Annotated in this window: 98 protein-coding genes (1 of these 98 cut by a window edge); 42 read left to right on the top strand and 56 right to left on the bottom strand. The window is 57.3% G+C overall.

Annotated features, from left to right (window positions below; translation table 11 throughout):
* Window positions 1-127 precede the first annotated feature (127 nt).
* Window positions 128-1,423 (top strand): rod shape-determining protein RodA, encoded by a 1,296-nt coding sequence (gene rodA, locus WX88_RS10270; protein WP_046244248.1) that lies wholly within the window; start codon window positions 128-130, stop codon window positions 1,421-1,423.
* 74 nt (window positions 1,424-1,497) lie between these two features.
* Window positions 1,498-2,769, top strand: a complete 1,272-nt coding sequence (locus WX88_RS10265; protein ID WP_156176053.1) for a hypothetical protein — start codon at window positions 1,498-1,500, stop codon at window positions 2,767-2,769.
* Here the strand turns inward: WX88_RS10265 and WX88_RS29970 are convergent.
* Both WX88_RS29970 and WX88_RS10255 read right to left on the bottom strand, forming a co-directional pair.
* Window positions 2,738-3,388 (bottom strand): hypothetical protein, encoded by a 651-nt coding sequence (locus tag WX88_RS29970; RefSeq protein WP_156176052.1) that lies wholly within the window; start codon window positions 3,386-3,388, stop codon window positions 2,738-2,740. The genes WX88_RS10265 and WX88_RS29970 overlap by 32 nt on opposite strands.
* Window positions 3,389-3,797: 409 nt before the next feature.
* Entirely contained in the window at window positions 3,798-4,991 is a 1,194-nt protein-coding gene (locus WX88_RS10255; RefSeq protein ID WP_046244245.1) for a hypothetical protein, read from the bottom strand.
* 37 nt (window positions 4,992-5,028) lie between these two features.
* Here WX88_RS10255 and WX88_RS10250 point away from each other — a divergent pair, with 37 nt between their 5' ends.
* From WX88_RS10250 to recO, 4 genes are all read left to right on the top strand, one after another.
* Entirely contained in the window at window positions 5,029-5,349 is a 321-nt protein-coding gene (locus WX88_RS10250) for a 2Fe-2S iron-sulfur cluster-binding protein (protein WP_046244244.1), read from the top strand.
* Between the two features lie 168 nt (window positions 5,350-5,517).
* Complete coding sequence (locus WX88_RS10245) at window positions 5,518-6,144, top strand: thymidine kinase (protein WP_046244243.1); 627 nt, start codon at window positions 5,518-5,520, stop codon at window positions 6,142-6,144.
* A 71-nt stretch (window positions 6,145-6,215) separates the two neighbouring features.
* Window positions 6,216-8,591, top strand: a complete 2,376-nt coding sequence (gene porZ / locus WX88_RS10240; protein WP_046244242.1) for a type IX secretion system anionic LPS delivery protein PorZ — start codon at window positions 6,216-6,218, stop codon at window positions 8,589-8,591.
* A 76-nt stretch (window positions 8,592-8,667) separates the two neighbouring features.
* Window positions 8,668-9,390, top strand: a complete 723-nt coding sequence (gene recO, locus WX88_RS10235; protein ID WP_046244241.1) for a DNA repair protein RecO — start codon at window positions 8,668-8,670, stop codon at window positions 9,388-9,390.
* Window positions 9,391-9,450: 60 nt separating this feature from the next.
* Here the strand turns inward: recO and WX88_RS10230 are convergent, their stop codons facing one another.
* The 5 genes from WX88_RS10230 to WX88_RS10210 all read right to left on the bottom strand — a co-directional run bounded on the left by WX88_RS10230 (window position 9,451) and on the right by WX88_RS10210 (window position 13,818).
* Entirely contained in the window at window positions 9,451-10,404 is a 954-nt protein-coding gene (locus tag WX88_RS10230; protein ID WP_082115961.1) for an FKBP-type peptidyl-prolyl cis-trans isomerase, read from the bottom strand.
* A gap of 75 nt (window positions 10,405-10,479) precedes the next feature.
* Window positions 10,480-10,935 (bottom strand): FKBP-type peptidyl-prolyl cis-trans isomerase, encoded by a 456-nt coding sequence (locus WX88_RS10225; protein WP_197076737.1) that lies wholly within the window; start codon window positions 10,933-10,935, stop codon window positions 10,480-10,482.
* 45 nt (window positions 10,936-10,980) lie between these two features.
* A complete protein-coding gene (locus WX88_RS10220) occupies window positions 10,981-11,601 on the bottom strand; it encodes an FKBP-type peptidyl-prolyl cis-trans isomerase (RefSeq protein ID WP_156176051.1) in 621 nt (206 codons plus the stop codon).
* 88 nt (window positions 11,602-11,689) lie between these two features.
* Entirely contained in the window at window positions 11,690-12,733 is a 1,044-nt protein-coding gene (locus WX88_RS27455) for an FKBP-type peptidyl-prolyl cis-trans isomerase (protein WP_052732555.1), read from the bottom strand.
* Window positions 12,734-12,771: 38 nt separating this feature from the next.
* Window positions 12,772-13,818: a DHH family phosphoesterase gene (locus WX88_RS10210; protein WP_046244239.1), complete on the bottom strand. Its 1,047-nt coding sequence runs from the start codon at window positions 13,816-13,818 to the stop codon at window positions 12,772-12,774.
* A gap of 220 nt (window positions 13,819-14,038) precedes the next feature.
* On the opposite strand from WX88_RS10210, the gene WX88_RS10205 reads away from it, so the two are divergent.
* The gene (locus WX88_RS10205) at window positions 14,039-14,446 is read left to right on the top strand and encodes a nucleoside-diphosphate kinase (protein ID WP_046244238.1); all 408 of its coding nucleotides are present in this window, start codon (window positions 14,039-14,041) and stop codon (window positions 14,444-14,446) included.
* A 284-nt stretch (window positions 14,447-14,730) separates the two neighbouring features.
* On the opposite strand, the gene WX88_RS27445 is transcribed toward WX88_RS10205, so the two are convergent.
* From WX88_RS27445 to WX88_RS10185, 4 genes are all read right to left on the bottom strand, one after another.
* Window positions 14,731-15,657: an AAA family ATPase gene (locus WX88_RS27445; protein ID WP_052732553.1), complete on the bottom strand. Its 927-nt coding sequence runs from the start codon at window positions 15,655-15,657 to the stop codon at window positions 14,731-14,733.
* Between the two features lie 355 nt (window positions 15,658-16,012).
* Window positions 16,013-17,296, bottom strand: a complete 1,284-nt coding sequence (locus WX88_RS10195; protein WP_046244237.1) for a nucleoside permease — start codon at window positions 17,294-17,296, stop codon at window positions 16,013-16,015.
* A gap of 236 nt (window positions 17,297-17,532) precedes the next feature.
* Window positions 17,533-18,666 (bottom strand): alkene reductase, encoded by a 1,134-nt coding sequence (locus WX88_RS10190; protein ID WP_046244236.1) that lies wholly within the window; start codon window positions 18,664-18,666, stop codon window positions 17,533-17,535.
* A gap of 208 nt (window positions 18,667-18,874) precedes the next feature.
* Window positions 18,875-19,489: a superoxide dismutase gene (locus tag WX88_RS10185; protein ID WP_046244235.1), complete on the bottom strand. Its 615-nt coding sequence runs from the start codon at window positions 19,487-19,489 to the stop codon at window positions 18,875-18,877.
* A gap of 369 nt (window positions 19,490-19,858) precedes the next feature.
* On the opposite strand from WX88_RS10185, the gene WX88_RS10180 reads away from it, so the two are divergent.
* Window positions 19,859-20,443 carry an HPP family protein gene (locus tag WX88_RS10180; protein ID WP_046244234.1) on the top strand — a complete coding sequence of 195 codons (585 nt, stop codon included), beginning with the start codon at window positions 19,859-19,861 and terminating at the stop codon, window positions 20,441-20,443.
* Window positions 20,444-20,518: 75 nt separating this feature from the next.
* Here the strand turns inward: WX88_RS10180 and WX88_RS10175 are convergent, their stop codons facing one another.
* The 3 genes from WX88_RS10175 to WX88_RS10165 form a co-directional block, all read right to left on the bottom strand.
* Window positions 20,519-20,965 carry a nucleoside deaminase gene (locus WX88_RS10175; protein ID WP_046244233.1) on the bottom strand — a complete coding sequence of 149 codons (447 nt, stop codon included), beginning with the start codon at window positions 20,963-20,965 and terminating at the stop codon, window positions 20,519-20,521.
* Between the two features lie 39 nt (window positions 20,966-21,004).
* A complete protein-coding gene (locus tag WX88_RS10170; protein WP_046244232.1) occupies window positions 21,005-21,553 on the bottom strand; it encodes a hypothetical protein in 549 nt (182 codons plus the stop codon).
* Window positions 21,554-21,625: 72 nt separating this feature from the next.
* Complete coding sequence (locus tag WX88_RS10165; protein WP_046244231.1) at window positions 21,626-22,066, bottom strand: hypothetical protein; 441 nt, start codon at window positions 22,064-22,066, stop codon at window positions 21,626-21,628.
* 538 nt (window positions 22,067-22,604) lie between these two features.
* Here WX88_RS10165 and aspS point away from each other — a divergent pair.
* Window positions 22,605-24,368 carry an aspartate--tRNA ligase gene (gene aspS / locus WX88_RS10160; protein WP_046244230.1) on the top strand — a complete coding sequence of 588 codons (1,764 nt, stop codon included), beginning with the start codon at window positions 22,605-22,607 and terminating at the stop codon, window positions 24,366-24,368.
* A gap of 659 nt (window positions 24,369-25,027) precedes the next feature.
* Here aspS and WX88_RS10150 read toward each other — a convergent pair.
* The 11 genes from WX88_RS10150 to WX88_RS10100 form a co-directional block, all read right to left on the bottom strand.
* Complete coding sequence (locus WX88_RS10150) at window positions 25,028-25,537, bottom strand: NADH-quinone oxidoreductase subunit J family protein (protein WP_046244228.1); 510 nt, start codon at window positions 25,535-25,537, stop codon at window positions 25,028-25,030.
* A 128-nt stretch (window positions 25,538-25,665) separates the two neighbouring features.
* A complete protein-coding gene (locus WX88_RS10145; protein ID WP_046244227.1) occupies window positions 25,666-26,250 on the bottom strand; it encodes a NuoI/complex I 23 kDa subunit family protein in 585 nt (194 codons plus the stop codon).
* A gap of 5 nt (window positions 26,251-26,255) precedes the next feature.
* Window positions 26,256-27,335 (bottom strand): NADH-quinone oxidoreductase subunit NuoH, encoded by a 1,080-nt coding sequence (nuoH, locus tag WX88_RS10140; RefSeq protein ID WP_046244226.1) that lies wholly within the window; start codon window positions 27,333-27,335, stop codon window positions 26,256-26,258.
* Between the two features lie 48 nt (window positions 27,336-27,383).
* A complete protein-coding gene (locus WX88_RS10135) occupies window positions 27,384-28,400 on the bottom strand; it encodes a 2Fe-2S iron-sulfur cluster-binding protein (protein ID WP_046244225.1) in 1,017 nt (338 codons plus the stop codon).
* A gap of 27 nt (window positions 28,401-28,427) precedes the next feature.
* Entirely contained in the window at window positions 28,428-29,768 is a 1,341-nt protein-coding gene (gene nuoF / locus WX88_RS10130) for an NADH-quinone oxidoreductase subunit NuoF (RefSeq protein ID WP_046244224.1), read from the bottom strand.
* On the bottom strand, window positions 29,769-30,029 hold the full coding sequence (locus tag WX88_RS10125; RefSeq protein WP_046244223.1) for a hypothetical protein: 261 nt from the start codon (window positions 30,027-30,029) through the stop codon (window positions 29,769-29,771).
* A gap of 4 nt (window positions 30,030-30,033) precedes the next feature.
* Entirely contained in the window at window positions 30,034-30,606 is a 573-nt protein-coding gene (locus tag WX88_RS10120) for an NADH-quinone oxidoreductase subunit NuoE family protein (RefSeq protein ID WP_046244222.1), read from the bottom strand.
* A 21-nt stretch (window positions 30,607-30,627) separates the two neighbouring features.
* Window positions 30,628-31,815 carry an NADH dehydrogenase (quinone) subunit D gene (locus WX88_RS10115; RefSeq protein ID WP_046244293.1) on the bottom strand — a complete coding sequence of 396 codons (1,188 nt, stop codon included), beginning with the start codon at window positions 31,813-31,815 and terminating at the stop codon, window positions 30,628-30,630.
* Window positions 31,816-32,012: 197 nt separating this feature from the next.
* Window positions 32,013-32,573, bottom strand: a complete 561-nt coding sequence (locus tag WX88_RS10110) for an NADH-quinone oxidoreductase subunit C (RefSeq protein ID WP_082115957.1) — start codon at window positions 32,571-32,573, stop codon at window positions 32,013-32,015.
* A gap of 71 nt (window positions 32,574-32,644) precedes the next feature.
* On the bottom strand, window positions 32,645-33,199 hold the full coding sequence (locus WX88_RS10105; protein WP_046244221.1) for an NADH-quinone oxidoreductase subunit B: 555 nt from the start codon (window positions 33,197-33,199) through the stop codon (window positions 32,645-32,647).
* Window positions 33,200-33,274: 75 nt separating this feature from the next.
* Window positions 33,275-33,667 carry an NADH-quinone oxidoreductase subunit A gene (locus tag WX88_RS10100; RefSeq protein WP_046244291.1) on the bottom strand — a complete coding sequence of 131 codons (393 nt, stop codon included), beginning with the start codon at window positions 33,665-33,667 and terminating at the stop codon, window positions 33,275-33,277.
* A 129-nt stretch (window positions 33,668-33,796) separates the two neighbouring features.
* Between WX88_RS10100 and WX88_RS10095 the strand changes: the two genes are divergently transcribed.
* Window positions 33,797-34,423 carry a Uma2 family endonuclease gene (locus WX88_RS10095; protein WP_046244220.1) on the top strand — a complete coding sequence of 209 codons (627 nt, stop codon included), beginning with the start codon at window positions 33,797-33,799 and terminating at the stop codon, window positions 34,421-34,423.
* Between the two features lie 63 nt (window positions 34,424-34,486).
* Here WX88_RS10095 and pruA read toward each other — a convergent pair whose 3' ends face one another.
* From pruA to WX88_RS10055, 8 genes are all read right to left on the bottom strand, one after another.
* Window positions 34,487-36,151 (bottom strand): L-glutamate gamma-semialdehyde dehydrogenase, encoded by a 1,665-nt coding sequence (gene pruA, locus WX88_RS10090; RefSeq protein WP_046244219.1) that lies wholly within the window; start codon window positions 36,149-36,151, stop codon window positions 34,487-34,489.
* Window positions 36,152-36,481: 330 nt separating this feature from the next.
* Window positions 36,482-37,030, bottom strand: coding sequence for a nucleoside/nucleotide kinase family protein (locus tag WX88_RS27440; RefSeq protein ID WP_052732552.1), 549 nt, complete (start codon window positions 37,028-37,030; stop codon window positions 36,482-36,484).
* 85 nt (window positions 37,031-37,115) lie between these two features.
* Complete coding sequence (locus WX88_RS10080) at window positions 37,116-37,811, bottom strand: YjjG family noncanonical pyrimidine nucleotidase (RefSeq protein ID WP_046244218.1); 696 nt, start codon at window positions 37,809-37,811, stop codon at window positions 37,116-37,118.
* Between the two features lie 247 nt (window positions 37,812-38,058).
* The gene (locus WX88_RS10075) at window positions 38,059-39,060 is read right to left on the bottom strand and encodes a geranylgeranylglycerol-phosphate geranylgeranyltransferase (RefSeq protein ID WP_156176049.1); all 1,002 of its coding nucleotides are present in this window, start codon (window positions 39,058-39,060) and stop codon (window positions 38,059-38,061) included.
* Window positions 39,061-39,130: 70 nt separating this feature from the next.
* Window positions 39,131-39,325: a cold-shock protein gene (locus tag WX88_RS10070; RefSeq protein ID WP_046244217.1), complete on the bottom strand. Its 195-nt coding sequence runs from the start codon at window positions 39,323-39,325 to the stop codon at window positions 39,131-39,133.
* Between the two features lie 142 nt (window positions 39,326-39,467).
* Entirely contained in the window at window positions 39,468-39,704 is a 237-nt protein-coding gene (iscX, locus tag WX88_RS10065; RefSeq protein WP_046244216.1) for a Fe-S cluster assembly protein IscX, read from the bottom strand.
* Window positions 39,705-39,822: 118 nt separating this feature from the next.
* A complete protein-coding gene (locus tag WX88_RS10060) occupies window positions 39,823-40,158 on the bottom strand; it encodes a 2Fe-2S iron-sulfur cluster-binding protein (protein WP_231590669.1) in 336 nt (111 codons plus the stop codon).
* A gap of 70 nt (window positions 40,159-40,228) precedes the next feature.
* Window positions 40,229-41,023, bottom strand: coding sequence for a Rossmann-like and DUF2520 domain-containing protein (locus WX88_RS10055; protein WP_046244215.1), 795 nt, complete (start codon window positions 41,021-41,023; stop codon window positions 40,229-40,231).
* Between the two features lie 242 nt (window positions 41,024-41,265).
* Between WX88_RS10055 and WX88_RS10050 the strand changes: the two genes are divergently transcribed.
* Entirely contained in the window at window positions 41,266-44,934 is a 3,669-nt protein-coding gene (locus tag WX88_RS10050; protein ID WP_046244214.1) for a T9SS-dependent choice-of-anchor J family protein, read from the top strand.
* On the opposite strand, the gene WX88_RS28710 is transcribed toward WX88_RS10050, so the two are convergent.
* From WX88_RS28710 to WX88_RS10005, 10 genes are all read right to left on the bottom strand, one after another.
* Window positions 44,871-45,203, bottom strand: a complete 333-nt coding sequence (locus tag WX88_RS28710; RefSeq protein WP_197076736.1) for a hypothetical protein — start codon at window positions 45,201-45,203, stop codon at window positions 44,871-44,873. The two genes, WX88_RS10050 and WX88_RS28710, sit on opposite strands and share 64 nt — an antisense overlap.
* Window positions 45,204-45,333: 130 nt before the next feature.
* Window positions 45,334-47,937 (bottom strand): cytochrome c biogenesis protein CcsA, encoded by a 2,604-nt coding sequence (gene ccsA, locus WX88_RS10045; protein WP_082115954.1) that lies wholly within the window; start codon window positions 47,935-47,937, stop codon window positions 45,334-45,336.
* Between the two features lie 22 nt (window positions 47,938-47,959).
* Window positions 47,960-49,039 (bottom strand): hypothetical protein, encoded by a 1,080-nt coding sequence (locus tag WX88_RS10040; RefSeq protein WP_046244213.1) that lies wholly within the window; start codon window positions 49,037-49,039, stop codon window positions 47,960-47,962.
* An 85-nt stretch (window positions 49,040-49,124) separates the two neighbouring features.
* On the bottom strand, window positions 49,125-49,550 hold the full coding sequence (locus tag WX88_RS10035; protein WP_046244212.1) for a cytochrome c maturation protein CcmE domain-containing protein: 426 nt from the start codon (window positions 49,548-49,550) through the stop codon (window positions 49,125-49,127).
* A 103-nt stretch (window positions 49,551-49,653) separates the two neighbouring features.
* A complete protein-coding gene (locus WX88_RS10030; protein ID WP_046244211.1) occupies window positions 49,654-49,896 on the bottom strand; it encodes a CcmD family protein in 243 nt (80 codons plus the stop codon).
* A complete protein-coding gene (ccsA, locus tag WX88_RS10025) occupies window positions 49,886-50,641 on the bottom strand; it encodes a cytochrome c biogenesis protein CcsA (RefSeq protein WP_082115953.1) in 756 nt (251 codons plus the stop codon). Before ccsA (WX88_RS10025) ends, WX88_RS10030 begins: the two co-directional genes overlap by 11 nt.
* A gap of 35 nt (window positions 50,642-50,676) precedes the next feature.
* On the bottom strand, window positions 50,677-51,345 hold the full coding sequence (locus tag WX88_RS10020; RefSeq protein ID WP_046244210.1) for a heme exporter protein CcmB: 669 nt from the start codon (window positions 51,343-51,345) through the stop codon (window positions 50,677-50,679).
* 57 nt (window positions 51,346-51,402) lie between these two features.
* Window positions 51,403-52,929, bottom strand: a complete 1,527-nt coding sequence (locus tag WX88_RS10015) for a right-handed parallel beta-helix repeat-containing protein (protein ID WP_046244209.1) — start codon at window positions 52,927-52,929, stop codon at window positions 51,403-51,405.
* Between the two features lie 182 nt (window positions 52,930-53,111).
* On the bottom strand, window positions 53,112-56,402 hold the full coding sequence (locus WX88_RS10010) for a PD40 domain-containing protein (RefSeq protein WP_052732550.1): 3,291 nt from the start codon (window positions 56,400-56,402) through the stop codon (window positions 53,112-53,114).
* A 197-nt stretch (window positions 56,403-56,599) separates the two neighbouring features.
* On the bottom strand, window positions 56,600-57,676 hold the full coding sequence (locus WX88_RS10005) for an NAD(P)/FAD-dependent oxidoreductase (protein ID WP_052732549.1): 1,077 nt from the start codon (window positions 57,674-57,676) through the stop codon (window positions 56,600-56,602).
* A 227-nt stretch (window positions 57,677-57,903) separates the two neighbouring features.
* Here WX88_RS10005 and WX88_RS10000 point away from each other — a divergent pair, with 227 nt between their 5' ends.
* The 5 genes from WX88_RS10000 to WX88_RS09980 all read left to right on the top strand — a co-directional run bounded on the left by WX88_RS10000 (window position 57,904) and on the right by WX88_RS09980 (window position 66,113).
* Window positions 57,904-58,545: an MBL fold metallo-hydrolase gene (locus WX88_RS10000; RefSeq protein WP_046244208.1), complete on the top strand. Its 642-nt coding sequence runs from the start codon at window positions 57,904-57,906 to the stop codon at window positions 58,543-58,545.
* 75 nt (window positions 58,546-58,620) lie between these two features.
* On the top strand, window positions 58,621-59,316 hold the full coding sequence (locus WX88_RS09995) for a CDP-alcohol phosphatidyltransferase family protein (RefSeq protein WP_046244283.1): 696 nt from the start codon (window positions 58,621-58,623) through the stop codon (window positions 59,314-59,316).
* Window positions 59,317-59,462: 146 nt separating this feature from the next.
* On the top strand, window positions 59,463-63,449 hold the full coding sequence (porU, locus tag WX88_RS09990; protein WP_046244207.1) for a type IX secretion system sortase PorU: 3,987 nt from the start codon (window positions 59,463-59,465) through the stop codon (window positions 63,447-63,449).
* 47 nt (window positions 63,450-63,496) lie between these two features.
* Window positions 63,497-64,720 carry a type IX secretion system outer membrane channel protein PorV gene (gene porV / locus WX88_RS09985; protein WP_046244206.1) on the top strand — a complete coding sequence of 408 codons (1,224 nt, stop codon included), beginning with the start codon at window positions 63,497-63,499 and terminating at the stop codon, window positions 64,718-64,720.
* A gap of 103 nt (window positions 64,721-64,823) precedes the next feature.
* Window positions 64,824-66,113: a M16 family metallopeptidase gene (locus tag WX88_RS09980; RefSeq protein ID WP_046244205.1), complete on the top strand. Its 1,290-nt coding sequence runs from the start codon at window positions 64,824-64,826 to the stop codon at window positions 66,111-66,113.
* 176 nt (window positions 66,114-66,289) lie between these two features.
* On the opposite strand, the gene WX88_RS09975 is transcribed toward WX88_RS09980, so the two are convergent.
* Window positions 66,290-67,663 carry an NAD(P)/FAD-dependent oxidoreductase gene (locus WX88_RS09975; RefSeq protein WP_046244204.1) on the bottom strand — a complete coding sequence of 458 codons (1,374 nt, stop codon included), beginning with the start codon at window positions 67,661-67,663 and terminating at the stop codon, window positions 66,290-66,292.
* Between the two features lie 228 nt (window positions 67,664-67,891).
* Window positions 67,892-68,578 carry a carboxypeptidase-like regulatory domain-containing protein gene (locus WX88_RS09970; protein ID WP_046244203.1) on the bottom strand — a complete coding sequence of 229 codons (687 nt, stop codon included), beginning with the start codon at window positions 68,576-68,578 and terminating at the stop codon, window positions 67,892-67,894.
* Between the two features lie 101 nt (window positions 68,579-68,679).
* On the opposite strand from WX88_RS09970, the gene WX88_RS09965 reads away from it, so the two are divergent.
* From WX88_RS09965 to WX88_RS09950, 4 genes are all read left to right on the top strand, one after another.
* On the top strand, window positions 68,680-69,069 hold the full coding sequence (locus WX88_RS09965; RefSeq protein WP_046244202.1) for an ArsR/SmtB family transcription factor: 390 nt from the start codon (window positions 68,680-68,682) through the stop codon (window positions 69,067-69,069).
* Window positions 69,070-69,132: 63 nt separating this feature from the next.
* Window positions 69,133-69,453 (top strand): (2Fe-2S) ferredoxin domain-containing protein, encoded by a 321-nt coding sequence (locus WX88_RS09960; protein WP_052732547.1) that lies wholly within the window; start codon window positions 69,133-69,135, stop codon window positions 69,451-69,453.
* A 116-nt stretch (window positions 69,454-69,569) separates the two neighbouring features.
* Window positions 69,570-70,799, top strand: coding sequence for a BamA/TamA family outer membrane protein (locus WX88_RS27435; RefSeq protein WP_052732546.1), 1,230 nt, complete (start codon window positions 69,570-69,572; stop codon window positions 70,797-70,799).
* A gap of 262 nt (window positions 70,800-71,061) precedes the next feature.
* Window positions 71,062-72,039, top strand: a complete 978-nt coding sequence (locus WX88_RS09950; protein WP_156176046.1) for a glycosyltransferase — start codon at window positions 71,062-71,064, stop codon at window positions 72,037-72,039.
* Here the strand turns inward: WX88_RS09950 and WX88_RS09945 are convergent.
* A complete protein-coding gene (locus tag WX88_RS09945; RefSeq protein WP_052732544.1) occupies window positions 72,007-72,498 on the bottom strand; it encodes an SAM-dependent methyltransferase in 492 nt (163 codons plus the stop codon). The genes WX88_RS09950 and WX88_RS09945 overlap by 33 nt on opposite strands.
* Complete coding sequence (locus WX88_RS09940; RefSeq protein ID WP_082115952.1) at window positions 72,495-73,466, bottom strand: PIG-L deacetylase family protein; 972 nt, start codon at window positions 73,464-73,466, stop codon at window positions 72,495-72,497. Before WX88_RS09940 ends, WX88_RS09945 begins: the two co-directional genes overlap by 4 nt.
* 660 nt (window positions 73,467-74,126) lie before the next feature.
* Here WX88_RS09940 and WX88_RS09935 point away from each other — a divergent pair.
* From WX88_RS09935 to WX88_RS09890, 10 genes are all read left to right on the top strand, one after another.
* On the top strand, window positions 74,127-75,548 hold the full coding sequence (locus tag WX88_RS09935) for a carbohydrate-binding protein (RefSeq protein WP_046244201.1): 1,422 nt from the start codon (window positions 74,127-74,129) through the stop codon (window positions 75,546-75,548).
* A gap of 132 nt (window positions 75,549-75,680) precedes the next feature.
* Window positions 75,681-77,852, top strand: a complete 2,172-nt coding sequence (locus WX88_RS27430; RefSeq protein WP_052732542.1) for a carbohydrate-binding protein — start codon at window positions 75,681-75,683, stop codon at window positions 77,850-77,852.
* A gap of 68 nt (window positions 77,853-77,920) precedes the next feature.
* The gene (locus WX88_RS09920) at window positions 77,921-79,255 is read left to right on the top strand and encodes a glycosyl hydrolase (protein WP_197076735.1); all 1,335 of its coding nucleotides are present in this window, start codon (window positions 77,921-77,923) and stop codon (window positions 79,253-79,255) included.
* Window positions 79,188-79,349 (top strand): T9SS type A sorting domain-containing protein, encoded by a 162-nt coding sequence (locus WX88_RS32100; protein WP_394331748.1) that lies wholly within the window; start codon window positions 79,188-79,190, stop codon window positions 79,347-79,349. The genes WX88_RS09920 and WX88_RS32100 overlap by 68 nt, the downstream gene beginning before the upstream one ends.
* Before the next feature lie 350 nt (window positions 79,350-79,699).
* Window positions 79,700-81,235 carry a bifunctional phosphoribosylaminoimidazolecarboxamide formyltransferase/IMP cyclohydrolase gene (gene purH, locus WX88_RS09915; protein WP_046244200.1) on the top strand — a complete coding sequence of 512 codons (1,536 nt, stop codon included), beginning with the start codon at window positions 79,700-79,702 and terminating at the stop codon, window positions 81,233-81,235.
* A gap of 319 nt (window positions 81,236-81,554) precedes the next feature.
* Window positions 81,555-82,580 (top strand): rod shape-determining protein, encoded by a 1,026-nt coding sequence (locus WX88_RS09910; RefSeq protein ID WP_046244199.1) that lies wholly within the window; start codon window positions 81,555-81,557, stop codon window positions 82,578-82,580.
* A gap of 68 nt (window positions 82,581-82,648) precedes the next feature.
* Window positions 82,649-83,587 carry a rod shape-determining protein MreC gene (mreC, locus tag WX88_RS09905; RefSeq protein WP_046244198.1) on the top strand — a complete coding sequence of 313 codons (939 nt, stop codon included), beginning with the start codon at window positions 82,649-82,651 and terminating at the stop codon, window positions 83,585-83,587.
* Window positions 83,584-84,111 carry a hypothetical protein gene (locus WX88_RS09900; protein ID WP_231590668.1) on the top strand — a complete coding sequence of 176 codons (528 nt, stop codon included), beginning with the start codon at window positions 83,584-83,586 and terminating at the stop codon, window positions 84,109-84,111. The genes mreC and WX88_RS09900 overlap by 4 nt, the downstream gene beginning before the upstream one ends.
* Window positions 84,112-84,252: 141 nt before the next feature.
* Window positions 84,253-86,088 (top strand): penicillin-binding protein 2, encoded by a 1,836-nt coding sequence (mrdA, locus tag WX88_RS09895; RefSeq protein ID WP_046244197.1) that lies wholly within the window; start codon window positions 84,253-84,255, stop codon window positions 86,086-86,088.
* Window positions 86,089-86,156: 68 nt separating this feature from the next.
* Entirely contained in the window at window positions 86,157-86,873 is a 717-nt protein-coding gene (locus WX88_RS09890) for a 3-ketoacyl-ACP reductase (RefSeq protein ID WP_046244274.1), read from the top strand.
* Between the two features lie 104 nt (window positions 86,874-86,977).
* On the opposite strand, the gene WX88_RS09885 is transcribed toward WX88_RS09890, so the two are convergent.
* The gene (locus WX88_RS09885; protein ID WP_156176045.1) at window positions 86,978-87,646 is read right to left on the bottom strand and encodes a M15 family metallopeptidase; all 669 of its coding nucleotides are present in this window, start codon (window positions 87,644-87,646) and stop codon (window positions 86,978-86,980) included.
* 219 nt (window positions 87,647-87,865) lie between these two features.
* Here WX88_RS09885 and WX88_RS09880 point away from each other — a divergent pair, with 219 nt between their 5' ends.
* Window positions 87,866-88,828: an SdiA-regulated/phytase-like domain-containing protein gene (locus tag WX88_RS09880; RefSeq protein WP_046244195.1), complete on the top strand. Its 963-nt coding sequence runs from the start codon at window positions 87,866-87,868 to the stop codon at window positions 88,826-88,828.
* A 163-nt stretch (window positions 88,829-88,991) separates the two neighbouring features.
* On the opposite strand, the gene WX88_RS09875 is transcribed toward WX88_RS09880, so the two are convergent.
* The 3 genes from WX88_RS09875 to WX88_RS09865 form a co-directional block, all read right to left on the bottom strand.
* Entirely contained in the window at window positions 88,992-89,750 is a 759-nt protein-coding gene (locus tag WX88_RS09875; RefSeq protein ID WP_046244194.1) for a hypothetical protein, read from the bottom strand.
* Window positions 89,751-90,181: 431 nt separating this feature from the next.
* Complete coding sequence (locus WX88_RS09870) at window positions 90,182-91,582, bottom strand: NADH-quinone oxidoreductase subunit N (protein ID WP_046244193.1); 1,401 nt, start codon at window positions 91,580-91,582, stop codon at window positions 90,182-90,184.
* A gap of 170 nt (window positions 91,583-91,752) precedes the next feature.
* Entirely contained in the window at window positions 91,753-93,216 is a 1,464-nt protein-coding gene (locus tag WX88_RS09865) for a complex I subunit 4 family protein (protein WP_046244192.1), read from the bottom strand.
* A gap of 571 nt (window positions 93,217-93,787) precedes the next feature.
* Between WX88_RS09865 and WX88_RS09860 the strand changes: the two genes are divergently transcribed.
* Both WX88_RS09860 and WX88_RS09855 read left to right on the top strand, forming a co-directional pair.
* Window positions 93,788-94,180: a VOC family protein gene (locus WX88_RS09860; RefSeq protein WP_046244191.1), complete on the top strand. Its 393-nt coding sequence runs from the start codon at window positions 93,788-93,790 to the stop codon at window positions 94,178-94,180.
* Between the two features lie 23 nt (window positions 94,181-94,203).
* Window positions 94,204-95,079, top strand: coding sequence for a glutamate--tRNA ligase family protein (locus WX88_RS09855; RefSeq protein WP_046244190.1), 876 nt, complete (start codon window positions 94,204-94,206; stop codon window positions 95,077-95,079).
* Between the two features lie 13 nt (window positions 95,080-95,092).
* Here WX88_RS09855 and nfi read toward each other — a convergent pair whose 3' ends face one another.
* Window positions 95,093-95,782: a deoxyribonuclease V gene (gene nfi, locus WX88_RS09850; RefSeq protein WP_046244189.1), complete on the bottom strand. Its 690-nt coding sequence runs from the start codon at window positions 95,780-95,782 to the stop codon at window positions 95,093-95,095.
* A 237-nt stretch (window positions 95,783-96,019) separates the two neighbouring features.
* On the opposite strand from nfi, the gene WX88_RS09845 reads away from it, so the two are divergent.
* The 3 genes from WX88_RS09845 (at window position 96,020) to WX88_RS09835 (ending at window position 98,380) form a co-directional block, all read left to right on the top strand.
* The gene (locus tag WX88_RS09845; RefSeq protein WP_052732540.1) at window positions 96,020-96,592 is read left to right on the top strand and encodes a DUF1990 family protein; all 573 of its coding nucleotides are present in this window, start codon (window positions 96,020-96,022) and stop codon (window positions 96,590-96,592) included.
* Window positions 96,570-97,241 (top strand): DUF1990 domain-containing protein, encoded by a 672-nt coding sequence (locus WX88_RS09840; protein ID WP_052732539.1) that lies wholly within the window; start codon window positions 96,570-96,572, stop codon window positions 97,239-97,241. Before WX88_RS09845 ends, WX88_RS09840 begins: the two co-directional genes overlap by 23 nt.
* Before the next feature lie 86 nt (window positions 97,242-97,327).
* A complete protein-coding gene (locus WX88_RS09835; RefSeq protein ID WP_046244187.1) occupies window positions 97,328-98,380 on the top strand; it encodes an NAD(P)-dependent alcohol dehydrogenase in 1,053 nt (350 codons plus the stop codon).
* A 93-nt stretch (window positions 98,381-98,473) separates the two neighbouring features.
* On the opposite strand, the gene WX88_RS09830 is transcribed toward WX88_RS09835, so the two are convergent.
* Window positions 98,474-99,292 (bottom strand): ribonuclease H-like domain-containing protein, encoded by an 819-nt coding sequence (locus WX88_RS09830; RefSeq protein WP_052732538.1) that lies wholly within the window; start codon window positions 99,290-99,292, stop codon window positions 98,474-98,476.
* Between the two features lie 408 nt (window positions 99,293-99,700).
* Here WX88_RS09830 and WX88_RS09825 point away from each other — a divergent pair, with 408 nt between their 5' ends.
* Complete coding sequence (locus WX88_RS09825; protein ID WP_046244186.1) at window positions 99,701-102,178, top strand: outer membrane beta-barrel family protein; 2,478 nt, start codon at window positions 99,701-99,703, stop codon at window positions 102,176-102,178.
* Window positions 102,179-102,238: 60 nt separating this feature from the next.
* On the opposite strand, the gene WX88_RS09820 is transcribed toward WX88_RS09825, so the two are convergent.
* The 3 genes from WX88_RS09820 to WX88_RS27425 all read right to left on the bottom strand — a co-directional run bounded on the left by WX88_RS09820 (window position 102,239) and on the right by WX88_RS27425 (window position 105,769).
* Window positions 102,239-103,027 carry a LytR/AlgR family response regulator transcription factor gene (locus WX88_RS09820; protein WP_082115950.1) on the bottom strand — a complete coding sequence of 263 codons (789 nt, stop codon included), beginning with the start codon at window positions 103,025-103,027 and terminating at the stop codon, window positions 102,239-102,241.
* Window positions 103,024-104,103, bottom strand: coding sequence for a sensor histidine kinase (locus tag WX88_RS09815; protein WP_046244185.1), 1,080 nt, complete (start codon window positions 104,101-104,103; stop codon window positions 103,024-103,026). The genes WX88_RS09820 and WX88_RS09815 overlap by 4 nt, the downstream gene beginning before the upstream one ends.
* A 451-nt stretch (window positions 104,104-104,554) precedes the next feature.
* Window positions 104,555-105,769, bottom strand: coding sequence for a sensor histidine kinase (locus tag WX88_RS27425; RefSeq protein ID WP_197076734.1), 1,215 nt, complete (start codon window positions 105,767-105,769; stop codon window positions 104,555-104,557).
* Between the two features lie 377 nt (window positions 105,770-106,146).
* On the opposite strand from WX88_RS27425, the gene WX88_RS09805 reads away from it, so the two are divergent.
* The 5 genes from WX88_RS09805 to WX88_RS09785 form a co-directional block, all read left to right on the top strand.
* On the top strand, window positions 106,147-106,566 hold the full coding sequence (locus tag WX88_RS09805) for a carboxypeptidase-like regulatory domain-containing protein (RefSeq protein WP_046244184.1): 420 nt from the start codon (window positions 106,147-106,149) through the stop codon (window positions 106,564-106,566).
* 169 nt (window positions 106,567-106,735) lie between these two features.
* Window positions 106,736-107,965: a carboxypeptidase-like regulatory domain-containing protein gene (locus tag WX88_RS09800; RefSeq protein ID WP_046244183.1), complete on the top strand. Its 1,230-nt coding sequence runs from the start codon at window positions 106,736-106,738 to the stop codon at window positions 107,963-107,965.
* A gap of 596 nt (window positions 107,966-108,561) precedes the next feature.
* Window positions 108,562-110,592, top strand: coding sequence for a S8 family serine peptidase (locus WX88_RS09795; RefSeq protein ID WP_052732536.1), 2,031 nt, complete (start codon window positions 108,562-108,564; stop codon window positions 110,590-110,592).
* Window positions 110,593-110,929: 337 nt separating this feature from the next.
* The gene (locus tag WX88_RS09790) at window positions 110,930-112,018 is read left to right on the top strand and encodes a WD40/YVTN/BNR-like repeat-containing protein (RefSeq protein ID WP_046244182.1); all 1,089 of its coding nucleotides are present in this window, start codon (window positions 110,930-110,932) and stop codon (window positions 112,016-112,018) included.
* Between the two features lie 120 nt (window positions 112,019-112,138).
* Window positions 112,139-113,036: the 5' portion of a site-2 protease family protein gene (locus tag WX88_RS09785; protein ID WP_046244181.1), read on the top strand. Its footprint extends 254 nt past the window's final position; 898 of the gene's 1,152 nt are visible here — the first part of the coding sequence; its start codon is at window positions 112,139-112,141; its stop codon lies off the right edge, out of view.

Raw genomic sequence — 113,036 nt, 5'->3', positions numbered from 1 at the left:
ACCCCCTACCAAGGCAGCATCAATACTGCCGAAAAAGAGTATCAGACATCTCGGGGTATATAACTGCTAATAGCCATTAACTCTTTATTGGACTGTAAATTTGAGGCCTGTTTAGTTATCATTATCTGTGCAAGTTTCTCCAGCACGCTATAGTCGAAGTATTGATTGGTTAACGGTATTGCTCTATGTGGTACTGGTAGGAATAGGGTGGATATGTATTTATGCTTCTAGTTATTCACCAGATGCGCCGGCTAACCCATTGACTAGTTTGAGCTTTGATAAGCTTATGGCTTTCAATTGGTTTAAGCAGCTATTATGGATTGCGACAGCAATAGTAATAGTGGTTATTCTGCTGGTAGTAGATTACAAGGCTTATGATACTTTTGCGTATGTCTTATATGGTGGGATGATATTGTTGCTCTTGATTACAATGGTTGTGGCACGGCCGATTGCAGGGTCACGGTCGTGGTTGGAGCTTGGGCCAGTACGTTTGCAACCAGCGGAGTTTGCCAAGTTCACGACAGCGTTAGCTGCGTCGAGATTTATGGCTAGCATCAACTTGAGATACCAGAATTGGCGAGACCAATTGGTGCTGGCGGGTATTACGTTATTGCCTCCTTTGCTTATAGTAGCTTCTAATGAATCTGGGCAGGCTTTAGTATTTGGCGCTTTGTTACTGGCGTATTTTCGTGAGGGAATGTCGCCGTTAATACTGTTATTACTTGCAGCGGCGGCCGTTATCTTGTTGCTGGCACTGTTGGTACCGAAGCTTTGGCTAGTGGCAGCATTTACAATGATTTTACTAGCTGTACTGGGATTGAATCGGCGGGTGTTGCGCCATTATTTACCGCTTGCAGTAGGAGTATGGCTATCAGTAGTGGGAATGGTGGTAGGAGTAGATTTTTTTTATAATAATGTGTTGCAGCCACACCAGCGGCAGCGGATTGAAGTGCTTATTAATCCTTCGGCAGACCCGCTGGGAAAGGGATGGAACGTGACGCAGAGCAAAATTGCGATTGGTTCGGGTGGGCTGCTCGGAAAAGGGTTCTTACAGGGCACTCAAACAAAGTTCGATTTTGTGCCGGAACAGAGCACTGATTTTATTTTCTGCACAGTGGGGGAAGAGTTTGGGTGGATAGGAAGCTTCGTAGTAATTGTATTGTTTCTGACATTGCTCTGGCGAATTATTTATGTTGCTGAGCGGCAGAAATCTGTATTTGGACGGACGTATGGATACTGCGTAGCAAGTGTATTATTTTTGCATATGACGGTGAATATGGGGATGACCATAGGATTAGCTCCCGTGGTAGGAATTCCGCTGCCATTTTTCAGTTATGGCGGGTCTTCGTTATGGTCATTCACTATTTTGCTATTTAGCTTATTGGCATTGGATGCCTATCGAAAGCAGGATTTGGTACGCTGATGGGAAGCATGCGGGTACCAAGCTGGGTATGGGTGGTCTTGGTGAGTACGCATGTATTAGCACTCTGCTGGGCGATGAGTCAAGAAAAATGGAATTTCCCCGATTCAGACAGGTATTCGCAAGCAGCTGAAAATTTGCGGGTACATAAGGAGCTTTATGCTCGGCCATGGCCTCAAAGCGCGCCACGAGGGCAGGCAGTGCAGGAGTTTACAATTCGTCCTTTGGGTTACCCGTTATTCGTACTAGGGCTAGGGAATGGAACGCAACGGCCGGTACTGTTACTATTGGTCCAAAACCTGTTGAGCTTGCTAAATATTGGCTTAGTATTGAGGTGGTGGACATGGTGGGCGCGCCCTAGTATTAGTGAATGGAGCTTGGCGTTGGGTATAATTCTGACCTTTCCAGCGCAGCTTATTTATGCAAATGCGGTGATGAGCGAAGCGTTACTGCAAACGGTAGTGCTGGCAATGACGGCAGGAAGCTACCTGTTCATCAAAACCGGAAGTAAACGCTACTTGGTGGGCGTAGCTGGGGCTCTAGTAGCGGCGTTGCTTTTAAAGCCCGTTTTTTACCCTCTTACGATAGGTTTAGTAGGTGTTGGGGGGCTGTTAGCGTGGCGGCGACAGCAGATTAGTCTGGCCCTGATTGGGATGATGCCGCTGGTGGTCGTAGTTACTTATATGGAATGGAACAGGCAACGGACTGGTTATTTCCATTTTTCAAGTATCGCCGAAATCAATCTGCTGCATTATAATGCGGCGGGCGTGGTGCGGCAGATTGATGGGCCTATGGCGGAGGAAAAATGGGTGGCTGCGGTGCTGCGAGAAGCCAATACACAGCCTGATTTTGCCAGCAGGCAGCAGCTGATTCAGGCCCGGGCAGGAGCAGTGTTATGGGAGCATCCGGTGGTGTACGCGCGGCAGCATTTGCAGGGAATGGTCACGTTCTTTCTGGACCCTGGGCGTTTCGACGTGAGCGAGTTTGCTGGTCTTGCGCCTCCGAAAGGAGGAGGATTGCTGACTCAGACGCGAGCGGGGGGGCTATTACGAGCAGTGAGCCGTTTGCCGTTGGGCTTGCTGGCGACCTTGAGCTTGGTGTTTTTGACTAACGTAGCGCGCCTGTTGCTAGCAGTATGCGGGCTTTGGCAGTTGAAAAACAGCGGGCCCGCTCAACGCTACGGGGGGTGGATAGTGGTAGGACTGTTACTATACGTCGCATTTCTGACTGGACCGCTTGGGGCAGCACGGTTTCTGGTGCCTGTATGGCCTTTACTGCTGGGACTAGCCTTAGTTGGTTTGCACTGGGGCAATAGCATCAAACGCGAAGAAGGCGGCGCCAGTAGGTGAAAGCCAGCGCAAGAGCTGAGCAGAAGGCGGGTGCAGCGAGGTAGCCCATGCGACCCAAGTCGCCAGAAAGTAACATATGGACGGCTACAACGGCCAGTAAGCCAACTTCTGCCCAACCTAAACTAGCGTAGATGGAGATGGATGCAGCTTGGTTATTCCTTTTTTCGAGCCAAAGAGCAATGGGAACAATCAGAGTGAAAAGCCCAAAAATGCTGAGTAGCTCGCCGATGCCTTTGGGAGAGGCGGCTCGGCCTAGCGAATAGGTGATGTTTCCAAAATGTGCTACGGCATTAGAAACAGATTGGGTCGCGGGAGCCGCAATGCGGCTATCTACGAGGTGGTGGACAGCTAGCAGAGCGACCATTCCTACGGCGATTGCCAGTAGTTGCTTTGGCCAAGACAAGGTTTTGTGGCCAAACCAGAACAACCAAGGCAATAGGAATACAAAGGATTCTTTCGCGAGCGGACCCATCAGCAAAGCTGCTGCTAACGCCCAACTGCCGTTAGGGCCACGGCGAACGGCATAATAGCCGAGTCCAAAAACCAGTAAATACAAACTGTCAGTGAGTGGCAGGCCCGCAGCATATTCCGCCCAGCGGCTTGTGAGCAAAGCCAACATGGCCAAGATGGCTGCCTCGGCTGAAGCTCCGGTAAGGCGGGCAGCATTGAACCAGCACGCCCCGGCAGCAGCTAGCAAGAAGCAGTTTACCAAGTAGAAAGCAAAGCGGCGCGGCCACAGCCCCGCCGGGCGCTGGGGCCAGATACGGCCGTATATTTTGGCGATAGGGGAGGCTACTACGGCAGCAGCAGCGGGCACGAGCACACGGTAGCGGTGCGTTACCCGGATACTATCGAAACGGCAGGCCGCCATGTGCAGGTAGCTGCGCGTATCGGGGGAGTGCGAAAAATCAAAGTGCACATACATCGGATAGGCCAGATTGGCCAGTGTCCCCACGGCTAGTAGCCACGGCAACAACCAGTGGCGGAGCCAATTCCCAAGGGTGGGCACTCTCGAGGTGGACGCAGTACTAGGCAAATTTTCGCTCAATAAGCTTTAGAAGTTTGTTGACATGCTCCTCTTTGCGGCTCCAGTCGTAGCGCTGCGACAAGTGGCCGGTGACATAGGCACGAGCTTCGTCGGCGGAGGGTAGCGAATCGAGGTGCTGAATAGCGGCGTGGTATTCCATGTTTTCGCCACTGAATAGTTCGTTAATAAAGCTAAAGCGTTGGTTAATGGAAATAGCTTCGCGGAGAGTCTCGACCTTGGGCCCGGTGCGTTCGGCCAGTGAAGGCGCAGCGGTTGCACGCAGGGTCTCGGCCAGCGGTGGAGCGGCGGCCTGGCCAGCTTTTAGCTTTTCGTGCAAGGGCACCACGCTGCTCGCATCAGTATCGGGTAGGGGACGAGTAACAGGGGTAACTGGCGGTGCTGGTGTAGCAGCAGCGATTGTTTCTGAAGCCACTGATATGGGAGCAGTAGACTGTGGGGTAATGTTGGCCACAAACGTTGGAACCGCGACCGGGGCAGCGGTGGAGGTGGTAGAAACCGGCTCAATAGTTGGTATTGTCGGCGCCGAGGCGATGGAAACCGGACCGTCTTCGAGCAAATCGGCGGTGGTCAGGGGCAGTAGGACGCTCAGTTCCTCTACCAGACGCTGCATGGGCTGGTGCGCCTTATAGTTGGCGGCATGATATAGCTCAAACCGGTGAGCCAGGAAGTCGCGGCTGAGGTCGCTGCTAGCTGGTAAATTGTCGATAAAGCCTTGAAAAAAAAGCTTGTCTATGTCAATATAGCGCAGATCATCGCGCAGGCCAGCTAGGGTGAAATGTTCGGTACTGCCGAGGAGCAGCCGCTGGAAGCTGCCCGCCGGGTCGGCTACGAGGCCTAGGGTGTCGGCAGCCGCTTGGGCTAGCAGGGGCTCGAAGGCGGCGCGGCCCAAGCTGATATGGCGCGACAGCAGATTCATAAACTGCATTAAGGCTGCCTGCACGGGAGGAGCTTCAAAGTCGAAGTAAGGGCTTCGCAAGCGAGCTGTTTCGGCTTGCCACTGGCCCAGTAACTGACGTAATGCCAGTAGGTTGAGCTGGCGCACCGGAGTAAAATTTAGAATTGCCGGGCCATCGAGCGTGGCGGTGGGCTGGGAGCCGAAGCGCTGGTCGCAGAGCCGGGCGGCCAAGCGGCGCCCGTATTGCGCACACTTAGCGAGGCTATATTTGTCGTTCATAAAAAGGCCGGTTTTCGGTGGCCGAAGTTAGGCACAAATGGCCCTGTTAACGATTCAAAACTTGCCAGGCGCGGCAGTCGATGTGCCCCCCGGAGCTACGCTATTGACTGCGCTACAAGCTGCAGGCCACGACTGGATGCACGCTTGCGGCGCCAAAGGCTGCTGTACTACCTGTCGCCTGCAAGTGCGCGCCGGGATGGAAAACCTAAGCCTTCCCTCTGATGCCGAACTGCGCTACCGGGCTGCGGGGCGGTTGCTGGCAAACGAGCGGCTAACGTGCCAAGCTCGGCTACCGGCGGGCGAAGTAGTGGCCTGTGTACCCGAAGCCACTAAATTACCTCATGTGCAATACAGCTAGACGCTACCGCCCAGGGGCCGTAATTATTGACAAAGGCCCAATAGGAAACTACAGGTGAGTCAGCACTTTCGCTAAGCCAGGCTAAAAACTTGGCCAAGCGGTGTGCTTCGCTCTCCGCCGTTCATTCCTAACTTTAGGGTTCTAATCTGTTTTCAAGCCGTCTGTATTTTGTTTATCGAACCCCGCGTCGGCAACCGTCACAACGCCCCACACCGAGGCTGGATTGAGGTGGTGTGCGGCTCCATGTTTTCGGGTAAAACCGAAGAATTGATTCGTCGCCTCACCCGCGCCCGTATTGCCCGGCAGCATGTTGAAATCTTCAAGCCCTCCCTCGACACTCGCTACCATACCGAGGATGTAGTGAGTCATAACGCCGCCCGCATTCGCTCCACGCCAGTAGCCATCGCTTCTGAAATTCTCTTGCTCGCGGCTGGCTCCGATGTAGTTGGTATCGACGAGGGACAGTTTTTCGACGATTCTCTGGTTGACGTGTGCCAGCAACTTGCTAATAATGGCACCCGCGTCATTGTGGCCGGGCTCGACATGGATTACCTGGGCCGCCCATTTGGGCCCATGCCCGCCCTGCTAGCAACCGCCGAGTTTGTCACCAAAGTGCACGCTGTGTGCGTCTGCTGCGGCGAAATCGCTTCGTATTCTTATCGCATTGTGGCTAGCGAAAGCCAAGTTATGCTCGGGGAAACTGACTCGTATGAAGCCCGCTGCCGGCCGTGTTTTCTGGAGGGCATGCAGGCTAAATCGCTGGCGCCAGTGGTACGCTCAACCGCTGCGCACTAAACGGACGGACTACGCGTTGGCAACTGCAGCCTTGCGGTTTTACCTACTTTACACTGTGTTTTGCTAAGCATATGTCCTACTTTTTCCGTTGTTTGCTCGGGTTAGCCGGGCTGCTATTGTTTGCTCGTGTGGTTTCGGCTCAGAATACTGCTGGCTATGGCGACTGGCAGCTGCACTTGCCCACCAATCGTCCCTTGCGCTTGGCTGATGCTGGCGACCGGGTGTATGTGGTTACAGAGAATAGTTTTTATTTTCTGGATAAGAACTTGAACACCACGCAGGTGCTCTCACGCCGCGACGGGCTGAGCGATGTTGGTGTAGCAGCCTTGGCCTACGATTCGATAACCCAGCAAACAGTGCTGGCTTATCGCAATGGCAACATCGACATTTTGCGGCCAAATGGCAGTATACGCAACCTGAGTGACGTATTGCGAAAGTCAATTCCGGGTGGGAAAAACATCAACCAAGTGTCAATAGGAGGGGGCAAGGCTTACGTATCGACAAGCTTCGGTCTGATAGCAGTTGATTTGACCAAGTTCGAAATCAGCGACACGTACAGCAATATCGGGCCTGCTGGTTCCATCGTGGACGTGTACGATGCTACCGTTGCTAATGGCTTTCTTTATGCGGCTACTTCGGCAGGGTTGCTGCGCGGCCAATTGACCAGCAATCTACTTGACTACCGCAGTTGGACTCTACAGCGCGTAGTTCCTGGTGCTAACCCCACGCAATCTTCCTTCCGTTTGCTGGCTACTTATGATGACGAAGTATACAGTGCGGTAGGGGGCGTCGGGGCGTCGGTCTATAAGTTTACTGGTAGTCCCGGGGCGTGGCGGGTGGTTCCAAACACCTTTTCAACGCAGTTTCGTAGCCTGCGAGCCAATGGCATTGGGGTGTTGGTTATTGATGATAATTCAGGCGTGCGTCGTATTGACCGTGCGGGTGTGGTAACAAACGTAGTACCGCCCGTTGCCGGTGACTTTACCCAGGATGCGGTGCGCTCGCGCGACGGTAGCTATTATGTTGTTAATTCTAAGGCGGGTTTGCAGCGTGTGCGCACGGGCCAGGCCAATGAGGCTTATGTAGCCAATGGGCCCGCTACTAGTCTGGCCTTTGGCATTTTGGCCGATGCCCGTAGTAACACAGTGAACATTTTTACGGGCGGCTATTCAGAACGGTATCTGCCTAATTATCTAAAAGAAGGATTTTACGAATATACCAATGGACAGTGGACCAACTTTCAGCCCCCGAAGCTGCCTGGGTCAACCTCACCAGAGCCCAACCTGATGAGCCCCGTACGCGGCACCCGCACTCCAGATGGCACCCTGTATGTGGGTACCAACGGCGGCGGTCTATTGGAGTGGAAAGGGCCCAGCGAGTTTCGGCAATTTGGCGAAGGTATCCCGACGGGCAGCCCGCTTATTGGCACGTTTGGCGCCAAGAATGACCGGGTAGAGGTTACGGACGTTGCGGCCGACCCTACCGGTAAGGTATGGGTAGTCAACCGTCATCTAAAGTCACCTAACTCGGGGTTATTTCTGTTCGACCCAGCCACTACCACTTGGCAGACCATACCATGGGTATGCGGCTTGGAAGCGCTTGAACGCATTGCCCTGGACGACAATGGGTATGCTTGGGTATCCGTATCGCGTAAAACAGATGGTACCTGCCTTGGTGGTCCTTCCATTGGCCTTTTCGTTGTGGACCCGTCTACTACTGCGCCCAGAACGCCACGTCTTTTCAACACCGCTGCGGGTTTGCCAGACAACCAAATTTATGAATTGGTGAAAGACCGCCGGGGCTATATCTGGGTGGCTACCATTAAGGGAGTGGCCGTTTTTAATGACCCAAATGGACCTTTTGAGCCCAGCGCTGCTTTTACCTTGCCAACAGTACGCCGGGGTGACGGTGCGGGCTTCCCAGTCTTATTTAGTGAGGCGGTGCGGACGTTGGCGGTAGACGGCGCCGACCGTAAATGGTTTGGTACTGACAATGGCCTGTGGCTGTTCAGTCCCGATGCCGACGAGGCCCTGCTGCACTTTACCACCGCAAATAGTCCACTACCCTCCAACCGTATTGTGGATGTGAAGGTGAACGATAAAACGGGCGAGGTTTGGGTGGCTACTTCTGCCGGGGTGGTTTCATATCGGGGCTCAGCTACCGTTACGGAGGGAAAGCCCAGTTGCACGGCGGTATTTCCCAATCCCGTTCGACCCGATTTCACGGGTACAGTAGGTATCTCAGGATTGGCCAATAACGCATCGGTGAAAATTACAGATGTGGCCGGGCACCTCGTATACGCCACAACTGCCAACGGCGGTACCGTTACCTGGAATATGACTACCCCCAATGGACAACGCGTCCGCTCGGGCATTTACCTTGTACTATCGTCGGACGCTGACGGCAAGAATGGTTGTGTGAGCAAAGTAGCCGTGCTTAGCAAATGAAGCGTAAGGAATGAAGAACTATGAAAGAGGTAATCCTTCATAGTTCTTCATTCCTTACGCTTCATCCTTTTCAAAAATGCTGATAAAGACCCGAGGAATTGTCTTAAGTTACTTAAAATACCGTGAAACAAGCATCATCGCACGTATTTATACCGAGCGGCTGGGGGTGCAGAGCTATGTAGTGAACGGCGTGCGGAAGGCTAAGCCGCCGGGGCGCATTGCTTTATTTCAGCCATTTACGCTGCTCGATCTGGTGGCCTACGTGGCCCGGGGTAGTGGCGGCCTCACCCGGTTGTCGGAATTTCGCTGCTCCGAGCCATTCATCACGCTACCCTACGAGGTACAGAAGAGTAGCGTAGTCTTGTTTCTCTCGGAAGTGGTGGGGCGGGCTGTGCGTGAAGAGGAGCAAAACGAACCACTCTTCCAGTTTCTCCACGATTCTATCTTGGCTTTCGACCGGCAAACTGTGGGTGCCGAGAACTTTGCTTTGGTTTTTTTGCTGCAACTGGCCACCTATCTGGGCTTCGGCATCAGTTCCGGGGGGCAATTGACCGACCAAGTGATTATGGCTGGGCATGCACCCACTACCAGAGGAGCTACCGGTCCGGCAACGCTGCGGCTGCGAGAGTTCGAAATCTACTTCGATGAACTGCTGCGCGACCCTACTACCAGCACCATTCCTAACGGCCGCGTACGGCACGAATTATTAAACGTGCTAATCCGCTACTACCAACTACACGTCGAGCAGCTTGGCGACATTCGCTCGCTTGAAATTCTTTCGCAGGTGCTGGCAGAGTAGTCGGCTTAATTTATGGAGTTGGTAGATTTCAAATAGCTTAGGTCGGTAGTATTGCCTAAACTATTTGAAATCTACCAACTCTACTTCGAAGCGAAGTACCGCATTGGCAGGTATATCGGCGCCGGCACCACGGAGGCCGTAGGCCAAGGGTGACGGTATTAGGAGGACCGCCTTGCTGCCTTTCGCGAGCATGGCAATGCCCTGGTCCCAGCCTGGAATGACCTGACCCATACCCAGCGGGAAGGCGATAGGCTCGTTGCCGTGCTTGGCCGAAGAGTCGAATTCTTTGCCCGTGGCCAGCACTGTACCCCGGTAGAGCACCCGCACGGTTTGGCCTTTTTTAGGTGGTAGGCCCTTGCCGGGGCGAGTCACAATGTAATAGGTACCACCAGTCGTCTTTTTAGCTACTAGCTTATTCTTTTTCAGGTAAGCTTGTATTTTGGCAGCGTCTTTTAAGGTTTGGCCGGCGGCCATCGCCTGGGTCTTCTTGGTAGCTTCGGCTTGCAGCTTCTCCTGCCGCGTCTTCATTTCGTCCATCGTCAGCAACTCGCGGGCGCTGGCTAGCACCAGCAAGGTGTTGCCGCTCTTGCGAATGAAGGGTGGCACGGGCTGGCGAAAGCTTTTGGCAAACACCGTATCGGCTGGGAAGCGGAATACGGCGCTATCACCGGGCAGCAGTAGACCCATGGCCTCTTCCATGCTGCCAGGGCTGGTTTGGGTGGGCAGCAAAATCGGCTGGGGCGTAGGTTGCATAAGCCGCGAATTCATAAGTACGGAGTCGCGGCCCGTGCGAAATTCCATAAACACGGTGAGCACTTGCCCGGCACGGCTGGTGTAGGGAGCATCGGTGGGTGCCAACGTGCGTGGCTGGTAGCGGCCCGTAGCGTCTTTGCGGAACAATCGATACTCTGTGCCGGTGGGTAGGCGCGAAAACTCTGGCGCAGGCGTCTGCGCGTGGGCCACTTGCAAACAAAAGAACAGCACGCAGACCACACTAAGCAGGAATTGTCTCATAGAAAGTGAGAAGTAGGAGTTCAAAGGAAAGAGAATAAATAGTTAGTAGGTGGCCGTGCCTGCTGGCTACAAAAGTCAGCGCAAACTGATTAGCTGCAACTCAAACACTAGCTCGGTGTTGGGCGGAATGAGAAAGCGGGTGTCATCATCGGGGTCGCGCACGCCCATCGCGCCATAGGCCAACGCCGCTGGCACCCAGGCCCGCACCCGCGAACCCGCCGGCAACAGCAGCAGCAACTCATCCCAGCCCGGAATAACCTCACCGCGCCCCACTCGAAACCGGAGCGGCCCCGCCGAAGCAGCCGTAGCATCAAAGACGTGACCGTCTGGCAGAAAACCGGTGTAGCGCACGGCTACGCGGCTGCCCACCCGGGGTAGTGGCCCCGTGCCCCGCTCATGAAACACGAAGCGCACCCCGCTCCGCGTGTGTTGCGGAACAAGGTGCGCTGTATCGGAGCCAGTGGCGGGGGCACTTGGCACCGTAGGAATGGCTATTTTAGGCTGAGCACTGGCGGCCGTAGTGCCAGTCACTACCACAAGCCAAGCTACTATACTACGAGCTACAGCCGCCCTCACTTAATAAACGTCGAGAACTTCTACGTCGAAAGACAGCGCCGCATCCATCGGGATAACGGTGCCACCGGACTGATTGGTTTGGCCATTGGGACCGTAGCCCAGGCGCGAGGGAACAAGCAGTAGCTTACGGTCGCCTTTGCGCATCAGCAGGAGTCCTTCGCCAAACCCGGCAACGGTGCCGCCGCCCGCCGTAAAGATGGCGCACTCGCATTCGGTGCGGTTATCGGCAGAATTATCAAAAATGCTACCTACAGGAAAATTCGGATTGCCGCCCGAAGCTGGGTAGCCCGCCGACCCTGGGTGAGCCCCATTGCTCAGGAATCGGCCTACGTATTTCACACGCACTTGCTTGCCCGCGGTAACTGGTGTCCCGTTGGCCGGGCCGTCGATGAGCGGAACCACGTACAAGCCAGAGTTGGTCCGTACAGCCTTGTCAAGCTGACCAGTACGGGTCAAATAGTTGCGGATTGTATCCTCATCAATGACTTTCAACTGGTTCTCATGTTCGCGCAGCCGCTTGGTATAAGTGGTATCGGAACTGCAGCTCCACAGCGTGGGAGCGGCTAGCAACAGGCTCAGCGCCACTAGGAGGTGGCGAGAATGAAGCAGAAAGTTTTTCATGATGAAGAAGATAAAAATATTCCGGCCAACGGAGGTCTGAGCAGCTGTGCCGCGCCGCCCGTTGGCCGGAACCAAGACTGATGAAGTACTATTGCACGTCAACTAGTTCCACTTCGAAGCGCAGAGGCGAATCGGCGGGAATGTCGGCGCCGGCTCCGCGAGAGCCGTAGGCCAACGACGAGGGAATGAGCAGAATAGCTTTGCTGCCTTTGTTAAGTAAGGCAATACCCTCGTCCCAACCCGGAATCACGGCGCCTTGGCCGATGGGGAAGTCGATGGGCTTGCCGGTCTTTTCGGAAGAGTCAAACAGCTTGCCGCTGAGCAGTGTGCCATTATAATTAACGCTCACAGTCTGGCCGGGTGTGGGCTTAGCACCGGTGCCGGGCTTCAGCACCTGATAATAGATGCCCGAGGGCGTCTTTTGCACTGTCAGGTTATTCTTCTTGATGTAGTCCTGCAATATGGCGTCGTCCTTTTTCAACTGGGCCTGAACGGCGGGCGTGGCCAACATTTTGGCCTGGGCTTCCTTCTGGGCCTGCATCTGCTTCGCGTATTCGGGCGAGGCCATGCGCTTCTTCATCTGGGCAGCCATGGCTCGCTTCTGCAACTCGGGCTGCATGGCTTGGGCTTCGGCTTGAGTAAGAAGCTTGGGGGTGGTGGCCACGTACATCAGGACTACGTTGCCTGCTTTTTTGAGGAAAGGCGGCACGGGCTGCCCCATTTTGGGCTTGAACAGCGAATCAGCCTGAAAGCGGAACACACCGCTATCACCGGGCTGAAGCAAGGAGAGGGCTTCGTCGGGAGCACCTTTCTGCTTCAATTCCTGCAGGGGCAGCGGTACGGCCATTCCTACGTCGCGCAAGCTGTTTTGCCACACGGAGTCCTTGCCAGTGCGAACTTGCACGTTGCCGAGCAGCACTTTGCCCACCCGGTCTTTATAAGTTGGGTCGCCATTGGGGCCAATTTCACGCCGCTCGTAGTCGTTGCCAACTTTCTTGAAAATCTTGTACTCGATGCCGGACTTAGTTTTGGCAAATTCACCACCGCCTTTGTTGCAGGCCGTGAGAGAAGCGAAGCTCAGCACGCCGGCCGCCAGGGCCAGCTGCCGCGCAGAGCGGGAGGAAAAACGCATGAAAATAGAAGAAGTGAAGAGTCAGAAACGGTTCAAAGTTACGCCACCGGCGGCGCTACGGCGGCGGGCACGCCCGTAAGCTGCTCTTTATACTCCGGTAGGATGCTCAGAAAGCGCTCAACCGTTGCATCGAGCGGGTCATAACTGATGCCGCCGGCGGCGTTGTGGTGGCCGCCGCCCTCAAAATGCCGCCGCGAAAAGTCACTGACGGAGAAGTTGCCGACGGAGCGAAAAGAAATTTTTACGGCCACGCCGCGGTCGATAAATACTGCGGCAAACACGATACCCTCGATGCTCAGTGCGTAGTTGACTAAGCCTTCGGTATCACCGGTTTTGCTCTGGTACTGGCGCAGCTCGTCCTGCGTGATGGCAATGTAGGCAGTGTTAAACTCACGGTTCACCACCAACTTGTCCTTCAGCACGAAGCCCAGGAAGCGTAGGCGGATTTCGGAGTGTGAGTCGTAGATGCGACGGTGCACCGATGATAAATCGATGTTAACCTTCAGCAGCTCGGCAATGATGAGGTGGACGTTGCGCGAGGTGCTGGGGTGGCGGAAAGAGCCTGTATCGGTCATAATGCCCGCGTAAAGGGCTTCACCGATGCCTTTGGTGATGAGGTCCTGGTCGCCCAGGTCACGGATTATCTCGAAAATCAACTCGGCCGTAGCAGCAGCGGTGGGCGTCGAAAATACGATGTCGGCAAAGCTTTCGGGCTCCTGGTGGTGGTCAATGAGGACCTTGGTGCCGCTGGCCTGGCGCACGTACTCGCCCAGCTCGTTGATGCGGCCCAGGCAGCTAAAGTCGAGGCAGCAGATAACCTCGGCGCGGTTCATCAGGTCGCGCACCTGGCGGTCGTTTTGACGACGGTCGTATACCACTACTTCGTCGTTGCCCTCCATCCAATTCAGGAAAGCCGGATAGTCGGAAGGAGTGACTACCGTCACATGGTGGCCTTTTTGCTTGAGATAACCAGCCCAGGCCAGCGACGAGCCTAGCGCATCGGCATCGGGCTTGTGGTGGGTGGTAATGACAACCTGCTTGGGCTGCGCGAGCAAGGCCCGCAGGGCGGAAATTGAAGTGGACATTGACTACGTGAATGGCCCAAAAAAGGAACTGAGGGCCGGTGGCTTACGAAGAATGGGGGCGGCAAAAGTCGGAAGAAATCTTGTCTTAACAACATGGCCCCCCCGGAAGGTTCTGCTCAACTGTCTCAATAGCGGGCCTGACTCGTCTAAAGCAACCCTTAGGCTTTATGGCTACTTTTGCCTCACAATAACTTTTTAACCAACCCTTCCAGCCCAACCAATGGCCACCAACCGCACATTCACGATGATTAAGCCCGACGCTGTCCAGGAAAACCACATCGGTGGCATCCTGCACATGATAGAAGAAGGTGGCTTCCGCATCGTCGAACTCCAAAAACTCAGCCTCACGTCCGAGCGCGCCGGTCAGTTTTACGCTGTGCACGCCGAGCGCCCTTTCTACAACGACCTGGTGAAGTACATGTCGAGCGGCCCCATCGTAGCCGCCGTGCTTGAGAAAGACAACGCCGTGGCCGATTTCCGCACCCTCATCGGCGCTACCAACCCGGCCCAGGCCGCCGAAGGTACCATCCGGAAAAAGTACGCCAAGAGCATCGAAGCCAACGCAGTTCATGGCTCAGACTCGGACGAAAACGCGCAAATCGAAGCGGATTTCTTCTTCGGTAAATAGTCTATAATTCGTTGCGGAACAATTGCTTCTCACTGTAAAAAGACCGTTCTGCAGTGCGCAGAACGGCCTTTTTATTTTGTGCCAAAAGTAGACTGTTTTTGTGCCAATTTTGTATTGTTGGGCTTTCTTAGCGGCTGAAACCAATGCGCCCCGGCGTCCTGACTTCACTGATAAAGTCGGCTTTTTCGCGGCCATAGAGTTCGGCTAAAGAAACGGGCTCCATAACGGGCTCAGTTTGCCCCAACTTGCTGGCCAAAGCCTGAGCTTTTGCCTGGGCCAGGGGCTCAAACCGATAGGAGGCAATGAGGCGACCTTTGCGCAGGAGCGCTTTGTCGATGCGGGCCAAATCGGCGTTGAAGGTTGCAGATAATCTGAATGTGAAAACCATCAGAAAGCAAGCCATCTGATAGGTTCAGCAGGTTGCTGACGGCATTGCCGCCATGGCCGTCGCGCTTGGCCAGTAGCTCTTCCGCATCTTCGATGAGTAGAATGGAATTGGTGTTGTCATGCAGTAGGTTGATGAACTCTGGGTCGGCAATGCGGGTGGCCAGGTTGGTCGAAATAAACAGCTTGGGCTTATCGGTAAGACCGCAGAGGTGGCGGATGTAGCTGGTTTTGCCAGTGCCAGGCGGGCCATGCAAAATGATGATGCCCTTTTCGTCGGGCTGCTGCAGGCGTTTCAGAATGGCTTCGTGAGCCACTAGGAGGTCGTCGTTGTAGTGAGTGTCTAGGTCCAGCGGCGGAATTTTAATGGGCAGCGGCGAAAACTCTAGCTCGCCAAAAGTCAGGCGCAACACCTGAATGCGCTGATGCTCCAGTTGCCCGGTTTCGAGTTGGGCCACGCATAGCGCCCGCACCTGAGCCAAAATTAAGGGGTCAGTTTGTGGGGAATAGAACAGCTGGGCACCCCGGTCGCCGTAGGTGCTGCGGTCGTGGAACCACAGCAGCAGGTGCGGCGCCAGGTTCAGCGCGTAATGGTTGAGGTCTGGAGCCTTGCCCACCTTTTCCAGGTATACCGAATGGGCAATGGTGGCTTGTTCGAGATTGCAGGTTTCGGCCAAAGCTGCCAGTATTTTGTGCCGGGCTTCGGCATTGGTCAGTTGATATATTTCGCGATGCGGCAACACGCCAAAAGCCGCGTAAAACCAAGCATTGGGCTGAAAATAGGGGTCTCTTTCGAAGCTCTGCGAAAGGTCGGGGGTAGCCACCATTGGCAGGGGGGAGTCATGCTGATTACTTCAAGGTAAGAGGCCTAAAATACAGCCTGCATCCCAGAAAACAGGCCCATCAGCGCAGGCTATGCGGCATAAAGCCAGCGTGCCGCACACCAACATCTTGAAAGCCAGTCTGACTAAATTGGCTTAGCCGATGGATACTAGTTTGCTAATGCTGCCCGTCTGAATGCTCATGTTGCTGATTTCAGGTAAGCTATAGGCTCAGCGTGGTTTGTAAAGCCGACAAAAATGGAGATTAATAACAGCTGATTTTTCGCTAAAACCAATAAAAAAGCCTCGCAATTTGCGAGGCTTTTTTATTGGGTGCAGAGTCCGGTATAAGGAGCTTTGGCTAGGCTTGCTCAACCGAAAGCAACTGGTTGGGCTGTGTTTCTTCCGTTAGTTGAGTAGTGTGTTTATGCTTGAAAATGATAAAGAACAGCACTGCTATCACCAGCGCGTAAGCGGCAAATGTGAGCCAGATGCCATGCCAATCCTTGGTATTATCGGCATAAGTAAAATATTTCTGGATGATAATGCCACTCAACGAGCTGCCCAGAACGGCGCCAAAGCCATTGGTCATCATCATAAACAAGCCCTGCGCGCTAGCCCGGATAGCTGGTTCGGTCTGCGTTTCGACAAACAGGGAACCAGAGATGTTGAAAAAGTCGAATGCCATTCCGTACACGATGCACGACAAAATAATCATCCACAGGCCGGTGCCGGGATCGCCGTAAGCAAACAAGCCAAAGCGCAACACCCAGGCCAGCATGCTGAATAACATTACCTGCTTTATCCCGAAGCGCTTGAGAAAGAAAGGGATGGCCAGAATGAACAACGTTTCCGAGATTTGGGAAATGGACATGATAATAGCCGGGTATTTCACAGCTGTGGTACCTTGGTAGATGGGCGAGGTAGCAAAGTCGTGGAGAAACGTGTCGCCATAGGCATTAGTCAATTGCAGGGCCGCACCCAGCAGCAGCGTGAAAATGAAAAACGTCGCCATTTTTGGGCTCTTGAACAGCGTAAACGACTTAAGGCCTAAGGCATCAACGAGCGTTTTGCTTCCCGTTTTGCCGAGCTGAGGCGGGCATTTCGGCAGGGTAAAAGAATACAGGCCCAACAAGAAAGCCGCACCCCCCGCTACATAAAATTGCTTGGACGAAGTTTCGATGTGCAGCAAACTGACAGTCCAGAGCGCGACAATAAATCCAATGGTCCCCCACACCCGGATGGGGGGGTAGTCCTTCAATACGTCGCGTCCCTCCTTCTTAAGGATGGAGTAGGAAACGGCAATGGATAGGGCTAGCGTCGGCATGTAGAATATCATGTTGAGCAGCATCACCCAAAACATAGTCGAAGGATTGTCGACTAGTGGGACTGTACACAGCACAATGCCCCCCAGAATGTGTAGGATGCCGTAGAGCTTTTCCGCATTCACCCATTTGTCGGCCACGATACCCATGAGGGAGGGCATGAAGATGGACGCGATGCCCATGGTTGAGAAGATAGCGCCAAACTGTGCTCCCGACCATTGCTTCGTCTGAAACCAATACGCCCCAATTGTTATCAACCACGAACCCCAAATAAAGAATTGTAGGAAACTCATTACGGTGAGGCGCAACTTGGTATTCATGCGGAGTTAAGATAAAAAGTAAGGTGGGATTTTGCTGTTAAAGATACACGGCTTCCCGGCAGGAGTGGGAAACTGTACAGCGGTACTGCCCTTAATTGCTCCGTCTTTCAGCGCACGTTTTGTCATCGTTCTGATGAGCACTAACAGTTTTAAGTGCAAAAAGAAGCCCCGACTTGTGCGTGTCGGGGCTTCTTTTTAAGGGCAATTAAGTAAAAGCCTATTGCCAAATTCTGTGTCTACGCTTCGTAGCTTGGCGAGAACGTACCGGCGGGCTGTCCGTCCGCCGTCGGATAATCCGTGTAGCCATCGGCGAAACCATTGGGGCCGGGCGCGTAAAAAGTGGATGGTTCGGGCTGCGCTAACGGGAGACCGGCTTTCAGGCGCGCTACCAAATCAGGGTTTGAGATGAAGGGCCGCCCAATGGCCACGAGGTCGGCACGGCCGCTTTCCAGAGCCTCGTTAATAGAGGCCAGGTTGTCGTAGCCACCAGAGAGGATGAGCGTATTGGTGAATTTCTGCCGGATGGTGATTACCGTTTCTGCGGGTACGGCCGGGGCCCCCATGCTCGTATGGTCGACCAAGTGCAGGTACACCACGCCAATCTTTTGCAGCTCCTCGGCCAGGTAGGCGTAGGTTTCGTCGATTTCGGGATACGTACCCATATCGTTGAAAACACCCCAGGGCGATAGGCGGATGCCCGTGCGCTCCGCCCCAATGGCTTCGGCCACGGCGCGGGTTGTTTCGAGCACGAAGCGGGCGCGGTTTTGCACGCTGCCGCCGTATTCGTCGGTACGCTGGTTGGAGTGCGGGTTCAGGAATTGCTCGAGCAGGTAGCCGTTGGCGCCGTGTAGCTCTACGCCGTCGAAGCCGGCTTCGATGGCCAGCTTGGCGCTGTGCACGAACTCATCGCGCAGCTGGGCTAGTTCTTCGGTGCGAAGGGCGCGGGGCACGGGCTGAGGCTGCATCTGCTCCTGGTCGGTCCACATCTCGCCCGCAGCGGCAATGGCCGACGGCGCTATGCCTTCGGCTCCGGCAGGCAGGTTGTGCGGGTGGAAAACGCGGCCGACATGCATGAGCTGCACGAAAATGTGGCCCCCGTGATGATGCACGGTCTCAGTGACGCGCTGCCAGTTAGTGACGTGTTCCTGGTTGAATAGGCCCGGAATGCGAGCGTAGCCCAAGCCGTTGGCGGACGGCGCAGTGCCTTCCGTGATTATGAGGCCGGCCGTAGCGCGCTGGCGGTAGTATTCGGCCATTAGCTCATTGGGTACGTTGCCCGGGGCGCGGCTGCGCGTCAAGGGCGCCATTACTAGGTGGTTGGCGAGGGTGAGGGCGCCAAGCTTGGCGGGCTCAAAAGCTTTGTTTGACATGCAGAAAGAGGGCCACGGTGCGTAAGCCGTAGCTATGAGTAGATGAAACGCAGCAATAAAGAAGGTACGTACACGAATTGTTTGGACAGGGCTGATTAAGCTTTCATGAGACACAGCGTTGGTTATATCGAAAAAGCAAAAGCCCGCTCCACAGGGTGGAACGGGCTTTTGCGCTATCAATTGCTCTGTGAATTCACAGAGGTCAGCCTTAAGCGGGTGTGGCTTCGGCGAAGCGTTTGTTCACCTCGTCCCAGTTAATCAAATTGAAAAACGCGGCCACGTAGTCGGGCCGGCGGTTCTGGTACTTGAGGTAGTAGGCATGTTCCCACACATCGAGGCCTAGTACGGGAGTACCCTTGCAACCCGAGTCGGGCATCAGCGGGTTGTCTTGGTTGGGCGTCGAGCAGATTTGCACGGAGCCATCGGCCTGCTTGCACAGCCACGCCCAGCCCGAGCCAAAGCGGGTGGTAGCGGCTTTGGCAAATTCCTCTTTGAATTTATCGTAGCTGCCGAAGGTGCTCGTAATGGCTTCGCCAACGGCTCCGGTGGGCTGGCCGCCACCGTTGGGCGTCAGGATGGTCCACCACAGCGAGTGGTTCCAGTGGCCACCGCCATTGTTGCGCACGGCCGCGGGAGCCTTGGCAATGTTGTGCAGGATTTCCTCCAGGGATTGGTTTTCCAACTCAGTGCCAGCAATAGCCGCGTTCAGGTTGGTAACATAGGCCTGGTGATGTTTGGTGTGGTGGATTTCCATCGTTTGTGCGTCAAACGTGGGTTCCAGCGCATCGTAGGCGTACGGGATTTGGGGGAGGTCGAAAGCCATAGCTGAAAAGAGTTTTGGTTGGGTGTGAGAGAGCGTATGAGAAATGAGTACGTAAGACTAGTACGTAAATAAAACAGTCGGTTTCGTGCATGGTTATCACGGCCACCTATTCATTGTCAAAAGTAGATTATTACGGCTAAATTCTAGTTAGTGCCGAGATGGGTTAGCAAATAAGCTTTAAGCAGGAAAAGCGTTTTTTGCGGATAAGCTTAGTAGCGCACGGTTGGGCTATTCATCAAAATCGGGCGCGAAATTAGATTTCCTCTTGGGGCGGTACCATGGCATCGGTTATCGTTGTAGTACCAGCTCGATTACCTTTGCCAGCGAAAATACAGGGCCGTTATTCCTGCTCCAGACGACTACGACTGTATGCCAAAGCGACTACGCCAGCACGCGCGCCGGGTGAAGATGATTGTGTATCAGGAAACTTTGTTCGACCATAAAGAGCATTTGTGGACTTTCCTCGGCTCCTTCGTCGGCATTGCACTCATTGGCTTGTTGAGCCGCTCCCTGTTCGGGCCTGCCGATTCATTGCTGCTGGTTGGTTCCTTCGGGGCTTCGGCAGTGTTGGTCTACGGCGTTATCAATAGCCCATTGGCGCAGCCCCGCAACGTACTTGGTGGGCATGTACTCAGCGCTATTATAGGAGTAACAGTCCAGCACCTGGTGCCGCACGAGCTATGGCTCGCGTCGGCTCTGGCCGTCTCACTAGCCATCGTCGGTATGCAGGTGACGAAGACTTTGCATCCACCCGGCGGCGCCACGGCGTTGATTGCTAATGTGGGTTCGGCGCAAATCAAAGCGTTAGGCTACTGGTACGTTCTCATGCCCATCCTCTCGGGTGTACTTATCTTACTACTGGTGGCCTTACTCGTCAACAACTTGGCGGCGACGCGCAGCTATCCAGTGAACAAACATTGGTATAAAATCTGGCGTCGCCGGTATCATTCCTAGGCGTATCGGCCCGTCCTGCTAAGGAAGTGAGGGAGGTGGCCGGCTGATGCCTTCGCCTTTAAGATACCAAGAGCTTCATTGCTTCCGCTTCAAACTGAAAAATGTGCGCATTAAGGTTGCGCACTGCTCAGCTTGTACTCCGCTGCGCACCTGGGTGCGGGGGTGCAAGAGCTGCCCATGCCGTCGAAACCCGACTTTGGGCTCCTCAGCTCCGAAAACGACGGCTTTTAATTGGGCCCAATAGCTCGCCCCGGCGCACATCACGCACGGCTCGATGGTGACGTAGAGCGTGCAATCGGTCAGGTATTTATTGCCCACATAATTGGCGGCGGCCGTCAGGGCCAGCATTTCGGCGTGGGCCGTTACGTCGCGTAGCTGCTCGGTTTGGTTGTGGCCCCGGCCGATTATCTGCTTCTCAAATACAACGACGGCACCGATGGGAATTTCGCCGGCGGCCAGGGCTTTTTGGGCCTCGGCGAGAGCCTGGAGCATGAAATAGTCGTCAGGCTCAGCTGGTGGCATAAGGGGCATTGCGAGCGGCGCCGAGGGCAATGGCAGCGGCTATTTCATCGCAATGGCGCTCAGTACCGCTTGCGCGGTGGGCTGCCACTGGGCCTGCTCCTCGGCGGGGGCCACGAAGGTGAAAACGTACAGCTGCTGGCCCTGAATGGCGTATTGCACCGCCTGGTACCGTTTGATGGGCGCCAGCTGGGTGTTGCGCCGGGTATCCGTCACGGTCGATACAAACTCAAAATACATAAAATCGCGTCCGTTCACGGTGCGGATGTCTTCCTTCAAAAAATCAACCTTGGTATACAGCCGCTGAATGCTGGATTTGTAAATCTTCATCAGCACGCCGTAATCAAAGCTCTCGAAGGTGGTGGGCCGCACAGCCACACTGAAATCTACCCGCCCGCTGGGGTTGGAGTACACGGCCAGCGGCTTGCGTGGCGACGGGTATTTCACCGCAATGCCATCATCGGGTAGTGCCGTGAAGCCGACTGGTACGCCAACCGAGAGGCCCGAGGAGAGCTTGGTGGTAGTAAGTTTGGGCTTGGGAGCAAAGGCCGTGAGACCGAGCAACAGCAGCAGAAACGGAATAATTTTCATAGCAAGCAAAACGATACGGGGATAAAAGTAGTGCCACGACTTTGGGGGTCGTGGCACGGTGGGGGCTGCTTGCTAGCGCCGAGCGGCAGGATACTTAATTCGTACTTTCTTCCAGTACACGTAGTTGCCGGTTTTAGCTTCGACCAAGTAGGTGCCGGCCGGAATCTTGCCCAGGTCAACGGGTGCGCCGGTGTTGTTGGCAGGGTCCAGCTCAGTCTGGTAAATGATTTTATTCTTGTAGTCCGTCATTACCAGCGTGCCCGGCTTGGTGAATTGCTGGGTGAAGCTGAGCAGGATGCTGGTCGAGTTCGGCTTGGGAAAAACGTCGATGCCCGATAAAGTTTCGATGCGTTTAATTGGTCCGTCGAGCGTGACGGCATCGCCGGAGCTTTTGGATTTGATGATGGTGCCCGAGGCGTCAGACTTGGTTTTGGTTTTGACTTTGGTTTGTGCGTGGGCAGAGCCAGCCAGCAATAGAGCCGCTGCGAATACGAGGGAGGGGAGGATTTTCATGGATATCTGAAGGGGTTGAGAAGGCAAAGGAACGCAGTTACAGTCTGCCTTTGCACATCTTGTACCAAAAATACGGTTTGCCAGCCAACCCGGCATCAAACGGAGCAGCTGTTGCGGGAAAAAGCAGATACTCCGCTTTGTGAAGTGCCCGCGCTCCGGCTTGCAAGGGCCAAGGGACTTGTGCCACGCCGCACGAGTTTGCCTACGCGACCTTCCATATTTCTCCAGGCCTCTGTATAGGTTGTTACAGGCACCTGCAAATTTCTTCAGGTGCCTGTAACAAGCCATACGGGCACCTGCATTTTTCTACAGGCCTCTGTATTGCTCGTTACAGACACCTGTGCATTTCTGCAGGTGTCTGTAACGAGCAATACAGAGGCCTGCATATTTCTCCAGGTATCTGTATAGTCCCTATGGGTGCCTACCGATTTATTGGGTGTTGGTGGGGAAGGCCCAGTGGGGCGTTCAGCAAGCTCACTGCCAAAAAATTGCAACAGGGCCGGCCCAAGGGCCTAACTTTGCCCGAAACCCTCTTGCCATGCTACGTACCCATACTTGCGGCGAACTCCGCCCCGAACACATTGGTCAAACCGTTACCCTCTGCGGCTGGGTGCAGCGCACCCGCGACAAAGGCGCCATCCTCTGGATTGACTTGCGCGACCGGTACGGCCTCACCCAAATCACTCTGGAAGAAGGCGTAGAAGCCGAAACCGTGCGCGAAACCGCCCGCCACCTCGGCCGCGAGTTTGTGCTGAGCGTGACCGGCCGGGTAGCCGAGCGTTATTCCAAAAACGAAAAAATCCCGACCGGCGCCATCGAAGTCCGGCCCGAGACGCTGGAAATTCTTAACCCCGCCAAGCTGCCGCCCTTTCTTATTGAAGACGAAACCGACGGCGGTGACGACCTGCGGATGAAGTACCGCTACCTCGACCTGCGCCGCACCCCAGTGCGCAACAACCTGATGCTGCGTCACAAAATGGCCCAGGCCGTGCGCCGCTACCTCGACGGGCAGGAGTTCATTGAAGTGGAAACGCCCGTTCTCATCAAGTCTACGCCCGAAGGTGCCCGCGACTTCGTGGTGCCTTCCCGCATGAACCCCGGCGAGTTTTACGCCCTGCCGCAGTCGCCCCAGACCTTCAAACAGCTGCTCATGGTATCGGGCTTCGACCGCTACTTCCAAATCGTGAAGTGTTTCCGTGATGAAGACCTGCGCGCCGACCGCCAGCCCGAATTCACGCAGATTGACTGCGAAATGGCCTTCGTGACCCAGGAAGACATCCTCAACACCTTCGAAGGCCTCACCCGCTACCTGTTCAAGGAAATCAAGGGCCTCGATTTCCCCACCGTGCCCCGCATGACCTATGCCGACGCCATGCGCGACTACGGGAATGACAAGCCCGATACGCGCTTCGAGATGAAGTTTGTGGACCTGACCGCTACCGTAAAAGGCCAAGGCTTCCCCGTGTTCGATAATGCGGAAGTAGTCCTCGGCATCAACGCCATCACCAGTGCTGCCTATACCCGTAAGCAACTCGACGAACTGACTGATTTTGTAAAGCGCCCGCAAATTGGCGCCACTGGCCTCGTCTACGCCCGCGTGGAAGCCGATGGCCAGGTAAAATCCTCCGTTGACAAATTCTACTCGCAGGATGAATTGCGCAAATGGAGCGCTGCCTTCAACGCCAATCCCGGCGACCTGCTACTCATCCTGGCCGGCCCCGAAAGTAAAACCCGCAAAGCCATGAGCGAATTGCGCCTCGAAATGGGCCAGCGTCTGGGGCTGCGGCATAAGGACTCATTCTCCCCGCTTTGGGTCGTCGATTTTCCTCTACTCGAATTCAGCGAAGAGGAAAACCGCTACTTCGCCATGCACCATCCCTTCACCTCGCCCAAGCCCGAAGACTTGGCCTTGCTCGACTCGCCAGCTACCATCGGCCAGGCCCGTGCCAACGCGTATGACCTCGTGATAAACGGTGTGGAAGTCGGCGGCGGCTCCATCCGCATCCACGACCGCGCCGTGCAGGCCCGCATGTTCTCGCTCCTTGGCTTTACTTCTGAAGAGGCCCAAGCTCAGTTTGGCTTCCTGCTCGATGCCTTCGAGTACGGCGCCCCGCCCCATGGTGGCATCGCCTTTGGCTTCGACCGCCTCTGCTCCCTCTTCGGCGGCGCCGACTCAATCCGCGATTTCATCGCCTTCCCCAAAAACAACTCTGGCCGCGATGTAATGATTGACTCGCCCTCACCCATCTCGGATGCTCAGTTAAAAGAGTTAAGTATTGCGACGGCCGTCGTAGTAAAGTAGAGCTTAGCCTTCTGTTTATCCTTTATAGGTTAATTAAATAATTAAATATAAAAAAGTGTCTCCTGATACATCGGGAGACACTTTTTTATACAATGCCTATCGACTTTGGTAGTGCAGGCTTAAGGGCTGGAATCAGGCCTTAAAGCTTTGAAGAGCGGAGACAGATAGTGGGTCGCTATTTGACTTGATATAGGGTGCCTCAAACGTTTGTAGTGCAAAAACGTAAATTCAACGGGCAAATTGATGTGCTCGGCGAGACAGAGGGATTTGCCTTTACCTAAACGAGTAGGTTTGTATCAGTTAAACGCTCCAACGCTCGCACCAATGTTCAAGCTTTACATCTTCGCTGCAGTTGTTCTGTTTTGGACTATGTTGACCACCTCTTTGATGCGCTTGCAACTCGCATCGTCGCCGGTCTACAAGATGCGGATGCCCAGTTACCAGTCGACGCTCACTCGTGCTACTATTGTGGCACATGCTGAGGCTGCTTCTATCAATAGTTACCTATAGTTAGCTAGGGCCTTGCTATAAAAGCATGACCAATTATTTTATCATTATCGACTGATTGAGTTCCTATAACCATTATTATTCTATCATTAACCGAAAGAGCCGCACCCATTAGGTGCGGCTCTTTTATTGTCAATCAGTTAAAGTAGCTTTTAGAAGTTGCGTTCGCCCGTCTCGCGCTTACCCAACATCACTGAGCCTACCATAGCTGCCAGCAACAGCACCGAAGCCAATTCAAAAGGCAGCGCATACTGCTGAAACAGTACCAGACCAAGCCGGTCCACCATACCAATCTGCGAATCAAAACTGGTGGGGTCATAGCCAGCGGGATTTATGTTTCGCATAGCGGCTACCAATATGAGCAGCAGCGAGCCACCCGCGATGGCCGCCGCAAACTTTGCCAGGGCGGGCTTATGCGGCTCGGTTTCCTCGTTCAGGTTCAGGAACATAATCACGAACAGGAACAGCACCATGATGGCCCCAGCGTACACGATGATGTTCACGGCGGCCAGGAACTGCGCGTTCAGCAGCAGGTAGTGGCCGGAGAGCGTGAAGAACGTGAGGATGAGGAAGAGCACACTGTGCACTGGGTTTTTGGCCAGCACCACACCTAATGCACTCAGCAGGGCCACGAACGAGAGAAAAAGGAAGAGAGGGGACATAACAGCAGGTTAGAGCACCACGCCAAAAAACGTCATGCAGAGCGCAGCGAAGCATCTCGCGTGCAATGGTAACTCAATCGTGCAATAGAGCGAGCGAGATGCTTCGCTGCGCTCTGCATGACAGTTCTTTAAGCAGTCTGCAATTGCGTACGCAGCTTCTCTGCTTGCTCGGGCGTGAGCTGGATGCCGCGCTTCGAGCGGTTATCCGGCGTCACGGGCTCTACCAACCGGTCTTTGCCATAGATGAACTCGTCGCGCTCGAAGCGCGGCGGGGCCATTTTGTCGGCTTGCAGGTACACGGCCGCTTTCGGGCAGGCTTCCTCACACAGACCGCAGAAGATGCAGCGCAGCATGTTGATTTCGTAGCTCACGGCGTACTTCTCCTCACGGTAGAGGTTTTCTTCGCCCTTCTTGCGCTCGCCGGCCACCATGGTGATGGCTTCGGCGGGGCAGGCCACGGCGCAGAGGCCGCAGGCGGTGCACCGCTCCCGGCCCTGCTCGTCGCGCTTAAGCACGTGCAGGCCGCGGAAAACGGGAGAGAAGGGACGGGTCTCGTCGGGGTAGCGGACGGTGACTTGCTTCTTGGTGGCAGCACGGAAAAAGTGCCGCATGGTGATGGTCAAGCCCTGAAAAATAGCCGGCAGGTAAGCCCGCTCGGCCAGGGTCATGGGCTTCTTTTCGAGAACTTTGGCGCGTTTGCTAAGGGATTCCATGGTCGTTATTTAATCACGCCGAACGTAATCAGGCCGCCCGTCAGCATGATGTTGAAGATGGCCAGGGGGATGAGGATGGTCCAGCCCAGGCGCATCAGTTGGTCGTAGCGGAAGCGCGGCAGGGTCCAGCGCACCCACATGAAGAAGAAAATGAAGCCGAAGATTTTGGCGAACAAGCCCACCAGCCCGAGGATGGTGATGATGTTCGAGGCAGTTACCAACTCCAAGCCTTGCGACGAAACCAACCAATCGCGCAATTCATATTGAAAAGGGAAGTTGAAGCCGCCGAAGTACAGCACGCTCATCACGGCCGAAGCCACGAACACGTTGATGTACTCAGCGAATAGGTACAGACCCATTTTCATGGAGCTGTATTCCGTGTGGTAGCCGCCAATTAACTCGGTTTCGCACTCCGGCAAGTCGAAGGGCGTCCGGTTGGTCTCGGCGAAGGCGCACACGATGAAGATGACAAAGCCCAGCGGCTGCTTGGCAATATTCCAGAAGTGCCACTCGCCGGCCACCGATTGTTGCAGCGTGATTTCGCGCAGCGACAACGTGCCCGACATCATCAGCACGGCAATCAGGGCGAGGCCCATGGCGATTTCGTAGCTGATGTTTTGCGAAGCAGCGCGGATGGCGCCGAGCAACGAGAACTTATTGTTCGAAGCCCAACCGCCAATCATGATGCCGTAAACGCCCAGCGACACCATGCCGAACACGTAGAGCATGCCGACGTTGATTTCAATGCCCTGCAGGTGAATCGCGGTTTCGCCAAACTGCAGCACATTGCCGAACGGAATAACCGCCGACGACATGAGCGCCGTGACCATTGCCAAGCAGGGACCAAAAACGAACAGCGCCCGGTTGGCACCAGCTGGGAAGAACTCCTCTTTGGTAAAGAGCTTCACGGCATCTGCCAGGGGCTGCAGCAGGCCGAAGGGACCCGCGCGGTCCGGGCCGACCCGGTCCTGCAGAAACGCGGCAATCACGCGCTCGGCATAAGTAGAATATGTGGCAATCAGCAACGAAACGCCGAAAACTACCAGAACGACGAGGCCTTGCCAGCCCAGAGCGGGAAGAGTCATATTATAAGATAATTGTCACGCCTAGCCAAGCTGAACGTGACAGTTGATTTAGCCATTGATGCCGCCTAAACGGAGGGGAGGGTTGCGTTCCAGTTCGCGGGTGGTGCTCTCCGGTAAGTCGGCTAGCACTTGGGGGTTGATGACCGGCAGCTCGTAGTGGTTGGCCGAGATGACTGAGGCGCGGTTGATGTGCGCCGGGCCTTCCAGCACCCAGTCCGAGGTTTCCTTTTTGTCGAAGCGGCAGGTGTTGCAAATCCACTCTTTCACTTCGCCGTACTGGTCTTTGCGAGCCGTCACGCGGAGGACGTCCTTGCCTTTGTACCAAAGAGTTACTTTGCCGCAGCACTTTTCGTTTTCGCAGTCGCGGTGGGCGTTCACAGGCTTCGTGAACCACACGCGCTGCTTGAAGCGGAAGGTTTTATCGGTCAGCGCGCCCACCGGGCATACGTCGATGACGTTGCCGCTGAACTCGTTGTCGATGATGTTCTCGATGTATGTGCCGATTTCCGAAGCATCGCCGCGGCCCAGCACGCCGTGCACGCGCTCGGGGGTGAGCTGGTCGGCGGTGTACACGCAGCGGTAGCACAGGATGCAGCGTGTCATGTGCAGTTGGATGAGCGGGCCGATGTCGATTTTCTCGAAGGTGCGGCGCTCTTCCTCGTAGCGGGTGGTGCTCACGCCGTGCTCGAAGGCAAAGTCCTGCAGGTCGCACTCGCCGGCCTGGTCGCACACCGGGCAGTCGAGCGGGTGGTTGATGAGCAGCATTTCTACGATGCCCTTGCGCACGTCCATCACCTGCTGCGAGGTCGTATTTTCGACCACCATGCCGTCTTGCACCGTCGTGATGCACGAGGCCACCAGCTTGGGCATGGGGCGCGGGTCTTTGGCCGAGCCGGCCGCCACGCGCACCAGGCATGCACGGCATTTGCCGCCGGTGCCCTTCAGCGGGGTGTAGTAGCACATGGCGGGCGGCACCACGCCCCCGCCAATTTGGCGGGCCGCGTTCAGGATAGTGGTTCCGTCCGGAACCTCTACCTCAATGCCGTCGAAGGTTATTTTAGCCATTGTATAGAAGGATAATCGTCAGGAAGTTTAAGCCAACACCGCCGCGCCGCGGTATGCTGCGCCAGGAGCAGTGGCCTCTTTGGGATTAGTCACGTGCCACTCAAACTCGTGGCGGAAGTGACGCACTGCGGCAGCTACTGGCCACGCCGCGGCTTCGCCGAGCGGGCAGATGGTGTTGCCTTCAATCTGCTTGGCTACGCTCACAATCAAGTCGATGTCGTGCATCGAGCCGTGACCGTGTTCGAGGCGGTGCAGTACTTTTTCGAGCCAGCCCGTGCCCTCACGGCAGGGCGAGCACTGCCCGCACGACTCGTGGTGGTAGAAGCGGCTGAAGTTCCAGGTGTTCTTCACGATACACGTGGTTTCGTCCATTGCAATAAAGCCACCAGAGCCCAACATAGTGCCCGTGATGAAGCCGCCGTCGGACAGCGACTCATAGGTCATCAGGCGGTTTTCGCCGGCTGCGGTTTTCAGGATAAGCTCCTTGGGCAGAATCGGAACCGACGAACCACCAGCCACTACAGCTTTCAGGTCGCGCCCTTTCCAGATGCCGCCGCAGTACTCATCGGAGTATATGAATTCCTCGACTGGCACGCCCAGCTCAATTTCATAGATGCCGGGCTTGTTCAGGTGGCCGCAAGCCGAAATCAGCTTGGTGCCGGTGCTTTTGCCCACGCCCAGTTTGGCGTACTCGTCGCCGCCCTCGTTCACAATCGGAACTACTGCTGCGATGGTTTCCACGTTGTTTACCACCGTGGGGCGGGCGTAAAGGCCCTGCACAGCGGGGAATGGCGGCTTGTTGCGCGGGTTGCCGCGCTTGCCTTCCAGCGACTCCAGCAAGGCAGTTTCCTCACCGCAGATGTAGGCGCCAGCGCCGGGGTGCACGTGCAAGTCGAGCGAGTAGCCCGAGCCGAGGATGTTCTCGCCCAGGAAACCAGCCGCGTAGGCTTCGGCAATGGCCTTTTCCAGAATGCGCAGCACGTACAACAACTCGCCGCGGATGTAGATGTAGCTGGTGCGCGCGCCCAGGGCGTAGCTGCCCGTAATCATGCCCTCGATGAGCAAATGGGGCAGTTTCGACATCAACTGACGGTCCTTAAAGGTGCCGGGCTCCGATTCGTCGGCGTTGCAGACGAGGTAGCGCGGCACGCCTTCAGGCTTGGCCAGGAAGCTCCATTTCATGCCCGTGGGGAAACCGGCGCCGCCGCGGCCACGCAGGCCCGACTTCTTCACTTCCTCCACCACTTCGTCGGGCGTCATGGTTTTGAGCGCCTTCTCCACGGAGCGGTAGCCGCCGTGCTTGCGGTACACGTCGAAGGTGTCAATGCCTTCGACGTTGATATGTTCAGTTAATAGCTTGCGTCCCATCTACTTGTTTTCTAAACGTGCGAGCCGATTTTCGATGCCGTCTAGGCGCTGCCGAGTCGCGCCTGCTTCCTCGCGGAACGCATCAATAATCATAGTGGTGTTGGCGCGGTCAGCTTCCATCAGCATCTCGAAACGCTTGTTAGTTTCTTTCTGCTGGCTCAGCATAATTTCAGCCATCCGGTTAATGGAAGCCTTCATGTCGTGCATTTCGATTAAAATCTCTGACACGACTAGCGGCAAATCCTGATTCTGTTCGGCCATGAGCTTAGTAGTTTTTGAGCGAGTTGGGCAAGCCCGTCTCCTCCCAAGGTAATATCGGACGGTGCACTAAGCTCTTCAATTCGTTCAGCATGGCGTCCACTGCTTCCGGTGTGTCGAGCTGCTCGTAGTATTTCTCGCGCACCTGCACGATGGGGGCGAAGCCGCATGCGGCCAAGCACTCCACTTCCTTCAGGGTGAAGGTACCGTCCGGAGAGGTGCCGCCCACTTTGGCGCCGGTGATGCGCTCCAAGTGCTCCGTCAATTCGTCCGAACCGCGCAGCATGCAGGGGCCCGTGCGGCAGATTTCCAGCACGTGCTTGCCCACCGGCTTCAGGTTGTATTGGGTATAGAAGGACGATACCTCGTACACTTCAATGGGCTTGATGCCAAGAGTTTCGGCAACCAAGTCCTGTACTTCGGGGCTTACCCAACCGCCGAACTCAGCTTGCGCAATGTGCAAAATCGGCAGCAGGGCCGACTTGCTCCGGTCTTCCGGATAATGCGTGAGCAGGCGCTTGATTTCCGCTTGCGCGGCGGGAGAAAATTGCGGTTTGGTAGGCGCGGTGGTCGGCTCCATATCAATCAGATTCACAGAAAACTAGGCGTCCAGCTCGCCGGCGATGACGTTCATGGACGAGAGAATGACAATGGCGTCCGACAGCGTCGTGCCCACGGCCATTTCCGGGTAAGCTTGGTAATAGATGAAGCACGGCCGGCGGAAGTGCAGGCGGTAAGGCGTGCGGCCGCCGTCCGAAATCAGGTAGAAACCCAACTCGCCGTTGCCGCCTTCCACCGAGTGATACACTTCACCAACCGGGGCGTCAATCTCGCCCATGATGATTTTGAAGTGGTAAATCAGGGCCTCCATGTTCTTGTACACTTCCTGCTTGGCGGGCAGGTAGTAGTGCGGCGCATCGGCGTGGTAGGGACCTTCGGGCAGGTTTTCCAGCGCTTGCTTGATGATGCGCAGGCTCTGCCAAATCTCCTCGTTGCGCACGATGAAACGGTCGTAGGTGTCGCCGTTGGTGCCCACCGGAATGTCGAACTCGAAATCTTCGTAAGAAGAATAAGGGTTCATGGCGCGCACGTCGTAGTCGACGCCGGCAGCCCGCAGGTTGGGGCCGGTGAAGCCGTAATTCAATGCCTTCTCCGCCGAAATTGGGCCCACGTTCACCACGCGGTCCATGAAAATGCGGTTGCGGTTGAACATCGACTCGAACTCCTTCATCACGGCCGGGAAGGTCTTCAGCCAGTCGCGCAGCTTCTGCAGCGCCACGGGCGAAAAATCCCGCTCCATGCCGCCCACGCGGCCCATGTTGGTGGTCAGGCGCGAGCCGCACACCTCCTCGTAGATTTCGTATATCTTCTCGCGCTCCTGGAACACATACAGAAAGCCGGTGAAGGCACCCGTGTCAACGCCAAGAATCGAGTTACAAATCAGGTGGTCGGCAATGCGAGCCAACTCCATCATAATCACGCGCATGTATTGCGCCCGCTTGGGCACGGTCACGCCGAGCAGCTTCTCCACCGTCATGTGCCAGCCCATGTTGTTGATGGGCGACGAACAGTAGTTCATCCGGTCGGTGAGCGGCGTGATTTGGTAGAACGGCCGGCGCTCCGCGATTTTCTCAAACGCGCGGTGGATGTAGCCGATGGTGGGCACGCCCGACACAATCCGCTCGCCATCCATTTGCAGGATGTTCTGGAAAATGCCGTGGGTGGCCGGGTGCGTGGGGCCCAGGTTCAGCGTCGTCAGCTCTTGGCTGAAGTCGTTGAGCAGGGGCATGAGCTGGCCGTGGCGCTGCGCAGCGGCCTCCTCGTGTATTTTATGGGTGCCTTCCAGCGTGTCGTTTACTGCCATTTTACTATTGTCATCCTGAGCGCAGCGAAGGACCTTATCACGTCCGCGCCGCAGGTTGTTTCTATAAATTCTGGCGAAAGCAGCGGTGATAAGATGCTTCCTTCGTCAGCATGACAAATGGCCTAGCGGCCGAAAAACAGGTCGGTTTTGTCTTCGCGGGTACCGTCTTCCAGCGGATATTCCCGCCGCATGGGATGGTAGTCCATGTCCTCCACGTTGAGGATGCGAATGAGATTGGGGTGACCGGTGAAGATGACGCCGAAGAAGTCGTAAGCCTCGCGCTCCATCCAGTTGGCGGTGGCATAGAGGTCGGTCAGGGTCGGCACCACCGGGTCGGTGATGGAGAAGAAGATTTTAATCCGCAGGCGGATGTTCTGTGTCAGGCTGTGCAGGTGGTAAATCATGCCCAGTTCCTGGCCCTCGTTCTCGGGGTAGTTGATGCCACACATCGTCGTTAGGAAATGAAACTTGATTTCCTGGTCCTGCTGCAAGCCGGCGATGATGTCGTGGATGCGCTCCCGCGTGGTAGTCACCGTGAGGAGGCCGTGAGGCTCCTCGACATCGGTGAACGTGGCCTCGCCAAACAACTTGTGCAGCAAAGCCAGCACCCGCGCATTCTGGACCTTAATCGGGTCTTCGGCAACGGGAGCTTCGGGAGCGGCGGCAGATTCCTGAGGATTCATTCGGGGGTGGTAAGGGCCGGAGATTGAAGAAAAGGCAGTCTTTTCTCCAATCTCCAACTGCCTGATGCAGATTACTTAATGTTGTACGACGCCAGCAGGGCCTGATACTCGGGGGCGTTGCGGCGGCGGAAAGATTCGTTCTTGGCGAGGTCCTGCACGCGCATCAAACCGTCAAGCACTTGCTCGGGGCGGGGCGGGCAGCCGGGCACGTACACGTCGACCGGGATGATGCGGTCGATGCCTTGCAGCACCGAGTACGAGTCAAAGATGCCGCCCGAGCAGGCGCAGGCGCCCATGGCCAGCACCCAGCGGGGCTCAGCCATTTGCTCGTACACTTGCTTCACGATGGGGGCCATCTTCTTAGCAATGGTGCCCATCACCATGAGCAAGTCGGCCTGGCGGGGCGAGAAGCTGGGCCGCTCGGAGCCGAAGCGCGAGATGTCGTAGTGCGAGCCCATGGTGGCCATGAACTCGATGCCGCAGCAAGAAGTAGCGAAAGGCAAAGGCCAGAGCGAGTTGGCGCGGGCAATGCCCACCACTTTTTCCAGCGAGGTGGCGAAGAAGCCAGCGCCTTCAATGCCCTCGGGGGCCTCGACAGTTTTGATTTCTGGAACTCGGGTATCCATAGTTGAGATGGGTCAGGTTGGAGGGCCAAATGGCCTAGTTACGAACACCAGCCACGCGACAATAGTTTGCCCGAATTAGGCTTCGTTCCAGCGTAGGATGCCCTTTTTGATGATGTAGAGGAAGCCCGCCAGCAAGAAGAACATAAACAGCACCATGGCAATGAAACCGTCGTTGCCCAGGGCGCGGAAGTTCACCGCCCACGGATACATAAAGATTACCTCGACGTCGAACAGCACAAACACGATGGCCGTGAGGAAATATTTCACCGAAATCGGGGTGCGGGCGTTGCCCACGGATTCGATGCCGCACTCGAAGGCTTCGTTCTTTACTTTGCTGGTGCGCTTGGGGCCCACGAGGTGGGAAACAATCATGGCGAAGGCCACAAATGCCAAGGCCAGACCGAATTGAATGAGAATGGGGAGGTAATCGGAGGGCTGGTAATTGGCAGCCGATTGAATTAATAGCATAGCGGTCAGATTAGAAAGTAGCAGCAGCCAAGAGCGCTGAAGGGCAAAGGTAGCGCCTGTGGGGTTGGGGCGCAATGTTGAAATCTTTGAAGGCGATGGTGCCTATCTTTGGTTATAAAGCAGTAACCGATGGGACAGGAAGAACAACAGCCGCGCCGCTATACAGTCGAAGAGTATTTGGCTATGGAAGAGCAAAGTGAAGTTCGTCATGAATACTTTGACGGCGAAGTGTTTGCCATGGCTGGAGCCGATGTTTCGCATAATTTAATCGGGTTAAACTTCGCCGCCTCCTTTCGTCAGGCGTTGCGCGGCAAGCCGTGCAAGGTGTTGATGGAAGGCGTGCAACTCGCCGTGCAGGAGGGCCGGCATTATACGTACCCTGATGTGATAATAACCTGCGACCCCGAAGACCAGCGAGCCAAGCGGATGTTGAAGGCGCCGGTGTTGCTCATCGAAGTGCTCTCGCCCTCCACCGCCGAGTACGACCGGGGACGGAAGTTTAATCAATACAAGCAGCTGCCATCTTTGCAACACTATTTATTGGTATCGCAGACTTCTTGGCTGGTAGAATGGTACCGCCGCGAGGCCAATAATATCTGGAGCTTCACGCCGCTGGTGGAAGCGGAAGACGCGTTGGTAATTCCCAATTTAAACATAAATCTCAGCGTTGTCGAGATTTATGAGGGCACAGATGTAGCCCCGTTGCGTATTGTCGCTGAAGAGCCAATAGTACCTTATGGTGCTCAGCGATTCTAAGGAACATATCATAACATAAAAAAGCCCTGTACTTCTGAGTACAGGGCTTTTTTATGATTCATTTTACAAGCCTTTGTCGCGGTTCAAGTCTTCGGCAGGTTCTGAGCCGAGGAAGGGGTAGCGGTAGTCGGTGACGGGGACGAAGGTTTCTTTGATAGTGCGGGGGGATACCCAGCGGAGCAGGTTGAGCTGCGAGCCGGCTTTGTCGTTGGTACCGGAGGCGCGGGCGCCGCCGAAGGGCTGCTGGCCGACCACAGCGCCGGTGGGCTTGTCGTTGATGTAGAAGTTGCCGGCGGCGTTTTGCAGGCGCTTCGAGCCTAGGTCGATGGCGTAGCGGTCTTGGGCGAAGAGCGCACCGGTGAGGGCGTAGGGCGAGGTGGTGTCGACGAGGTCCAGGGTTTCTTCGAACTTGGTTTCGTCGTAGATGTGGACGGTGAGGATGGGGCCGAAAAGCTCCTCGCACATGGTGACGTACTTGGGGTCTTTGGCGAGGATGACGGTGGGCTCGATGAAGTAGCCTTTGGATTTGTCGTAGCCGCCGCCGGCGATGATTTCTACTTCGGGGTCGGCTTTGGCTTCGTCGAGGTACTTGGCGAGGCGGTCGAAGGAGAACTCGCTGATGACGGCGTTGATGAAGTTGCTAAAGTCTTCGACGTCGCCCATTTTGAAGGAGGCGAGGTCTTCTTTAACGTAGCCGAGGATTTCCTGGGCGGTGTTGGAGGGCAGGTAGACGCGCGAGGCGGCGGAGCATTTCTGGCCCTGGTACTCGAAGGCGCCGCGGGACATGGCCACGGCGACGGCTTTGGGGTGGGCCGAGTGGTGGGCGATGATGAAGTCTTTGCCGCCGGTTTCGCCGACGATGCGGGGGTAGGATTTGTAACGATGAATGTTCTGGCCGATGGTTTTCCAGATGTTCTGGAAGACGCCGGTGGAGCCGGTGAAGTGGATGCCGGCAAAGTCGCGGTGCGAGAAAATAACGTCGCCGGCGGTGGGGCCGTCTACATACACGATGTTGATAACGCCATCGGGCACGCCGGCTTCCTTGAACAGCTCCATGAGCACCTGGGCCGAGTAGATTTGGGTGTAGGCGGGCTTCCAGACGATGACGTTGCCCATCATGGCCGCCGAAGCGGGGAGGTTGGCGGCGATGGACGTGAAGTTGAAGGGGGTGAGGGCGAAGATGAAGCCTTCGAGGGGGCGGTGCTCCAGGCGGTTCCACATGCCGGGCAGGCTCTCGGGCTGGCCCTTGTAGATTTCCTGCATGTAGTACACGTTGAAGCGGAAGAAGTCAATCAGCTCGCAGGCGGCGTCGATTTCGGCCTGGAAGGCGTTTTTGCTTTGGCCCAGCATGGTGGCGGCGTTGATGCGGGCGCGGTAGGGGCCGGCGAGGAGGTCGGCGGCTTTGAGGAAGATGGCGGCGCGATGCTCCCAGGGCAGTTCGGCCCAGGCGGGGTGGGCGGCCAGGGCGGCGTCGATGGCCTGCTGCACGTGGCTGGCCTCGCCGACGTGGAAGTTGCCGATGGTGCGCTGGTGGTCGTGGGGCGGAGCGATGCGCTCGGTTTTGCCGGTTCGTACTTCTTTGCCGCCGATGTACATCGGAATGTCCAGCTCCAGGTTGCGCAGGCTCTTGAGCTGCTGCTGCAATTCCAGCCGCTCTTTCGAGCCGGGGGCGTAGCCTTTTACGGGTTCGTTGATGGGGTAGGGGACGTTGAAAAAGCCGTTAGCCATGGGGTTTTCGGGTTGGGTTGAAGAAGGATTTGGGGTGGGACGGGGCAAAGGTAGGATGAATCGGGGCCGGGCGTTGAGCAGGACGCAAGAGGTGTTTTGCCGCAGGGCGAGGGTGTTTTGGGGCCGGGACGGGGTATTTTGCGGCTGGCGAAGGCTCTTTTGACGAAGGGTAGTTGTGTTTCGTTCGCAGGATGCGGTGTTTTGAGAGCGGGTTATGCCGTTTGAGAGACGGTCAAGGGTGTTTAAGGAGCGGCAGGGGTGTTTTGGGCACGGGAAGTACTGTTTTGGAATCCGGCAATTCGTGCGGGGACGCAACCTGCTGCGCTTGGGTTACAAGAGCTTCAGCAGCTCTCGCACCTGCCGTTCCAAGTCTTCGGGCGAGCCGGTGTTGTGGATGGTGGCGGTGAAGTGCGGGTAGTCGTCCAGGGCGGTTTCGCTGGGGTGGTCGTCGTCGCGGGTGCCGTCGCCGCGCTGGCCGAGGGGGTCGCCTTCGACGCGGAGCATGATGCCGCCGCGGGCGCGGATGGGATTTGCTTCGTTGGGGAAACGCACGTCGGGCACTAGCACGCAGGCATCGTGCGGAAGTCGGGCCAGGAAGGCTTCGACCCACACCAATGGCTCCCACGCACGCAGGGCCTGACCCACCTGTTGGAGCATTTCGCCGCGGGTGCGCTGGAAGGTGGGCACTACTTGGGCCTTGCCGGCCTGGGAGTAATAGGGGGCGACGTCCTCACCGGTGAGGGCGGCGCAGACGGCTTTGATGGAATCGCCGAAGGAGTGAATTTGCCAGATGCGCTCGGGCTGCATCTGTTGCAGGAGGCAGGCGACGGTGTCTTTGCCGCTGCCGCGGCGGCCTGATAAGCCAATGAGGTGTACCATGATGATAGAGAAAAAGAGATGAGACGTTAGACAGGAATTGGGCGCTGCCTTTTCCTGTTTACGTCTCATTTCTAAAAATATCGCTCTAAAGGAAGTTTTTCAGCTCGCTCAAGCAGCTGATTTCATGGGTTACCTGGTTGAAATGGCGCCGCTTATCAGGATTGAAATAGACTTGGTCGATGCCGGCATTGTAGGCGCCGAGTACGTCGCATTCCAGGTTATCGCCAATCATCAGGCTTTCGGCGGCGGTGGCCCCGGTGCGCGCCAGCGCGTGGGCAAACATGCGCGGGTCGGGCTTGAGGCAGCCGCTCTGCTCGGAGGTAATGATTTCCTCGAAGTAGTGGGTCAGGTTGGATGAGGCCAGCTTGATGCCTTGGATGTCGTTGAATCCGTTCGTTATCAGGTGAAGGCGGTAGTTCAGTTTCAGGTACCCCAGCACCTCGTGGGTGAAGGGGAATACCGCCGATTTCTGCGGGAGAATATGGGTAAACTCCGATGATATGCCCGCGGGAATATCGGCCTCGGATACGCCCAGCTTGGTGAGGGCCCGCACGAAACGTACGTCGCGCAGCTGCTGCTGCGTGATTTTGTTGTTCTGGTATAAGCGCCAGAGGGCGCGATTGATGTCGCTGTAGACGCGGATAAATTCTTCGGCCGTGAAAGTGCCGAAGCGGGCGAAGTTGTGCTGGTCGTAGAGTGTGTGGAGGGTCTCGGTGGCGTTTTTGTCGAAATCCCACAGGGTGTGGTCGAGGTCGAAGAAGAGGTGACGGTACGTTTTCAAAGGCAGGTATTAAGTAGTGACGAATGGTGGGCAAACACGACGCTTCGAACCGGTCATACTGAGCGTAGTTGAAGCAGCTCTACCGCTTCGTTCGGGTGAAACCTCACCCCCGGCCCTACCGGGTACGACCTCTCTCCAAAAGAGAGGGGAGCCAAACGAAGCACGCGAGATGCCTCGGCTTCGCTCGGCATGACTGGGCTATTGACGCAAACAGTTTCTTGGGCAACAGCCGAAACGCAATAGTTCTTCAGATGCTGCCGGCTAGCATCATGCTGAGTACGCCCGCCAGCATAATGCCTTTGCACCAAGCGCTGAGGTACTTGAAATGACGTCGCCGGTCGGCCCGGATAAGCAGGCGTGTCAACTGGGCCATTGGTACCAACACAAAGGCCAGCAGCCACGTGCCCAATGGCCAGTGCCCACTGACAAACAGTTGGCCGGTGGCGCCCAGGGTAAGACAGGCCAGGCAGGTGAGGAACAGGCCCGCTACCCATTTGGTACGGGCCACGCCCACCACCAGGGGCAGCGTGCGGCAGCCGTGCTGGGCATCGCCGCGCATGTCTTCCACATCCTTCACGATTTCGCGCACTACCGTGAGCAGAAACGCCGCCAGCGCATAGGGCCACACCACACTGTGGCCATCGTGGCGCTCTAGTTGCAACTGCAACTCGGGCAGCAAAACCAGGGCGGCGGTGAGGGTGGCAATGCTCACGTTGCCAACCAGCGCCACACGCTTGAACCGGGCCGAATAGCCCCACAGCAACAGGGCCGTGCCGAGCGTGACCAGCCCCAGCACCGGATGCAGCCAGCCGGCCAGCAGCACTCCCATGCCGCTCAGCAGCACGTGGGCCAGCATGGCCTTGCGCCGTTTTATCACCCGGCCAATCACCAACCGGTCGGGGCGGTTGATGGCGTCGATTTTCACGTCGTAATAGTCATTGATGATGTAGCCGGCCGCGGCCACCAGCAGCGCGGCCAGCACCAGCAGCCCAAAGCGCGGGGCCAGTAGCGACGTGCGCAGGGGCTGCTCGGGCAGCAGTAGGCCGGCGCGCACCAGAGCCATGCACAGGAGCATGATAAGCAGATTGGGCCAGCGCACCAGCGTGGGCAGGGCCGTGCGTAACCGCTCCGCCGGGGGCGGGGGCTCGGCGGCAGATTGCTTGGGTGGGAGCGAGGTCATCGGGGGCACGGCACGTATCAGGGGCAAAGGTCGGCGAAAGTGGCGGGCCGGGGTGTCGATGCCGGGCAAGAGGCAATAAAAAAGCTTCTCCGGGATGGGAGAAGCTTTTGGTGGGTTGCCCCAAAGTCGGTAGATTACCTCAGATTTTGCGCACGTTTACGGCGTTGATTCCCTTACGGCCTTCCTGCGTTTCGAACTCTACCCGGTCGTTTTGTTGCACCGTAACCCCGTTCAGGCCCGTTACGTGCACGAAGAAGTCTTCCTTCGTTTGGTCGTCGGTCACGAAGCCATAGCCTTTGGCTTCGTTGAAAAATTTAATGATGCCGGTTTTCATGCAAAAACAAAAAATGGAAAGGTGGGAAACCGCCCGGGTAAAGGCTGCGGGAATGCCTGAAATGGTGTTTTATGTTCACTTCAGGCCAGCTTACGCGGGAAGCTGGCGCGGGGTTGGCCGCCGGGCTGCGCAAGCCCAGCCGTTATTGGTTGTCGCGCCACTCGTACACCCACTTGGCCTGGATTTGCTCTAGGTGGCCTTCGGTGGCCTGCTCGCGGGTGCCGTTAAAATTGTTCAGGCTCAGCACCCATTCTATTAAATCGGTGAACCGGATGCGATAGATTTTGGCTTCGGTGAAGTCGTCGCCAAACTTTTCGTACAGGGCCATGGCAATGTCCTCGTGGTCGGCCCAGTGCATGGGTGGTTCAAAATGGGGCATCTGTTTGAATTATGAATTTTAAATTATGACTGATGAGCTGGTCGTTGAAAGATAAGTTTTGAATTATGAAGCTGCGCAGGGCGGTAATTCAGGATTCAAAACTCATAATTCTCTCTCATCAGTGGCCCAGAAAGTGCTGGGGCGGGATGGTAACATCGAGCTGCATGTTGGCTTCGACCACGCACTGGCAGGCCAGGCGCGAGTTGATGCGCGGGTTCTCGGCGCGGTCAATGAAGTCTTCTTCTTTGTCGCTGATTTCGGGCAGGTCGTCGCCCCCGGCATTAACGTAGATGTGGCAGGTGCTACAGCCGCACACCCCGCCGCAGTTGTGCTGAAGTTGGATGCCGTTGTTGAGGGCCACGTCTAGTACCGATTCGCCGGAGGCCGCCACGTGGGTTTGGGCCGGTTGGCCGTCGGCAAAACGGAAGGTGATGGTGGTGGCAGGAACAGACAAAGCGAGAAGCGAATAATTGCGAAAAAAGACAGCGTTTGAAGCCGCAAAGGTACTTGGCCCGGCTCCGGCATCAAAGCTGGGTCTGAATGCTGGCCGTGAGCCGCTCATACAGGTCCTGCCACGCCGGGTGCGCCGCCAGGGCCGCCTGATGGGCGGCCAGGGTAGGCGCGTCGCGGCGGGCGGCGGGCCCGGTTTGCACGGCGAAGGGCGGGTTGGCCAAGGCTTTATCTACGGTTTCGCGCACCAGCGGGGCCAGTAGTTCGGCGGGCAACTCGGCTTCGGCCAGGAGTGCATCAGCAATGCCCAACAGGTGATTGGTGAAATTGTTGGCAAATACGGCCGCCACGTGCAGCTTGAGGCGCTGAGCGGAGTCGAGCCGCCGCACGTGTTGACTGAGGCTGCCAGCCAAGTTCAGCAGCGTGGTTTCGGCGGCCAAGTCATTGGCTTCGATGCAGAACGGCACCGTGGGCCAATCTAGTTCGCGGCCAGGGCTGAAGGTTTGGAGCGGATAAAAAACACCACCGCGCACGGCCGGCTGGGCCTCAAAAACGGCCAGCGGCAAGGCACCAGCCAGGTGTGCTACCAAAGCTCCGGCGGGCCAAGCGGTGGTGGCCAGCAGCGGGGCCACGGCGGCATCGGGCACGGCCAGCAGGTATAGGTCGGCGGGAGGGAGGGGAGAGGCTAGGGTGGTGAGAACTTGCGCATCGGGCAACCGGGCTGCGAGGGCTGCGGCAACCGGCGCGGTGCGGCTCCAGACAAAAGCCACGTGGTGTCCCGCCGCGGCCAGCGCCGGGCCTAAGTGATTGGCTACCCGCCCGCTGCCAAGCAGGCCAATGCGCAGTGAACTGAAATCAGGGGCACTCATATCGACCAAAAGTAAGGAGCTAAGGATGGTCGGGCAGGGCTTGTGATGTTCTGGTCTGGGTTCGATAAAGACAAAAATGCCTCAATAAAGAATCGTGGTTGGCTATTTATGCTAAAAAATTAGCAACTTGTAAGCTCAAAACTATTGGATAGTCCGTGGTTACGGTCGTGCCTATCCAGTACCACATGGCTCATTTCCCTTTTTCAACTTTTTCGAACACCCCCCCCATTCAAAAATCCTGTATGAAACACACCTACAATTACCCGGGGCTATCCTCGCGTGTGCGGCAGTTAGCCGTGGCTGCGGTGCTGGCGAGCGGAGCTTCCGTTGCGCACGCACAAACGCTCAACTACCCGTTGACGAATGCGCAAAACCTGCTTAGTACTTACACTGACCTAGGCACAGCGGGTACGGTCATCACCACCGCCAACAGTGATGATGCTAACTCGGCCGAGCAGCTCATCGGGTTCAATTTCGCCTACAATGGCGCAACTATGGACCGGTTCATTCTGAATACGAACGGGTTTTTAAAGCTTGGCTCGGCGGCTGGAATGACAGCTCCCACTGTGGACTTGTACTCGCTCTATTCACAGTTTAATAGTGGCGGTGCTCTGTTGGGCACGGCGGCGGGTGATGTGAACCTGCTTGCACCTTTCAACTTTGACCTGACGGCGGGTACAAGCCCCGCTGAATACCGCGTGGCCACTACAGGCACGGCAGGTAGCCGGATATGCACCATTCAGTGGAAAAACGTAGCTGATAAGTCTCAGGCAGCAGCAGCAGGCCAGGCAGCCGTCCTGACACAGTATGCTAATAGCTCCTTCCAAGTGCGGTTGTATGAGGCCAATGGCACTGTGGAGTTTGTGTATGGCCCAACTACGCCGGCTGCCGCAGCCAACAATAACTTCAAGTATGCGCAGGTAGGGATAAAGGGCTCAGGTAATGGCACTACTCAAATCCTGCGCCTGACCAAAGGGTCGGCCAGCCCTTGGGGCGATGCGGCCGTTGCTTTTGCCTCGGGTCCGGTTGCGGCTGGTGCCTCGGGGGCGTTTAACTTCCGCCAAGCGGTACCACCAGATAACGGGCGTACTTATCGGTTCGTCCCCGCGCTGCCCAACGATGCTGGGGTCACCCAGGTATACACCGTCAACCAAATAGCGGAGCCTGGCGCAGCACCCCAAACGGTGAGTGCTATCGTCAGCAACAGTGGTACTAATGCCTTGACTAACTTGGCGGTTACGCTGAGCGTGACGGGGGCCAATACTTCTACCAACACGCAGACCGTGGCCTCGTTGGCACCGGGCGCGACGACGACGGTGACCTTCGCGGCCTACACGCCCACCAACCAAGGCACAAATACCGTCACGGTTTCGGTACCCAGCGACGATAATAATACGAACAACTCATCGGCAGAAACCCAAGTGGTGAATCCGACGACGTTCTCCTACATCTCGCCGGGCCTTGGGTCGGCCAGTGCCGTAGGATTTGCGTCGGGCTCGGAGGCTGGTTTTGGCGCTAAATTTTTTCTGAGCACTGCTCGTTCGATTACAGCCGTCCGCGCCTTTATTGCCGACGCGCCCCCTATTCCTCCCACTCAAAAGACGACGGTGGGCGAGACACTATACGCCGTGGTAGTAGACCCGGTATCCGGCGCCATCATTGGCCGTTCGCCCAATTTCGTGGTGACGGCGGCTGATGTCAACGTCATCCATACGTTCACGCTTTCTTCGCCGATAACCGTACCAGCAGGTAGTTTCATGGTGGGCATGGTGCAGATATCGCCGGCCAGTAACGGCGCGGCTGGCTTCTTCCCCATGGGCGTGCAAAACGAAACGCCGACCCGCCCAGGCACCTTCTATCAACTCTCCGTTACGGGCGGAGCACCCACCGACATTTCTACTACCGCTGGTAGGGCCAACAAGTATATGCTGGAAGCCGTGACAGCTGCCCCAGCTAATAACGACGTCGCCGTGAATGAAATCCAAGGCTACGGCTCGATAGCAGTGCCCGTGGGCAACCCTTTCAGCCTGCGGGCTGTGGTGCGCAATGCCGGGGTGGCAGCCGTGACTACTCCTACGGTGGTGACCCTTACCATCAGCGGTGCTAACACTTACACGCAAACCCAAACGCTGCCCTCGCTAGCTGTGAGCGGCACGGCTGCTGTGAACTTTACTAACATCAGCCTGCCCAACGTGGGCGCCAACACAGTGACAGTGACGCTGCCTGGCGATGACAACAACGGCAACAACTCGGTAGCCGAGACGATGGCTACCAGCCCCACCTTGTTTTCGTTTATCAAGCCGGGGGTAGCGCAGGCTAGCAGCGTAGGATTCCCCTCACAAGCGGCCGTACGGACGGTTGCTTTTACCGGTAAATTCACCGTGAACGCACCACGGGACGTGACCGCCGTACGAGCTGTAATCGGCAACGACCCCAATTTGGTAACGTCGAACAGCACCGTGTATGGCGTAATACTGAATGCCACGACCGGGGCCCTGATTGCCCGCTCGGCTGACTACGTCATTACTACGGCTGATTTGGGCCGGCTGCGCACCTTCAACCTAGCGGGTAATGTGCCAGCGGGTGACTTCCTGGTGGGCTTGGCGCAGGTGGTACCCGCTGGCACTACTACTCCTACGGTATTCCCCATGGGTTATCAGAACGAAACCCCATTGCGGACCGGCACCTTCTTCAACGTTGGTATCGCTCCTACTTTTGCTCCTTCGGATATTGCGGCGAGCGGCAGTAACGTGCGTTACATGCTGGAAGTAGAAACAGCTACCCCCGCTACCTGCCTCGTGCCCACAAGCTTTGCCGTAACAACCAGCACGACTACCTCAGTGTCGTTCTCGTTCACGGGCGTGACCGGGGCTATCGGCTATCAGATTGTGTATGGTCCGCAGGGCTTTACGCCGGGCGCCACTAGCAGCACCTCGCCTACCTTCACCGGCACAAGCTACACGCTGACCGGCCTGACGGGCGCCACTACGTATGATTTCTACATCCGTACCATTTGCAGCGCTACCGACCAAAGCGCCCTGGCTGGGCCGGTACGTAGCACTACGGCTTGCGTGGCGCCCACTATTACCGCATTCCCTTACACGCAGAACTTCGACGTAGTAGCCCCAGGCCAGACGTTGCCCTGCGGCGTTACTGTGGCCGATTTGAACAGCGACGGCTTCACGTGGCAGCCACGCGGCTCGGTGAGCACTGTTCCCAATTCGACCAGCATCGCGCAGTCGGGTCCTAACGCCATGGTGTATGTGTTTAATAGCGCTGACCCCACGGTTACTGCCAACGATTGGTTCTTTACCCCAGCTCTGAGCTTGAACAGCACCCAGCGCTACCGCCTGTCATTCTCCTATCGTGGACCTGTTGCCACGGGTGGCAATACTTACACTAACGCGTTGGAAGTAAAATACGGCACGGCTACTACGCCAGCTGGCCAGACCACTACGTTGTTCACCAATAATGCTATTGCCAATTCGGCTTATGCGTTGGCAAACAATGCCAGCACGCCGGCTGTGCTCGACATCACCCCCAGCGCCACGGGCACGTTCTACGTGGGTTTCCACGCCATCAGCGCCGGCGACCAAGGCTTCCTGGCCGTGGACGACGTGACGATTAGCGCTGGTCCGCTGGCTACTTCGGAGGCGCTGAAGCGTGCCGTGAGCGTGTTCCCGAACCCGTCGGTTTCCGGCGTATTCAACTTGGAGATTCGCGGCGCTAATGCCAAGCAGGCGTTGAGCGTAGAAGTGACCAATACGCTGGGTCAGCGCGTATACGTGGGCACCGCCAAGGATAACTTCCGGAGCGAGGTGAACCTGTCGTCGCTCGCTTCGGGCATCTACAGCCTGAAAGTGCGCAACGGTGAAGAGTACACCATGCAGCAGATTTCGATAGTGAAGTAGGCTTCGGCTATTACTTCCTTTTCGGCAAAAAGGCCGCCCAACCGGGCGGCCTTTTTTGTTGGGGCAGTAGCTGGCAACAAGTCGTCCGGAAGCTCCGGCAAGTCAACCGGAAGGCGCGGCAAGTCGACCGAAAGGTCCGGCAAGCCATCCAGAAGCTCCGGCAAGCTGTCGGGAAGGTCCGGCAAGCTGTCGGGAAGGTCCGGCAAGCCATCCGGAAGGTCTGGCAAGTCAACCGGAAGCTGCGGCAAGTCGACCAGAAGGTCTGGCAAGGTGTTCAATACTGTTGGCAAGGCCGGACGAGCCGGGCAAGCCTTCGGCTGCGGATGATGAGCAATACAAAAGGCCGCTCCATTGCTGGGGCGGCCTTTTGTGGGGGGATGTAACGTAATGGTAGGCTGGTTACCCCACCGGCTGGGGCCTTGCCGTTCGGCTGCTGGCCTCGGCTGGCGTTTCTGCTTCGAGCGCGGCTTCGGCCACTACGGCGCCTTTGCCGCCGCGCTGCCGCAAGCTCAGGCCGAAGCCGAGGGCCATGAGCAGGGTGCCACTCCAGAGGAGGTTGATGAAGGGCTTGTCCATGGCTTTGAGGATGACGTAGTCCTTTTGGGTGGTGCTCACGGCAAAAGTAAATTTGCCTGCCACCGGGTCGATACTGTTGAGGCTGACGCGCACGCCGAGGTCCTCTACTTCGTCGGGCACGCGGCCCACCATGCGGTTGCGGACCACAAATACCGGGTGGCAATGGTACTGGCGCTTTTCACCGTACACAATCATATCGGCCTGCAGGGCAAGGTCGCCTTTCTGCAAGTTGAGGCCAGCGGTTTCGTGGGCCGGCTCGATGGCCCGGAATACGGCGAAATAGTCGTTTAGGTAGATGGTGTCGCCCACGCTCAGAACGTGCTCCTTAGCCTCGCTCCACGGCTTTTCCTTGCGCGGGTCGAGCACCGAGCTAATGTGGGTATAGATGTCGTGACCCCAGAATTTCTTGATGGCAGGAGATGCCAGCAGGCCACCCATCTCCTCATTCACCTGCGCCCTCGGGTAGAGCGTGAACTGCTCGCCGGACTTCCGGTCTTTGTAATTGATGCGGTAATAGGTGTTTTCGGGCAGGATGTCGACTGTATCACCCGTCTTATAATAAGTTTTGCCGCCGCTGATGATGGGGGCACGGGCCAGGGCCTTGTAGTCGTCATCGGTGCGGAAGAGGTACTGCTTATCGACGTAGCCGGGCACGCCGGGCACATCGAAGTACTGGCCGGTGTAGGTAAGTTCGTAGCCTTGCATGGGCGTGGTCTCGTTGCGCCACAGCAGCACATTGTCGCGGTTCAGGTCCTCGTCGAAGTCCCGCGAATAGAGCAGGCCCGAGACGTTGCGCGAAATGATGTTGGAATAACCCGCCGAAGCCAGAATGCCCAGTAGCATCAGGGCGATGCCGAGGTGAGCCACCGCGCCGCCCGAGAGGCGAATGCCGCGCCGCAGCAGGTTGAAGATGGTGCTGAAGTTGGCCAGCACCCCAAACAGGCCCGCCAAGGTCAGCACCACGTAGGCCGGCGAAATAGTGAGGCCGTTGTAGCGCACCAGCAGCACCACCAAGGCTGTGCCCAGCAGTGTGAGCAGCGTAGGCGCGGTCAGGGAGTTAACGAGCGTATCCTTGTTGTTGCGCTGCCACCACATGATTTGGGCCAGGCCAGAGAGCAGGGCCACAAACACGCCCATCCAGAGCTGTAGCTTGGAGTAGTGGGCAATCTGGTCGGCGGGCAGGGCCAAGTTGGTTTTGATGCCCAACAGGCCCATGAAGGAATTATAAACTGGAATGCTAGTGGTGAACAGCACCTGGAAAGCGCCCAGGCACAGCACCGTAGCCCCCACGAATACCCATAGCTCGGGGTTGTAGGCGGTCAGCTCTTTCTCGGAGATGGGAATTTCTTTCCAGCGCCATACCAGCAGCGCGATGGCCAGCACGGTGAAGGCGCCCAGGTAAATCAGCAGCTGGCCCGAGAGGCCCAAATCGGTGAATGAGTGCACGGAGGCATTGCCGAGCACGCCGCTCCGGGTGAGGAAAGTAGCGTACAAAATCAACACAAACGTGGCTACCACCAGGGCAAACGCGGTGCGCAGGCCGGTACGGCGCTTCTGCCACAGCACCAGGCCGTGCAGCGAAGCCACCAGCACGAGCCACGGAATGTATACGGCGTTTTCCACGGGGTCCCAGTTCCAATAACCGCCGAAGTTCAGCGTCTCGTAGGCCCAGTAGGCGCCCATCATCACGCCCACGCCCAGCACGCCGCCGCCAATGAGCGTCCAGGGCAACGCCGGCTTAACCCAGGCGGTGAGCTCCTTTTTCCAGAGCGCGGCAATAGCGAAGGCAAACGGCACCAGCGTGAGCGCAAAGCCCAGGAACAGCGTGGGCGGGTGAATTACCATCCAGTAGTTCTGTAGCAGGGCGTTGAGGCCGGTGCCGTCCTTGGGCACGAAGTTGGGATTCAGCTTGAATACCGGCAGATCGGTGAGGAAATCACGCAGCAGGATGAAAGGCGACGAACCCACCTTCACCCCCCCGAGCACCACGCCCAGAATCATGCTCACCAGAAACAGCTGCACGCCGCTGAATATGGCCATCACCGGCGCTTCCCACTGGCGGTTGAAGCGCATGATGCAGAAACCCAGCACTACATGCCAGAAAATCCAGAGTAGGAAGCTGCCTTCCTGGCCTTCCCAAAAGCAGGAAATCATGTACTCCACCGGCAGGTGGTTCGAGCTGTGGCTCCAGGCGTAGTAGTACTCGTAGCGGTGGGCGTGGATGATGTTGAACAAGCAGAATATCACCGATAGCACTGCCGCTCCGTGCACGAAAAAGGCCCCGCGCGCGATGCGCAGCCAGCTGGCGTCATTGTCGCCGAGCGCCCGGCCTTGCGTGGCCTGGAAGTAGCTGTAGGCTGCCACCAGCGCTGCCGCGAAGGCAATGATGACGCTCAGATGGCCGATGTTTCCTATTAGTAAGTTCATAAGCAGAGAATATCGGGCAAATTTACCGCAGCGCCGCTTGGGGCGGCAGAGCTAACAACAGCTTATCGGTGAAAAAGTGACCTCGTGGCGGATGACAAGTGATTTCGACAGCAATCTTTTCGATGCCGGCCTCCTGCCATTTGCGGACGGGCACTTCTGCCTGCCGCCGATTGGCGGGTTGATTGACGAGTTGGCGGGCCAGCAGTACCCGCCCGCTGGCCGGGTTGGTGATGACGACTGACAGCCGGGCATTGCCCGGGTATTTGCGCAGTGGTAGTTCCAGCACGGTGCGGTCGGCGGTGCCGGGCAGGGTGGCGGCCGGGCCATAGGCGTACCACCACTGGCGCAGGCGAACCGGGGCCGGGCCAGCATCGGCCTTGGTCGTGACCACCTGATAGTCGTAAGTGCCCGGTTCGGGGAGAGTATCGGTCACGGTATAATTCATTTCAGGTTGCCCGTAGGTGTCGCGCCGCACCGGCACCAAGCGTATTTCGGTGCTGCGATATTGGTGAACCTCGCGGCGCATGACCCGGCAGGCGGGGGCCATGGCCAGCGAGTCGGGTATCGTCCAGCTAAGCTCTACGGTGTGGCTGGCCGTTGGCAGCACCCGCGTAGGGCTGGGTGGAAAGTAGCTAACGGGCATGCCCACCGCACGCCGGCTCACCTGCAGCGAGAACTGGCAAAAGTCTTTCAGATAGCCGTCCACATCCAGCAAGTAGGGCTTGCCGGCCTGCAACGAGTCCAGCGTTACAAATACGTCGTCTTGCGTGCCGAGTGAGGTGCAGCTTAGCACCCGATAGGTGGCGGGCTGGCAGGGCTTGCCCGTGAGCACCACGAGCTGCACGCCGCGGACGTCACGGCATTTCTGCCCGCCGATGTTGATAAAATAGCGGCCCGAAGCGGCAGGGGTGAATTCAAACCATTGGTCGTTGTGGTATTCAATACACTTGCCGGTGAGGCGCTCATCCACGCAGCTGCGCTGCACGGTGCAGCCGGTGGTAGTGGAGGTAATGGTTTCCTCAGTCCGCAGTAACCGCCGGTTTTCGATGTCGTCGTTGGTCACCTGAGCCGAAGCAACGGCTGGAATGAGGAAAAGGAGCAAAGCGCCGAACAGGCCGTGCTTTACCTGCTGTAAGCAACAGGCAACGCAGAAAACCAATCCGTCACTTCTCATTCTCAATTCCGCATTAGTTAGCTGCTGTGGCGCCTTTTAAGTCCTTCTTCACGTATTTGCTGGGGCACTTCAGCAGAATATTATCGGCCATAAATACCTGGCCTTTCATGCACCCGGTAATCACGACTTGCTCGGAGGCATCGAAATCCTGGGGTTTAGGGTTGTTGTAGACCACGCGCTGGGCCACGCGGTTTGTGTCGACCAGAGTGAAGGCAAAGTAGTTGGGGTCCGTCATAGGGTCGTATTCCAGGCCAACGGGTTGCTTCTGAGCGTCGCGCGGGAGCTTGCCCACTACGTGTACTTTGGTGGTGTTGCCCTCGGCGGCTCGCTGCCGGGCCTCGCCGAAACCGACGTACACGCTGGCATCAGCAGTGGTGCTGAGGATGATGGCGGCGGCCACCGCGATGATGGCCAGAACGAAAAGGTGCGACTTCTTCATATCACGGACTTAGTCGAATGGTGGAGATTTCACGGATTGATTGTTGCGCGGGCGGCCCCAGCAGCTTGCAGGATAACAGCTAGCGCCGGGGTTGGGTGCCCGGCTATTTTTTTATTTCCTGCTCAAGCTTGCTGACTTTGCGGTCGAGCGAAATGAGGTAGGCCAGCAAGCCGGCCACGATGACGACCACTACTGCTACTACCACGTAAATTTTGCCATTGGCGCGTAGCGTATCCGCCATTTCAGGAGCATCGGATGTTTGGGCCAAAGCCTGGCTGGTGCGAAATAGCAAAGCTATCAGCAGCAGAAAAACGCCGGCACGGCGCGACAGAAAATTAATTTTCATCGTGTTGCAGTTTCAGGAAAGCAAAGCGGCTGCTGACCTGGGTGAGCCAGAAGGCAAAGAGAATCCAGCCAATAACGGCAGGGTAAAACACCATCCGCATGGTATTATCAAGGTCGTATTGGCTGAAGCCGGGGTTGCCGGTCTGGCCTGGGTGGAGCGAGGGGCCGCTGAGACGCGGCAGCACAAAGAGCAGCGGGATAGCCGCCGCAAACGCGAAAATGTTGTAGATAGCCGACACGCGGGCCCGCTGCTGTTCGTCGCGGAATGAGCCGCGCAGCACCAAGTAGGCCCCATAGATGAGCATGGCCACGGCCGCGCCATTCAGGCGCGGGTCGGGCGTCCACCAAGCGCCCCAGGTGAATCGGGCCCACATGCTGCCCGTAGCCAGGCCGAGTAAGCCCAGCACGATGCCCGTTTTGACCGACTCGTGGGCCAGCACATCCAGCCGCGTCGAAGGCGCACGCAGGTACAAGATGGAATACCACACCGATACCAAAAGCACAGTTATCATCGAAAACCACATCGGCACGTGAAAAAACAGGTTGCGGATGCTCTCGTTCACGATGGGCAGGGGCGGCACTGGCACCAGGATGCCCACGGCCGAAGCCGCAATCAGCAGCAGCACCGTCAGGGTCTTCCACACCAGGCCGGGAGTGCGTTGCTCAATTAGTCGCTGACCACCCCACACACCCAACACCGTGAAAACCACGCCCAGCAGGGAACCTATAATTCTTGCAGTAGTCATAACAGTACCAACAACTCAGGCGCGAAAATGGCGAGCTAGCCGCGCCACAAAAAAGGAAACAACACGTACGACGTCGCGGCCACAATCATGTTCAAGGCCACCAGCGTCAGAACTGCGCTTTGGCTCACGCTCCAGTCCAACCCATCCAGCGCATTCTTACTTACTTTGATGAGTAGCAGCAGCATCGGTACCATCAGTGGGAAGCCGAGCACGGCCATGAGCGTCGCGCTGTTGCCGCCGGCCTTGGCCGCGATGCCCGACACCAGCGTGAGTGTAGTCGCAAACCCCACTGCTCCGAGCAGGAGGTTGGCCACAAACAACGGCGCATCCTGAATCGGATTGCCCAGAAACACCGTGTAGAGAAACAGCCCCAGCAATGCCACTACCGCCAATAGAAGGGCATTGTAAAGCATTTTAGCCAGAATAATGGCCTGGGGCCGTACCAGCGTGTAGTAGTAGAGGCGCTGGCCGGGGCTTTCCTGCATAAATCCCTTCGCCACAGCATTGATGGCGGCGAACAGCAAGATGACCCACAGCAGCGCATTCCAGGCTGGGGGTGGGGGCGTGCCACCCCGTAGGCTGAAGCTTAGAAAGCACACGAACACCGTGCTGCCCACGTACAGCAGCAGTCCACCCAGTGCCGCCCGCTGCCGCCATTCGAGGCGGAAGTCTTTGGCTAGCAAGGTGGAAATTTCGCGGAGCAAGGGCACGGGGTGTAGTTCAGTTTCGGGCCGCAAAGATACGACCTAACCCGTCCTGAATTATTCTCCAACAGCCACTTTTGCCGTGGCCGTTTGCCCCTGCTGCCTCACCTCCAGCAAGTACAGCCCCGGCGCCAGCCCGGCCACCGGCACCGCCAGTTCCCCGGCCGTCGGAACCCGCTCGGCGGTGTAGGCGATGCGGCCTAGAGCATCGCGCAGGCGTACCACAGCGGGCGTGCTGGTAGGTAGGCGCAGGGTTAGTAGCTGACGCACTGGGTTGGGGTAGGCGCTAAGCCCAAGCTGATTGGCGGCTCCACGGGTATTCAACACGGTGGTTTGTCGAATAGGCTGGAAGTTGAGCAAACCCAGTGCTGGGCGGTCTACCTGATGCACGATGTGACTTTCGATGGTGGCCAGTGAGTTCGTGCCCCAGTCGTTGTTCTGGGCCAGCAGGTTGTCGGGCATTTCCACGTAGAAGTCGTACACCTGACCACCGTTGCCATTATTATAGAGCTGGTTGAGGCCCACGTTCAGGCTGTCGGAGCTGCTCACATCGCCGAAGCTGATGGTGGGGCCCGGCGCGGGGCTAGTTAGGGAGGCGCGCAATACGGTGACACCCCAGAGGTTACCGCGCAGCACGTTGCGACTCGCCACGCCCGTGAGGGTGGCTCCGCCTTGCACGTTGATGCCGCTGCCACTCGTGAGGACGTTTGGATTAGTATTGTTGTTCTCGATGATATTGCGGGTGACTACGGCGGCAATATTGGTCCCGAGCAGCGTGATGCCATAGCGGTTGTTGGCAATACGGTTTCGGCGGATGTGCACTTGCGAAGTGCCCCTGCTGCCCACCAAATTGGCCACGGCTATGCCGCCGGCCATATTATGGCGGCCCGTAATGCGGCAGCGCTCAATCACAGCTGGCGTGGCGCCTCCGGCCCCCAGATTCACCTGTGGATAGTTGCCGTTTTCAGTGCCGTTGTTGCGGAGCAAGCAGTTTTGAATCAGTGGCGAGGTGCCGCGGTTAGCCGAACTCTGGATGCCGGAGCGGGCATTATCATAAATCTGGCAGTTGAGGATGCGCGGGGCTCCGCCCGACAGACTGATGGCCCCGCTGTTGGTATTGGTGCTGCCAATGCGGGCCACCTGATAGCGCACCACGCAGCTATCCAACAGCAAGTCGTTATCGAGCACCCGGATGCCGCCACCATACTCCACAATGGTTTTACGCAGCTGCGAGCCCTGGCTGGTAGCCGAAAACGCAAAGCTATGAAACGGGGCTGAGCTCACTTGGGCCGTGATTTTAACCGAGTCCTGCGGGTTCACCAGCAATATCCCATCAATACTTACCTGTGCCAATGAGGTCAGGCGCAGCGTGGCGTTGGTCGTGATACTGAGGGTATCGGTCGGGCTGAGGCGGAGGTTGCCATTCACGGCGTAGGCATTCGGCCCGGTAAGTACTACGTTCGAGGTGGGAGCGGCGGCCAGTTGAGCCAGGGTCCAGCGCACGCCAGTGCCGGGCGTCTGGTACTGGGCCTGGGCATGGGTGCCGAAAAGAGTTAGGAGAGAGAATAGAATTAGTTTTTTCATAGTTGTTGACGCAGGTTTCAGATGCAAAGGTCGTTTTCCGTGGGCACCTTAGCCGCGGCTCATCTTTCGAAGAAGAAAAAGAAGACGGACGAATACAGGTTGTGAAACTCTTCTAAACGTAGAAAGGCCCGCTGCTTAGATGCAGCGGGCCTTTCTACGTTTAGAAGAGTTTCAACTTCAGCTTAGAAGTCGTAGCCCAACGTGAAGTAGAACTTCGGACCCTTGGTCACATAATCCTCCTGGCCCCAGGCCACGTCAGCTTTACCGTAGAAGCCTAACAAAGTGGTGCGAGCTCCCACGCCGTAGCCGATGAGGAAGGGGTTACGGAAGTTAATTACCGTGGCGGAGAAGTAGTTGCCAGGAGGGAAAACCGGTTGGGTATTCGCTGAATTGTCTGTGCCAAAGGGATTGGTACCCGAGTAGGCCGTGCCTGCATCGGCAAAGCCGACAATTTGCAGGTTGCGGAAGAAGCCGGAATAAATAGGCTTGCGGGCAAAGTACTGTACAATGGGAATGCGCAACTCACTATTGAATACCAAGTAGCGCGGACCAGTGCGGGTGCTATAGTCGAAGCCGCGCAGGTTGGTGACAAATTCCTGATTGAATACCTGGTCAGGAGCCGAATAGTCGGGCAGAAAGCGGCTGCCTTCGTAATCAGCGTTCAGCCAGTTATCCATGCCCCCAATTCGGAATATCTGAGGCCGGGCTCCGAAAAACTGCCCGTAGCTAGCCCGGTTAGCCCAGACGATGGAACGGCTGATTTTCTGGTAATGCCGCAGGTCAATGACCAGCTTATCGAAGTTCAACTCTTTGTTTTTTAAGCTTTTTTGGCTTGAAAAGCTGGCTTTCAAGCGAGTGCCGACCACCATGTTTACCCCCGTGGCAACGCTGTTGTCGAACACCAACTCGCTATTATAGCCGAGGTAGTTATAATTCTGGTCGTCGGCGGTCGATACGTCAATCAGCCGGGTCCGGGAGATATTCACATAGCGGGGGCCGCCGCGCACGCTCAGGTTGTGAGTGAGCGGATAAGCAATGGTAGGGGCTATTTCATGGCGCCCATAGCGGTAGCGGCCATTTGCAATATCAAAGAAATAAGCCTGCTTCTGATAGGAAATGCTCCAGTCGTAGCGGTGAGTCAGGTTAGTGTAAGACGCCCGGATGTTGCTGGTGCGCAAATCGAACAAGCCAAATAAGCTGGCGTCGATGCGCTGATTCTCCAGCACATCCGTCAGAGCCGCCCTGAACTGCAGGCCTAAGCCCAGCAGCGGGTCCACGAACAAAGCTGTGGAGACATTGTCAGCCATGAAGCGGGTATCGTATCGGAAGGGGCCAGTCTGCTGCGGTGCCGTAGCCTGAGCCTGCGCCGCCGTCGAAGCAGCGGTAGGGGTGAAGCGCCGCCGCTTGGTTGGGGAGGGCTGCGCGGGCTCGTCTTCTTCAAACTGATAGTCACTGATATTCACAGCCTCATTGGCCTTGCCGCGCTTGGGACCAGCCGGGAACGGTGTAGCTGTAGAATCGGCCGGAACCGTACCAGCCGTTGAAGCTGGTGCCGGCGTTTGTGGCGCTGTGGCCGTAGCTGCGGCATCGGTCGGCTTGGCTGGGGCGGCCGTGCGCGGCGGGGCGGACCGGTCTTCCAAGGTTTGCTGGCGGGCAGTCTTAACGAGGGGCAGCGCGGCGGGCAGCGGGTATTCGGGATAGAGGTACAGGATGTCGCGGGCCTGCGCGGGAGCCACAAACACCAGCGCTGAGGTTAACGGGCTATAATCAAAATCCTGCGTGTTGGGCAGCCAGTTGGTAAGGGGAGTGCGCTGCTTGGTCTTCAACGAATACCGGTACAGGGCGCGCACGCCGCTTTCCTCACCCAGGTACAGAATTTCATCATCGGAAATGGCGCGGGGGCGGGTTTCATTCGAAATAGTGCTTACCAGCGTCTCAACTGGTATGGCCCGCTGGTCCAGGTGGTAAACGAACAAGTCGTAGTTGTTCACTACGTTTTGGAAGGTAGCCGGCCGCGCTCGCCCTGCCGAGTCCAAATAACGGTTGGAGCTAAATACGATGCCCTGCCCACCCGGCAAAAACACCGGCTGCACGTCATCGAACAAGTCGTTGGTGAGTTGCTCCGGCTTGCGGCTGCCAGCGCGAAGGAGGTAGATGTCATTCTGTCCGTCTCGCACGGCGCTATACACCAAAGCTTTACCATCGGGCGAATAGCTCATGCTAAGTACTTGGTCGTAGGCGGCAAACAACGAAGTCGGTCGCGAAAACCGGATGGCCTCGCCCATCCGGCGCAGCAGGCCGCGGCCATCGGCATCGCGCAGGTGCAGGGTCATTTCGCCCCGGCTCATTTCGGCCACCGCTACCTGGGAATTGCCGCGCCAAGCCAGCACGGGCAGGCGGGTTTCTATTTGTTGGTCAGGAGTTTTATGGCCGCCGCGGCTTAGAGTATGGCGGTGGGTACCGTCACGATTCACCACCACCACGCGGTAGCGGCCTTGCTCGTTCTGAGCGTAAGCCACCAGCTGCCCGTTGGGACTCATGATAGGCTGCGAAAACACGTCGGCATGGCGGTTGCGCCCGCCCTGGCGAAACTTCTTGTCCGGCTCCACTAGGGTGGCAGTAGGCTGCCCATTCAACTCACGGTAGTAAGTCAGCCAATCTTTCAGAAACACTTTAAACGGGACGTTTAGCGACGAACTAAAGCCCACTTCCACGTCGCGGGTAATGCGTGTAAGGTTGAGAATGTTCTGAATAGTGGTGTAGCCGTAGCGCTCGGCCACATAGTTCCATATGCTCTGGCCGGCTAGCGTGGAGCTGCGCAAAAAGAATGGTGCCGTGCGGGTGCCAGTGGGATACTGTTTGCTCATGTCGCGCATGAAGCCATCCATTTCCACGCTCCAGCCCTCAGCTGCGTAGGCCGACGCACCCCCGATAAACCAATCCGGTAGCTGCAACAGGTAGCTGCTTTGCAGTACTTCCTTTAGCGAGCCGCCATACATCATGTCGTTCAGCAGCACCTCGGTAATTTGGGTGCTTAGCACGCGCTTAAACTCGGTCTCCTGGCCGCCAAAGGCTATTTGCACCTTGCTCATGCGGGCCAGTGGAGTTTCGCCACCATTTATCTGCTGCTGAGTGGCAGTGAGGCCGATATTGCTCTGCCGCAGGTCACCCACCGAATTGTAAAACAGCATGGTGGTTTTGGAATAAGGATAGTAGCCGATGAGCGCCGTGATACGCTGCAACTCCTTTTCCGCGTAGTCTGCCGCTCGGCGGGCACTGGCCTCGCCGCCGTCGTAATACATCACGACAAAGTTTTGGGTAGTCAGTTGCTTCCACTGAAACTGCTTGTACTGAATGCGTACCCGGCCAAATGGCTCCTGCGCCGTCTGGGCCTGGACCGTGCGGATGAGTAGCAAGGGCAACAGCAGCGCCAGGGCCCCCAGCGTGCGCTTCGTGAATAATGAAATGGTCATAGAAGAAGCAACGAGCAAAGGCGAAAATAATTCCGCGATGACGCTAAAATTTTTGCGAAAGCCAGCGGCCGTTCTGCTTAGCAGCTGGTGGCTGGTGCAGGCTTGAAGTAAAGGCTTTTAGCGCAGAATTGTTATGCCATCACAGTTTGAATATTTAAACAGCACATAAGCTCCGCCAGAGCGGTCTGCAATAGTACTCAACCTACGCCAACTGGCCGGAGCGCGTTGTACCGTTGCAGGCTCGCATCGGCCCAAATTTCACCCCGTCCGTCCAGCCAATCAGCCAGCATCACGGCGAGCCGCGGGGCCAGCATCACGCCCTTGGAGCCGTAGCCGCCGCAAAAGCTTAACATGGGCACGGTTGGGTGCGAGCCCAGCAGCGGCCGGCGGTCGCGCACGGCCGGCCGTACGCCGGCTTGCTGCCCCGTCACGGTAAATGGCAGGTCGGTGATGACCGTGAGCCGGGCCGCCAGTTCTTCGCGTCCTACCGCGGTGGGACCGTCGGTAAAGGGTGGCCACCGGTAGGTAGCACCCACCCGAAAATGCGTCGTTCCCACCGGCACTACATAGGCACCGCGATTAAGCACTTGGGCCGTACTCAGGTCAGCGCACTCCACGTCGAGGACCTCGCCCTGGTTTGGGGTGAGGGGCAGCCAATTGAAATAAGGATTGCGCAAAGCCCCGGCCCCTTCGCAGCAGATGACGTGCCGCGCCCGCACCTGCTCCGCGTAGGTAACGCCAGCCGGGCTGGTAACGAGGCGGGCCCAGTCGAAGGTTTCGGGCCGCAGCCAGCCGTCGCGGGTGCCCTCGGCAGCCAGAGCGGCCAGCAGTTCCCGCACCGCCACGTGGCCACCGTGCCGCAGCCAGGCTCCCCCAAAAGGACCGTGTACCCCCGGTAGGTTCGGGTCGGCGGTCACGAAGCCGGCCACAAAGTCGCCCCAGGGCTGGTCGGCGCTGCGGGCCAGCACGGCATTCTGCTCCTCAATCGAAGCAAATAGCTTCAGGATAGGCGCTTCGATGAAGAAGGATTGGTTGTAGCGCTGCTCCAGCTCGCGGTAAAATGTGGCGGCGAAGGGCAATAGTTCGGCCGCGCGCCACGTGAGGGCAAAGCGCTTGCCCGCCACGGGATTCATGAGGCCAGCCGCTACGTTCGAGGCCGAGTTAGTCTGACCAGGGTCATACACGAGTACGTGATGGCCCCGCTGACGCAGCACATAAGCCAGGGTGGCGCCTGCAATGCCGTGGCCCACCACCAGGAAATCACAGTCCACCATGAAAGGGGGTGAGAGTCGAGGATGAAATTTGAATGCGGAATGGATAGCGAGTATAAGCCAAAGAACTTTACTTTCCAATTCTCATTATTCAGTTGCCCGCATTCAGGTAGCCAGCTTGTGGTTAAAGCGCACGCTTCCTAGGCAATGGAAGATTTTAGCAGCAATACTCAAAACACAACATTTCTTTTCGTCTTACCTTTCCGCACTGCTCAGATACCTTCTTTTGTATGACTGTCGTCGGTTTTACCTTCAACGCTTTCTCTGAAAACACCTACCTGCTGATTGATGATGCGACGCAGCAGTGCGCCATCGTGGACCCAGGCTGCTACGCGCCCGCCGAGCAGCAGGCCCTGCAGCAATACATCGAAACCAATGGGCTTCAAGTGGTACTGTTGCTGAATACCCACGCCCACATCGACCACGTACTAGGTAATCAGTTTGTGCTGACCACTTGGCCTGATACCCCATTCCTGCTACACCGGCTCGACTTACCCACCCTGCGGGCCGTGCCCACTTACGCGGCCAATTATGGCTTCCCGCAATACCAGCCAGCTGAGCCCACCGGTGAACTCGTCGCTGGCCAACCGGTGACTTTCGGTGCCACTGAGCTGGAAGTACGGTTCACTCCGGGGCATGCGCCGGGCCATGTGGTGTTCTACCACGCGCCCACGGCCACTGTCATTGGCGGCGACGTGCTATTTCAGCGCAGCATTGGCCGCACTGACTTGCCGGGTGGCGACCACACCACGCTCCTGCACAGCATCGATACCGAACTCATGACCTTGCCTGATACTACCGTAGTATATCCCGGCCACGGCCCGGCCACCACGATAGGGGAGGAGCGGCGCGGCAACCCATTTTTAAGCTAAGGAGGAATGAGGCACTGAAAAATAGAACATCAGCCCCCGCTATCAGCCTCTCTTCATTTCTTATATTTATTGATTTTGAAAAGATACCTGCCCAACGCCGTTACCTGTCTCAATTTATTGTGTGGCTGCTTGGCGCTCACGCATATTTTTGCCGGACGGCTGGAGATAGGCGCCTATTTTGTAGCCGCCGCCGCTGCCGCCGACTTCGCCGACGGCCTCCTGGCGCGAGCCTTGCGCGTGTCATCAGCCATTGGCAAAGACCTGGATTCGCTGGCCGATATGGTGTCGTTCGGGATGGTGCCGGGCGCGGTATTTTTTGAGTTACTTATGCAGGGCGTCGGGCCGGATGCGCTGCCGGAATGGCTGCCCTATCTAGGCTTTATTGTGAGCATCTTCTCGGCGCTACGCCTAGCTAAGTTTAATAACGATACCCGACAGACCACGTCCTTTATTGGGCTGCCCACGCCGGCGTGCACGCTCGTAGTGGCGTCACTGCCCCTCATTCTCGCGCACGACCAGTTTGGGCTGGCGCCGGTTATTCTACATCCTGGTCTGCTACTGGGCCTCATAGTGTTACTGTCGGGGCTACTGGTGGCTGAACTGCCGCTATTCGCCTTGAAGTTTAAGACCTTGCGTTGGGCTGATAATCGACGCCGCTTCCTGTTTCTGCTGCTGACGGCAGGATTATTGCTTGCGCTGAAGGCCGCAGCCGTTCCGCTTGTGGTATTGCTCTACGTGCTCCTGTCGGTGCCCAAGACGGCTGCGCGGTAAAAAAATAGCGGTGGTGGCTACAATAAATAGATTATTTGGTTGTTAAGAAGCCACTGCTGGGTGAACCTGATGGTCAGCTATACTGTTGCGGTGCCACTACTTAGCGGACAGTGAAACGGCAGGCAATTGTTAAAAACATAAAGCGTATGCGTTCTTTTTTCCTCTTTGTTGCGTTCGCGGGCTTGATAATAGGAGCAGTGGCCCCAGCAAATGCCCAGTCAGGCGGCAAGGTTACTGTGCACGGCACCATCAAATGGGGGGGCTATGTGGAAGTGCCCACTAAGGGCGGCCGCAAGCAGAAAGTGCCAACCTATAGCGCTGCGCATTACGACATGGATGACCAAGCGGGCCGGTTCAGCATGCGCCTGAACGGCACCGTCAGTCAGGGTGAAGTCATCAACACGGTATACGAACCATTCTCGCCGACTGATGCCAAGCTATTCAACGTAAGCAAGCTGCCCGTTGGGCTGGACCCACAAGTCGTTTCGGGCACCGAGATGAAGCTGACGGTCTCGCACCTGAGCCTGCACCCCGTGCGCCGTAGTCCTCAAACCGGCCAGCCCGAGCGGCTGGTTTCGTTTGACTACAGCTATACATCTGGTGCTGGCAAGGTCGCTGCTCGCAGTACGGCCACTACCCGCACCCACGCCGAGCATTCCGTGCTGCGTAGCGGCGATTGGTACAAGATGGGCGTGGCCGAAAGCGGCATCTATAAGCTCGACAAGGCGACGTTGCGCAGCATGGGCCTCGATGCTCAGGGTGTAAACCCCAACAACCTCCACATCTATGGCAACGCCATGGGCATCCTGCCCCAAGCCAACGCCGTCTCGCGTCCCGATGACTTGGCCGAAAACGATGTGCTGTTTGTTAGCAGCAATAATGACAATGTCTTTGATGATAGCGAGTATTTCCTGTTCTACTCGCCCGGTGCCCATACCTGGGAAGCTCAGGGAGGTTTGTTCAAGCACCGCAATAATATCTACTCCGACACTACTTACTATTTTGTGACGGTGAACAACACGCCCGGCCGCCGGGTGGCTACTGCTCCGGCGCTGGCTGCCGGGAGCGCGCCGGCCATTACTACGTTCAATTACCGTGCTTATTACGAACATGACCTGATCAATCTGCTGCACTCGGGGCGTGATTGGATGGGCGAAGGATTCCGGAGCGGTGGGCAGAAAGACTTCGTGTTCAGCAAGACTCCCGATATTCCCGATTTGGTGCCCGGCGCGCCAGTGCGCGTTACGGCGTCGCTGGTGGCTAGCTCCTTAATCCCCAGTTCTTTCCAGCTTACCCTGAATGGTAGCAATCTAGGTGCTCAGTCAATACGCCAGCTGGTTGGTCAGGCCTTTCATCCTATTGCTTACTCAAGTGTTGCCACTAGTCAGTTAGTAGTTGGCAACCCGGGTGCTGATTTACAAGTTGGGTTGACTTATAATAGTGGTGACCCCAATGCCAGTGGCTACCTGGACTATTTGGAAATTAATGCTCAGCGCCAGCTGCGGCTCAACGGCTCGCAATTGGAGTTCCGGTCACTGGCTAATATTGCTGTTGGCGCACGCAACCAGTATGTAGTAGCTAATGCCACTGCCGGGACTGCGGTTTGGGACGTCACTAATCCGCGTCGGCCAGTGGCCCGCCCTTTGGTGAGCGGTAGCTTCGTGGCCCCCGCCGACACTGTGCGTGAGTTCGTAGCGCTGCAACCGAGTGGGGCATTCAGTACTCCCCGGCCCTTTGGCAAGGTAGAGAATCAGGACCTGCACGCCCTTAACACCAATCCGAACGCGCTGGTTGATTTGGTCATCGTGACCTACCCGCCATTCTATGGGCAGGCTCTGCGTTTGGCCAACCACCGCATCAGTCACGACAACATGCGGGCGATAGTAGTCACTACTACGCAGGTATACAATGAGTTCAGCTCTGGCGGCCAAGACGTGACAGCTATCCGGGACTTGATGAAGCAACTGTACGACCGCGCCCCCGCTGGCAAACAAATGCAATTGTTGCTGTTCGGCGACGCGTCGTTTGATTATAAGTCGGACCCCACCAATAATAAAGATTTTGAGCCGACGTGGTTTAAGCAGGACCGGGTGCCCTTCAAAAATGACTCGGACTTTGATGCTTTCAACCAGAACTACGTGCCAACATATCAGTCACGCGAGTCGTTTGGTGTTTTTTATGACGGAGCCAGCTATGGTTCCGATGATTACTATGCCTTTCTTGATGATAATGAAGGCGAGTGGAGCGAAGCACCCCCTAGTGCTGACTTACTGGATATAGGTGTGGGTCGGCTCCCCGTTCGGACCCCTAAAGGGGACCCGCGCAATGCCGAACAGGCAAGGCAGGTAGTGGATAAAATCATCGGCTATGATTCACCCGCTGCCTATGGCAAATGGCGCAATCGGATTTCATTGGTTTCGGATGATGCCGAGGCTAACCTCTTTACCGATAATTCTAGAGGCTCAGATAACATTGCTGATAGTATTGAGAGTAACTATCCAGTGTACAATGTACACAAGGTATATCTGGATTTGTACCCCCAATTGGCTGTATCGGCGGGCCAACGCTCCCCCGAAGCTAACCGCGCAATTGACCAGTCCGTAGAGCAAGGGTCACTGATTGTGAACTACCTGGGTCATGGTGGGCCCAAAGGCTGGGCCGATGAGCAGATTGTGACTAATGCGTCTGTATTGGCCCTCCGTAACCCGACCAACCTGACCTTCTTTACTACCGGCACCTGCGACTTTAGTACGTACGACAACCCCGACTTTACTTCCGCTGGCGAGCAGGTTCTGACTGATAATGCGACTGGTGGCGCCATCGGCCTATTCACCACCACACGAGTAGTGGAGGCCAATTTGAACGCGGGACTTAATAAAGCCTACTTCGGCCGGATATTACAGCCCATTAATGGGAAAATGCCGAGCATTGGCACGGTGGTGATGCTGAGTAAAAACGATTATGCAGTAGCCGGCGGCATCAATAACCGTAACTATACGCTATTGGCTGACCCCAGTATGACGCTAGCCTATCCCAAGCAAACCGTGGTGCTGGACAGTGTTAACAAGCGGTTAGCAGGTGCTTGGGTGGAAGCCGACACATTGAAAGCCCTGGCACGGATTCGCATACGTGGCCGTGTACTTAATAACGGTACCCTGAACTCCAATTTCACGGGGCGTGCTCAAGTAACTATCTACGATAAGCCTACGGAAGTAAAGACCTTAGGCGATGAGGGCGTTAATCCGCAGCCGGTAAAAATTCAGGAAAGCGTGATTTATGGTGGGCAGGCTAATGTGCAGAATGGCGTGTTCACCCTAACTTTCGTGGTCCCCAAGGACATCAACTACAGCCCTGGAGTAGGCAAAATCAGCTTGTATGCTTTCGACGGTAGTAATAACATCGACGCCCAGGGCTACCGGTCCAAGCCAGTCGGCGGCGCTGACCCTAATGCCCCGAAAGACGATACACCGCCTGTCATTAACCTGTTTATGGATAATTACACTTTCGTATTCGGGGGGCTTACTGGACAGACTACCACCTTATTGGCCAAGCTCAGCGACGACAATGGCATCAATACAACCGGCGCTGGCATTGGTCACGACATTACAGCCATCCTCGACCACGACCCAAGCAAACAGCTGATACTGAATGAGAGCTACGTCTCTGAGGTGGGTGACTTCCGTTCTGGTAACGTAAAAAATCTTTTCAAAGACCTACCGACGGGACCGCATTCATTGAGCTTAAAAGCTTGGGATACGTACAATAACTCTTCGGAAAAAGAGATTGAGTTTTTGGTGGCTCGCAATGAAAAGCTGGCTCTCGACCACGTGCTGAACTATCCCAATCCGTTTGCCAACTCTACTACGTTCTTCTTCGACCACAATCAGGCGGGTGGCGAACCCGACAACTTGGAGGTGCAAGTGCAGATTTTTACCGTGGCTGGCCATTTGGTGCGCACCCTGACGGCCGTGGTGCCCAGCACCGAAGCCCATCAGCGCAGCATTACCTGGAATGGCCGCGACGAATACAATGACCAATTGGCGCGTGGTGTATACGTATATCGGTTGAGCGTACGTTCACCGCATAACAATTCTACGGCTTCGAAATACGAGAAACTCGTCATCCTCAATTAAGACTTTATTTGCGCCCGGGCCGCGTATGGCCTTCTTTTTACTCTTCTATGCAGCCTCTCTTTTCCAATTCGCGCTCGGCGCTGTTAGCCGGCTTGTTGCTTGTGGCAGGGACTTCCCAGGCCCAAACCGACCAAACCACTATCACGACGGCCGTTCCCATTCTCACCCTCAGTCCTGATGCGCGTGCGTCGGCGTTGGGTGAAGCCGGGGTCGCTACCTCCCCCGATGCCAACTCGGCCTATTTCAATCCGGGCAAATTGGGCTTTGTGCCGTATAAGTACTCGGCCTCGGTTTCGTATTCACCTTGGCTGCGCAACGTTACCGACGACATGAGCCTGTCGTTTCTCTCGGGCTACGGTAAAATTGGGGAGCGCTCGGCCTTTGGGGCTTCGCTGATGTATTTCGATTTGGGCACTATCGACTACCGGACTGGTGCTAACCTGCCTAATGGTTCTTTTAGCCCGAGAGAATACGCCCTCACAGTGTCCTATGGCCTGCAATTGACAGATAATTTCGGGGTTGGTGCCTCCGCTCGGTACGTCCGCTCCAACCTCGTGGGTACAGTGAACGGCAACGACGCTCGGCCCGGCAACGCGGCCGCGGTTGATTTGGGCGCCTATTATTCTAAAGACGTGACCATTGGTACTGGACTTTACAACGTAGCTTTCGGCGGTTCGGTGTCGAACATCGGTAACAAGATTACTTATAACGACGTCGAAAACCCAAGCTTCCTGCCCACCACTCTCAAGCTGGGTACCGCCCTAACCCGCGAGATTGACCAGTATAATAAAATAACGCTGGTGTTTGACGCGAGCAAACTACTGGTGCCTTCGCCGTACTACGAGAAAGGCGTACCGCCTAACAACCCAGGAATCGTAGCGAAAAATAATGAGCGCGCTCAGCAAGGTCTCGTTAGTGGCATATTCAACTCCTTCAGCGATGCTCCCGGAGGTTTTAAAGAAGAATTGCGCGAAATCAACCTGTCGACTGGTCTCGAATACAATTACAATAACCTACTGTATGTGCGGGGTGGCTACTTCTACGAAGCGCCCGACAAAGGTGACCGGCAATACGCCAGTCTGGGTTTGGGCGTGCGTTACCAAGTGTTCGGCATCGATGGCACCTACTTGGTACCAACTGGTAATAACTCGCAGAACAACCCGCTGGCCCAAACCATCCGGATATCGCTGCACTTCAACCTGAATAAGCTGTCCGAGGCGTTTGATGAAAACGGTGCCGGTGGCACCAGCGGCGACGCCCCATCGAACTAACGCCTTTTAGTTTAATTGCTTGCACAACGGCTCCCCTTCTCATGCGAGGAGGGGAGTTTGCTATTCAGTAGCTTTCCTTTCTATTCCTTTTGACTCTTCATACATGCTCGACCGTACCGTCGCTCCTCCTGTTCAGCCGCTGGCCCGCGTCACGCTGCCCGCGGCTGATGTGTTTTCACTATCCAGTGGTGCTCGTCTGCACGTGCTGGCCAATGATGCCCAGCCCGTAGTACGCCTGCAAGTGGTGTTCCGGGCTGGCAAAGTGGCCGAAACTCGTCCTGGCCTGGCCTCCCTCACCGCCCGCATGCTGCTGGAGGGCACCACCACCCGCACTGCCCGCCAGATTGCCGATGAAACGGCCTTCTACGGCGCCTCATTGGAGTGTGACGCGGGCTTCGACCGCTCCACGCTCACCCTTTATTGTCTTACCCGGCACCTGCCCGTTTTGTTGCCCCTGGTAACTGATGTGCTTACGAACCCGGCCTTTCCGGTCGCCGAACTGGAACAGCTGAAAACCCGCACCATTCAAAACATAAGTGTAGAGCGTCAAAAAACCAGCTACTTGGCTTCTGAGCGGTTTAATGAGCTGCTATTCGGCGCGGAGACTCCTTATGGCCGACCCTTCGACAGCGTCGCTTACCAATCCTTGACTGCCGAAGAAGCCCGGGCATTCCATCAGGCGGCCTATGTGTTTGGCAATGCCGAGGTATTTTTGTGCGGCGACGTAGCTGCTGAGCGGGAGTTGGTGGCCGCGGCGTTTAGTGTGGGCCCCGCCGCTTCGCAATCAGTGGCTGCGCCGAATTATAACCTTGCTGCCTCAGAAGAGTTGATGCCCCTTGCTGCCGACCAGGTAGCGGTAGCTGGTAGCTTGCAGGCTTCCGTGCGCATGGGGCGCCGCTGGCCGAGCCTCAAGCACCCCGAAACCCATCGCCTGAAGCTGTTAGTGAATGTGTTTGGCGGGTATTTCGGCTCGCGCCTGATGCGGAATATCCGCGAGGATAAGGGCCTGACATACGGCATTTATGCGAGCGTGGCGCCGCGCGAGTATGGCACTTCGCTCGTTATCGGCACCGATGTGAAAGGTGAAAGTGCGGACTTTGCAGTGAGCGAGATTCAAATGGAATTGCGGCGCTTGCAGGAAGAGCTGATTCCGGCCGAAGAGCTGGAAACGGTCAAAAACTACATCCTCGGCAAGTTTGCAAACGAATTGTCCACGGTATTCGAGCAGTGTGACAAATACAAAAACATCATCTTTCAGGGCTTACCAGCTGATTATTACACCGAATTTGTGCAACAGACGGAGGCCGCGGACGCCGAAACCTTGCGGGAGTTAGCGCAGCAGTATTTCAGTCCTGAGGCCATGCAGGTTGTAATTGCGGGTCCGGTTTCATAAGTACTCAGCAGAAGGCAGTTAAATCAATACTTAACTGCCTTCTGGCAAGACGATAGTTGAATGAGAAAAAGAACGGTCCTGCTAGGCTTGCCGAAAGACTTTTATCGCGCTAATAGTTGTGCGGTAGAGATGTCTCGGTAAGCCCGGCAGGACCGTTTATCAAGAGGAGCGTCTTGCTAAGCAGGCGCTTGGATGGCCGGGGGCGTTGGGTTGTATTGGGGCGTGGCAGTGCGATGCTCGGCGCTTTTTTTGCCCTTGTCGTCTTTCATATCCTTGCGGCTGAAGGGCCGAATAATAAGGCGCAAAGCTTGGTCGGAACTGAAGTAGCTGAAGGCCCAGTCAACAAACGCCACTACTTTGTTGCGGAAGCCCACTAGCGTCATCAGGTGGACAAACAACCAAGTCAGCCAGCCGAAAAAGCCGTTGAAATGTACGTTCTTGGGCAAATCTACCACGGCCTTGTTGCGGCTCACGATAGCCATTACCCCCTTGTTAGTATACACAAAGTCTTTGGGCATTTCGCCACGCAGCAGGCGTTGAAGGTTTTCGCCCAACTGGTCAGCTTGCTGTTGGGCCACGGGTGCAAGCATGGGCAGGCCACGTGGCATGTCGTCGGTCACCATATTAGCCACGTCGCCGATGGCAAACACGTTGGGTAGGCCCACCACTTGGTTCCAGCGGTTCACATTGATGCGCTTGTTGCGAGCCACTACTTCGGTAGGCAGGCCGGGGACTTCGGCACCGTTCACGCCGGCGGCCCACACGAGGTTTTCCGTCGGGATGTATTCGGTATCTGAGAAATAGGCCCGGCAGTTCTCAAATTTCTTGATGGAAGTGTTTAGGCGCACCGTTACGCCTAGCTCGTCGAGGTAGCGCTTGGCGTCGGTTTGCGAGGCGGGCGACATCGGCCCGAGCAAGGCCGGCCCGGCTTCGACCAGAAAGATTTGCATGGCTTGCAGGTCCAGCTCGGGGTAGTCTTTGGGGAGCACGTGCTTGCGCATTTCAGCCAACGAGCCGCTGACTTCCACGCCGGTGGGGCCGCCGCCAACTACGACAATATTGAGCAGCGCCTGCTTTTCTTCGGGATTATCGGTGAGCAGCGCTTTTTCGAAATTCTGAAAAATGAAGCTCCGCAGATTCAGCGCGTTTGGAATGCTCTTGATTTGCATTGCGTTGCGCTCGATGCTTTCCAGGCCGAAGAAGTTAGTGAGCGAGCCAGTAGCTAGCACCAGATAGTCGTAGCGGATGTCGCCAACGCTGGTAAAAACCGTATTGCTGGCGGGGTCGACCCGCTGCACATCGGCCATGCGGTAATAGAAATTCTTTTGGCCCGCGAAAATCTTGCGAATAGGATAGGCAATACTATCAGCCTCAAGAGCGCCAGTGGCTACCTGATAAAGCAGCGGCTGGAAATTATGGTAATTATTACGGTCGACCACCACCACTTGCACGGGGGCGTGGCGTAGGGCTTTGGCTAAGCGAAGGCCTCCGAACCCGCAGCCGATAATGACCACGCGTGGGTTGCCCGAAACAGGAAGGTTCGTATCCATAGGACCACAGATTAAACGGATTTTAACCGATTAAACGGATTTTTTGTGGTTACCGTCTGGTTTTTGACGCTTAGAACCTTCCGCTACTGGCGGAAAGGTCAGTCACCAACCATTTGGAATCCTCCACAATCAACCTAAACAAGCTAATGAAAGCCAATTGTTTGGTTACCAGTTTGCGTGGAACGATAAAAAGTCCGTTTAATCGGTTAAAATCCGTCAAATCTGTGGTCAGTCGTCGTTGTTCTTCTTTTTAAACTCTCCTCTTTTCACTTGCTGAATCAATTGTAGCCAGCTGAAAGGGTTGAGCAAGGGGTTGTTAGAGTACTGGTTGGGGGCCATGCCCTGGCGGCGGTCATAGTCGTACTGCTGCGTCTGCATGGTTTGGCGGAAGTTGGCCACCGCGCCCATGGGCTGGGTTCGGAAGATGCGGTTCATCAGCTCCTCGTTCAGGTTATCGGCGGCGGCACTGCCGCGCTCGGTGGGCAGGCGCAGGGCCAGAAAAGCCTTTTTGAAGTCCCGCTCGGTAGTATAGGGGAACACGCGTACCTCCCCAAGCATGGTGGCGTCTTCCTTCAGCTGAATAATAACGGAGTAGCTCTGGCGTTGGAAATCGGGCGGAATGACAATGGTTTGATTGGCGTAGCCCAGCGAGCGAATCACGATGCTGTCGCCGGCTAACACGGCCATTGAGAAGTAGCCGTAGGAGTTGGAGGCGGTGCCCCGGCCGGCCTTGGGCACGTAGATGGTGGCACCGGGCACACCCAGCAGGCTGTCGCCAGTGGCCACGATGCCAGTAAATTGGATTACCCGGCGCTTGCCCTGGGCATGGGCCGAGGGAGCCGCCAGCAGCAGCACACCCAGCAGGGCCACGGCAAAGAGCAAGGAGAAGCGACGAAGGCGCAAGGAATCAGGCATGTTCGGGAGTGGGAAGGACAAATATACGGTGCAAGGGGCGGGGCTGATTGTAACTTTGGGCAGAAAGAACGAAGAGCAAGTTCCCTCTTCCCAGACAGTAGATGCGCTTGAAACATTTCACGGTTGCTTTTGGGCAGCAACTTTTTAAATCGTTGGGCGACGAAAGCCGGGTGCGCATCCTGCATTTGCTGTGGCGCAACCGGGAAATGGTAGTGGCTGATTTAGAACAGGTCCTCGACTTTACCCAGACCAAAACCAGCCGGCAATTATTGTATCTCAAGAATGCTGGTTTAGTGAGTGTGCGTCGGCTCGACAATTGGATGTACTACTTCCTGAAGGAAGAGGCAGTAGACTTGCTGCAAGAGTTGCTTAGCTTCATGGAAAAAGACCCGCTGCTGCTGCACGACCAGCAAGTATACCAAACCCTGTGGTCGAACCGCGAGCTAGCTGCGTATAAGCTACAAAACCGGCACTGGCACGGCGCAAAATGAATGCTTGTTGCTAACGGGTTAAGCAGCAAGTATTCAAGTTCTAATTTACATCCGTAACCTAGCATGAGCGAAAATCGCCGACTGTTCGTCTGTATCAACCAAAAATCTGGAGTGGGAGAGGATGTGGCCAAGGCTCTGAAAAAAGAGCTGAAAAGCCAAGGACTAAAGAAGATATTCAGCGCGGGCGAAAAGCAGCGGGTGCGCGTGCAAACCTGTAATTGCCTCGACCTGTGCAAGCAGTGCAAGAAAGGGCCTGGTGCCGCCCTCATCGTGTATCCGGAGGGGACGGTGTATGGAAACGTCCGGCCCGCCGATGCGGTCGAGCTTGTAACTGAGCATCTGGGCCGTGGACACGTCGTGAAACGTCTGCATCTCGACCGATAGGAGGATAGTGAACCGAAAACGGGCACTTGCTATGGCGGTTGCGGGGCTTAAGTTAACCGTAATAGTTTTGAATCCGTTGTTAGGCTAATTAATTCGTTTCTTCCTCCTTATAGTACATGCGTTTTCCCCTTGCAACCCTGGCTTTGGCTGGATTGGCCTTCACTGTTGCTGCCCAGACGGTTGCTCCGCCCAATGCTGACTCGACTTCTGTTGGCCCGGGCCTTGCGCCGCTGGCCGCCCAAGTAAGCAGCCCGAGGTCTTTCGGCCAAATAGGCAAAAACAAGCAGCTGACCCTGCTGCCCATTCCCATAGTGTTCTACCAGGCCGAAACCGGCTTGGGCTACGGCATTGGTGGGCTATTCAGCGGGCGCTTTGCGAGTGACACACTTACTACTCGTCCATCCATTGCCCGGGTGCAACTGTGGACTGCCACAGAAGGCCAGTCGCTCATGCAATTGGTACATGCCGTGTACACGCACGACGATAAATTCTATTTGAACGGGGAGGTTAGCTTATACAATATTTTGCTGTATTACTATGGCATTGGTCCCAATTCAAGCAGTGCCAATGAATCCGAAACAAAGTATAAGCTGTTCATCATCAATCAGCGTTTACAGAAGCAGATAGCGCCCAAGCTGTTTTTCGGGGCGCTCTACCGCTTCACTAACGTTTATAAATTTGATATTCCAGCCCAAAACCTAAAAGCTGACCGGCCTAACGTATTTTTGACCGACCAGCGCGTGACGGAACGTGAGCGCCGCAGTACCCGTGTCTCGGGCCTGGGCCTGGCGCTCACCTACGATACCCGCGACGTGCCTCTGGCGGTGTTTCATGGTAATTTGCTGGATATCAGTGCTACATTCAATGGCACAGGATTGGGTTCTGACTACCGATTTGCACGCTACCAACTTGATGCCCGTCACTTTCAGCCCGTGTTTTCGGAGCGCACTATCTTGGCCACGCAGTTGTTGGGCCAGTTTCACACCGGCAACGTGCCGTTTCGGGAGCTAGCCGGGCTGGGGGCGAACCTCGGCGGCACGCTTTACAATAACGCCAACTTGCTGCGGGGCATTTATGAACAGCGCTTCCGTGACCGGCAGATGGTAATGTTTCAGGCCGAGCTGCGCCAGAAATTGTTCTGGCGCATTGATGGGGCCGTCTTTGGCGGTGTCGGCAACGTGAGCAACACCATTGACAAATTCAACATGAGCAACACGAAGTACGCGGGCGGCGCGGGCATCCGCTTCAATTTCCTTCGGCGCGACCGGGTTAATCTGCGTCTCGACTACGCTGGTGGCACGGGTAGTTCGCCGGGTATTCTGTTTGCCATCGGTGAGGCCTTTTAAGCTTGCATTACCTCTGGCTATCCTAAAATCCCCTGTCGGTTTGCGACAGGGGATTTTTGCTTTATCATAAGCTTGAGGTGCGATTATCCGCCTTCTTCTGCACTAGCATAGGCCGCGTAGGATGCTCCTGAAACATCGTGAATTCTATGGATGACCGAGTATTTGAAATTGTCTGATTATCAGAACAAAATATCGTTTCTAAGGTTAAGAAAAGGCTGAGCGGTTGATAAAGTGCAAGCTGAACACTATCTTTTCAGCTGCCTTGACGTACAAGGCAGTAATGCAATCCGCCACGCCCGCCCGCTTCCTTGGCTCCTATGAGGCCGCGGCTACTGCTCCAATTTTCCCGGATACTCTGCTGCCCAATATGTTGGGTCACAGCCGCAGTGGCGCGCTGCTGCACCGGCAACTGCCGCCGGCCTGTGCCGGATTACGGGTAAGCGTTGTCATTCCCGCTAAGAACGAAGCCGCTAATTTGCCTGCAACCCTGGCCGCGCTAGCTGCCCAAACGGATTTGCAGGGCCAGCCCTTGCCGCTGGGCAGCTTTGAAGTAATTGTGCTGGCCAACAACTGCACCGATGCCACAGCAGAGGTAGCCCGTTGGCAGGCCCAACGTTTTCCGCACTTAGTGCTCCACGTGGCTGAGTTGCGCCTGCCCGCCGCCACTACCCATGTCGGTTATGCCCGGCGCCTGCTTATGGACGAGGCCTGCACGCGGCTGGAGCAGGTGGGTAACCCCAGAGGCATCATCGCCAGCACCGATGCCGACACTCGCGCCATGCCCACCTGGTTAGCCGTCCTGCAAGCCGAAGTGGCTACTGGCGCTGCGGCCGTGGGCGGCCGCATCCGCACCGAAATCACAGAGAAGGCCTTGTTGCCGCTCCGCCGCATTCAAGCCCGCGACACAGCCTACCGCCTGCTGTGCGCCCGCCTCGAAGACCTACTCGACCCGAACCCCGCCGACCCCTGGCCGCGCCACCACCAGCATTTCGGCGCCAGCCTGGCCCTCACGGCCCACGCTTATCGCCAAGTAGGCGGCTTGCCCGAAGTACGGTTTCTCGAAGATGAGACTCTTTGCCAAGCCCTGCACCGTCACGATTTGAGTGTGCAGCATAGCCCTAACGTAGAAGTGATTACTTCGAATCGGCGCGAGGGCAGGGTAGAAGTAGGCCTGTCGTGGCAGTTGCGCGAGTGGTGGCAGCTTTGGTTAGGAAGAAGTCATGAACGTCATCTCCCGTGAGAGGGTAGTCGTGCACAGGGGCGTCCAATGTACTAGCAGTAACTGACCGCTCGCTGCCAAGCCTGAGACTAGCCGGTTGGCCGTCCGCGCCAAATCGGCCGCTGACCAGTAGTAGCCTGCTTCTGACACCAGTATTAAATCGAATTGCTGACTGGGAAATTCTTTAGGTACCCGCAATAGCTGCAAGTCTATTCGGCGCAAAGCGGCACAGCGCTGGCGGGCCTGGGCCAGTGCGGCTTCACTTACATATACGGCCAGCAGTTGCCCGCAGCGTGGGGCGAGCAGCGCCGTCAGCACTCCCAGCGAGCAGCCAATTTCGAACACTTCACCGTAATCTAGCGTGACGGCATATTTATCTCGCTCGTAAGGGCTCGTTTCAAAATGCCACGGGTCACGATTAGCCAGGTAAACGTGGTCGAAATACGCTGGCGGTACCGTATGAGGTTGCTGTTGATTCATGGCGCAAGGGCTGCAAAAAAGACTTCGTAAGGCCCCGTGATGTGCTCCAACATTTTCTCAGATAACAGAAAGCCATCCTCGTCATCGGTAAAAATGCCGGGCGCCACTTGGGAGTGGTGTGCTGCAATGGCTTGTTGCTTCTGAGCTGCCACTGCCCGGACGTCCAGCCGGAAGCCGCTTACCTTATCAGCCACATTTGGCAGGTCTGCGGGTGTGACCCGCTCCCAGGCCCATACCACGTATTCGAGGCGGCGCGGTGGGTGCGGCATAGCAGCCAAGGCTGCTTGTAACCAATAGCTGGTGGCGCGGTGATCGGGGTGAGGGTCGCGCCGCCAGGGTACCAGCACGGTTGCTGGCTGTTGGTCATCCAGAAATGCACGCAACTGCGCCACCGCTTCGGTAAAGCTGGCGTCGCTAATGGTGGCTGGTACCTGGCTGTCGGGCAAGCCTAATAGGAGCGGTTCGGTATTTTCAACGCCGAGAATGGTGAGGGCGTGGCGAAATTCAGCCTCGCGCACTGCCCGGCGGGCCGAGGGTGGAAACAGTTGAGAGGCGGGGTGCGACATGGTGCCGTCGCTCGCCAGTGCGGTGGCTACTGGCTGGCCGACTTGCCGCAGCAAAGCCAGGAGCTCGCCGCAGCCCAAGGCTTCATCATCTGGGTGAGGGGCCACTACTAAGGTCGAGCCTAGGCTGGCTATGAAGGTGTTAGATCGTACTGGGTAAGTAGAGAAGAGAGGCTGAGAGTAGGTAAGGTGAAACAGCTTTGGTAATATTAGCTCATGATCCTGCGTTGGAAATGCATCCATTACATCAGTATCAGCGGCTTGGGCAAACAGGCGCGGCGCCAAATGAGCGGCGGCAGCTTCGGCCTGAGCCTGTCCCGCTAATAAGCGTGGCAGTGCTAATGTCGTCGATTCAGCGTCGGGGCATGGCCCGGCAGTAGGCGAAGATAAGAATTCAGCAGCCATCCACTTTGGTAGTGATACAAAATGGATAAGCTATACCGTAAAAGCGGCGCTATGGTTCAGATTGTACGAACACAGGGCTGCGTGATGTGAGAAATATGCTACTTAGAAGAAGCCTTGTTTTGGATATTTTTAACTAGACTGACTCTATGCGCAGGGATTTACAAAACACTGTTTTCAGTTTAAGCCGATAAAAAATGAGACGACTCGATCCAAATGAGTGTACTGTTACTATTTGCATAAAATGTTGTCATACATTGAAAAAAGCGCAAATCAATTCGCGAGCCCTAAGATTTTTTGCTTGTTTTCTAACCGATTGCAGGGAGGGTTGCTAGTTGCCGAATAAAATGGCCACCTGGGCCGCTAAGCAATATTTGGCGTGTGTAGTAAGTGTATACGGAAACGAGCAAAAGGCTGTTATTGGCACTTTTAGGCCATGAATTAGACTTGCTTTTTTGAAAATTGATGGGGTACTTTGGGTACTGCCTCGGTTCTTTCTTCTTTCCCCCGGCTCATCCCGTAGCCTATCGCGGGTGCCCCAAACCGCTCAGTCGTTACACGATGACTGAAGTGCGTTCCTCCTTTCTTCGAATAGGATGTTTTCTATAAGTGGGGCATTTTAAATCCTTCGGGGTTTGCTTTATTCTTTCTACCAAATCAGCTATGAAAAATTTCTTTACTACCCTTGCGTGCGCCCTATCTCTTACGGCTCTTAGCAGCGTAGCGGCCCACGCTCAAACCTACCAGCAAGTCTGGTCCGATGAATTTACCAATGGTATCAGCTCTAGTTGGCAATTCGATACTGGCGGTGGCGGCTGGGGCAACAATGAGAAGCAGTACTACCAGGTGGCTAATGCAACCGTGGTGAATGGAGAGCTTCAGATTACCGCCCGTAGGGAAAACGTGGGTGGACTGCCTTATACCTCAGCCCGCTTGAAAACGCAGGGAATTAAAGAGTTCACCTACGGAAAAGTTGAGGCCCGTATTAAGTTGCCACTGGGCCAAGGCCTGTGGCCGGCTTTCTGGATGTTGGGCGGCAACATTAGCTCGGTGGGTTGGCCACGGTGTGGCGAAATCGACGTGATGGAGCAGATAAACACGGATAGCCGCACCTACGGCACCTTGCACTGGGACAACAATGGCCATGCCGAATACGGTAGCAATACCCCCACGGCACCAAATGTCTACCATGTCTACGGCATTGAGTGGGATGCTAATGCCATTCGCTGGTACCTGGATGGGGTTCAGTTCCATGAAACTAGTATTGCTAACGGCGTAGGTGGCACCGAGGAATTTCAGAAGCCCTTTTTCCTGCTTCTGAACCTGGCTGTGGCCGGTAACTGGCCCGGCCAGGCGGTGGATGAAAGCAAGCTGCCGGCGACTATGTTTGTTGACTACGTGCGGGTCTATCAGAAAACCAATACCCCGCCGCCACCTTCTACCGCCGTGCTGCTGCAGGCCGAAGCCGCTAGCCTGAACAACGGCATGATAGTCGAAGGCTGCTCTGATACGGGTGGTGGCCAAAACGTGGGCTACGTAGATGCTGGTGATTACTTAGTGTTCAATAACATCAACTTTCCCACTTCCGGCACCTATAACATCGAGTACCGCGTGGCCAGTGGCGCCAATGGGGGTACCATCTCAGCCGACCTCAATGCCGGCACCATCCCACTGGGCAATACCACTATTCCGGCCACGGGCGGCTGGCAGAACTGGACTACGGTATCGAAAACGGTAAATGTCGATGCCGGTACCTACAACTTCGGCATCTTCGCCCAAACCAATGGCTGGAATCTTAACTGGATTCGCATCACTAAGGTTGGTGCCCGTACGGCCACTTCCGTGGCCGACAAGGCCCTGTCTGCCCAGCTATATCCCAACCCTGTAACCAATCAACTGAATATTACATCGGATGTTGATTTAGCCGGTGGCCATTACCAGATTATGGATGGACACGGCAAGGTGGTAGCCAGCGGGGCTACCACAGACGGCTACCCAGGGATAGCCGAGCTGAAATCAGGGCCTTATATGCTGATTATCATCACTAAGAATAATCAGAAGATAACCCGCCGCTTCAGCAAATAACCAAGAGGTTTGTACTACTAATAGGCTGCTCATATGAGCAGCTCGCTACGATGTTGCCTCTTGAATCTCCTTTTGGTAAATGATAGGTTCCTTTTATAATTCAAATTTCTTAAATCCTCACTTCACATTACTATGAAAAAGAAATATCAGTATGGACTGAGCACTGCTCTGCTCCTCATGGGCTTGGGTGCCCAAGCCCAAAACCGGCCAGATGGCCAGCCCTACTCCCTTGGAACGGCCCAAAGCTTGCTTCGGCAGCTTGAGCCCCAGGTAACGACCGGCGCTGCTCAGCGTAGTATTCCAACGGTGATGCTCCGTGTATCGGCTGCCGAGGCATTCACGGGAAAAGTGAATTACCGCCAGGATTTGTCGAAGACCGGTGAGTACGTGGTCGGCGAGATTCAGGGCGTACCGGGTTCGTCGTTTCAGGTGCGGGTCGACGGCAAGGAAGTTGAAGGCAACATTGTTCTGCGCTCATCCAAGAAAGCCTACCGTTACTATACTGATGCCCAGGGCAATGCTTCGGTGCAGGAAGTTGACATTAACAAGGTCCTCTGTATTGACTACAACCAGCCCGAGGGCCATCAGAACCCCGCTCCGGCTTCGGCTAGCAGCACGGCCAGCCGGGCTGCAGCAGTGGTGTCGCTCCAGAGTTTCCCGGGTGCCAAAGGCTGCGTGCTGCTCGACTTTGATGGCCAGTACGTATCGGGCACGCCCTGGAACAATGGCAACCCCATCAATGCCGCGCCGTCGGGCATGAGTGATACGGCCATTCGGGAGTTCTGGGAGCTGGTGAGCGAAGACTTCCGGCCCTTCAACCTGAACGTGACTACGGACGAGGCCGTGTTCAACTCCTATCCTAAAACCATGCGGCGTCGCTGCATCATCACGCCTACTACTACGGCAGCGCCCGGCGCCGGGGGGGTAGCCTACCTCGGGTCTTTCAAGTGGAACGATGACACTCCCTGCTGGGAGTTTATGACTTCAGCCAAGGCCGGCGGCGAAGCTGCCTCGCACGAGGTGGGCCACACGCTGGGCCTGAGCCACGATGGCCGCATCAGCCCCTCAGAAGGCTACTACAGAGGACAGGGCAACTGGGCACCCATCATGGGGGTAGGCTATTACAAGCCTATTACGCAATGGAGCCGTGGCGAATACAACTCGGCCAACCAGAAGCAGGATGACCTGGCCATCATGTCTGGCAGCACTTATAACCTGGGCTATCGCACCGACGACCACAGCAATACGACGGCCAGCGCCACAAGCTTGGTTCGCAGCGGCACCAGCCTCTCGGGTGGGGGCATCATTGAGCGCACCACCGACCAGGACTTCTTCGTCTTCACATCCGGCGCGGGCGCTATTAGCCTGAATCTTAACACCGTGGCCCGCCACGGCAACCTCGATATCCTGGCTCGCCTCTACGACAGCGCTGGTACGCTGATTGGCTCCTACGATGCCGCTGGACTGAATACTTCGCTGAGTGTCAACGTGGCGGCTGGCACCTATTATCTGTCGGTGGACGGCACCGGTGCTGCTAACCCAGCTACGGATGGCTACTCGGACTACGCTTCGTTGGGCACGTTCACTATTTCTGGCACGGCACCGGTGGGCGGCACCACTACTCCCGAGCCCCCTACCGCCTTTAGCAAGCAACTGGAAGCTGAACTGGCCGACGTGAACAACGGCATGGTAGCTGAAACCTGCTCCGACACCGGCGGCGGTCAGAACATGGGTTATGTAACTGCTGGCGATAACCTGGTATTCAACGCCGTTACCATCCCCACTACCGGTACCTACCTCATTGAGTACCGCGTGGCTAATGGGAAGACCACCGAGGGCACCATTTCCTCGAACCTCGACGGCACCGTTCAGTTGGGCAATACTATTATTTCTCCCACGGGCGGCTGGCAGACCTGGACTACCGTCTCGAAAACCGTCACCCTCAACGCTGGCACTTACAACTTCGGCATCTACGCTCAAACTGGTGGCTACAACATCAACTGGATTCGCATTTCCAAAGCTGCTGACGCGCTCGTTGCTACGCCAGCTCCGAGCCAAACCAGTAAGGCTGATGCCATCGCGGTGGAGCTGTATCCCAACCCCGCCATTGAGCGTCTCCAGCTTCGTTCCGAGAATAACCTGGATGGCCACCAATTCCGCATCGTGGATTCCTGGGGCCGGCCAGTAGCCAGTGGCGCCATTGCGGCCGGTGGCGTAGACGTAGCGGCACTGAAGCCGGGTATCTACACCATTACGATAGTTGCTGATGGAAAGACGCAGGTTATCAAGCGCTTCTTTAAGTAATCTTAAGTAGCTTAGTCGCCAGCGGGTAGGTTCTAACAGGCCTGCTCGCTGGCTTATTTTTTTGACTTATGATGTTCAGGAGCAAGATGCAGCGAGGAGTAGTCGGCTTTTTTAAAGGGGTGTTGCTGGTACTGGCCTTGGGCGGCACGGCACTGGCCCAGAATAAAAGTGCCAAGCGTGGTTTGGCCTACGGCTACCATTCGGCGGCCGACATGCAAGCGCTGGCGCCCGGTATCAGCTGGTGGTACAATTGGGCCCCGCGGCCCGATGCCGGAGTAGCAAATCTGTATCAGGGCCTCGGCATCGATTACGTGCCCATGCAGTGGGGGCGCTACCGCGATGGTAACAACCAGGACGGTAGCACCTTCTCGGCCGACGAGCTGGCGGCCAACATTCCGGCTGGTACCAACTATTTGCTGGGTTTCAACGAGCCCAATTTTCTTAGCCAGGCCAACCTGACTCCCAGTCAAGCCGCTGCGCTCTGGCCAAGGTTGCAGGAAGTGGCCCGGCGCAAAAACCTCAAACTGGTGTCGCCGGCCGTCAACTATTGCGGCGGTTGCGTTTCGGAGAATGGGACGACGTATTATTCGCCCACGCAGTACCTGGATGCGTTTTTCGCGGCTTGTCCCACTTGTCAGGTCGACTACATTGCCGTGCACACCTACGTGTGTGAGGAGCGGTACCTGCGCGACAAGATTGCGGAGCTTAAGAAGTACAATAAGCCAATCTGGCTCACGGAGTTTTCCTGCGGCGACATCCCCACTGACCAGATTACCCTGAACACGCAGAAAGGCTACCTCGCGGCGGCCGTCAACTACCTCGAGAATGAGCCGGCCGTGTTTCGCTATGCTTGGTTCTCGGGCCGTGACAACCAGATTCCATTTATTAACCTGTTAGGAAATTCCGGCCAGCTGACCGAGCTCGGCCAGCTCTACGTGAGCCTGCCCTTCAACAACGGCTCGGGCCCGGCATCAACCAGACTTGAGGCGGAAAGCTTCAGCTCCATGCAAGGCGTGCAAAACGAGCCGACCTCCGACGAGGGCGGTGGTCAGAACGTGGGCTATATCGACCAAGGCGACTGGCTGACTTACAGTAATGTCAATTTCCCGACGACGGGCACTTATACCATCGAGTACCGGGTAGCCAGCCTCACCGGCGGCACGTTGTCATCGGACCTGAATGCAGGCACCATTCCGCTCGGCAACGTCAGCATCCCGGCCACGGGCGGCTGGCAGAACTGGACCACCATTTCGCAAACCGTAAACGTGAATGCTGGGACCTATAACTTCGGCATCTACGCCCAGACCAACCAATTACGATGGCAGCACCCCCGTACTGGTTCGGCTAACGGACATCAACGGCCGGGAGGTCGCGCGCCAATCTGCCACGGGTGGCTTCATTGAGCTGAACAAGAACTCCCACCTGAAGGCAGGAGTGTATTTGTTGCGGGTATCGGATTGCCAAACCACGATAAACAGAAAACTGGTAGTACAATAGATTTCCGTTCGCAGCCCCCATCTTGGGCGATACTTGCACTAAGGACAAAACCGCCCCGCGTAAGCCAATAGAGGTTACGCCGGGCGGTTTTTGGGTGGTTATTGAGCGAAAAGAATAGGTCGTTCTGTATGCTCTGAAAAGCCCAGGTAGTAGTTTAATGAGTGCTGTTGTCTACACTCCGCAGTTATTGGGAAAGGGGTGGAGATTTAACTGTTGCACCAAGTACGCTGCTTTCAAAGCAGCCCCGGACGAAGTGGGGCCACAATTCTGTAGTGCTGGTGCTAGGAGCCCGCCAAGTCGGGGCCGTACCTTCGCGGCGGCAATTTTGCCCTGCTTACTTCGCCTATTTTATGTCATCTCGTCCCGTTCGCGCCGCGCTCCTTTCCGTGTACCACAAAGACCGATTGGCACCCCTGGTGCAGGTGCTGCGGCAGCATGGCGTGACGCTGTACTCGACCGGCGGCACCCAGAAATTTCTGGAAGACGAAGGTGCCGAAGTAACTGCGGTGGAAGACCTGACCGGCTTCCCCGAAGTATTCGGTGGTCGTGTGAAAACGCTGCATCCGAAAGTATTCGGCGGCATCCTGCACCGCCGCCACGACGAGGCCGACCTTGCCCAGGCCGAGCAACACGGCATTCCGCCCATCGACCTGGTGGTGGTAGACCTCTACCCGTTTGAAGAAACCGTGGCCAGCGGCGCCGAGGAAGCCGACATTATTGAGAAAATTGACATTGGGGGCATTTCATTATTGCGCGCCGCTGCCAAAAACTACCGCGACGTATTGGTGGTCAGCAGCCGTGACCAGTACGCCGCCGTAACGGAGCTGCTGACCACCAAGAACGGCGCTACCGACTTGGAAGACCGTCGTCATTACGCCGCCGCCGCCTTTGCCACTACCTCGCACTACGACACCGAAATCTTCGGCTACCTCAGCCAGGATACGGCCGTGGCTGGCGCAGCCCTGCGCTTGAGCGCCCAACCCGCCACGCCCCTGCGCTACGGCGAAAACCCCCATCAGGCCGGCACTTTCTACGGCGACCTGACGGCCCTGTTCGATCAGCTCCACGGCAAGCAGCTCAGCTACAACAACCTAGTGGACGTGGATGCCGCCGTGGCCCTGATGGCCGAATTCATTGACGGTGCGCCGGCCTGTGCCATTCTCAAGCATACCAACGCCTGCGGGGTGGCTCAGGCAGCCACGCTGCGCGACGCTTATTTGAATGCCTTGAGCTGCGACCCAACGTCGGCCTTCGGTGGCGTCATTATTGTAAATAAGGAAGTAGACGAAGCCACGGCCGCCGAACTGAACCAGCTTTTCTTCGAGGTTCTGATTGCGCCGAGCTATGCGGCTGCGGCTCTGCCCGTGCTTCAAAGCAAGAAAAACCGGATTCTGCTGCTGCAAAAGCCCGTTGAGTTTCCGAAGAAGCAAGTGAAGACCTTGCTCAACGGCATCATCGAGCAGGACGCCGACCGCCAAACCGAAACGGCCGCTGACTTCCGCACGGTAACCCAATCGGCCCCCACGGCAGAGGAAGTGGCAGCCCTCGAGTTTGCCGGTAAAATTTGCAAGCATACCAAGAGCAACACCATCGTGCTGGCCCGCGCCGGCCAGTTGCTGGCATCGGGCGTCGGCCAGACCTCCCGCGTGGATGCCCTGCGCCAGGCCATTGAGAAAGCCCGCAGCTTCGGCTTCGACCTGCACGGCTCTGTAATGGCATCTGATGCCTTCTTCCCCTTCCCCGACTGCGTGGAAATTGCCGGCGCGGCGGGCATTCGGGCCGTAGTGCAGCCCGGCGGCTCCATCAAGGACGCCGACAGCATCCGGGCTTGCGATGAGCTTGGTATGGCTATGGTGCTGACGGGCGTGCGGCATTTCAAACACTAGGCCGAAGATGCCGTTGCGAAGCGGAGGCCAGGTAATCCGGCCTTGCTCAGCGGCAGTTTTGAGTGGCAAGCAGGCCCCGGCTCTACCCAGCGCCGGGGCTTTTTGCGCCTGGCAGCAAGGTTTGGCGCCCCACCGTGCTGCCGCCGGGGCGGATGGATTGGCCCCGCTGAACTGCGTTTATTTTCCCGCTGCCTCGCAATGACAGACTTACTCGACAATGCCATAAATCCATTCGTCATGCCCGCCCAAACCTTCCGTACCTTTGCCCATTATTTTGCTCGGGCCACTGCCGGAGCTTCGCCTTATTGCAGCTAACTCAATGGGTTTCTTTAATTTCCTTACCAGCGATATAGCCATTGACTTGGGTACCGCTAATACACTCATTATTCACAACGACAAAATCGTGGTGGATGAGCCGAGCATCATCGCCAAAGACCGAACTACCAATAAAGTCATCGCCGTCGGCCGTCAGGCACAGCAGATGCACGAGAAAACCCACGATAATATCCGAACCATTCGCCCACTCAAGGATGGGGTTATTGCCGATTTCCACGCCGCCGAGGAAATGATTAAGGGCATGATTAAAATGATTGACACGCGGACGCGGCTGTTTCAACCCTCGCACCGCATGGTTATCTGTATTCCATCGGGCATTACCGAAGTTGAAAAACGGGCTGTGCGGGACTCCGCCGAGCACGCCGGTGCCAAAGAAGTCTGGATGATTCAGGAGCCTATGGCCGCCGCCATTGGCATTGGTATCGACGTGGAGCAGCCCGTGGGGTCGATGATTATCGACATTGGGGGCGGGACCACCGAAATTGCGGTTATCGCCTTGTCGGGCATCGTGTGCGACCAATCCATCAAAACGGCGGGCGACGTCTTCAACCAAGACATCCTCGATTACATGCGCCGGCAGCACAACCTGCTTATTGGCGAGCGCAGCGCCGAGCGTATCAAAATTGAAGTAGGCGCGGCTCTTACCGAACTCGACGTGCCGCCGCCCGACCACGAAGTACGCGGCCGCGACCTGATGACCGGTATTCCGAAAGTGATTAAAGTAACCTTCTCCGAAATAGCTATTGCCCTCGATAAGTCGGTAGCAAAAATTGAAGAAGCCGTATTAAAAGCTCTCGAAATATCGCCGCCCGAATTGTCGGCCGATATTTATGAAAACGGCATTCATCTCACCGGTGGCGGCGCACTATTGCGCGGGCTCGACAAGCGCTTGGCTGCCAAAACTAAGCTTCCCATTCATATTGCCGAAGACCCGCTCCGGGCCGTGGTGCGCGGTACGGGCAAGGCCATCAAGGATATCCAGGCGTTTAAGGGCGTGCTTCTTACCTGATTTCGTTTAGCATTTAACGGTTAGTAGCTCTCACTATTGAAGTGCCCGTGTGCAACTAGGCGTGTTAAATGAGAAACCTGTTTTTATTCTTATTTCGCTTTCGCGGGGTATTGGTATTTAGCTTGTTAGAGGTAGTGAGCATTTACCTGTTTGTTACCAACAACTCCTACCAGCGCGCGGCTTTTTTTAATTCAGCAAATGCCTATGCAGGCATCGTGTTGGAGCGCCGCACAAAGGTGGCCGACTATTTCCATCTGGCCGAGATGAACCAGCAACTCGCCATGGAAAACGCCGCCCTACGCCAGCAGTTGTATCCGGCCGATACTGTTCGGCGTGAAGCCGACTCTGTGGCGGTACCACCCGCCCGCACCGACTCGCTGAAGCGGATTCGCTACCAGCGGCCGGCGGCGCGGCCCGATACTTTATTGCTCGGCCAGCAGCGGCTGCCGGCCCGGGACCCGAGTTATCCACTTATTCCGGCCCGAGTTATCAACAATATGCTCCATAATGTGGATAACTTTCTTACTTTGAATGTCGGCAGCAGTAGCGGAGTACGCCAGGGGATGGGGGTGGTGGGGGCCGGTGGGGTGGTAGGCCGCGTGAAAGTTGTGAGCGAGCACTACGCCACGGTCACAAGCTTGCTGAATTCGAAGACCAGCATTTCCTCCAAAATCAAGCGCGACGGTACATTTGGCACCATCAAGTGGCTGGGCGATGACCCCACCCACGCGGTGCTCGACAACGTGCTCCGCGAAACCCGCCTAGTGAAAGGTGATACGGTGGTAACGTCGGGCTACAACGCGGTATTCCCCGAAGGTATTTTTATTGGCACCGTCGACTCCTTTGTGAAGGAGCCCGACAAGAATTTCTGGACGGTGCGGGTGCGGCTAGGAGTCAATTTTGCTAACCTTACCTACGTGTACGTGGTCACGAGCCGGCCCAAGGCTGAGCGCGACACGCTGGAAGCTCAATCGGGCGTCAAGCCGGAAGGAGGGATGCCTAAGTGAACGAGCTGCGGTTCCTTTTTATTCAGGTGCTGCGCTATGCGCTCTACGCGGGCGCGCACGTGCTGCTGATTAGCCGGTTGGTACTGTTCGACTTGGGCTGGTGTTTTTTTTACCTGGGCTTCTTACTATTCCTGCCAATAACCACGCCCATTGTCGTGCAGTTGCTGCTGTCCTTCGGCGTAGGGCTGACGATGGATATCTTCTACGACACCGGCGGGTTGCACGCGGCGGCGGCGGTGCTGCTGGGCTTTCTGCGGCCGTGGGTGTTGCGCCTGCTCACCCCGCGCGATGGCTACGACAGCGGCGACGCGGTCAACATACACCAAATGGGCTGGCAGTGGTTTAGTGTGTACCTCACGCTGCTGGTGCTGCTGCATCACGCGGCGTTTTTCCTGCTGGAGCTGGGCAGCTTCCGCCATTTCGGCCTCACAATGGGCAAGATGCTGGTGAGCGCACTCTTTACCGGCCTCGCGTTGTTGATTGTTCAGCTTCTCTTTTTTCCAGTACGGCGCGGCCGGCAGTAGGACGCAGCCTTCGCTGCGTCACCCGGGCGCACCAATAGAAAAGACGGTTGTTTTTATGCCTGACACATTGGCGGGCGCGTTGTTTTAATAGACCTCTAATACACTTGTATACCTGACGCAGCGAAGGCTGCGTCCTACATTATGCAATACCTGGAAGGCCGCAAATACGTGGTGCAAGGCATTTTCTTGGTGGTGGCGCTTATCTTCCTCTCGCGGCTGTTTTTTATGCAGGTGATGGATGGTACGTATAAGCTGGCCGCCGACAAGAATACCCTGCAACGCCTCGTGCAGATTCCGTACCGGGGCCTGATTTACGACCGCAAGAACCAGTTGCTGGTGCAGAATACGCCCGTGTACGACCTCATGGTAGTGCCACGGGAGGTAAAGCAGCTGGATTCGACCCGGTTCTGTGAGTTGCTGCAAATTCCGATAGAAGAGTTGCGCGCCAGCCTGCTGGCGGCTAAAAAATACTCCCGCAACAAGCCTTCGCCCATTATTCAGAACCTGACCACGCCTGATCTGGCCGCCATTGAGGACAACCTGATGGACTTTTCAGGCTTTCGGGTTCAGGCGCGTATGGCACGGTCTTACCGTACCTCTAGCCTAGCTCACGCCCTGGGCTACGTGGGGGCCATCACGCCGGCTTTCCTCGAAAAGCCGAAATATGCCAAGTACCGGCCCGGCGAGAACGTGGGTATTTCGGGCCTGGAGGCCTATTATGAGCAGACGCTGATGGGCCGGCGCGGCGTGCAGTACAAGATGGTGAATGTGCGCGGTATCGAGAAAGGCAAGTTTCGTGACGGCGAGTTTGATACGTTGTCGGTGGCCGGGCAGGACTTGCACCTGAGCATCGACGCCGACTTGCAGGCCTACGGCGAGAAGCTGCTGGCTGGTCGCCGCGGCTCCATTGTGGCCATCGACCCCCAAACGGGCGAAATCCTGGCCTTCGTATCGGTGCCGAACTACGACCCGAAGCTGCTCACGGGCAAGGGCTCGGGCAACCGCTACATGGCTCTGCTCAACAACCCCGACCGCCCGCTCTTCAATCGCCCGCTGATGGCTACCTACCCGCCCGGCTCGGTATTTAAGCTGGTGAATGAGCTGGTGGCGCTGCAACTGGGCGTGGTTCGGCCCGAGACTGGTTTCGAGTGCAACCAGAAGCTGGTGCATTGCACCCACCGCCACGAGTACCCGGGCAACGTGAGCATTGCCATCAAAAACAGCTGTAACCCCTATTTCTATCAGGTGATGCGGGCCGCGGTGGTGCGTGGGCAGTCGCGCAACCGATTTGAGGATGCCCGCCTGGGGCTGGGGCAGTGGCAGAAAATGGTGAAATCCTTCGGCCTCGGCGAGAAGCTGGGTGTGGACATGGCCCAGGAAAAGCGCGGCCTGATTCCCTCGCCTGAATTCTACGACAAGCGCCTGGGCTTTCACCGCTGGAACTTTAAAACGGTATACTCCCTCAGCATCGGGCAGGGTGAAATCGGTATTACGGGCCTGCAAATGGCCAATGTACTGGCCACCATTGCCAATCGGGGCTGGTATTACACGCCGCATTTCGTGCGCGGCATCGGCAACGGGGGGCCGCTGCCGCAGTTCCGCGAAAAGCACTACACGGCCGTCGATACCACGCTGTTCAAGTATGTTATCCCCGGCATGGAGATGGTGGTGGATGGCAACGGGGGCACCGGCAACTTGGCGTCATTGTCGCAGTACGGCATCACGATGGCCGGCAAAACCGGGACCGTGCAGAACCCCCACGGCTTCGACCACGCCACCTTCGCCGCCTTCGCTCCGGTGAATGACCCCAAAATCGCCATCGCCGTGTTTATCGAAAACAGCGGTTTTGGGGGCACCAGTGCCGCCCCGGCCGCTGGCCTGCTGATTGAGAAATATCTGCGCGGTAAAGTTTCGCCCTACCGCAAGCGCTGGGAAGACTGGATTATGTACGGCGACTTCACCCGCAAGCTGCATTAACCAACTCCCGAGGCGCCCAACTTTTGCCCTCCAATCGAGTTGTAATGCCTCTCAAAACGCTAAAATCTATGGAATCTTTAACTGGAAAAGTGGCCCTCGTAACTGGCGCGGGCAAAGGCATCGGCCGCGCCGTGGCCGTTGCGCTTGCCGCCGAAGGAGCCTCGGTCGGCTTGCTGGCCCGCACAGAGAGTGACCTGCAAGAAGTAGCCGCCGAAATCATTGCCGCGGGCGGCACCGTGGCTACCGCCGTGGCCGATGTGGCCGACCGCACCGCCGTAAACGTAGCCGTGGCCAAGGTGCAGCAGGAGCTGGGCCCCATCGGTATTCTGATTAACAACGCTGGTATTGGCACCTTCGCGAAGTTCCTGGACATGGAGCCCGAGGAGTGGGAGCACATCGTTCAGGTGAACCTGATGGGGACGTACTACGCCACGCGCGCCGTGCTGCCCGGCATGATAACACGCCAGACCGGCGACATTATCAACATCTCCTCCACAGCTGGGCAGCGCGGGGCGGCTGGCACCAGCGCCTACAGTGCGTCCAAGTTTGCCGTGCTCGGCCTCACCGAGTCGCTAATGCAGGAGGTGCGTAAGTATAATATCCGCGTGTCGGCCCTCACGCCCAGCACGGTGGCCACGCCCCTGGCCCTGAGCAACAACCTCACCGACGGCAACCCCGACAAGGTGATGCAGCCCGAGGATTTGGCCGAGTTCATCGTGGCCCAGCTGAAATTGAATCGCCGGATTTTCATCAAAGAGGCGGGCATGTGGTCGACCAACCCGTAGGTTGACACGATTGGAATAGCAAAGCGCCCCCGCAACGCGAGTCGCGGGGGCGCTTTGCGTGTAGGCCGAGCCTGCTGAACCGCGATTCCACGCTGGTTGCCGCGCTACAGCTTATCAAATGGGGTATTTTGAATGCGGTAGGATTTCCAGTCTTTGAAGTCGAAGTGCCACCATTCGGCTTCGAGAACGGTGAAGCCGTGCTGTTCCATCTTGCTCCGGAGCAGGTCCCGCAGGGCGCGCTGCTCCGGGGTGCCCCCGGCATAGTTGGAGTAGGAGCGGGGGCTCATCTCATCGTAGGCTCCCGTCATCGCGACTTCTTTGCCCGTGGCTAACTCGCACAAGCTCAAGTCGACGGCGCAGCCCCGGTTGTGCCGGGAGCCTTTATTGGGGTTGGCGACAAATTCCTTCTTCGACGGCGGCGTGCTGTCCCACATTTCTTTGGTGATGCGCCAGGGACGGTACCCGTCAAATACCAACAGCTTGTAGCCAAGGGGTTTCAGCTCCTGGTTTACCTGCACCAAGGCTTCGGCGGCGGGGCGCTGCAAGAAAGCTCGGGCTGCCGGATACAGGGGCCGGCCCATAAAATTACTGCTGGTGGCGTACCGGATATCCAGTTGCAGGCTGGGGTCGAGCTGCGTCAACTCCACCAGGTCGGATGCTTTGAACTCGCCGATTTCCTGCGGCGGCCTGGCGGCGCAGCTGCTCACCATGACTAGTCCGTAAAGTGCCCACAGCTTGGATAAGACTCGGTATTTTCCTTGAAAAGGATGCATGGTAGCGTCGGGACAGGATTGAACGTTGAGCCAAGATAAAAAACCAAAGGCTACAAAGGCTGGCTTAGAGGGGTTGGGGGTGAGGTGAACCCGCTACGTCAACCGCGTCATACCCTCCAATGGCCAACTGCGACTATCAAGAATGAGCGTAATGATTTGGCTATGCAGGGGTAATGTTGAAAGCCGGAGCTTTACCGGACCTTTTCAACCAAACTACCCATGAAACCCTCTCTACCGCTGGCCGCCCTGGCTGCCCTCTCCCTCACGTACTGCTCCGCCGACCACGGCGGCGACGTGCAACCCGTCGCCGCTATCCGCCCGGCCAATGCCACGGCCACCGGCACCCTGATTGGCCCGCTGGCCGAGAAGAAGTTCTACAAGCTCTTCGATGGCTACGACAGCGGCGACAACTTCGAGGGCAGTGGCGTGTATACCAATGGCGGGCGCTACTTCGTGGTGTTCGACAACCGTTACAAGCTCGGGTCCATTGCCAGCAGCCTACCCGAAAATAGCTCCCAGAATACCCTCACCGGCAGCGGCTCGGGCTCATCAAATTTCGAGGCCCTTGCCTACGACGGCAATAATACCCCCCACTACTACGTGGCCGAGGAAACCGTTGCGCACGACGGCGCCTACTACCCCCGCATCCGTCAGTATGATACCAGTCTGGGCTACCAAAACAGCCTCTGGACCGATGTGGCCTTCAGCAGCGGCAATAGCAACAAGGGCTTCGAAGGCGTGGCCTACGTCCGCCGCGACGCCGATGATTACCTACTGGGTCTCATCGAAAGCACGGGTCAAATTAAGGTGTTGAAGAAAACCAGCGGCGCCTGGGTCACCCAGGCCACCATCCCCGCGCCCGTCGCCTTCCCCGACTACAGCGACTTCGCTATCCGGGGCAACCAGGTGGCCATTACCACCCAGGAGGGCAGTCAGCTATGGGTAGGCACCCTGAGCAGCACTAGCTGGAACTTCACCGACGCCGGCCAAGTGTATGATTTTCCCCGCGGCAGCAGCAACGGCACGGTGGGCGCCGGCTCGAACGTACTCTATGGCAACATTGAGGGCGTGAGCTGGCTTGACGCCACCACCCTGGTTTGCGTCAGCGACAAGGCCGACAACTCGCAGCCCAGCTACCAGCAATACAAAGACCAGAGCATCCACCTATTTCAACTGCCGTAGCCAATGGTGCCGCGGCAACGGGCCTCCGGAGCCTTAGCATTAAAACAGTTGAGCTAATTGGCAACGCGTGAAAACGTGCGCCGGCAAGACTGCTGTTATACATACAAAGGGCCCCTTCCGCTCGGAAAGGGCCCTTTCAATTGTCCTGCCCAGATACCTTATACTAGGAGCCCTGTTCTAGTCCGGCTTCCGTGTTGCCCTTGCCTTTGCCCTTCTTCGCCGCTGTATCGCCCTGTCGGTCCCGCCGCACCCGCTTCAGCAGCTGCTTGAAGGTATAATCTGCCAGCTTGGCCTTATCGGAAGTACGGTAGAGGGCCTTGCCATCGGCCAAAACGAGCTGCATGAAGGCGTAGAGGGCATTCAGAACCTTGATATTCTCCTGCGTGAGGCTTTTTTGGGTGCTGGTGCCGGCGCCTTGGGTCGTGGTATTAGTCACCAGGTCGTCGTACAATTCCTGGAGCTGGGCCGTGTCTTCGGGCTTCTGACCCTTCTTGGCGAGGGCGGCTTCGTTGGCCGCGATGTTCTGCAAAGTGGTTTTAAGACCCGCCGCCAGGGCTACCTTCTCGTTGTGGTTGCGGGCCCGGCGGGCTGCCTCGATGCCAAAGCGGGTGGCGGGAACCGTCAGGCCCTCGGCGCGACGCACGCGGGCGGCCAGCCGGTCGAGCAGCGCTGGCAGCTGGGTATACAACTCCTGTAGGTGCTGGGTAACCACCATGCCCTTGGCCAGCTGCACCGACGACGGCACGAGCGCCACGGCCGCCGCTACTGCCGCGTCGTAGCGCGTCAGGTAGTCCTTGTCGTAATCATCGGGTAGCAGTTCGGTCAAGGCGGCCAGGTCGCGCTCCACGCTCACGCGCAAGAGGCGGGCCAGGGGCACCAGCTCGTCGGCGTGGCACTTATAATCGGGATGAATGGGTTCCATGAGCAGCAGAAAAACGGGTTAAGTGTTGAGCAAGGTAATACAAATTCAACCAGAACCTTGTGCCGTTGCTTACAGCTTGTTTTTAAGCCGGTAGGAAGCGGATAAGCGCAGAAAAAAAAGACAGCTACTACCGAGGCAAAGCCACTCTGGATTGGGGAATGAATGTTTGAGATAGCGCAATAGCGTTTCGAGGCAAAGAGATACGGCTCTGAGCTAGGGAGATGAAGTGTTGAGCTAGAGGGATGAAGTTTTGAGATAGGGGGATGCCATCTTGAGATAGGGAAATGGCGTTTTGAGACGGAGCAATAACGTTTCGAGCTAGGGGGATAAAGTTTCGAGATGGCGCGATGCCCGTTTTGTGCCGCGTCATAAGCCGAAAACAAAACGGGCGGCCCATTGGGCCGCCCGTCACTCGTAGTCACTGGTTTCGCTTACAAAATCCCGCTCAGGAAGCCGGGTGCGATGCCGAGCACAATGGTCAATAGGGCCAGCAACGCCAAGGTTGCGGTCTGAATACCATCGACCGGCACGGGCGTAGCATCGGTTTCGGCGGGGCGCAGGTACATGGCAATGAGCGGCCGGAGGTAGTAATACAGGCCCACCATGCTCATCACCACGGCGAATACAATCAGGCCGATGTAGCCCTGGCCCGCCGCTGCTGCGAGCAGGAAAAACTTGCCGAAGAAGCCACCCGTGAGCGGAATACCGGCCAATGAAAGCATGGCCACCGTCATGGTGAAGGCCAGCAGCGGGTTGGTTTTGCCCAGGCCATTGAGGGCGGCGTAGTCGTCGCGCTGGCGGTGGTCAGCCACCAGCTTCAGCACCCCAAACGCCGCTACCGTGGCGATGGAGTAGGCCAGCGAGTAGAAGAAAATGGCGCTGGCGGCCTCGCCGGTGAGGATGCCCTTGCTGGCTACGAGGCCAATGAGCAGGTAGCCGGCGTGGCTCACGCTTGAGTAGGCCAGCATGCGCTTGGTGCTGGTTTGGGCCGCCGCTCCCACGTTGCCGAGCAGGAGGGTGAGGGCGCACATGGCCTGAATCGTCGGCAGCCAGAAACCCTGGGCGGCGGGCAGGGCCACGGCCAGCAGCTTGAGGAAGGCCGCGAAACCAGCCGTTTTCACCACCGTGCTCATGAAGGCGGTGAAGAAAGTGGGTGTGCCTTCGTACACGTCGGGCGTCCAGAAGTGGAAGGGCGCGGCCGATATTTTAAAGCCGATGCCAATAATCATCATCAAAATGCCGATGTAGAGCATCGGTTGCAGGCTGGCATTGGCGGGCGCGGCCACGGCAGTAGCCAGCTGCGAGAGGGCAAAAGTGCCCGTAGCACCATAAAGCAGCGCAATGCCGAAGAGCAGGATGCCCGTGGCAAACGCCCCCATGAGGAAGTATTTCAGGGCTGCCTCGTTGGAACGGGAGTCACGCTTGCGTGAGCCCGCTAGCACGTACATGCTGACGCTCAGGATTTCGATGCCCACGAAGAGCATCAGCAGGTGGTCGTAGCCAACCATCATAATGGCGCCGACCAGCGAGAACAGCAGCAGGGCGTAGTATTCGGCCAGGTTGCTTTCGCCATCCACCACGTAGCTGCGCGAGAAGGGCAGCAGCAAAAGGGTGGTGAGCAGCACGACGCCCGTGAAGGCCACTGTGTAGTTGTCCACGACCAGCATGTTGTTGAAATACGGCGCATGGGCCACGTTCCAATCGGCGTAGTTGGCCCCGAATACGGCCAGTAGCAGCAGCATGGCACCGGGCAGCAGCACCTTATTCGAGCGCAAAAAGCCCAGGAACAGGTTGAGGATGCCGAAGACAGAGAGGAGAATAATGGAGGTCATGGAACAACTTCTAATAAGACGTCGGGCAGTGGGCAAGGCCCAACAAAACGTCATGCTGAGCGCAGCCGAAGCATCTCTACCGCGCAAGTATTTAGTTAGTATTGAGGTAGAGATGCTTCGGCTACGCTCAGCATGACGTTCCTTTTATCGTTAAAAATGGAAGCCGGTTTCTACCGCCCAACCAGCGCCAGAATGTTGGTAACGGCTGGTTCGGACAAGTGCAGGAATGAGCCCGGAAACAGGCCCAGCCAGAACACCAGCGCGATGAGCGGCACCAGCACCAGCAGCTCGCCCCCGGTAAGGTCGGTGATGGTTTCGGAGAACGTGGAGTCGGGGCCGAGCATGACGCGCTGGAACATGCGCAGCAGGTACACGGCCGAGAAAATGATGGTGAGACCCGCCACCGCGCCCGCCCAGGCATTGTATTGGTACACGCCGGCCAGCAGCAGGAATTCGCCCACGAAGCCCCCCGTGAGCGGCAAGGCCACGGTGCTGAGCAGCATCACCAGAAAGCACACCGAGAGTACCGGCGTACGGCGGGTAAGGCCGCCCAAATCGGGGATGTAGCGGGTACCGGTACGACGCTCAATGGCGTCGGCCACGAAAAACATGCCCACCACGTTCACCCCGTGGGCCAGCATCTGAATAACCGCGCCTTGTAGCCCGATTTGGGTGAGCGAGAACACGCCGGCCGCCATCAGCCCCACGTGCGACAGGGAAGAATAGGCAATGAGGCGCTTCACGTCGCGCTGCCGGATGGCGATGATGGCGCCGTAGATAATGCCGATAATCGAGAGAATGATAACCAGCTTGCCCCACTGGCTCGTGCCCAGCGGCACGACCGGCAGCAGCCAGCGCAGGGTGCCGTAAATGCCCATTTTCAGCATAATGCCTGAGAGCAGCATGGTAGCCGGCGCGGGCGCCTCGGTGTAGGTATCGGGCTGCCAGGTGTGGAAGGGGAAGATGGGCATCTTCACGGCGAAGGCCGCGAAAATCAGCCAGAACAGCCACGACTGCTCCGCCGCGCTCAGCTTCAGGCTATAGAAAGCCGACAGCTCCGAGGAGTGCGTGGCCAGCGAGCCGGCCGCTGGGCCCGTTTGCAAATACAAGTACACGAAGCCCGCCAGCATAAACAGCGAGCCGACCACGGTATAGAGGAAAAACTTGAGCGTTACGGCCACGCGCCGCTCGCCGCCCCAGGCCCCGGCCAGAAAGTAGATCGGAATGAGGGCGACTTCCCAGAAAAAGTAGAACAGGAAGGCATCGAGCGACACGAATACGCCCAGCAGGCCCGTTTGCATGAACAGCACGAGGGCATAGAAGCTGGAAGGATTGTCGTAGTCGCGCTTGAACGCGGCCAGCAATATCAGCGGCACCAAAAACGTGGTGAGCAGCACCAGCAGCAAGCTGAGGCCGTCGAGCCCGATGTGGAAGTTGATGCCCGCCGAGGGAATCCAGGAATAATCCAGGTTGAAAGCTTGCGAGCCCTGGGTTTTGAAGGCGAGCGCGGCGTAGGCAGCGAGGCCAAATTCGAGGAGCGAGGCCCCTAGTGCGAGGGCACGGGCGGCTCCCTTGGTGAAATGCAGCAGAAGCGCAGCAACAAGAGGGAGGAAAAGCAGGACAGCAGTCAGCATCAGCAGGCGGGTTGGGCGCGTTGCGGCACGGGAGAACCCGTCCGCAAATTGACCGCAAACTTACGCATTGAGGAGTAAGGCTCCGCTGTATTTTTAGAACTTCTATCGGCCGGGCCATCTTTCGGCTCATCAGCACGTGGCCGCTAGCGTCCAGCCACTGGGCCGCGTAGAGGCCCGCCGGTAGTGGCGCGACGGCCACTGTCGTTTCGATTCCGGCCATTGGTTGGCGCAGAACTTCCCGCCCCAAGGCGTCGAGCAAGCGCACGGCAGCGGCCCCGCGAGCAGGCTGCCGCAGCGTGAGTACCTCAAATGCCGGGTTGGGAAAAGCAAGGAAGCCAGCGGCATCGGCCGCGGTGGCTGTGGCAGTAGGGCCGCAAAAAATAGGAAATACAAGGACGACGTTTGGGCGTTAACTGCGTCAGCAAACAGCACTAAGCCGAACAGGCAACTCAAGGCAAGTAGAAAATTTCTCGTCAGCGCAAAAGTCTTTACATCGAATAGTTACCTAGACTTGCCAACAAGTTCCTAGTTTAATGAATCGGCCAGGTTTTCTACTTGTTCTCATTTGTTTATGAATTTCCCCATTCTGCGTGTGGCGCGGCCCACCGACAACCTGCCGGCCTTGCGCCGCTTTTACTGCGAAGGGCTGGGCTTGCAACCCCTCGTGTCTTTCACCGGGCACAATGGCTTCGATGGCATCATGCTGGGCCATCCGCAGGCACCTTACCACCTGGAGTTTACGCACCAACCCGGCCACCGTGTAGGCCACGCCCCCACGGCCGATAACCTGCTCGTATTCTACTTGCCCGATGCGGTGGAGTGGCAGGCCGCCGTGCGGCGCATGGTGGCGGCCGGTTATGCTCCGGTATCATCCTATAATCCATACTGGGACAAGTACGGCCGTACTTTTGAAGACCCTGACGGCTACCGCGTGGTGCTGCAAAACGCCACCTGGACACTGTAGCCAGAGTAACAAGTGCCGCCCCGATGCCAAAGAATCAGCCCGTCGTCTCGCGTCTCGCGCCCACGCCCAGCGGCTACCTGCACTTGGGCAATGCTGTGAATTTCGTACTCACTTGGCTGCTCACGCGCCAGGCCGGCGGCACCTTGCACCTGCGCATCGACGACCTGGACCGCACCCGCCTGCGCCCGGCTTACCTCGATAACATCTTTCGCGTCATCGATTGGCTGGGCATCGATTACGACCACGGCCCCAGCGGCCCCGACGACTTCCTACGCCACCACTCGCAACTCCTGCACCTCCCCGAATACAACCGCCTGTTGCGCCGCATGGCTCAGCAACCGGGCCTCGTGCACGCCAGTACCCGCTCGCGCACCAATGGCACCGAAACGCTGGTTTCGCTCGAAATGCCGGGCGCCGCGTGGCGGGCGCACGTGCCCGTTGGCACCAAAATCAGCTTTCAGGATGCCTGCCAGGGCGAAAGCAGTGTTCCGCTCGGCGCCCTGATGCCAGATTTTGTCATTCGCAAAAAAGACGGCGTAGCTGCCTACCAGATAACCTCGGTAGTGGATGACCTACGCCTCGGTACCACTCTAATCGTACGCGGACTGGACCTACAACCGAGTACCGCCGCGCAACTCTGGTTAGCCGCGCAGCTTTCCGAAGCGGCCGCATTTAACACCTCCCGAATTCAGTTTTATCATCACGCGCTCCTCACCAATGCAAGTGGTCAGAAGCTCTCCAAGTCGCAGCAACGGCCGCTTGATGCGGGCGTGCTAGGGCAGGCGCAAGGCCAACAGGCCGTTTTCCGGGCCGTGGCGGAGCTACTAAAGCTCCCCGCCGAAGCGGCAGGAAGCTTACAGGCACTGCAAAAGCAGCTTGCGCTGGGAAACCTCACGTGACCCCTCCGGACGATTATCGCACTTCTTTTTTAAACTGCTCTGCCCAATGGTCGGCTAGGCGCGTAGGTTCGGGCAGCTTATAACCTTTCAGACACGCCAGGGTCAACCGGGTGGCAGTGGCTTGGTCGCAGCGGTGGCCGGGGCTCACGAACAGCGGAAGCACCTTGTCTTTGCTGCGAATTACTTCGCCAAGCAGTTCGCCCGTTTTGGTATCGGTGAGGGGTGAGCTGTTTCCGCGCTCAATGCCTGGTTCCGCGAAAGTACCCGTCAGCTTCTGCTTGGCTACGCCGAAGGTGGGCATGTCGAGCAGCACGCCAAGGTGCGCGGCAATGCCCATGCGGCGCGGGTGCGCAATACCATGGCCGTCAACCATGATAACATCGGGTTTAGTTGTCAGCTTGGCGAAGGTGTGAATGACATTTGGAGCCTCGCGGAAGGAGAGGAAGCCGGGCACGTAGGGCATGTCCACGGGGCCGTAGTTGTAGACCTTTTCCACCAGCTCCAACGACGGGAATTTCAGAACCACGAACACGGAGAGAATGGTATCGGGAGTAGGGAAGGACGAGTCGCAGCCCGCGATGAAACGTGGCTCCTGGGCCAGTGGCTCGGCGCGTACGCGCTGGCGCATTTCCTGCTGCTGTTGGGTGAGCGACTGCACGAGAACCGGGTCGGGTGGGGGGCCGGGCGGGCGGTAGTATGCCATTTTATTATTAAGGGGAAATGGGAGGAAGAATTGGGAAAAAGGTAAACGGCCAGCGGGTGAGCCTACCCGTCGCGCAAAAGTGCGTATACGTGAGCTGAGCTTTAATGCCTATCCAGTAGGATAGGCAGACAGTAAACATTCCAGGCCTGATGCGCCACATTTCTGCGCCACCGCCTAGAATAGAAACGCTAGGTTCTGCTGCTCCACCCGTCTTTCCATTTCTCCTCTTCCATTCAAGTGGACCATTCTGAACAACCCGCCGCCACCGGTTCCGGCCCGTGGCTGGAGCGCCGCTACTTCATCGACGTGGCCCGGCCGCGCCACACACCCACCCAGCTCATGGCCGAAGTGCAGGCCGACGTACCCCGCTTTGCTCCCGAATTGCTGGCCGATTTCAAGAAGAGCGAAGGTGGGCCGGCTGGTTTGCGTGTGGGGCAGGAATTTCAAATCTCCATTCTGGGCCCCTGGAATGGCTGCGTGCGCGTGACCGAAGTGGGCGACACCCTCTTCGAGTTTATTACGCTGGAAGGCCATCCCGAGGCCGGCCGCATTCATTTTGAAGCGCACTACGTGGATGAACGCCCCGACGTGCTGCGGTTTGAAATCCGCTCGAGGGCCCGCTCGCGCGACGGCCTCGTGGCCTTCGCTTACGATACCATCGGTGTTGGCAAGCGCGTACAGGAGGCAACCTGGGTAGAGTTTTGCCGGCGGGTGGCGGCGGCCAGTGGCGGCCAGGCCCTTGGCGACGTAACCGTAGAAACCCTCACCCAAACCGAAAGCGGCTCCCATGACCACGAGCGCCACAACTAGCCCCGCAGCCTGGGAGCAGTACCGTACCCGCCTCGATGCCTACGCTAATGCCCAGGTCAACTACGATTTTACGCGCCAAAACGAGTACACCAGCGCTACCGGCTGGCGCCTCGACGACTACGAAACCGACTTGCCCGCCGAAGCGCCCGGCCCACCCGAAACCGCCGGCTCCTTCGCCGCCGCTCAGGATGTGCTGCGCCGCTACGCTTTCCCACCGCCCGACCTCATCACTGGGATTTTCGCGCCCGATGGGCCGCTCGAAAACCGCGTGATGGTGCTTCGGGCGCAGTTTCTGTTCTTTAAATTCTACTTTGGCGTGCGGGTGAGCGGGGTGACCGACGAGGCCGCCCGCGCTACCCCCGACGGCCCCGAGCGCGTATGGGGCTACGGCTACCGCACCCTCGAAGGTCACTTCGAGCGCGGCCAGATTGACTTCACGATTCACAAAAACCTGACAACTGGCGCGGTGCAGTTTCGTGTCCATGCTGTGTCGCAGCCCGGTCAGATTAGCAACCCATTCTACTGGTTGGGTTTCAAGCTGTTTGGCCGCATGCTCCAACGCAAATTCGCCCGAGAATCGTTACGACGAATGCGGGAGCTGGTATCCGCCGCGCTAACCTCAGCCCCAAACCTTGCCGACATTGGCTAGTTAGCGCCATTTCGTGGTCATGCCCAATTAGCTTTTCGGACAATTCCCAGCATTCCTCCTTCAAAAATTAACCGTCAAAACGCCTCATGCTTCCTACTAAATCTTACGCGGCTTCCGCTGCGAACGTACCCCTGGCCCCTTTCAATTTCGAGCGCCGTGACGTGGGCCCGCACGACGTACTTATTGACATTCAGTTCTGTGGCGTATGCCACTCCGACTTGCACCAAATTCGCGACGAGTGGGGCGGCTCCATCTTTCCGATGGTGCCCGGCCACGAGATAGTGGGCCGCATCACTCAAGTAGGCGACCAGGTGCAGAGCTTCAAAGTGGGCGACCTAGCCGGCGTGGGTTGCATGGTTGATTCCTGTCGCACCTGCCCGAGCTGTCAGGACGGCCTGGAGCAGTATTGTGAAACTACCGGCTTTATTGGCACCTACAATGGCCGCGAAATCGGCACCGGCGCGCCTACCTACGGCGGCTATTCCAATCAGATTGTGGTCGACGAAAAGTTCACGCTGAAGGTGTCGGAGAAGCTTGATTTGGCCCGCGTGGCGCCGCTGCTCTGCGCCGGCATCACCACCTACTCGCCGCTACGGCAGTGGCAGGTGGGGCCCGGCCACCGCGTGGGCGTGATGGGTCTCGGCGGCCTCGGCCACATGGCTGTGAAGCTTGCCGCCGCCATGGGCGCCGAAGTAACGGTGCTCAGCACCTCGCCCAACAAGGAAGCCGATGCCAAAGAGCTGGGCGCTCACAAGTTCGTGGTGACCAAGGAAAAAGAGCAGCTGAAGAGCGTTACCAACTATTTCGACTTCATCATCAATACTGTCTCGGCTCCACTCGACTTGGTCGCTTACCTGAATCTGCTGCGCCGCGACGGCACCATGATTCTGCTGGGTGTGCCACCCGAAGCGCCACAAGTACACGCCTTTAACCTCATTGGCCGTCGCCGCCGCATTGCCGGCTCGCTCATCGGCGGCATCGCCGAAACCCAGGAAATGCTGGACTTCTGCGCCGAGCACAACATCGTGTCCGACATCGAAGTCATCGACATCAAGGACATCAACGAAGCCTATGAACGCATGCTGAAAGGCGACGTGAAATACCGGTTTGTGATTGACCTGGCGACGCTGAATAACTAGGCGGCCTCAGTTGCAGCATAGCCGCGTAACGGCGAAAAAAGGCCGGCTTTCCGTGAGGAAGGCCGGCCTTTTTTGTGAATTACTGTGTCCGAATTATGCCAATACCTGCATGACGGACACGGCGGGCCAGGGTGTGGGCGTGACCCTGACGAGGTCCCAAAGGTCCTTCCTGCCAGTGTAGTGCAGGAAGACGCGGGCCGTGGTGATGATGTCTTTCTCGCAATACTTAACAATGCGGGCCAGGTCTTTTTCAACCCAGAATGCCCGGCCCACGTCGGAGCCATCGATGTCATCTTTGGGCGAGGGGATGCCAAACACGCCCGCCAGCAGGGCCAGGGTGATGTGGCCTTTATTGTCGCCGAATTTCCACAGTTCCATGGTGTCGAGCAGGTGGGGGAGGTCCCAAGGCTTGTGGCCGGCCACGTCGAGCATAGGTGGAATGTCCTGCCCGCAAATGAGCATGCGGCGGCCCAGGTAGCCGTAGTCGAACTCGCGGCCGTTGTGGGCGCACAGGAAGTAGCCATCGGGGCTGGCGGTTTCGAGCTTGGCGTAGCGGGTGGGGCCGTAGGGCGCGTAGCGGTGCAAAAAGTGGCTGAAACCACTCAGCACCTTGCATTCATCCTCATCGGCGAAGGACTTGGTTCGAAATTCCAGCGTCTCATCCTTCAGCATTCGGAAAAAGCCCACCGAGATGCATACGACTTTGCCGAACTCGGCATAGAGGCCACTGTTGGCGAACAGCTCCTCGTGGGTTTGGCCCTCGGCCAGCTCGCGGGCGTGGCGCTTGTCGCAGAACCGTTTCCAGAGCGACTGATGGGTGGCTGATAGCGCTGCATGAGTGGCGTGGCCGGGCACGGTTTCGATATCGACGAAGAAAACGCGGGTCAGTTCGACGTGGCGGAGGATATTCATGGCAGGGCAGCGAAAACAATTAACGTAGCCGAAGATACACCGACGAGCGCAAGCCTGGGCACCGCCACGCGCCACCGCCCCGCCAATGCAAGGCCAGACACCGCATTTGCGTCGTTTGAATTTTAAAAATGGGTAAGTCTGTAACGAATCGAATTAACGGCGGTACTCCCGAGGCTCACAGGCACCAAAAAGTCCTAAAACATAATTCGGGACGGCTCACATCGTGTACTGAAGCGCGGCACTTAGCACCAGCCCAGCCCTTCCCCTCATTCCATTCTTTCACTGCTAAAAAGACAAGCCATGTTGCTACGTTTCCCCTGGATTAAGCTTCGAATTATTTCAATAGTTAAGGCAACTAGTGGTGTGGGGGTGACATCCTTGGGGCCTTATACTATTTCCGCCTTATTGATGAACACCTATCGTTTGCTTGGCCTGTTGCTGGCCATCTGGTTCGGAATAAGCCCCGTTGCCCACGCCCAAACCCCCGCCGCTCCACCGGTTCTCACTGGCAACGGCTCTCTTACGGGCACAGTGCTCGACTCGCTGAAGAAAGAGCCTGTGCCCTATGCCACGGTGGTGCTCCTGCCGCCAGCGCCCAATGACAAGCCGATAACCGGCGTGGCCGCCGATGACAAAGGGCATTTTGAGCTCACTAAACTGGCCCCCGGCCCCGCCCGGCTGCGCGTGAGCTACGTAGGCTACGGCACCCAGACCCGCACCGTGACCATCACCGACGGGGCCACCGACGCGGGCACCTTCCAGCTACCCACCGCCGGTACCGCGCTGGCCGAGGCCGTCATCATCGGCACGAAGCCGGTGGTGGAAGTGCGACCCGACCGCATCGTGTACAACGCCGAACAGGACGTGACCAACGCCGGGGGCACCGCCGCCGACGTGCTGCGCAAAGCCCCACTGCTGGCCGTAGATGGCGATGGCAACGTGAAAATGCGCGGCTCCGGCAACTTCAAGGTGTTGGTAAACAACAAGCCCTCGCCCACGCTGGCAAGTAACTTGGCCGAAGCGCTGAAAGGCATCCCGGCTGAGCAGATTAAATCGGTGGAAATCATCACCACCCCGCCGGCCAAATACGACGGCGAAGGCACAGCCGGCATCATCAACATTGTGCTGAAAAAGGGCGTGGACCAGGGCCTGAACGGCCAGGTGAGTGCCTCGGGCGGCAACCGTAATTCGAGCACCCGGGGCTCGCTCAACTTCAAAAAGAGCAAGCTTGGCTTCACGTCATCGGCGGGCATGGGCCGTTGGTACGGGCCGAGTGGGTATGAGCGCGTGCGGTTTGGCAAGCAGGACAATTCGACCCTCACCCAAAGTGGCAGCGGCAAGTACGGTGGCCAGTGGTACAGCGGTTCGGTGGGCCTCGATTACGAAATGAGTGAGCACCAAAGCTTGTCGCTGGCGGGCTCGGTGTACAATTACGACGGCGACTACAACACCAACCTGCTCAACAACTTTGTGGCGGCCGAGACTGCTAATAATCAGCTTTTCAATCGCTTTACCAATACTCTGTTCGGTTCCTTCAACGGCGAGTTGACTGGCACCTATACCAAGACCTTCGCCCAGCCCCGCCGCGAGTGGAGCGTGGTGGGCCAGTACGCCCGCAACAACGGCACGTTTGGCTACGATTTCGATGAGTATAAGGACTCTTTTGTGAACCTCGGAACCGACCAGGCCAGCTACCGCGAGCGTAGCCGTGGCCGCACGCCGGGCCGCGAATACACGGCTCAAACCGACCTGGTGCAGCCCTTCGGGGAGAAACAGACGCTGGAAATCGGCCTGAAAGCCATCTGGCGCAACACCGGCTCGGTGGCCGACGTGGACGGCCTGACCCGCAGAGAGACAGATGGTTTTGTGCGCCTGCCCGACCGCTCCACCAATTTCAACTACGACCAGAACGTGCAGGCTGCTTATGCCACTTACTCGTTCGCGGCCAGCAAAAAGTTGAATATCAGTCTCGGCAGCCGCGTGGAGCGCACCGCCCTGGCGGCTGATTTCCGCATCACCGATACGGGCTTTGAGCGTAACTACACGTCGGTGCTGCCCAATGGCAATGCCCAGTATTCGTTCAGCGAGAGCAACAGCCTGCGCCTGGCCTACAGCCGCCGCATCACCCGGCCCTACATCGACTACCTCAACCCCTTCGTAGACCGCAGCGACCGAACCAATATCTCGTTCGGCAACCCCGACCTCGACCCCGAGCTAACCGATTCTTACGAGCTGAGCTTCAATACCAACGGCAAGGCTGGTTCGCTCAATATCTCGGGCTCGGTGCGGCGCACCGACAACGCCATCGAATCGGTGCGCCAGCCCACCGACGTGGTAGGCGTTACGCAGCAAACCTACGCTAACGTGGCTTCCAACGCCTTTTACCAGCTCAATTTCTACGGCTCAGCCAAGCCCGTCACGGGCTGGGAAATCAGCGGCGGCCCCGATGTGCAGTACATCGTGCGCCGCAGCCCGACGCTGGGCATCGAGCGGCGCGGTTTCACGGCCGGGCTCAACTTCAACACCTCCTACAAGCTGCCCAAGAAGTTCACCATACAGGCCTTCGTCTACAGCTCGCTGCCCTCGCCCGACTTGCAGGGGCGGGGCTCGGCCAACCTTTATTATCAGTTGGGCACCAAGAAAAGCTTCCTCAAGGATAAAGCCGATTTGGTGCTGAATTTTGGCTCGCCCTTCAACGACTATTGGATTTATCGCAACACCACAAACACGCGGGATTTCAGCGAAACCAACGAGTTCAAGGCTTTTCAACGCTCGTTCCGCCTCAGCTTCAGCTACCGTTTTGGCCAGGAGCAGAAGGGCAAGCAGCGCAAGTCTGTTTCGAACGACGACGTGAAAAGTGGCGGTAATAAACAGGGCGGACAGTAGGGGCGAATAGAAGTGCGCGGGGCAACTCTCCTCACCAAGGATTGAAATTGTCCCGCTCCACTACAAACTCAGCAACTCCTTGAAGCGCACCGCTTGCCGGGTAGAAACGTCGACCCGGCGGCCGCCGCGCACTTCCAGTAGCAAGCCGCCCTTGTAGTAGGCGTGCACCTGTTCGATGGTCGTCAGGTTGAGAATCTGCTGGCGGTTGACGCGGAAGAACAGGTCGGGCGGAAGCTTGTCTTCGAGCTGCTGCAACGACTTGTGCAGCAGCGGCGAGTGCGACCCAAAATACACCCGCACATAATTGCCTACCGCTTCAAACAGGTCGATATCGGCAAGGCGCACGAAGTGGCACTGGTCGCCATCTTTTAGAAAAACCTGGCTTTGGGGCGTGAGGCGCTGAATGGCAGGAGTGGTGCCCGGCTGGTCAGTGCCGGGCTCCTCTGGCTCGGGCGGGGCCGTGTGCGCTTGGGGGAGGGACAGGCGCACGCGGGCCAGGGCTTGGGCCAGGCGTTCGGGGTGCACGGGCTTGAGCACGTAGTCGAGGGCCGATACCTGGAAGGCGCGGGTGGCATACTGGTCGTAGGCGGTCACAAACACGACCAGGGGCACTTGGTCGAGGCTTTCGAGCAGCTCAAAGCCGGTTTCGCCGGGCAGGGAGATGTCGAGTAGCAGGAGGTCGGGCCGCAGCTCGGGGATGAGCCGGCGGGCGGTATCAGCGTCAGCGGCCTCGCCCACGATTTCTATTTCGGGATGAGCCTCTTGCAGCAGATAGCGTAGCTCCTGGCGGGCCAGGTACTCGTCCTCGACAAGTAGGGCGCGGATAGCAGGGGGAGGGGAAATGGTCATGATAGGGGAGTAGCAGGCACCCCGAGGCGGGCCACGACCGTGCCGACGGGGTTTTCCTGAAGGGTAAGACTAGCGGTGTCGCCGTAGAGCGAATGCAAGCGTTGGCGGGTATTGAGCAAGCCCAGGCCGCCCACGTGCCCCGCCGGCCGGGGAGCCACCATCGGGGCCAAGTGGCCGGGCTGACTCACTTCAAGTTGCAGGTGCTCGGCCGCGAGGCTACTCCTGGTGGCCACCAGGTGCAGTACGCCGCCGCTGGGCCGGTTGCTGATGCCGTGCTTGACGGCATTTTCGACGAGGGTGAGCAGGGCGGCGGGGGGCACGGGCCAGGTGAGCAGGGCCTCGGGCACGTCGCACTGTACTTGCAGGCGCTCGGGGCCGAAGCGGGTTTGCTCCAGGGCTAGGTAGTCGCGCACGGCGGCAAGCTCCTCGGCTAAGGGAATAAGCTGGCGCTGCTCGTAGCTGAGGGTGTAGCGCAGGAGGTCGGCGAGTTGGGTAACGGCCGTGCGCGCCCGGTGCGGGTCGGTCAGCGTGAGCGCCCGGACCGAGTTGAGAGCGTTGAAGAGAAAATGAGGATTGATTTGCGAGCGCAGTAAATCCAGCTCGGCCTGACGACGGGCGGCTTCGGCGCGCAGCTCGCGGACCTCGGCGCGGGCCAGGCGCTCCCCTACCACGAAAAAATGGTAGGCCAGTACCCATACAATTAAGTAACGCCCTATTGCCACCACGCCAAAGGCGAACACTGACGCGCCCGACCAGTGCCACCCCTTGCCCGATAGCGACGAGGTAAGCAGCGACGACGCCACCTGCATCAGCAACGATAGTGCTACCAGGCCCAGCGCCGCCGCGCCCGCCTGCCACCCCAGCGGGGCCGCCAGCACCCGGAAGCGCAGCAGCAGCGCCCGGTAGCCGTGCGTGAGCAACAGGCCCAGGCCGGCCAGCCCCGCCAGCCAAAGTGGCGTGGCTGGCTGGTAACGGTCCAGCATCACGCTGGCCTGCACCTGCGTGGCCCAGAAGCCAATCCAGCCAACAAGCTGGCAAATCCAGTACCAGCGCTTGGCGTGGAAGAAGTGCGACATAAGACTTGCCTAGGAAGTAGTGCTGCGCTTTTGCCCCAGCACGAAGGTGCGCAAAGAAGGGGAGATAAAACGGTCAATCACACCGTGCAACAGATAAGGTGAACAAAGAGCGAAGTGCCCATCTCCCACAGTGAGGGATGGCTACTCGGCGCAGTGAGCAAGCATCCCCCACTGTGGGAGATGGGCACTTGCCAAGACGAGTAGCCATCCCCCACTGTAGGGGATAGGCACTCGCCATGCCAAGTAGCCATCCGCCACTGGCGGGGACGGGCACTTGCCGCGACGAGTACCCATTCTCACCAGTGGGGGATGGCTACTCGCCGCGCCGAGTACCTATCCCCCACTGGTCAGCCCGCCGCTGGTGAAGGCCTTGTACAGACTTCCTATTTACTGCCTCATCCGAAAGAAAAGCAGCAGGCAAAAGAAAAGCAAGCTGCCCCGGCCGCCCGTGTTATCCGGCCGGTAGCGCGGCGGCCAGTGGGCGGGCGGGCAGGCGTAGCGTGGCCGTCACGAATCCGGGTGGGCCTTCTTCCAGCGCCAGCGAAGCCATGTTGGCATAGATAGCCCGCAGGCGCTGGTGCGTATTGGCCAGCCCCAGGCCGGTGCCGAGTGCCTGGCCAGTTGGTGCGGCCAGGCCGCCGGGTTGGCGCACGGTCAGCGTCAGGCCAGCAGCGTGCCGGGCCGCGTGCAATTCCAGCGTGCCCCCGGCAGGGCTAGCGCTGATGCCGTGCTTGACGGCATTTTCGACGAGGGTGAGCAGGGCGGCGGGGGGCACGGGCCAGGTGAGCAGCTCCTCGGGCACATCGCATTGCACTTGCAGGCGCTCGGGGCCGAAGCGGGTTTGCTCCAGGGCCAGGTAGTCGCGCACGGCCGTTAGCTCTTCGCGTAATGAAATGACGGCGCTGGAGCCGGGGGGGCGCAACGAGTAGCGCAGCAAGTCGGAAAGCTGAGTGAGGGCGGTGCGGGTGCGGTGCGGGTCGGTGAGGGCCAGGGCCCGGATGGAATTGAGAGTATTAAAGAGGAAATGCGGGTTGATTTGGCTGTGCAGCAGCTCCAGCTGGGTGCGGTTGAGGTCGGCTTCGGCGCGGGCTCGTTGCAGTTCCGCGTCCACCCGCCGCTCCGCTGCCACAATCAAAAAGTACCCCAGGAGCCACACGAATGTGTAGTTTCCCCATGCCCGGCGGCCTAGTTTCGTATCCAGCCCTTTGTCGGCATTAAGCTCTTGTTTGCCTAAAGCGAGGCCCTTTGAAAGACCTGCGTCGAAAGAATCCTTCGGAGGAGCACCCGCCTTTGAAGCAAGGGCGTGCGAAGGCAAGATAACCGGGGGCGGAGGCGTTATTACCTGGCTCAGCCCCGCCAAAACCATATAGTAAGTATTGGCTAACCCAATTTTGAGCAGGAACAGAACCAGCAGCTGACGCCCCAGCTTAGCGCTCAGTATACCGGTGCGAATGAGTATTATCCGTACTACGTGCATTAGTAGTAGCCCCGCCAGCGCCTGACCAAACACCCAGACGACAATTACTTGTGCTGGCTCTTTCCCCAATTCGCTTCGCTCCATACCGTGCAGGGCGATGTATGTATCAACTTGAATGAGGGCAAAGCTCAACCAGAGCAGGAATTGCGCCACCCAGTACCATAGATATTTATAGCGAAGCCATTTCATAGTAAATAGCGACTCGCTGAAGGAGCCGACGCACGCCAAAAGTACCGCCCGGCCACGAGCCACCCGCATTTTTTCCAGCAACGCAGAAATACCGGGGGCAGCGCAAGCTCCGGCGCCCTCGAAGACTTTGCCGGTGCTTTCCACACGGCAGCAGGCTTTCTCCAACCGCCTGGGAGTAGGAGCGAGCTGCCCAAGCAGCGGGGAAGAATCCCCTGCGCGGAAATGCGCCCGAAAAATGTCGGCTCGGGCAACCGTTTCCGTCGGGGCCGCATCTAGCCTGCCGAACCCCGCTGCTGCGGCAGCCATCACCCCCTCTCACCGATGATATTCCATTTTTCGCGCGCCGCGTTGGGCGCTGCCTGGCCGCGCTTTGCCTCTTGAGTGGCCTCCCCGTAAAGGCCCAGGCCCAGTCGAAACCTGCTGCGGACCAAGTGGCGGGTCAGGTGCTCGACCAAGCCACCCAGGCGCCACTGCCCTACGCCAGCGTAGGCGTAATGGGCCGCTCGGTGGGCATCGTGGCCGACGGACAGGGCCGCTTCCGCTTAGCTATTCCCAGCCAGTACGATACTGACTCGCTTCGCATCGCGCTGGTGGGCTATCAGCCCCTGATGATGACCGTGCGCGACTTTCGACGCCTCACCTGCCCGGCTGGAACGTTCTGTCCGGTCAAGCTCACTGCCTCGGCAAAAACGGCCTTGGGTGAGGTAATGGTGCATCCCCAAGGCCAAGCCGTGCGCCGGGTGTTGGGTAATTCGGATGACGTAACTATCGTCCAACAGACCCAAGGCACTCTGTAAGTCCCTGGTTGAGTCCACGAGTCTTCAGCCTAATCCGCATTGCGCCCGCCCTGCCTTTTGCCGCACTCGTGTAAAACGCCGCCGCAATGGTAACCGGGCAAACATAGGTTTACGACGGGATACCTGTCCTCCTTTTTTCTGAGCCCATAAGTAACTAAACTTCATAAAAATGCGCCAATTGAAAAACATGCTGCTGGCTATTGGGCTGGCCGCCACGCCGGCTCTCAGCCTGGCCCAAGCACCCGCGCTGCTGAGCGGCACCGCGATAGATGCCCAGACCAAAGCGCCGCTGCCCTACGCCGCGCTGGGCCTGCGGCACACCGGCATCGGCACGGTGTCCAACGCGGAGGGCACCTTTCGGCTGCAAGTGCCGGCCGGCCATACCGCCGATACGGTGGAAGTGCAGTGCCTGGGCTACGCGCCGCTGCGCCTGCGGCTCCAGCCTGCTCTGTTCGCCACGGCGCAAACCCTGGCGCTCACGCCGCAGCAATACCAGCTGCGCGAGGTGCAGGTGACGGCTTATTCGCCCACGAGCCTGCTGGCCAAAGCCGTGCGGACCACCACCGCCCGCATGGCCAGCCCGGTGGTGCTCAGCTGCTACTACCGCGAGTTTGCCCGCCTCGACGGCAAGTATACCAAGTTTGCCGATGGGCTGGTCGACTACTACATCAAGGCCAACCCGCGCCGCCCCCGCGACCCCGAAGTGCAGGTGCGCGTGCGGGAATCCCGCGCCGGCGAGCTACCCCTGGCCCCCGACGATGCCAGCAAGGCCGTGCCTTCGCCCATTGATGTCGAAAAGGCCGGCAGCTATTACGATGTAACGGAGCGGGCTTCGTTTCTGGATAGCACGATGTTCCGGTTCTATAAGTACGAAATCAGCGAAGCCGTGGCCCCCAATGGAGGCGCGAACCCCTTCTACGTGGTAACCTGCACGCCCATCACCCACGAATATCCTCATCTGCGCCGGGCCACCGTCCGCATCGACCGCCAGACGCTGACCATTCGCAGCGTAGAGAGTGAAGTGCCGGAAGCCCTCCAGGCAGATATGAGAAGCATCAACCTGCTCATCATTAAGGCGCAGGCCACTTTCGCCCGCAAGCGCATCGAATACCACGAGCTAAACGGCCGGCTCTATCCCAGTTTCGTGCGGCTCGACTTGGGCTTGCGGCTGACCTCGGGCAGTAAGCCGCCGAGGGAGTACGCCTTTATCAGTGAGATGCTGGTGCGCAACCTGGCGCTTGATTCCCAGGCCCTGCCCATTCCCAAGGCCGAGCGGCATAGCGGCTCCCTCTATAAAAAAGGAACCAGCTACCAGCATTCTTACTGGCTCGAAGGCAACGTGGTGCCCGCCACCGCGGCCGAGGAAGCCGTCATTGCGCAGCTGGCCGCCCCCAAATAAGCTGCGTGCCAGGCCGTCTGGCCGCCCTGCCTGCTCGGGAGCGGGAGTTACCCTTCCCATCTGTTCACAAATTTTCCCTCTCTTTTTCTGTGAAAAAACCAATTGACTGTTGTGAAATACAGTGTCGTGATGCTTTTGATTTTATGGATTGGTCGGGCTGAGGCTTGGGCGCAGCCGACTACTGGCTTCGTGCTACGGGGCCCTGAACGACGCGCCGGCCCCCGCCGCGCCGTGGGCCCCGCGGCGCCTGCTCTGGCAAGCCGGCATCATAATGCGCCTACGTTGAGGGGTTGGGCTCCTGTGGCCATCCTAAATTTCGCACTAATAGCCGGCTGAATTTCCCGCAAGCTCGGGCGCCTGTAATGGCTCACGAAGTTGGGCGATATACCTTTTGCCTGACCAAAAAACAGCTTTCCCGCGTCCACTTGGCATTTTGCCGCGCTTGTGTAAAACCAGGTGCCCAACGCAATGGTTAATCAGCATCTTTGAGTTAAATAGTTATGCGGAGCTATCTGCAACCGATTGAAGATTAATACATCTTTAGTCACTTTTTCTTTCTGCTCATTCCCAAATCACACCCCAAACTCAACCACACTATGAAAAAAAACCATCTAAACATTGTCGCGGGCTTGCTCGTCATGGCCGCAGTATGGGCGCCCCCGGTCGCCGCTCAAACCGCCCCTAAGGGGAAAGTATCGCTCAGCTTATTGAGCCTCACAACCCAGACCGGAGCCCGCGGCCAAGCGCCGCAGAAAAAAGCTGGGGCCGGCTCTCCATTTGTGCTCAACAGCCGCATTCAGCAGTACGATGGCTACGTAGCAGTTGAGGCTGTTGCTACCACGGCTAGCGCCCAGCAGCTGCTGGCCGACCTGACCGCCCAGGGCCTGCGCCAAGGCACGGCTTACGGCGCAATGGTATCGGGTCTATTCCCCGTGAACCGCCTCGCGGCGCTCGAAGGCCTGCCCTCGCTGCAACATATGCGCCCGGCCTATAAGCCTACCAAGAAAATAGGCATCACCACCAGCCAGGGCGACCGCGCCCTGCGTGCCGACATAGCCCGGACCAAGTTCGGCGTGAGCGGAAAGGGTGTGAAAGTGGGCATCCTCTCCGATAGCTACAACAACCTGGGCGGCGCTGCCGCTGGCGTGGCCAGCAAAGACCTGCCTGCCAACGTGCAGGTAATTAAAGACCTACCCGAAGGGGGTAGCGACGAAGGCCGTGGCATGGCCGAAATCGTGCACGACGTAGCCCCCGGGGCAGACATCGCCTTTTACACCGCTTTTCTGGGGCAGGCCGACTTCGCCCAGGGCATTATCGACCTAGAGGCAGCCGGCTCCAAGGTTATTGTCGATGACGTTGGGTACGCGGATGAGCCTTTCTTCCAGAATGGCATCGTGGCCCAGGCAATTGAGAAAGTGGTGCGTAAAGGCGCGTCTTACTTTTCGGCCGCTGGCAACTCAGGCGAGCAATCGTATGAGGCTCCATTCCGTAACTCTGGTACCCAAATACCCGGCATTACTGGCGAAGCCCACAGCTTTGCTCCCGGCGATGTGCAGCAGAGCATCACGGTGGCGCCCGGTGCTAGCCTGACCCTGTCCCTGCAGTGGGACGACCCGTTCTTCTCGGCTAGCGGAGTGCGCGGCGCCCAAACCGACCTCGACCTGCATCTGCTCTTCGACGGTCAGCTAATCTTCTCCTCTACGGAAAAGAATATAGGTGGCGACCCCGTTGAGTTTTTGGGCGTGACCAACAATGACACCGTGGCCGCCACTTTGCAGATAGCAATTGTGAAAGTGGCCGGTCCAGACCCTACTCGAATCAAATACGTCAACTTCGCCGACGAGGCAGTGTCGGTGGAGTACGACACGAAGAGCCCGACGCTGGTGGGCCACCCCAACTCCGAGTCGGCCACGGCCGTCGCAGCGGCGGCCTACTTCCAGACACCTGTTTTCGACCCCAATACGCCCGTGCCGGTGGTCGAGTCTTTCTCGTCGCTCGGCGGCACACCCCGCCTTTTCGATGAAAGAGGCAACCGGCGTGGGCCCCGCGTGCTACCTAAGCCCGACCTGACTGGGCCGGATGGCGCGAACACGACTTTCTTCCCCGGCTTTGCTGGCGCTGATTTCGACCGCGATGGCTTCCCCAACTTCTTCGGTACTAGTGCAGCGGCCCCGCACGTGGCGGCCGTGGCCGCGCTGATGATCGAAGCCTCATCCGGTTTCCTGCCTCCGCTGGCCATCCGCGGCCTGTTGCAGCGCACGGCTCAGGACATGGACAATCCGCTCACACCGAACTTCGATAGAGGGTTCGACTTCAAAACCGGTCTCGGTTTCGTGCGGGCTGATAATGCGGTGGCTCCGCTGGCACCCATTCAGCAAAACCTGGCACTGCTCGTATCGCTCTTCCCCAACCCAACGAATGGTCGGGTTACGTTCCAGATTACGGCGCCGACTCAGCAGGACATCAAGCTCAGCGTAGTAGACCGCATGGGCAAGGAAGTATTCCACACCCAAGGCAACTCGGCGCTGACGCTCACTCAGGACTTTAGTGCTTTGCCCAAAGGCCTGTATGTAGCCAAAGTGCAGACCAATAACGAGGTGAAGTCTCAGATACTGGAGATTCAATAAGCAGCTAAGTACGAGGTTCCGTTTGAGCCTTTTTTGAGTCTGGGTACCATAGTAGGGGGCTTCTCGTTGCCTGCTATGGTACCCAGTACTATTTTTAATACTGAGGTTAATTGCATGTGGTTCAGTCAAAATAGCTATCAGTAGCTGAGGCTAATAGCAATAACTGGGCGCGACCAGGCCAAGTCTGTTACCCACGTTTTGGGGTGGCTGATGCGCGGTCTTGCGACAACGCTGAAACAGAAAGCCAAGGGATATTTTCTGCTACATACTTTACACAAACAGCTGACTAATCGGAATTAGTGTCAGCTCCTTTTTCACTTCTGTTTTACTTTAATTCATGAAACCGCTGCTTGTCCTGCTGCTCTTTTTTCTGCTCCCTTTTTTCACGCTGGCCCAAACCTGGCAAAAACAAACCACCGACCCTTACCGCGGCAAGCAGGATGATATTTGCTTCGTCACGCCCAATCAGGGCTGGTACGTGAACGGCGCTGGTAAAATCTACGGCACCCGCGACGGCGGCCAGCACTGGCAGAAGCTGTACGAGAAGCCTGGCACCTTCTTCCGCTGCGTGGCCTTCATCGACAGCTTACGCGGTTTCGCCGGTAACATCGGCACCCAGTACTTTCCCGGCGTTACCGATACCATTCCGCTCTACGCCACCCGCGACGGGGGCCGTAGCTGGAACCCCGTAAAGTACAGCGGCCCCACCATCAAAGGCCTCTGCGCGCTCGACGTGGTGAAGGAGCAGTTCATCAACGCCGGGAATATTGACTACCGCTACCACATTTTCGGCGGCGGCCGGGTGGGCGGGCCGGGCTTCCTGCTGCACTCGCCCGACAACGGTGACTCCTGGACCTCGCGCGACCTGCGGCCCTTCGGCGCCCAGTACATTCTTGATATTAAGATGTTCACGCCCCGCGAGGGCTTCCTGTGCGCCGGCTCCGATATGGCGGTGGAGAAGTCCAATGCCCTCATCCTCTACACGAGCGACGGCGGCCAGACCTGGCAGAAGCGCTACCAAAGCCCGCGGCCCTTCGAAATCACTTGGAAGCAGAGTTGGCCCTCGCGCAAGGTGGGTTACGTCACCATTCAGAGCTATAATCCCGACACGCTGGTGGTGCAGCGCTACGTGGCTAAAACTACCAACGGCGGCAAAACCTGGAAGGAAATACCGCTGGTCAAAAATCCCAAAGTGCGGGAATTTGGCGTAGGCTTCGCCGATGAAAAAACCGGTTGGGTCGGAGCCACTCCCCACGGCTTCGGCACCCGCGATGGTGGCCAGACCTGGGAAAAAGTTGATTTTGGCAACGCAGTAAATAAAATTCGCCTCATCAAAACGCCCGACGGTGGCTATGTGGCTTACGCTATTGGGGTGAATGTGTACAAGTTGAGCGCGGCGCCAGCCGGGAAGCAGGTAAAGCCCTAAGCGTGTCGAAGTATATCTACCGCCTGTATAATTCTTGAGGTAGTTGCCGCGCTAAAGATACTTCACTGCTTCAGCGCGGCGACTGCTATGGATACTCCTGCTCAACTCCTATCAAGGTCAATGAAGAAAAATATACGCAGCATCCTGCTAATCCTGGTACTTTTCGGGACGGGTGGGGTGGTGGGCGGCTTGTCGGGTAAGTATGCCGTGACTGTCACGGCGAATAGCCATTGGGGGCCTTGGCGTGTGGGCGGCGCACTGCTGGTACTGCTGCCGCTGGCTTGGCTAGTAGCCGTGGGGCTGCACGAACTAGGCCATGCGCTAGCGGGCCGCATGCAGGGCTTTGCCTTTCACTGGCTGGCTGTGGGGCCGCTGTTGTGGAAGAAGCGCGACGGCCGTCTGCGTTTTGAGTGGAACACCAACCTAAACACCGCTGGCGGCATGGTGCTGAGTGTACCTACCGGCGACCACAATCTGCGCCGCCGCTTCCTGGCCTTTGCTGCGGGTGGGCCGCTGGGCAGCCTGGCTTGGGCAGTGCTGGCCTTGGCGGCCTGGGCGCTGCTACCGGTTGGCACGTCGGAAATAGGTAAGCTGTTACGACTAGGCTTGGGAATTAGCGGCGGTATTTCGGCTTTGCTGACAATGCTCACACTGATACCCATGCACACGGGCGGTTTTTATAGCGACGGCGCGCGGGTGCTGAACTTGTGGCGTGATGGCCCGGCCGGGCAGCTTGAAGTGGCTGTCATTTCGGCCTTAGCACGCTCGGTGGCCGGGGTGCGCCCCCGCAAACTGCCCCTGAGCCAACTCGAAGCAGCGGCCGCGCTGTCAGATGAACTGCCGTTCAAGCTCTATGTGTACCACTATCTCTACCTGGCGGCCCTTGACGCCGGACAGTTTGAGCCGGCCGGTTACTACCTGCGGGAGTACCGTGACCGGCTAGGTCCAGTGCCCACCGTGCTACAAGCCAGCGTGTGGCTGGAGTCAGCATTTTTCGCAGCGGCCTACGAGTACGACC

The sequence above is a fragment of the Hymenobacter terrenus genome (genome assembly GCF_000972495.1).
GTDB classification, from domain to species: domain Bacteria; phylum Bacteroidota; class Bacteroidia; order Cytophagales; family Hymenobacteraceae; genus Hymenobacter; species Hymenobacter terrenus.
Note: the sequence above shows the minus strand (reverse complement) of the source record. Positions and strands in the feature narration are given on the sequence as shown.

Coding starts and splice junctions, on each gene's coding strand:
- WX88_RS10265 (WP_156176053.1), top strand. CDS start 1,498: ATGAGTCAAGAAAAATGGAATTTCCCCGATTCAGACAGGTATTCGCAA.
- WX88_RS29970 (WP_156176052.1), bottom strand. CDS start 3,388: ATGTTGGCTTTGCTCACAAGCCGCTGGGCGGAATATGCTGCGGGCCTG.
- WX88_RS10255 (WP_046244245.1), bottom strand. CDS start 4,991: ATGAACGACAAATATAGCCTCGCTAAGTGTGCGCAATACGGGCGCCGC.
- WX88_RS10250 (WP_046244244.1), top strand. CDS start 5,029: ATGGCCCTGTTAACGATTCAAAACTTGCCAGGCGCGGCAGTCGATGTG.
- porZ (WP_046244242.1), top strand. CDS start 6,216: ATGTCCTACTTTTTCCGTTGTTTGCTCGGGTTAGCCGGGCTGCTATTG.
- recO (WP_046244241.1), top strand. CDS start 8,668: ATGCTGATAAAGACCCGAGGAATTGTCTTAAGTTACTTAAAATACCGT.
- WX88_RS10230 (WP_082115961.1), bottom strand. CDS start 10,404: ATGAGACAATTCCTGCTTAGTGTGGTCTGCGTGCTGTTCTTTTGTTTG.
- WX88_RS10220 (WP_156176051.1), bottom strand. CDS start 11,601: ATGAAAAACTTTCTGCTTCATTCTCGCCACCTCCTAGTGGCGCTGAGC.
- WX88_RS27455 (WP_052732555.1), bottom strand. CDS start 12,733: ATGCGTTTTTCCTCCCGCTCTGCGCGGCAGCTGGCCCTGGCGGCCGGC.
- WX88_RS10210 (WP_046244239.1), bottom strand. CDS start 13,818: ATGTCCACTTCAATTTCCGCCCTGCGGGCCTTGCTCGCGCAGCCCAAG.
- WX88_RS10205 (WP_046244238.1), top strand. CDS start 14,039: ATGGCCACCAACCGCACATTCACGATGATTAAGCCCGACGCTGTCCAG.
- WX88_RS27445 (WP_052732553.1), bottom strand. CDS start 15,657: ATGGTGGCTACCCCCGACCTTTCGCAGAGCTTCGAAAGAGACCCCTAT.
- WX88_RS10195 (WP_046244237.1), bottom strand. CDS start 17,296: ATGAATACCAAGTTGCGCCTCACCGTAATGAGTTTCCTACAATTCTTT.
- WX88_RS10190 (WP_046244236.1), bottom strand. CDS start 18,666: ATGTCAAACAAAGCTTTTGAGCCCGCCAAGCTTGGCGCCCTCACCCTC.
- WX88_RS10185 (WP_046244235.1), bottom strand. CDS start 19,489: ATGGCTTTCGACCTCCCCCAAATCCCGTACGCCTACGATGCGCTGGAA.
- WX88_RS10180 (WP_046244234.1), top strand. CDS start 19,859: ATGCCAAAGCGACTACGCCAGCACGCGCGCCGGGTGAAGATGATTGTG.
- WX88_RS10175 (WP_046244233.1), bottom strand. CDS start 20,965: ATGCCACCAGCTGAGCCTGACGACTATTTCATGCTCCAGGCTCTCGCC.
- WX88_RS10170 (WP_046244232.1), bottom strand. CDS start 21,553: ATGAAAATTATTCCGTTTCTGCTGCTGTTGCTCGGTCTCACGGCCTTT.
- WX88_RS10165 (WP_046244231.1), bottom strand. CDS start 22,066: ATGAAAATCCTCCCCTCCCTCGTATTCGCAGCGGCTCTATTGCTGGCT.
- aspS (WP_046244230.1), top strand. CDS start 22,605: ATGCTACGTACCCATACTTGCGGCGAACTCCGCCCCGAACACATTGGT.
- WX88_RS10150 (WP_046244228.1), bottom strand. CDS start 25,537: ATGTCCCCTCTCTTCCTTTTTCTCTCGTTCGTGGCCCTGCTGAGTGCA.
- WX88_RS10145 (WP_046244227.1), bottom strand. CDS start 26,250: ATGGAATCCCTTAGCAAACGCGCCAAAGTTCTCGAAAAGAAGCCCATG.
- nuoH (WP_046244226.1), bottom strand. CDS start 27,335: ATGACTCTTCCCGCTCTGGGCTGGCAAGGCCTCGTCGTTCTGGTAGTT.
- WX88_RS10135 (WP_046244225.1), bottom strand. CDS start 28,400: ATGGCTAAAATAACCTTCGACGGCATTGAGGTAGAGGTTCCGGACGGA.
- nuoF (WP_046244224.1), bottom strand. CDS start 29,768: ATGGGACGCAAGCTATTAACTGAACATATCAACGTCGAAGGCATTGAC.
- WX88_RS10125 (WP_046244223.1), bottom strand. CDS start 30,029: ATGGCCGAACAGAATCAGGATTTGCCGCTAGTCGTGTCAGAGATTTTA.
- WX88_RS10120 (WP_046244222.1), bottom strand. CDS start 30,606: ATGGAGCCGACCACCGCGCCTACCAAACCGCAATTTTCTCCCGCCGCG.
- WX88_RS10115 (WP_046244293.1), bottom strand. CDS start 31,815: ATGCCCCTGCTCAACGACTTCAGCCAAGAGCTGACGACGCTGAACCTG.
- WX88_RS10110 (WP_082115957.1), bottom strand. CDS start 32,573: ATGAATCCTCAGGAATCTGCCGCCGCTCCCGAAGCTCCCGTTGCCGAA.
- WX88_RS10105 (WP_046244221.1), bottom strand. CDS start 33,199: ATGGATACCCGAGTTCCAGAAATCAAAACTGTCGAGGCCCCCGAGGGC.
- WX88_RS10100 (WP_046244291.1), bottom strand. CDS start 33,667: ATGCTATTAATTCAATCGGCTGCCAATTACCAGCCCTCCGATTACCTC.
- WX88_RS10095 (WP_046244220.1), top strand. CDS start 33,797: ATGGGACAGGAAGAACAACAGCCGCGCCGCTATACAGTCGAAGAGTAT.
- pruA (WP_046244219.1), bottom strand. CDS start 36,151: ATGGCTAACGGCTTTTTCAACGTCCCCTACCCCATCAACGAACCCGTA.
- WX88_RS27440 (WP_052732552.1), bottom strand. CDS start 37,030: ATGGTACACCTCATTGGCTTATCAGGCCGCCGCGGCAGCGGCAAAGAC.
- WX88_RS10070 (WP_046244217.1), bottom strand. CDS start 39,325: ATGAAAACCGGCATCATTAAATTTTTCAACGAAGCCAAAGGCTATGGC.
- iscX (WP_046244216.1), bottom strand. CDS start 39,704: ATGCCCCATTTTGAACCACCCATGCACTGGGCCGACCACGAGGACATT.
- WX88_RS10055 (WP_046244215.1), bottom strand. CDS start 41,023: ATGAGTGCCCCTGATTTCAGTTCACTGCGCATTGGCCTGCTTGGCAGC.
- WX88_RS10050 (WP_046244214.1), top strand. CDS start 41,266: ATGAAACACACCTACAATTACCCGGGGCTATCCTCGCGTGTGCGGCAG.
- ccsA (WP_082115954.1), bottom strand. CDS start 47,937: ATGAACTTACTAATAGGAAACATCGGCCATCTGAGCGTCATCATTGCC.
- WX88_RS10035 (WP_046244212.1), bottom strand. CDS start 49,550: ATGAAGAAGTCGCACCTTTTCGTTCTGGCCATCATCGCGGTGGCCGCC.
- WX88_RS10030 (WP_046244211.1), bottom strand. CDS start 49,896: ATGAAAATTAATTTTCTGTCGCGCCGTGCCGGCGTTTTTCTGCTGCTG.
- ccsA (WP_082115953.1), bottom strand. CDS start 50,641: ATGACTACTGCAAGAATTATAGGTTCCCTGCTGGGCGTGGTTTTCACG.
- WX88_RS10015 (WP_046244209.1), bottom strand. CDS start 52,929: ATGAAAAAACTAATTCTATTCTCTCTCCTAACTCTTTTCGGCACCCAT.
- WX88_RS10010 (WP_052732550.1), bottom strand. CDS start 56,402: ATGACCATTTCATTATTCACGAAGCGCACGCTGGGGGCCCTGGCGCTG.
- WX88_RS10005 (WP_052732549.1), bottom strand. CDS start 57,676: ATGGTGGACTGTGATTTCCTGGTGGTGGGCCACGGCATTGCAGGCGCC.
- WX88_RS10000 (WP_046244208.1), top strand. CDS start 57,904: ATGACTGTCGTCGGTTTTACCTTCAACGCTTTCTCTGAAAACACCTAC.
- porU (WP_046244207.1), top strand. CDS start 59,463: ATGCGTTCTTTTTTCCTCTTTGTTGCGTTCGCGGGCTTGATAATAGGA.
- porV (WP_046244206.1), top strand. CDS start 63,497: ATGCAGCCTCTCTTTTCCAATTCGCGCTCGGCGCTGTTAGCCGGCTTG.
- WX88_RS09980 (WP_046244205.1), top strand. CDS start 64,824: ATGCTCGACCGTACCGTCGCTCCTCCTGTTCAGCCGCTGGCCCGCGTC.
- WX88_RS09975 (WP_046244204.1), bottom strand. CDS start 67,663: ATGGATACGAACCTTCCTGTTTCGGGCAACCCACGCGTGGTCATTATC.
- WX88_RS09970 (WP_046244203.1), bottom strand. CDS start 68,578: ATGCCTGATTCCTTGCGCCTTCGTCGCTTCTCCTTGCTCTTTGCCGTG.
- WX88_RS09965 (WP_046244202.1), top strand. CDS start 68,680: ATGCGCTTGAAACATTTCACGGTTGCTTTTGGGCAGCAACTTTTTAAA.
- WX88_RS09960 (WP_052732547.1), top strand. CDS start 69,133: ATGAGCGAAAATCGCCGACTGTTCGTCTGTATCAACCAAAAATCTGGA.
- WX88_RS27435 (WP_052732546.1), top strand. CDS start 69,570: ATGCGTTTTCCCCTTGCAACCCTGGCTTTGGCTGGATTGGCCTTCACT.
- WX88_RS09945 (WP_052732544.1), bottom strand. CDS start 72,498: ATGAATCAACAGCAACCTCATACGGTACCGCCAGCGTATTTCGACCAC.
- WX88_RS09940 (WP_082115952.1), bottom strand. CDS start 73,466: ATGGCTGCTGAATTCTTATCTTCGCCTACTGCCGGGCCATGCCCCGAC.
- WX88_RS09935 (WP_046244201.1), top strand. CDS start 74,127: ATGAAAAATTTCTTTACTACCCTTGCGTGCGCCCTATCTCTTACGGCT.
- WX88_RS27430 (WP_052732542.1), top strand. CDS start 75,681: ATGAAAAAGAAATATCAGTATGGACTGAGCACTGCTCTGCTCCTCATG.
- WX88_RS09920 (WP_197076735.1), top strand. CDS start 77,921: ATGATGTTCAGGAGCAAGATGCAGCGAGGAGTAGTCGGCTTTTTTAAA.
- purH (WP_046244200.1), top strand. CDS start 79,700: ATGTCATCTCGTCCCGTTCGCGCCGCGCTCCTTTCCGTGTACCACAAA.
- WX88_RS09910 (WP_046244199.1), top strand. CDS start 81,555: ATGGGTTTCTTTAATTTCCTTACCAGCGATATAGCCATTGACTTGGGT.
- mreC (WP_046244198.1), top strand. CDS start 82,649: ATGAGAAACCTGTTTTTATTCTTATTTCGCTTTCGCGGGGTATTGGTA.
- mrdA (WP_046244197.1), top strand. CDS start 84,253: ATGCAATACCTGGAAGGCCGCAAATACGTGGTGCAAGGCATTTTCTTG.
- WX88_RS09890 (WP_046244274.1), top strand. CDS start 86,157: ATGGAATCTTTAACTGGAAAAGTGGCCCTCGTAACTGGCGCGGGCAAA.
- WX88_RS09885 (WP_156176045.1), bottom strand. CDS start 87,646: ATGCATCCTTTTCAAGGAAAATACCGAGTCTTATCCAAGCTGTGGGCA.
- WX88_RS09880 (WP_046244195.1), top strand. CDS start 87,866: ATGAAACCCTCTCTACCGCTGGCCGCCCTGGCTGCCCTCTCCCTCACG.
- WX88_RS09875 (WP_046244194.1), bottom strand. CDS start 89,750: ATGGAACCCATTCATCCCGATTATAAGTGCCACGCCGACGAGCTGGTG.
- WX88_RS09870 (WP_046244193.1), bottom strand. CDS start 91,582: ATGACCTCCATTATTCTCCTCTCTGTCTTCGGCATCCTCAACCTGTTC.
- WX88_RS09865 (WP_046244192.1), bottom strand. CDS start 93,216: ATGCTGACTGCTGTCCTGCTTTTCCTCCCTCTTGTTGCTGCGCTTCTG.
- WX88_RS09860 (WP_046244191.1), top strand. CDS start 93,788: ATGAATTTCCCCATTCTGCGTGTGGCGCGGCCCACCGACAACCTGCCG.
- WX88_RS09855 (WP_046244190.1), top strand. CDS start 94,204: ATGCCAAAGAATCAGCCCGTCGTCTCGCGTCTCGCGCCCACGCCCAGC.
- nfi (WP_046244189.1), bottom strand. CDS start 95,782: ATGGCATACTACCGCCCGCCCGGCCCCCCACCCGACCCGGTTCTCGTG.
- WX88_RS09840 (WP_052732539.1), top strand. CDS start 96,570: ATGACCACGAGCGCCACAACTAGCCCCGCAGCCTGGGAGCAGTACCGT.
- WX88_RS09835 (WP_046244187.1), top strand. CDS start 97,328: ATGCTTCCTACTAAATCTTACGCGGCTTCCGCTGCGAACGTACCCCTG.
- WX88_RS09830 (WP_052732538.1), bottom strand. CDS start 99,292: ATGAATATCCTCCGCCACGTCGAACTGACCCGCGTTTTCTTCGTCGAT.
- WX88_RS09825 (WP_046244186.1), top strand. CDS start 99,701: ATGAACACCTATCGTTTGCTTGGCCTGTTGCTGGCCATCTGGTTCGGA.
- WX88_RS09820 (WP_082115950.1), bottom strand. CDS start 103,027: ATGACCATTTCCCCTCCCCCTGCTATCCGCGCCCTACTTGTCGAGGAC.
- WX88_RS09815 (WP_046244185.1), bottom strand. CDS start 104,103: ATGTCGCACTTCTTCCACGCCAAGCGCTGGTACTGGATTTGCCAGCTT.
- WX88_RS27425 (WP_197076734.1), bottom strand. CDS start 105,769: ATGAAATGGCTTCGCTATAAATATCTATGGTACTGGGTGGCGCAATTC.
- WX88_RS09800 (WP_046244183.1), top strand. CDS start 106,736: ATGCGCCAATTGAAAAACATGCTGCTGGCTATTGGGCTGGCCGCCACG.
- WX88_RS09795 (WP_052732536.1), top strand. CDS start 108,562: ATGAAAAAAAACCATCTAAACATTGTCGCGGGCTTGCTCGTCATGGCC.
- WX88_RS09790 (WP_046244182.1), top strand. CDS start 110,930: ATGAAACCGCTGCTTGTCCTGCTGCTCTTTTTTCTGCTCCCTTTTTTC.